Source organism: Myxococcus faecalis, from assembly GCF_050039385.1.
GTDB classification, from domain to species: domain Bacteria; phylum Myxococcota; class Myxococcia; order Myxococcales; family Myxococcaceae; genus Myxococcus; species Myxococcus fulvus.
In genome coordinates, this window is sequence record NZ_CP144336.1 from 8,116,687 (window position 1) to 8,231,690 (window position 115,004).

95 protein-coding genes (1 of these 95 running past the window's edge) are annotated in these 115,004 nt (G+C 69.7%); 48 read left to right on the forward strand and 47 right to left on the reverse strand.

What is annotated here, in order from left to right; all coding sequences use genetic code 11:
* On the reverse strand, nt 1-28 hold the 5' portion of the coding sequence (locus VZQ01_RS32750; RefSeq protein WP_426745607.1) for a YfhO family protein. 1,541 nt of this gene lie to the left of the window's left edge; only the first 28 of its 1,569 coding nucleotides appear in the window; it begins with the start codon at nt 26-28; its stop codon lies beyond the left edge, outside the window.
* 787 nt (nt 29-815) lie between these two features.
* On the opposite strand from VZQ01_RS32750, the gene VZQ01_RS32755 reads away from it, so the two are divergent.
* On the forward strand, nt 816-1,007 hold the full coding sequence (locus VZQ01_RS32755; RefSeq protein WP_426745608.1) for a hypothetical protein: 192 nt from the start codon (nt 816-818) through the stop codon (nt 1,005-1,007).
* Between the two features lie 241 nt (nt 1,008-1,248).
* Here VZQ01_RS32755 and VZQ01_RS32760 read toward each other — a convergent pair whose 3' ends face one another.
* Entirely contained in the window at nt 1,249-2,757 is a 1,509-nt protein-coding gene (locus VZQ01_RS32760) for a hypothetical protein (protein WP_426745609.1), read from the reverse strand.
* A 141-nt stretch (nt 2,758-2,898) separates the two neighbouring features.
* On the reverse strand, nt 2,899-4,989 hold the full coding sequence (locus VZQ01_RS32765; RefSeq protein WP_223783992.1) for a spermidine synthase: 2,091 nt from the start codon (nt 4,987-4,989) through the stop codon (nt 2,899-2,901).
* Between the two features lie 1,020 nt (nt 4,990-6,009).
* Here VZQ01_RS32765 and VZQ01_RS32770 point away from each other — a divergent pair.
* Both VZQ01_RS32770 and VZQ01_RS32775 read left to right on the forward strand, forming a co-directional pair.
* A complete protein-coding gene (locus VZQ01_RS32770; protein ID WP_223783993.1) occupies nt 6,010-6,669 on the forward strand; it encodes a TolB family protein in 660 nt (219 codons plus the stop codon).
* 173 nt (nt 6,670-6,842) lie between these two features.
* Nucleotides 6,843-12,245 carry an RHS repeat-associated core domain-containing protein gene (locus tag VZQ01_RS32775; RefSeq protein WP_426745610.1) on the forward strand — a complete coding sequence of 1,801 codons (5,403 nt, stop codon included), beginning with the start codon at nt 6,843-6,845 and terminating at the stop codon, nt 12,243-12,245.
* Between the two features lie 1,093 nt (nt 12,246-13,338).
* On the opposite strand, the gene VZQ01_RS32780 is transcribed toward VZQ01_RS32775, so the two are convergent.
* Nucleotides 13,339-13,761: a transposase gene (locus tag VZQ01_RS32780; RefSeq protein WP_426745611.1), complete on the reverse strand. Its 423-nt coding sequence runs from the start codon at nt 13,759-13,761 to the stop codon at nt 13,339-13,341.
* A gap of 50 nt (nt 13,762-13,811) precedes the next feature.
* Nucleotides 13,812-14,246, reverse strand: a complete 435-nt coding sequence (locus VZQ01_RS32785; protein ID WP_426745612.1) for a helix-turn-helix domain-containing protein — start codon at nt 14,244-14,246, stop codon at nt 13,812-13,814.
* A gap of 1,048 nt (nt 14,247-15,294) precedes the next feature.
* On the opposite strand from VZQ01_RS32785, the gene VZQ01_RS32790 reads away from it, so the two are divergent.
* Genes VZQ01_RS32790 through VZQ01_RS32810 form a run of 5 tightly spaced genes read left to right on the forward strand, consistent with a single transcriptional unit; the run spans nt 15,295 to nt 20,748 of the window.
* Nucleotides 15,295-16,620, forward strand: a complete 1,326-nt coding sequence (locus VZQ01_RS32790) for an amidohydrolase family protein (RefSeq protein WP_426745613.1) — start codon at nt 15,295-15,297, stop codon at nt 16,618-16,620.
* 14 nt (nt 16,621-16,634) lie between these two features.
* On the forward strand, nt 16,635-17,609 hold the full coding sequence (locus tag VZQ01_RS32795; protein WP_426745614.1) for a class I SAM-dependent rRNA methyltransferase: 975 nt from the start codon (nt 16,635-16,637) through the stop codon (nt 17,607-17,609).
* A 37-nt stretch (nt 17,610-17,646) separates the two neighbouring features.
* The gene (locus tag VZQ01_RS32800) at nt 17,647-18,924 is read left to right on the forward strand and encodes a serine/threonine protein kinase (protein ID WP_074955978.1); all 1,278 of its coding nucleotides are present in this window, start codon (nt 17,647-17,649) and stop codon (nt 18,922-18,924) included.
* Between the two features lies 1 nt (nt 18,925).
* Nucleotides 18,926-19,723, forward strand: coding sequence for a tRNA pseudouridine(38-40) synthase TruA (truA, locus tag VZQ01_RS32805; RefSeq protein WP_426745615.1), 798 nt, complete (start codon nt 18,926-18,928; stop codon nt 19,721-19,723).
* A gap of 20 nt (nt 19,724-19,743) precedes the next feature.
* The gene (locus VZQ01_RS32810; RefSeq protein ID WP_426745616.1) at nt 19,744-20,748 is read left to right on the forward strand and encodes a hypothetical protein; all 1,005 of its coding nucleotides are present in this window, start codon (nt 19,744-19,746) and stop codon (nt 20,746-20,748) included.
* Between the two features lie 127 nt (nt 20,749-20,875).
* Here the strand turns inward: VZQ01_RS32810 and VZQ01_RS32815 are convergent, their stop codons facing one another.
* The 3 genes from VZQ01_RS32815 to VZQ01_RS32825 form a co-directional block, all read right to left on the reverse strand.
* Nucleotides 20,876-22,486, reverse strand: coding sequence for a Na+/H+ antiporter (locus tag VZQ01_RS32815; protein WP_223745526.1), 1,611 nt, complete (start codon nt 22,484-22,486; stop codon nt 20,876-20,878).
* Between the two features lie 104 nt (nt 22,487-22,590).
* Entirely contained in the window at nt 22,591-23,466 is an 876-nt protein-coding gene (locus tag VZQ01_RS32820) for an ATP-grasp domain-containing protein (RefSeq protein ID WP_426745617.1), read from the reverse strand.
* Nucleotides 23,467-23,468: 2 nt separating this feature from the next.
* The gene (locus VZQ01_RS32825; RefSeq protein WP_426745618.1) at nt 23,469-23,789 is read right to left on the reverse strand and encodes a hypothetical protein; all 321 of its coding nucleotides are present in this window, start codon (nt 23,787-23,789) and stop codon (nt 23,469-23,471) included.
* A 313-nt stretch (nt 23,790-24,102) separates the two neighbouring features.
* On the opposite strand from VZQ01_RS32825, the gene VZQ01_RS32830 reads away from it, so the two are divergent.
* Nucleotides 24,103-24,660 (forward strand): hypothetical protein, encoded by a 558-nt coding sequence (locus VZQ01_RS32830; RefSeq protein WP_426745619.1) that lies wholly within the window; start codon nt 24,103-24,105, stop codon nt 24,658-24,660.
* Between the two features lie 55 nt (nt 24,661-24,715).
* On the opposite strand, the gene argC is transcribed toward VZQ01_RS32830, so the two are convergent.
* Genes argC through VZQ01_RS32865 form a run of 7 tightly spaced genes read right to left on the reverse strand, consistent with a single transcriptional unit; the run spans nt 24,716 to nt 32,458 of the window.
* A complete protein-coding gene (gene argC, locus VZQ01_RS32835; protein ID WP_046715162.1) occupies nt 24,716-25,783 on the reverse strand; it encodes an N-acetyl-gamma-glutamyl-phosphate reductase in 1,068 nt (355 codons plus the stop codon).
* Nucleotides 25,780-26,841 carry a hypothetical protein gene (locus VZQ01_RS32840; RefSeq protein WP_223784002.1) on the reverse strand — a complete coding sequence of 354 codons (1,062 nt, stop codon included), beginning with the start codon at nt 26,839-26,841 and terminating at the stop codon, nt 25,780-25,782. The genes argC and VZQ01_RS32840 overlap by 4 nt, the downstream gene beginning before the upstream one ends.
* A gap of 1 nt (nt 26,842) precedes the next feature.
* Entirely contained in the window at nt 26,843-28,036 is a 1,194-nt protein-coding gene (gene argG, locus VZQ01_RS32845) for an argininosuccinate synthase (RefSeq protein ID WP_223784003.1), read from the reverse strand.
* A 27-nt stretch (nt 28,037-28,063) separates the two neighbouring features.
* Nucleotides 28,064-29,413: an argininosuccinate lyase gene (argH, locus tag VZQ01_RS32850; protein WP_426745620.1), complete on the reverse strand. Its 1,350-nt coding sequence runs from the start codon at nt 29,411-29,413 to the stop codon at nt 28,064-28,066.
* Complete coding sequence (locus VZQ01_RS32855) at nt 29,406-30,467, reverse strand: M20/M25/M40 family metallo-hydrolase (protein ID WP_426745621.1); 1,062 nt, start codon at nt 30,465-30,467, stop codon at nt 29,406-29,408. Before VZQ01_RS32855 ends, argH begins: the two co-directional genes overlap by 8 nt.
* Nucleotides 30,464-31,393 carry an acetylglutamate kinase gene (gene argB / locus VZQ01_RS32860; protein WP_141323719.1) on the reverse strand — a complete coding sequence of 310 codons (930 nt, stop codon included), beginning with the start codon at nt 31,391-31,393 and terminating at the stop codon, nt 30,464-30,466. The genes VZQ01_RS32855 and argB overlap by 4 nt, the downstream gene beginning before the upstream one ends.
* A 54-nt stretch (nt 31,394-31,447) precedes the next feature.
* A complete protein-coding gene (locus tag VZQ01_RS32865) occupies nt 31,448-32,458 on the reverse strand; it encodes an N-acetylornithine carbamoyltransferase (RefSeq protein WP_426745622.1) in 1,011 nt (336 codons plus the stop codon).
* Nucleotides 32,459-32,627: 169 nt separating this feature from the next.
* Between VZQ01_RS32865 and VZQ01_RS32870 the strand changes: the two genes are divergently transcribed.
* From VZQ01_RS32870 to VZQ01_RS32915, 10 genes are all read left to right on the forward strand, one after another.
* Nucleotides 32,628-33,065, forward strand: coding sequence for an arginine repressor (locus VZQ01_RS32870; protein ID WP_082165339.1), 438 nt, complete (start codon nt 32,628-32,630; stop codon nt 33,063-33,065).
* A 148-nt stretch (nt 33,066-33,213) separates the two neighbouring features.
* A complete protein-coding gene (locus VZQ01_RS32875; RefSeq protein WP_426749007.1) occupies nt 33,214-33,822 on the forward strand; it encodes a Uma2 family endonuclease in 609 nt (202 codons plus the stop codon).
* Nucleotides 33,823-33,922: 100 nt separating this feature from the next.
* Nucleotides 33,923-35,173 (forward strand): vWA domain-containing protein, encoded by a 1,251-nt coding sequence (locus VZQ01_RS32880; RefSeq protein ID WP_223745535.1) that lies wholly within the window; start codon nt 33,923-33,925, stop codon nt 35,171-35,173.
* Between the two features lie 8 nt (nt 35,174-35,181).
* The gene (locus VZQ01_RS32885) at nt 35,182-35,889 is read left to right on the forward strand and encodes a response regulator transcription factor (RefSeq protein ID WP_141323723.1); all 708 of its coding nucleotides are present in this window, start codon (nt 35,182-35,184) and stop codon (nt 35,887-35,889) included.
* 165 nt (nt 35,890-36,054) lie between these two features.
* Entirely contained in the window at nt 36,055-37,806 is a 1,752-nt protein-coding gene (locus tag VZQ01_RS32890; protein WP_223745537.1) for a sensor histidine kinase, read from the forward strand.
* A 351-nt stretch (nt 37,807-38,157) separates the two neighbouring features.
* On the forward strand, nt 38,158-38,709 hold the full coding sequence (locus VZQ01_RS32895) for an ECF-type sigma factor (protein WP_426745623.1): 552 nt from the start codon (nt 38,158-38,160) through the stop codon (nt 38,707-38,709).
* Nucleotides 38,710-38,961: 252 nt separating this feature from the next.
* The gene (locus VZQ01_RS32900; protein ID WP_426745624.1) at nt 38,962-41,100 is read left to right on the forward strand and encodes a hypothetical protein; all 2,139 of its coding nucleotides are present in this window, start codon (nt 38,962-38,964) and stop codon (nt 41,098-41,100) included.
* Nucleotides 41,101-41,211: 111 nt separating this feature from the next.
* Complete coding sequence (locus VZQ01_RS32905; RefSeq protein WP_426745625.1) at nt 41,212-43,137, forward strand: HEAT repeat domain-containing protein; 1,926 nt, start codon at nt 41,212-41,214, stop codon at nt 43,135-43,137.
* Nucleotides 43,138-43,185: 48 nt separating this feature from the next.
* Nucleotides 43,186-44,955: a hypothetical protein gene (locus tag VZQ01_RS32910; RefSeq protein ID WP_426745626.1), complete on the forward strand. Its 1,770-nt coding sequence runs from the start codon at nt 43,186-43,188 to the stop codon at nt 44,953-44,955.
* Nucleotides 44,956-45,008: 53 nt separating this feature from the next.
* Nucleotides 45,009-45,731: a hypothetical protein gene (locus VZQ01_RS32915; protein WP_223745542.1), complete on the forward strand. Its 723-nt coding sequence runs from the start codon at nt 45,009-45,011 to the stop codon at nt 45,729-45,731.
* 106 nt (nt 45,732-45,837) lie between these two features.
* Here the strand turns inward: VZQ01_RS32915 and VZQ01_RS32920 are convergent, their stop codons facing one another.
* The 4 genes from VZQ01_RS32920 to VZQ01_RS32935 form a co-directional block, all read right to left on the reverse strand.
* Nucleotides 45,838-47,145 carry an amidohydrolase gene (locus VZQ01_RS32920; RefSeq protein ID WP_426745627.1) on the reverse strand — a complete coding sequence of 436 codons (1,308 nt, stop codon included), beginning with the start codon at nt 47,143-47,145 and terminating at the stop codon, nt 45,838-45,840.
* Between the two features lie 85 nt (nt 47,146-47,230).
* Nucleotides 47,231-48,319, reverse strand: coding sequence for an SDR family oxidoreductase (locus tag VZQ01_RS32925; RefSeq protein ID WP_223784013.1), 1,089 nt, complete (start codon nt 48,317-48,319; stop codon nt 47,231-47,233).
* 83 nt (nt 48,320-48,402) lie between these two features.
* Nucleotides 48,403-48,945 carry a TetR/AcrR family transcriptional regulator gene (locus tag VZQ01_RS32930; RefSeq protein ID WP_408889737.1) on the reverse strand — a complete coding sequence of 181 codons (543 nt, stop codon included), beginning with the start codon at nt 48,943-48,945 and terminating at the stop codon, nt 48,403-48,405.
* 84 nt (nt 48,946-49,029) lie between these two features.
* Nucleotides 49,030-49,713 carry a spermidine synthase gene (locus VZQ01_RS32935; RefSeq protein WP_223784015.1) on the reverse strand — a complete coding sequence of 228 codons (684 nt, stop codon included), beginning with the start codon at nt 49,711-49,713 and terminating at the stop codon, nt 49,030-49,032.
* Nucleotides 49,714-49,873: 160 nt separating this feature from the next.
* On the opposite strand from VZQ01_RS32935, the gene VZQ01_RS32940 reads away from it, so the two are divergent.
* Nucleotides 49,874-50,464 (forward strand): BAR domain-containing protein, encoded by a 591-nt coding sequence (locus VZQ01_RS32940; RefSeq protein WP_426745628.1) that lies wholly within the window; start codon nt 49,874-49,876, stop codon nt 50,462-50,464.
* Between the two features lie 142 nt (nt 50,465-50,606).
* On the forward strand, nt 50,607-52,019 hold the full coding sequence (locus VZQ01_RS32945; protein ID WP_426745629.1) for an eCIS core domain-containing protein: 1,413 nt from the start codon (nt 50,607-50,609) through the stop codon (nt 52,017-52,019).
* 75 nt (nt 52,020-52,094) lie between these two features.
* Here the strand turns inward: VZQ01_RS32945 and clpB are convergent, their stop codons facing one another.
* Nucleotides 52,095-54,719, reverse strand: a complete 2,625-nt coding sequence (gene clpB, locus VZQ01_RS32950) for an ATP-dependent chaperone ClpB (RefSeq protein WP_426745630.1) — start codon at nt 54,717-54,719, stop codon at nt 52,095-52,097.
* Between the two features lie 238 nt (nt 54,720-54,957).
* On the opposite strand from clpB, the gene VZQ01_RS32955 reads away from it, so the two are divergent.
* A complete protein-coding gene (locus tag VZQ01_RS32955; RefSeq protein ID WP_141325143.1) occupies nt 54,958-55,479 on the forward strand; it encodes a hypothetical protein in 522 nt (173 codons plus the stop codon).
* Between the two features lie 10 nt (nt 55,480-55,489).
* Here the strand turns inward: VZQ01_RS32955 and VZQ01_RS32960 are convergent, their stop codons facing one another.
* Genes VZQ01_RS32960 through VZQ01_RS32970 form a run of 3 tightly spaced genes read right to left on the reverse strand, consistent with a single transcriptional unit; the run spans nt 55,490 to nt 56,759 of the window.
* Nucleotides 55,490-56,140, reverse strand: a complete 651-nt coding sequence (locus VZQ01_RS32960) for a hypothetical protein (protein ID WP_223745549.1) — start codon at nt 56,138-56,140, stop codon at nt 55,490-55,492.
* Nucleotides 56,137-56,451, reverse strand: a complete 315-nt coding sequence (locus VZQ01_RS32965; protein WP_223745550.1) for a DUF1844 domain-containing protein — start codon at nt 56,449-56,451, stop codon at nt 56,137-56,139. The genes VZQ01_RS32960 and VZQ01_RS32965 overlap by 4 nt, the downstream gene beginning before the upstream one ends.
* Nucleotides 56,448-56,759: an RNA polymerase subunit sigma gene (locus VZQ01_RS32970; RefSeq protein ID WP_223745551.1), complete on the reverse strand. Its 312-nt coding sequence runs from the start codon at nt 56,757-56,759 to the stop codon at nt 56,448-56,450. Before VZQ01_RS32970 ends, VZQ01_RS32965 begins: the two co-directional genes overlap by 4 nt.
* Before the next feature lie 93 nt (nt 56,760-56,852).
* Between VZQ01_RS32970 and thiE the strand changes: the two genes are divergently transcribed.
* Genes thiE through thiD form a run of 3 tightly spaced genes read left to right on the forward strand, consistent with a single transcriptional unit; the run spans nt 56,853 to nt 59,032 of the window.
* A complete protein-coding gene (thiE, locus tag VZQ01_RS32975) occupies nt 56,853-57,509 on the forward strand; it encodes a thiamine phosphate synthase (protein WP_248545935.1) in 657 nt (218 codons plus the stop codon).
* Nucleotides 57,510-57,530: 21 nt separating this feature from the next.
* Nucleotides 57,531-58,295 (forward strand): gamma-glutamyl-gamma-aminobutyrate hydrolase family protein, encoded by a 765-nt coding sequence (locus tag VZQ01_RS32980; protein ID WP_223745552.1) that lies wholly within the window; start codon nt 57,531-57,533, stop codon nt 58,293-58,295.
* Entirely contained in the window at nt 58,292-59,032 is a 741-nt protein-coding gene (thiD, locus tag VZQ01_RS32985) for a bifunctional hydroxymethylpyrimidine kinase/phosphomethylpyrimidine kinase (protein ID WP_141325147.1), read from the forward strand. Before VZQ01_RS32980 ends, thiD begins: the two co-directional genes overlap by 4 nt.
* A gap of 743 nt (nt 59,033-59,775) precedes the next feature.
* On the opposite strand, the gene dnaB is transcribed toward thiD, so the two are convergent.
* The 12 genes from dnaB to VZQ01_RS33045 form a co-directional block, all read right to left on the reverse strand.
* Nucleotides 59,776-61,146 (reverse strand): replicative DNA helicase, encoded by a 1,371-nt coding sequence (dnaB, locus tag VZQ01_RS32990; RefSeq protein ID WP_046715141.1) that lies wholly within the window; start codon nt 61,144-61,146, stop codon nt 59,776-59,778.
* 100 nt (nt 61,147-61,246) lie between these two features.
* Nucleotides 61,247-62,017, reverse strand: coding sequence for a LytR/AlgR family response regulator transcription factor (locus VZQ01_RS32995; protein ID WP_426745631.1), 771 nt, complete (start codon nt 62,015-62,017; stop codon nt 61,247-61,249).
* Between the two features lie 115 nt (nt 62,018-62,132).
* On the reverse strand, nt 62,133-63,251 hold the full coding sequence (locus tag VZQ01_RS33000; RefSeq protein ID WP_267700164.1) for a sensor histidine kinase: 1,119 nt from the start codon (nt 63,249-63,251) through the stop codon (nt 62,133-62,135).
* 10 nt (nt 63,252-63,261) lie between these two features.
* Complete coding sequence (locus tag VZQ01_RS33005) at nt 63,262-64,434, reverse strand: acyltransferase family protein (protein ID WP_426745632.1); 1,173 nt, start codon at nt 64,432-64,434, stop codon at nt 63,262-63,264.
* Nucleotides 64,435-64,611: 177 nt separating this feature from the next.
* The gene (rplI, locus tag VZQ01_RS33010; RefSeq protein WP_046715138.1) at nt 64,612-65,055 is read right to left on the reverse strand and encodes a 50S ribosomal protein L9; all 444 of its coding nucleotides are present in this window, start codon (nt 65,053-65,055) and stop codon (nt 64,612-64,614) included.
* 26 nt (nt 65,056-65,081) lie between these two features.
* Nucleotides 65,082-65,474: a 30S ribosomal protein S18 gene (rpsR, locus tag VZQ01_RS33015; RefSeq protein WP_046715137.1), complete on the reverse strand. Its 393-nt coding sequence runs from the start codon at nt 65,472-65,474 to the stop codon at nt 65,082-65,084.
* A 50-nt stretch (nt 65,475-65,524) separates the two neighbouring features.
* Nucleotides 65,525-66,001, reverse strand: coding sequence for a 30S ribosomal protein S6 (gene rpsF / locus VZQ01_RS33020; RefSeq protein ID WP_046715136.1), 477 nt, complete (start codon nt 65,999-66,001; stop codon nt 65,525-65,527).
* A 255-nt stretch (nt 66,002-66,256) separates the two neighbouring features.
* Nucleotides 66,257-66,832 carry an aminoacyl-tRNA hydrolase gene (gene pth / locus VZQ01_RS33025; protein WP_267700166.1) on the reverse strand — a complete coding sequence of 192 codons (576 nt, stop codon included), beginning with the start codon at nt 66,830-66,832 and terminating at the stop codon, nt 66,257-66,259.
* Nucleotides 66,833-66,904: 72 nt separating this feature from the next.
* Nucleotides 66,905-67,579 (reverse strand): 50S ribosomal protein L25/general stress protein Ctc, encoded by a 675-nt coding sequence (locus VZQ01_RS33030; protein ID WP_426745633.1) that lies wholly within the window; start codon nt 67,577-67,579, stop codon nt 66,905-66,907.
* Nucleotides 67,580-67,758: 179 nt separating this feature from the next.
* Nucleotides 67,759-68,709, reverse strand: coding sequence for a ribose-phosphate pyrophosphokinase (locus tag VZQ01_RS33035; RefSeq protein WP_046715133.1), 951 nt, complete (start codon nt 68,707-68,709; stop codon nt 67,759-67,761).
* Between the two features lie 45 nt (nt 68,710-68,754).
* The gene (gene spoVG / locus VZQ01_RS33040) at nt 68,755-69,054 is read right to left on the reverse strand and encodes a septation regulator SpoVG (protein WP_046715132.1); all 300 of its coding nucleotides are present in this window, start codon (nt 69,052-69,054) and stop codon (nt 68,755-68,757) included.
* Between the two features lie 134 nt (nt 69,055-69,188).
* Nucleotides 69,189-69,566: a DUF5658 family protein gene (locus VZQ01_RS33045; RefSeq protein ID WP_174816712.1), complete on the reverse strand. Its 378-nt coding sequence runs from the start codon at nt 69,564-69,566 to the stop codon at nt 69,189-69,191.
* 204 nt (nt 69,567-69,770) lie between these two features.
* On the opposite strand from VZQ01_RS33045, the gene VZQ01_RS33050 reads away from it, so the two are divergent.
* The 4 genes from VZQ01_RS33050 to aqpZ all read left to right on the forward strand — a co-directional run bounded on the left by VZQ01_RS33050 (nt 69,771) and on the right by aqpZ (nt 72,841).
* Nucleotides 69,771-70,370 carry a thymidine kinase gene (locus tag VZQ01_RS33050; RefSeq protein ID WP_046715130.1) on the forward strand — a complete coding sequence of 200 codons (600 nt, stop codon included), beginning with the start codon at nt 69,771-69,773 and terminating at the stop codon, nt 70,368-70,370.
* Between the two features lie 49 nt (nt 70,371-70,419).
* On the forward strand, nt 70,420-71,235 hold the full coding sequence (locus VZQ01_RS33055) for a uracil phosphoribosyltransferase (protein WP_223745559.1): 816 nt from the start codon (nt 70,420-70,422) through the stop codon (nt 71,233-71,235).
* A gap of 13 nt (nt 71,236-71,248) precedes the next feature.
* On the forward strand, nt 71,249-71,782 hold the full coding sequence (gene hpt / locus VZQ01_RS33060) for a hypoxanthine phosphoribosyltransferase (RefSeq protein WP_223745560.1): 534 nt from the start codon (nt 71,249-71,251) through the stop codon (nt 71,780-71,782).
* A gap of 225 nt (nt 71,783-72,007) precedes the next feature.
* Complete coding sequence (gene aqpZ / locus VZQ01_RS33065; protein WP_370640301.1) at nt 72,008-72,841, forward strand: aquaporin Z; 834 nt, start codon at nt 72,008-72,010, stop codon at nt 72,839-72,841.
* Between the two features lie 111 nt (nt 72,842-72,952).
* Here aqpZ and VZQ01_RS33070 read toward each other — a convergent pair whose 3' ends face one another.
* The 5 genes from VZQ01_RS33070 to VZQ01_RS33090 form a co-directional block, all read right to left on the reverse strand.
* Complete coding sequence (locus tag VZQ01_RS33070) at nt 72,953-73,630, reverse strand: site-2 protease family protein (protein WP_267700169.1); 678 nt, start codon at nt 73,628-73,630, stop codon at nt 72,953-72,955.
* 300 nt (nt 73,631-73,930) lie between these two features.
* Nucleotides 73,931-74,125: a hypothetical protein gene (locus VZQ01_RS33075; protein ID WP_426745634.1), complete on the reverse strand. Its 195-nt coding sequence runs from the start codon at nt 74,123-74,125 to the stop codon at nt 73,931-73,933.
* Nucleotides 74,126-74,517: 392 nt separating this feature from the next.
* Nucleotides 74,518-75,528, reverse strand: coding sequence for a ribonucleotide-diphosphate reductase subunit beta (locus VZQ01_RS33080; RefSeq protein WP_223745564.1), 1,011 nt, complete (start codon nt 75,526-75,528; stop codon nt 74,518-74,520).
* Nucleotides 75,529-75,730: 202 nt separating this feature from the next.
* On the reverse strand, nt 75,731-78,238 hold the full coding sequence (locus VZQ01_RS33085) for a ribonucleoside-diphosphate reductase subunit alpha (protein WP_426745635.1): 2,508 nt from the start codon (nt 78,236-78,238) through the stop codon (nt 75,731-75,733).
* 453 nt (nt 78,239-78,691) lie between these two features.
* Nucleotides 78,692-79,417, reverse strand: coding sequence for an IF-2 protein (locus VZQ01_RS33090; protein WP_426745636.1), 726 nt, complete (start codon nt 79,415-79,417; stop codon nt 78,692-78,694).
* A gap of 197 nt (nt 79,418-79,614) precedes the next feature.
* On the opposite strand from VZQ01_RS33090, the gene VZQ01_RS33095 reads away from it, so the two are divergent.
* From VZQ01_RS33095 to VZQ01_RS33110, 4 genes are read left to right on the forward strand one after another with little or no spacing between them, the layout of a single operon-like run.
* Nucleotides 79,615-86,346, forward strand: coding sequence for a methyltransferase domain-containing protein (locus VZQ01_RS33095; protein ID WP_426745637.1), 6,732 nt, complete (start codon nt 79,615-79,617; stop codon nt 86,344-86,346).
* Nucleotides 86,347-86,370: 24 nt separating this feature from the next.
* Nucleotides 86,371-87,222 (forward strand): diaminopimelate epimerase, encoded by an 852-nt coding sequence (gene dapF, locus VZQ01_RS33100; protein WP_223745568.1) that lies wholly within the window; start codon nt 86,371-86,373, stop codon nt 87,220-87,222.
* A 38-nt stretch (nt 87,223-87,260) separates the two neighbouring features.
* Nucleotides 87,261-89,111, forward strand: a complete 1,851-nt coding sequence (locus VZQ01_RS33105; RefSeq protein WP_223745569.1) for a GGDEF domain-containing response regulator — start codon at nt 87,261-87,263, stop codon at nt 89,109-89,111.
* A gap of 19 nt (nt 89,112-89,130) precedes the next feature.
* Complete coding sequence (locus VZQ01_RS33110) at nt 89,131-90,630, forward strand: DUF4388 domain-containing protein (protein ID WP_223745570.1); 1,500 nt, start codon at nt 89,131-89,133, stop codon at nt 90,628-90,630.
* A 9-nt stretch (nt 90,631-90,639) separates the two neighbouring features.
* Here the strand turns inward: VZQ01_RS33110 and VZQ01_RS33115 are convergent, their stop codons facing one another.
* Nucleotides 90,640-91,110, reverse strand: a complete 471-nt coding sequence (locus VZQ01_RS33115; protein WP_223784020.1) for an FBP domain-containing protein — start codon at nt 91,108-91,110, stop codon at nt 90,640-90,642.
* A gap of 305 nt (nt 91,111-91,415) precedes the next feature.
* On the opposite strand from VZQ01_RS33115, the gene VZQ01_RS33120 reads away from it, so the two are divergent.
* On the forward strand, nt 91,416-92,468 hold the full coding sequence (locus tag VZQ01_RS33120) for a fatty acid desaturase family protein (RefSeq protein ID WP_426745638.1): 1,053 nt from the start codon (nt 91,416-91,418) through the stop codon (nt 92,466-92,468).
* Here the strand turns inward: VZQ01_RS33120 and VZQ01_RS33125 are convergent.
* The gene (locus VZQ01_RS33125) at nt 92,460-93,194 is read right to left on the reverse strand and encodes a DUF6600 domain-containing protein (RefSeq protein ID WP_426745639.1); all 735 of its coding nucleotides are present in this window, start codon (nt 93,192-93,194) and stop codon (nt 92,460-92,462) included. The genes VZQ01_RS33120 and VZQ01_RS33125 overlap by 9 nt on opposite strands.
* A gap of 156 nt (nt 93,195-93,350) precedes the next feature.
* Here VZQ01_RS33125 and VZQ01_RS33130 point away from each other — a divergent pair, with 156 nt between their 5' ends.
* The 10 genes from VZQ01_RS33130 to VZQ01_RS33175 all read left to right on the forward strand — a co-directional run bounded on the left by VZQ01_RS33130 (nt 93,351) and on the right by VZQ01_RS33175 (nt 103,937).
* Complete coding sequence (locus VZQ01_RS33130; protein WP_426745640.1) at nt 93,351-94,034, forward strand: hypothetical protein; 684 nt, start codon at nt 93,351-93,353, stop codon at nt 94,032-94,034.
* Nucleotides 94,031-94,765 carry a hypothetical protein gene (locus VZQ01_RS33135; protein ID WP_426745641.1) on the forward strand — a complete coding sequence of 245 codons (735 nt, stop codon included), beginning with the start codon at nt 94,031-94,033 and terminating at the stop codon, nt 94,763-94,765. Before VZQ01_RS33130 ends, VZQ01_RS33135 begins: the two co-directional genes overlap by 4 nt.
* Nucleotides 94,766-94,812: 47 nt before the next feature.
* Nucleotides 94,813-95,181, forward strand: a complete 369-nt coding sequence (locus VZQ01_RS33140; protein ID WP_426745642.1) for a hypothetical protein — start codon at nt 94,813-94,815, stop codon at nt 95,179-95,181.
* 110 nt (nt 95,182-95,291) lie between these two features.
* Entirely contained in the window at nt 95,292-95,492 is a 201-nt protein-coding gene (locus tag VZQ01_RS33145) for a hypothetical protein (RefSeq protein WP_046715108.1), read from the forward strand.
* Nucleotides 95,493-95,608: 116 nt separating this feature from the next.
* A complete protein-coding gene (locus VZQ01_RS33150) occupies nt 95,609-98,020 on the forward strand; it encodes a sigma-54-dependent Fis family transcriptional regulator (protein WP_426745643.1) in 2,412 nt (803 codons plus the stop codon).
* A 256-nt stretch (nt 98,021-98,276) separates the two neighbouring features.
* A complete protein-coding gene (gene adh / locus VZQ01_RS33155; RefSeq protein WP_223784027.1) occupies nt 98,277-99,797 on the forward strand; it encodes an aldehyde dehydrogenase in 1,521 nt (506 codons plus the stop codon).
* On the forward strand, nt 99,797-100,231 hold the full coding sequence (locus VZQ01_RS33160; RefSeq protein WP_223745578.1) for a DUF779 domain-containing protein: 435 nt from the start codon (nt 99,797-99,799) through the stop codon (nt 100,229-100,231). Before adh ends, VZQ01_RS33160 begins: the two co-directional genes overlap by 1 nt.
* 267 nt (nt 100,232-100,498) lie before the next feature.
* Complete coding sequence (locus VZQ01_RS33165; RefSeq protein ID WP_223745579.1) at nt 100,499-100,855, forward strand: hypothetical protein; 357 nt, start codon at nt 100,499-100,501, stop codon at nt 100,853-100,855.
* Between the two features lie 208 nt (nt 100,856-101,063).
* A complete protein-coding gene (locus VZQ01_RS33170) occupies nt 101,064-101,756 on the forward strand; it encodes an SDR family oxidoreductase (RefSeq protein ID WP_267700178.1) in 693 nt (230 codons plus the stop codon).
* Between the two features lie 288 nt (nt 101,757-102,044).
* Nucleotides 102,045-103,937: an invertase recombinase-like protein gene (locus tag VZQ01_RS33175; protein WP_223784028.1), complete on the forward strand. Its 1,893-nt coding sequence runs from the start codon at nt 102,045-102,047 to the stop codon at nt 103,935-103,937.
* A 46-nt stretch (nt 103,938-103,983) separates the two neighbouring features.
* Here VZQ01_RS33175 and VZQ01_RS33180 read toward each other — a convergent pair whose 3' ends face one another.
* Complete coding sequence (locus VZQ01_RS33180; RefSeq protein ID WP_046715102.1) at nt 103,984-104,328, reverse strand: hypothetical protein; 345 nt, start codon at nt 104,326-104,328, stop codon at nt 103,984-103,986.
* Between the two features lie 40 nt (nt 104,329-104,368).
* Between VZQ01_RS33180 and VZQ01_RS33185 the strand changes: the two genes are divergently transcribed.
* Entirely contained in the window at nt 104,369-105,694 is a 1,326-nt protein-coding gene (locus VZQ01_RS33185) for a tetratricopeptide repeat protein (RefSeq protein WP_426745644.1), read from the forward strand.
* Between the two features lie 15 nt (nt 105,695-105,709).
* Here VZQ01_RS33185 and VZQ01_RS33190 read toward each other — a convergent pair whose 3' ends face one another.
* Nucleotides 105,710-106,996: a M16 family metallopeptidase gene (locus tag VZQ01_RS33190; RefSeq protein WP_426730342.1), complete on the reverse strand. Its 1,287-nt coding sequence runs from the start codon at nt 106,994-106,996 to the stop codon at nt 105,710-105,712.
* Nucleotides 106,993-108,537 (reverse strand): sensor histidine kinase, encoded by a 1,545-nt coding sequence (locus VZQ01_RS33195; RefSeq protein WP_223745583.1) that lies wholly within the window; start codon nt 108,535-108,537, stop codon nt 106,993-106,995. The genes VZQ01_RS33190 and VZQ01_RS33195 overlap by 4 nt, the downstream gene beginning before the upstream one ends.
* 260 nt (nt 108,538-108,797) lie before the next feature.
* On the opposite strand from VZQ01_RS33195, the gene VZQ01_RS33200 reads away from it, so the two are divergent.
* Together VZQ01_RS33200 and queD are read left to right on the forward strand one after the other, a co-directional pair.
* Complete coding sequence (locus VZQ01_RS33200; protein WP_426745645.1) at nt 108,798-110,585, forward strand: serine hydrolase domain-containing protein; 1,788 nt, start codon at nt 108,798-108,800, stop codon at nt 110,583-110,585.
* Between the two features lie 74 nt (nt 110,586-110,659).
* Nucleotides 110,660-111,058, forward strand: coding sequence for a 6-carboxytetrahydropterin synthase QueD (gene queD / locus VZQ01_RS33205; RefSeq protein ID WP_267700182.1), 399 nt, complete (start codon nt 110,660-110,662; stop codon nt 111,056-111,058).
* Nucleotide 111,059: 1 nt separating this feature from the next.
* Here queD and VZQ01_RS33210 read toward each other — a convergent pair whose 3' ends face one another.
* Entirely contained in the window at nt 111,060-111,839 is a 780-nt protein-coding gene (locus VZQ01_RS33210) for an SDR family NAD(P)-dependent oxidoreductase (RefSeq protein WP_267700183.1), read from the reverse strand.
* Between the two features lie 157 nt (nt 111,840-111,996).
* Nucleotides 111,997-112,833, reverse strand: coding sequence for a dihydroneopterin aldolase (locus VZQ01_RS33215; protein WP_426745647.1), 837 nt, complete (start codon nt 112,831-112,833; stop codon nt 111,997-111,999).
* 271 nt (nt 112,834-113,104) lie between these two features.
* Between VZQ01_RS33215 and VZQ01_RS33220 the strand changes: the two genes are divergently transcribed.
* Nucleotides 113,105-114,493, forward strand: coding sequence for a hypothetical protein (locus tag VZQ01_RS33220; RefSeq protein WP_426745648.1), 1,389 nt, complete (start codon nt 113,105-113,107; stop codon nt 114,491-114,493).
* Nucleotides 114,494-115,004: the final 511 nt, after the last annotated feature.

The window sequence follows — 115,004 nt, forward strand, 5'->3', positions numbered from 1 at the left end:
GGATGAATCCACCCGCGACGGCCACCACGGCGAGGACTCGGGAGCGGAGACCCCTCCGTAATGAACGTGGCGAGGCGGTGGTGACGTGGAGGGTCTGCTCCGGCTCGGAGGTGGAACTGGATGTGACGTGGGGCGCACTCTCGAACGCGGACGCAACCTGAGAGGCGGAGCCCGCGAGCGGGCCCTGCGCGGCGGGGCGTCCGACAGAGACATCCTTGTCGGATGCTGACGCGACCTGAGATGAGGGGCTCGTGAGGGAGCGCAGCGCGGCGGGATGCCCGACCGAGGCATCACCTTCGGATGCGATCTGCGATGAGGGGCTCGCGAGCGGGCGCTGTGCGGCGGGATGCTCGGCGACGTGAGCCGTACCCTCGGTCGTGGATGCGCCTGTGGGGTGCTGCCCCGTGAGCGCGAGTCTGGCAGCCGATTCTCCCTCGGCCTGGGCCGAGGCTTCGCGGGACGCCACGACATGTTGCGATGACACTGAAGCCACGGAGGGCGCGACGCGTCCCTCGGTTGAACGAGGCGTCACGCTGCCTTCGTGCTTCGACGGGCCGAGGCTCGCGGCATGAGATGCCGAAGGTGCTGTGCCTGTTCCCCGCGCTCCAGGTGACCTCGTCGCGCCAACGAAACCGGCCACGAGCACCGCGATGATTCCCTGCCACAGCGTGGTCTCCGGCGAGCCGGCGAACAGGGACAGGGTGGAGAAGATGGCGAGGCGGGTCAGCGGCCCGCGTCCTGGCTGGAGCGCGAGGTCATACGCCGCCAGGAGGATGAACCCACTCCAGGCCGCGGCATCCACGACGTTCTGCTGGATGCCCAGGTCCGTCATCATCGGCGACAGACCGAACATGGCGCCCGCGACGAGCGACGCGGGCCATGAGGCGCGCAGTCTCCTCGCGAGCAGGAACACGCCCACCGCCGCGAGCGCCGCGTGCGCGATGTGCATCACCGTCATCGAGACGATGTGCCCGGAGACGAGCACGGCCACCCACCGTGGCGGATAGAACACCTGCGAGTAGAGCGTCGCGGCGAACGGCTGTCCCAGCCGCATGTACGGCGTCCACAGGGGCAGCTCCCCTGTGCGCAGGGACTCGAGGAGGAAGGCGGAGTCGGGGAAGAAGATGCGGAATACGTCGCGGCCCGCGAGCAGCTCACCGCGCAGCACGGGGCTGTAGTCGAACGCGAGCATCGCCACGAGCCCGACGAGGGCGAGCGCGACCTTGCGTCCCTCGAGTCTCCGCGTCGTCATGGCTGGCCCGTCGCGGTGGGACGCTCGCGAATCCACAGGACGTAGTTGCCGTCCCGAGCCTCCTCCCGCCAGCCCCCGAGCACACGGAGGTTGTCGAGCAGGATGTTCCCCGGGTTCTCGATGTCCCAGAGGAGGTAGTCCGGGTCATAGCGAGCCAGCGCGTCCTCCCAGCCGGGCTCGCCCCAGACGAGCTTGTCGTAGTCCTCGTGGATGGACATGGGGAACGGGTCGTTCCGGCTGTCGATGAACACCTTGTAGTCGGCGCCCGCGAAGAACGAGATGGGCCCTCCGATGACGAAGGGGTTGAGCACCTTGCCCGGCGGGTGCTTGCGCAGCGCCTCGAACACCGGGATGGGGATGACGGAGCGCTTCACGCCCTGGTCGAAGGGCAGCGGGTGCTGAGCGTGAATCACGACGAGCCCCAGCAGCGCGAGCGTGGGCCAGAGTCCGCCACCGGCCTTGGCGCTCCATCCGGCCGTCCACGCATCCACCCGACCCCAGAATCGCTTCCAGGCGCTGACCGCCGTGTCCGTGGTCTCGCCCGCGACGCGCGTCAGCGCCGCATGCTCCAGCAGCGCGAGCGCGAGCAGCACGGCCGCGAAGGGCGCATGTCGCTGGACCTTGATGGCGGCGAGCCCCAGCACGAAGGCGGGCAGCAGGATGGCCACCTTGCGGACGCGGGACTGGCCGACCGCGAAGCAGGCCGCGCCGCCGAGCGCGAGATAGGCCCAGCTCGACGCGAGGTCGAGGTTGAGGGGCCGCCACTCGACGATGGTCTGCGTGGAGGCGAGGAGCGAGTGGTGGATGGGGTACAGGTAGATGTTGATGCCATCGGGCCCCAGGCCCGCGGCGAGGAACGCGGCCACGCTGAAGCCGACGGCCTTCAGGGAGCGCCGGAGCGACTCCGGGGTGCGCTCGTCGAGGTACTGGCCCACGGCGGTGGAGCCGAGGAGCGCTGGGCCCAGCAACCAGCTCCCGTGCACGTTGGCCCAGATGGCGCCGAGGAAGGGGAAGACCCAGAGGATTCGGTCATTGCCCGCGCGCCACGACTGGATGGCGAGCACCGCGAGGGTGAAGAGCAGGTGGCCCAGGTGGTACGGCCGCTCCTGGGGCCAGGTGGGGCCGTAGACGACGAGCAGGGCGGCGAGCGTGGCGACGGCCAGCAGTCCGCGTCGACCCGAGGCGGCGCGCTCGAGGACCTTCCACAGGAGCATGAGGTTGAGCGCGACGAGCCCCGCGACGAGCAGCGCCGGGCCCGCGGCGCCGAGCAGGCGGATGAGGCCGACGCAGAGCACGCCGAAGCCCCACTCGTGAGGCACCCAGCCCGCGGTCCCCGTGACGCTGAAGGGGTCCACGCGGGTGAAGCCGTTCTTCAGGACGAACTGGCCCCCGGCGAGGTGGAAGAAGAGGTCGAAGTTCTTGAGCGGCGACATCCCGAGCCGCACGGTGAGCACCAGTGCCGCCAGAGCCGCCGGTCCTGGGAGGAGGAGGGACCGCGTTCTCATGTGGGCCGCAGCCTACAGTGCTCCCGGGCCTCCTGCGAAGGCGCGCTCGATGGAGCCGACCGAGCAAGCTCGATAGCTGCCTGCCGCGGTAGGGCAGCTCCTTCCCAGGGCTATCCAGGTTGGCCGGGCGGCCCTTCGGTTTCATTGGGCGAGTGCATGCAGGAGATTGACGTAGTTGTCTGTCCAGGCTCGTCGACCCAGGAGGTCAGGAGACGACTCCATCGCCTGGAATGGAAGCTCTTGCTCGAGGATGCTCGTGACGGTGCTGTCAGGGCTCATTGCGAACCACAGGCTCGGTGAGCGGCCCGTCGCGAGTTCGTCGGCGGTCAGGGTCTCGTTCTGACTGACGAGTCCCTGGACGCCCAGTTCAGTGCTCAGGCGGGTGAGGACTGGGATGAGGTTGAACAGTCGGCTCGAAACGTGAAAGAGCAGAATCCCCTCTGGCTTCAACTTCCGGAGATAGAGGTCCAGCGCTTCACGGGTCAGCAGGTGTGTTGGGACGAAGTCGCTGGAGAACGCATCAAGGACGATGATGTCGTAGCGAGCATCCTCGGCTTCCTCGATGCGCAAACGCGCATCGCCAGTAATCACGCGGATCTGCGCTTGGCTCGTGTTGAGCAAGCTGAAGTACTGCCGGGCGAGTCGTTCGACTTCTGGGTCGAGTTCATAAAAGTCCCAGGACTCACCGCGCCGGCCGTATGCGGCGAGACTCCCGATGCCAAGTCCCACAACGGCAACCCGACCTCGCCCAATGCGCTCCGCGGCGAGCACGCGACCCACTGGAGAACCGCGGTGATAGTACGAGAGCGGTTCTCCGCGTTCATCCGGGTGGAGGTTCTCGACTCCATGAACGGTGCTGCCGTGCTGAAACAGTCGCAGTGTCCCTGTGTCCTTGACGGTGTAGTGACCATAGAAGGTCCGGGACCCCTCGATTCGCCCTCGAGCAAGCATCCACCCGGAGAGCGTGAGGATTGCGATGATGAAAAGAGCTGCTCCGCCCGAAACGTAGGGCGCGAGTTTGGGGCGAGGCACCCCTTGGGCCTGACGCATCACATCGCGCGCCGCCAGCCCGGCCAGGAGAAGAAGTCCGGCCAGTCCGTGATCCAGATAAGGAAGCGCCAGGGAGCCGAGGGTCAGGGGGACGATCAGTGCAAGTAATAGAGTCCCGGCCAATCCTCCGAGAGAAACGTGCAGGTAGAAGGAGCCCAGAAGGCGAGGGTCGCTTGGGCGGCTCCACACGAGGTTTCCATGCATCAGCAAGCAGCCTACCCACAGCACGGTGCTGTGGAGGACCAGCGACGGTATGGATGTTTGTGCCCGAGCCAGTGCGAAGACGGCCGCGATGACGGCGATGGCCAGACTTCCTACAGCCAGCCGGTTCAGCCCCGCTTCGGTGGGCGGTCGCTTGGAAAAGCAAATAACGAGTGTAAGCAGGTAGAGTGAGAGGGGGAGAATCCACAGCAGCGGGATGGATGCGTCCAGGGTGAGGACGTTCGTGACTGCAAGTAGCAGAGCGTTGGCGCTTGCTGAAAGCAGCATCCAGGTGACTCGTGATGAGCGCGGAGCCTGAAGGCGGGGCTCTGCGTTGGGGGACGTCTCCGCTGTTCTGTCGGTGGGGGCTCCAGTTCGAACCTGCAGGATACAAAGCCACGCCAGGAGGACAAAGCACCCATAGCCGACATACCAGACCAGGAGTTGCACTTCGAGGTCGAGTGCTGGCTCCACCAGGAAGGGAAAGGATAGAAGGGCCAGAAGGGCCCCTGCGTTGGATGTCCCGTAAAGGAAGAACGGATCAGCCCTTGACGGGTGCTCCGTTCTTGTAAACCACCCCTGTGCAACGACGCTTGTTGTTGACAGAGCCAGGAACGGCCATCCCAGGGATATCGTCAGCGTGAGGAGAATGGCCGCGACGGGTGGCAGGTCGAAATGATGCAGTCGGAAAGGAAAGACGACCACCGCGAGCAGCACGAAGATCAGATGCGCCCAGCGATAGCTTCCCTGCTGAACCGCCAGAGTCACTCTGCTTGAGTAGAAGTACCCGAGCACCAGAACGGCTTGATAGAAAACAAGGCAGGTTGTCCAGATGGCCGCGCTGCTGCCGTAAGAGGGGAGGAGCCGCTTGGCGAGGATGAGCTCGACCTGGAAGAGGAGAAAGGAGCCAAGGAAGACCCAGAGGTGAAAAAGAATGCCGATGTAGGTGCGGGCGAAGGATTTCTGGGGAGGAGCTTCCATTGGTTTCCCTGTAAAGTCGGATGGTTCGGTTATCCCAGCGAGGCATCGCGCTGGCAAGTCCCTTACTGCTCCTCGTGTGCGCATTCGATTCGCGTGCTGAGCGGGCGCGTTTCTGCAGGGCGGGGGCAGTGATCCCTGCTTCTCAATAGAAGACTCGATGGGCTGCCTATCCAGGTGTGCCATGCGAACCGCAACCTGCAGGCCGGCCATTCACGGGCGTCGGATGCGTCAGAGGTTTGGAGCGTGAGGGTCGAAACTTACGACTTCATGAATCGCAGAGGAGGCGATGTCCTCTCGCGGTGTGGGTTCTGTTCACCTGATGCATGCGTATCGTGGTGGCAAATATGCGTGACGTGGGAATGCGGGGATTAGTTGACTTGCGTGTGAAGGGAGCGATATGTGAACTATTGGACAAAGATTCGTGAGGTCTTGCCTTGGAGACGCTGTGACGAACCGAATTACTCTGTTGATTGGAGTCATGGCGGTACTGGCCGGGGCGTGTAAGGAGCCATCACCAGAGATGGTGACGCAAGAGGCTCCTATCGAGGAAGTTTTTGGAGAGCATCGCCAGAAGGCGGCCTCCGCGCGCGCCACGGGTCTGGGGGAGGATTGCTCTAGCTCAGGCGAAGCCGGGTGTGTGTCGGGCGTGTGTCTTCATGTCAAGGCGGCGCCAAGTACGGGGTACGTCTGCTCTAAGGGCTGTCGAGCGGAAGCTGAATGTCCGGCGGGATGGAAATGCGGAACGGTCCATCCGCAAGCTGCGACAGGCGTTTGTATTCCTCCCTCGGATTGGATGCCTGTCCTGACCGAAGTGAGAGGGGCGGATAAATGATACTGGGCGCCCTGCTGGCAGTGCTGGTTTCAACGTCTCCCCCTGCGAAAGTGGAGGCGAGGTTCGTGACGTTTGGGAGGTCAGGAGAGTGGGTGGCATTGGAAGTGCATTCGCGGAAGCCCGAGCGGATTGTCCTTCCGCCGCCCTATAGAGCGAGGACGCTGACTCTCTCGACAGATGGGCGGTACGTGGTCTTCACCGCGTATGATGAGACGGCGCGGAACGATTTGATGTATCGCTGGGAGTGGCGCTCGGATACGGCGCCGGTACGAATCGGAAGGGAATTGGGCTTTCACGCTGATCCGGCACTCAGTCCGGATGGCAAGTGGGTCTACTACGCGCACCATCCGCAAATGGGAGGGCCACCGGGGCAGCACCAGCCGCAAGCCAATGCCCAGCTATATCGCGTGAGGATGGACGGGACGGAGGTGCAGGCGATGACGGATGAGGTGGGGTGCCATCTCAGTCCGACGTTTCGGCCAGATGGAGAACTCCTCTACGTGCATACGCTGTGCAGCGTGACGAAGAAGAGTTTGCATTTGATGAAGAACGGAGTGGTGCAGCCGGAAGTCCTCGCGGCGGAAGATTTGAATGAGCCGGCGTTCTCCCCTGATGGGAAACGACTGGTCTTCGTGGCGAGGGATGGGCCGCATGCAGTCCTCAAGGAGTGGACGTCGTTGAAGCGTCCCGCCCGGGTGTTGCACCGCCTGCTGTTGGCGGAGGATTTTCGTGCACGCGCGCAATATGGCGTCGATGGGCGAGAGATATTCTTTCAGGATGAGCAGGCGGTGATGGTGCTGGCGGGTGGGCGTGTGACACGACTCTTTGCGGTGGGGGAAGTGCCTTGAGACAGATTATCCAAGGTGTGTGCGTGGTGGCAGTGGTGATGCCGGCGCTGGCGTTGGCGCAGTTCTGCCCGCAGGACGTCATTCCGCGATGCCAGGATTCGCAAGGCAATCCTAGCGGAGGTGGGGGAGGAGGAGGCGGAGGCGGAGGTGGAGGTGGGAATGGGCCGCCGCCGATGCCGAAGATTGAGGCGCCCGGTTTCCATGGGGACCCGGTGAATGTGTCGGACGGGTACTCGTACCTGCGGGAGCAGGACTTCGAGCTGAAGCTGAGCCAGGGGAGCCTGCCGTTCATCCGGATGTACGTGTCGCCGGCGCGCTCGTATGCGTACTCACGTTTCTCGGAGGGGTTCCTGCCGAGCACAAGCAACAACTACCTCGCGCGGCCGTTTGGAGAGCACCGGAATGGGGGAAGCCTCAACTGGTGGCACAACTTCTACAGCGCCGTCTACAAGTGGTCCGCGTCGGGAGCAGAGGCGGAAATCCGGGACGTGGACGGGTTTCGGAATACGTACCAGTTGAGCAGCAAGGCGGCGGTGTCTGGGCGGTGGTACGTCAACGATAACAACAAGAATGCGGCGGACCGGTTGTGGCAGGACGTGGCGACGGTAGGGACGTGGCCGCAGAAGTTCGTCTATTACCGGGAGGAGAGCGGGAGGTACGAGCATGAGGCGGTGTACGTGCACCCGGACGGGACGGGGGCGCGGCACTACTTCCTCACGCGCATCTTCGACACGGAGTACGCTCCGACGGGGGCGACGGAGATTCCGCGCGCGGTGGTGACGTACGCGGTGCCGGTGACGTCGGGAGGGACGACGCCGGACACGCTGTGCCCGGTGGGAGGCGCGGGGTCGACGCCCGGAGTGCCGTACATCAACACGGTGACGACGCGAGACGGGACGGTGCTGCGCTTCTACTACCAGCGGCTGGTGAATACGCGAGGGCGTACGGAGTGCGTGCTGGACCACATCAACGTGGAGTCGCAGGAGGACGGTGGTGCGACGGAGAAGACGCTGGTGCAGTACCAGTACAAGCCTGCGTCGAATTTCCTGGTGAAGGTGGACTACCCGCAGACGGGGCGGAGCATCGAGTACACGTACCCCGTTTCAGGGAATGCGACGACGACGTTCGAGCGCAAGGAGGGCGGAGCGCTGACGAGTCGACACAGCTACTACTACAACGGGACGGTGGCGACGCGGGACGAGGGGGAGGGGCACGACTTCACCATCAACGACGTGACGAGCAGCAACCCCGGGGTGGCGGATGCGTGCACGCTGGTGCACGGAGGGACGCGTCCGACGCGAGAATTCGTGGACTCGAAGGCGGGGTTGGGGACGGGGGCGAATGGGGCGACGACGATGACGTCGCGCTTCGTGTCGGCGCCGGCGCACTACCAGCACCAGACGTGGCGGCTGAACTCGATGGAGGAGCGATGCGACGGGACGTCCTGCCCCGGCTTCGTGGGTGGGATTCAGAAGTGGGAGTACGAGTGCCCGCTGGCTCCCGGGGACACGTCGACTATTCCGGCGATGCCGAAGGCACACAAGGACCGGCGCAATGCGTGGGAGTTGTACACGCACGCGGCGGTGCCGGACGCGGGAGTGATCGAGGGGGACGCTGGGGTGCCGATTCAGCACATGAAGTCGCTGACGAGGCTGGTGGAGGGGGCGCAGGACTCAAGTGGGACGGGGGCGTTGGCGCAGACGGATTTGAAGTACACGCTGGGTAGCACGGGGCGCGCGGCGCCGGCGTACGAGAGGCTTTTGGAGAGGCTGGAGGTACCGAGCGTGCTGGCGCCGGGTGGTGGGGTGGCGCAGACGCAATTCGTCTACGACACGGCGACGAACCGGCTGAAAGCGGAGTTCCGGACGGGGTGGACGCAGGTGTGGAACAACACCGCGGGGGCGTGGCAGGTGGTGAAGAAGCGGGTGGGCCTCTTCCATTACGGAGCGCCGCAGTGCGGAGGGGTGGGCACGGCGGATGCTCAGGGGCGGGAGTTGGAGACGCACGGCCCATGCTTCGTGGATGAGACGGCGGACGTGGCGACGATTACGGGTTGCCCGGTGGGGACGGTATTCCCCGTCGTGAAGTACGAGTACTGGGCGACGACGGAGACGGGGCACAAGCGCAACCAGTTGAAGAAGAAGTCGGTGCTGCCGGGTGGGTGCGGAGGGGCGACGTCATTGGAGACGCAGTACCTGGACTACGACGTTTACGGCAATGCGACGCGAGTGCAGGACTTCAACGGGGTGGTGGTGGAGCGTCAGTACAACCAGAGTCAGTTGACGCGGCAGAGTGTGGTTGCGGGGAGCGTGACGACGACGACGCAGGTGAGCTACGACAACGGGAGGCTGAAGGCGATTCAGCACCCGCAGGGCAACTACGACGTCTTCTGCTACCGGACGGGGACGACGACGGGGATGGGGTGCGTGGGAGGGACGCCGACATACCTGCTGCAGTGGAGGGCGAAGGGGGCGGACGCGAATGGGGCGAGTTGGACGGAGAAGGTGGAGTACGCGTACTGGCCGGACGAGACGGTGAAGACGGAGACGTACCTCTCGTGGACGGGCAGCGCGGCGGAGACGCGGCGGGTGGTGACATTCGCGGCGGACGCGCGCCGAAACCCCACCTACCAGGGGTTGGGCAACCTGCCGTCGCCGGTTGCTGCCACGCGTCTGTTTGACGCGAATGGAAACCTGACGGGGGTGGGCTTTGCCTCGAATGCGGCGCCCGCGGTGTGCGGAGGGCCGGACAGCGCGGGGCAGCCCGTGTCGACTCTCTGCGCTTCGCTGGGGTACGACAGGTTGGACAGGTTGGCGAAGCTGGACGAATTCCCTTCCACGGGGGTGAGTCAGCGCACGTGCTTCTCGTACGACGTGCAAAGCAACGTGACGGCGGTGCGGCAGGGGTGCGCGGTGGGCACGGGGAATGAGTGCGGGAGTTGCACAGCGGAAAGCCCCGCCAGCGAGTATGCCCATGACGACTTCGGCAACCTGGTATGGGCGAAGCTGCCGCACACTCAGGACGGAGTGGGAGGGGCAGGGACGACGCGGTACGCATACAACGCGCTGGGGCTGCTGGTGGAGAAGGCGTCCCCAGAGATGCAAGCGCACGGGGAGAGGGTGTCGCAGGAGTACGACGCGGTGGGCCGGCTGCTGAGGCGCAAGCGCCACTTCATCTCCTCGTCCAGTACGCCGGCGGTGCAAAACCTCTTCGTCCTCTCATACGACGTGACGGACACGGGGGATGCGACGAGCACACCGCCGGTGGATTGCCCGCAGCCTGCGAATACGCGGGGGCGGCTGCGCTACCAGCACGACTCCTTCGGGCGCACTTGGTACCAGTACGACGCGCACGGCCGACTGGCTGGCGAGGTGAGACTGCGCGAGGGGCAGACGGGGTGCGCCTCGGCGGGCCTGAATGACAAGCCGCACACCCTCTACACGTACACGGCCAACGGGAATGTGGACGTCGTCACCTACCCGCATGGCCGGGTGGTGAAGTACGTGTACGGGACGGGGGCGGCGGCGGACAGGGTGCAGGCGGTGGACGTGAGGCTGTGGGGCAGCTCGGGCTTCACGGACACGCGACTCATTCAAGGCGTCGTCTGGGAGCCCTATGGGCAGCTGAGGGGCTACCAGGTGAATCACCCGACGACGAGCAACAGCAGCGCGGTGGAGTACATGCTGGGAGGCAATGCCGGGGAGGTGCCCACGGCGTGCCCCGCGTCGGCGCCGAGTGTGGCGAGTGGGGATTTGACGGGAAGGCTGAGGGCGCTGCGGGTGTCGACGGGGGCGCTGACGCCAGGGGCGGGGAGTGGCGACATCTACAAGCGGACGTACACGTGGAGTGGGGACCAGGTGTCGCAGGTGGACACGTGCGTGCTGGGAGCGACGACGCCGCGAATCGAAACCTACGGGTACGACAGGAGTTTGAAGCTGGTGACGGCGGGGAGGCCGACGGGGAATGTGGCGGCGACGGGAGGTGCGTACACGAGTCGGAGCTACGGGTACGACAGTCGAGGCAACCGCAGCAGCATGTCCGCGGACGGGACGGCGTATGCGTACACAATGGCGTCTGCGCCAGCGGTGGACAGGCTGGCGGAGTGGGGGAAGACGGCGTCAGGGAGTCTGCTGAGGTATGCGCTGGCGCATGACGCGGACGGGCGGGTGACGTCGCAGCGGTGGGCGCCTGGGGTGAGTGGGACGCCGGTGTATGTGCAAGGGTTTGAATATGGCGTCGACGAGGGCGCGCAGACGGGCGTCGCGACGGACACCGTCTTCCGGGCCGTCAACCGCAATGGACTCATCTACAACTACTTCTACGACGCGCAGGGGCGGAGGCGACTGAAGGCGTACCCCGGAGGGACGAAGGACGAGTACTTCAACAGCTACGGGCACAAGCTGCTGACGGACCGGGGGAGTGACGGCTTCGCGACGGCGGTGGGGCACTACACGACGGACGACTATGTGTGGCTGGGAGGCAAGTCGGTGGCCGTCATCCGCGCGAAATTCAGCAGCGCGTGGGCGCGCCAGGCGGACGGGGTGGGCAGCTGCACGCGCAACGAGGAGGCGGCTGCGTGTGGGGTGTACTTCCCGGTGGTGGACCACCTCGACAAGCCGGTGGTGATGCTGGACGCCTCGAGGCGAGTGACGGGGGCCGCGGACTATGACCCGTTTGGGCACGTCAACCGGGTGTCGCAGGTGGCGGAGACGGCGCACCCGTACACGAGCGGAAGCAGCGTGAGTCTGGGGACGCTGACGCAGCCGGTGAGTGCGGGAGTGGAGGTGGTGAGGATGCGTGCGCTGTACCACCTGGTGGATACGCAGAGTGGCGCGGCCAGCGTCAGCCTGGTGGATGTGGACACGGCGGCGAGCCTGCATTCCACCTCGGAGGTGAGGAAGGGGAATGTCGTGACGCCGTGGGTGCAGCCAGCGAATGGGCGGGTGGAGGTGCGGTTTGCGGCGAGCGGGGCAGCGGCGTCGGGCTACCAGGGCGTGGTGCTGGAGGGGTACGAGTACCAGCGGTACCAGTCGGGGGCGCAGCCCTTCTGGATTCCGCTGCGTTTCCCGGGCCAGTACCACGATGACGAGACTGGGCTCGCTGAGAATTGGAACAGATACTACGACCCGGGAAGTGGAAGATACTTGCAGCCAGAGCCCTTGGGGCATGAGCCTGATTATGTGCATGGGGTGGCTTTGGGTGGGTATGGCGTGCCCGTTTACGCTTATGCGTCAAACAATCCTCAAATGGTCACTGACCCAGATGGTCGCTCGCCAAGATGGGTTCGAGCGTTTGTGCTTAGTGTGCACCTGTATGTGGCTCAAAAGTCCGGAAAGCTTGTGCAGCGGGTTCCTCAAACCATCGAAGAGCTGCGTAAGAAAGGGAAGGAGAAAAGGCGACGGAAGAAAGATCCTTGCGGGGGAAATGACCCGCCCGACCCGGATCCAGAGCCGCTCGATCTCCTGGACTGGCTTCCGTTTCCGATGTTGTTGATTGACCCCTCGCTGTTCGATCCAGGCGTCCCCGGCCTTCCGAGTTTGCGGAGCAGTCCTTGGGACTCCTACCCTATGGCATAATGCCGAGAGTCTCGGATTGACGTTCGACTCTGCGGGTGAGGTGCGGAGGGAGGCAATCGTCCTCCTTCCTGTTTGATGGGATGGTGGAGGGCTGCGCCCGAGCACGTGGCCTCTACCATTCGCTACGGCGGGAGGCGGGGTCGATCCCAATCCTCACTTCAGATGTTGTTTGCCGAGCCTGCATGTTGGCCTGATTGAGAGGGGCCTACATGCAGGTGCCGTGGCTGGAATTGAAAGAGGCGCTGGTTGCCCCGGCCTCGTCTGATACGAACGTGGGGGCTCGCTCTTCTCTGGGATAAGGCAATTCCCCTCGGAGACTCTTCGCCGGACCATTGTGTTGACCTTCCACGAAGTTTGTGTAGAAACCGGACGCGACGGTGCGCAAGTTGACGGTCCGCACGGGGCACCACGTGTCGACTCTTGCTGCAACGGGCGCTGCATTGGTTAGGCTTCGCTCGTAAAGCTTTGCGCCGCCTGAGAGCGCGATCCTACGCAAATCTTTCGCGCAGGCGCGTCCTCGGCGTGCTCGTGAGAGTTGTGGATGAATTTGCAGCGGCTTGTCTTTCCCCAATGAGTCCTTATGCAATCTCTCCATGATACGTGAGTCCAGTTGCTGGGCTCCTGTATGCCAACGTGCCCGAGGTAGCGTCCTGGGTGCGGTTGGACGACGTTGACGCTCGCGGGGTATCGCCGTGTGGGCTGCTGGCTCAAGTTGATGCCGCGCCGAAGAGCCATGAATGGTCGCATCTTCATATGTCATCCGCCAGTGGCGTTGTCCTCAGCGCCAGCCAAGCGATGCTAATGGACAATCCACGTGCCTCTCTTCCTTCGGTTCAACCGAGCTCGGTGTCACGTAGGAGCACTGAGCGGCCTTCGAGTGCTAGTCCTCATCCCGGATGAAGTCCTCCGGCTGGTAGTGGAAGGTGTTCCGGGCCCTGGCCGTAGTGAAGGCCCAGCGAATGGGAACGCGGTGGCGCTTGGCATCGCATTCCCAGGCGCGAGTCCTGTGGCGCAAGGCTTCGACTGAAGCGACCCGCTGGTGTCCCGGGCACTGGCGCGAGACGAGACTCAGCTCGATTTCAGCCTGGTTGAGTCAGCTGCCGTGCACCGGGGTGTAGTGGACGCAGAATCGGCTCCACAGGCGCAAGCCCTTCTTCCACCCGAAGCGACGTGTCAGTGAAAAGCGCATGTGAATATTGAGGTTGTCCAGCACGAGATGAATCTTCCATGCCTTGGGGTAGCGGTACGCCAGGTCCCGCACAGCCTCTGCGAAATCAGCCGCCTTGCGGCAGCGAGTCGCCTTCACGAAGTGGCTCCCTGTCCGAGGCTCCACCGCACAGAAGAGGTTGGCGGTGCCGCAGCGCACGTATTCAAAGTCACGCCGGGTGACAGTTCCGGGGTACATGGGCAACGCATCGCGCTTGGAGTCCAGCAGTTGCACGGGCCGCTCGTCAAAGCAGACAAAGAGCTCACGTCGGCTGAAGGGCTGCTCGTAGAGGGCCAGCACTTCCTCCATGCGCTGGACGTACTGGGCATCCAGGCTGGGTACGCACCACCTTTTTCCCGTCACGGGTTCAAGTCATGCCGCTGGAGGAGTTCGCGCACTGTCTCCATGCCTACCTGAGGCACGATTCCCCGTCCTGCGACTTCACGCACCAGTAGGCTCAGCGTCCATCGGGCATACCCGTCTGGCGGACGACTGCACACCGGCGCCACGACTTGGGAGGCCTGGCCGGGCGTGAAGCGCCGCTGGCGTCCAGGTCGGGGCCTCTCCTGTAGGGCTGCTTCGAGTCCCTCTCGGCGGTAGCGTCCTCGCACCTGCCACACCGTGCGCTCCGAGATGCCTGCAGCCCCTGCGGCGGCCACGCCTGTCCAGCCGTCCCCCAGCAGTTGCAGAGCGCGGGCTCGCTTCAACACCCGCACCGAATGACGGCCCCGGCGCATCAGCGCGTCCAGCGCCTCCTTCCCCGCCTGCTTCAGCTTCATGCCAGGCTTCTGCATGTCGACCCTCCTACTTGGGCCAACATGCAGGCGCGGCAGGCTTCATCCGGGATGAGGACTGGGAGTGCTGGTTTCTTCCGCAGCGGTAGCACTCTGCGCTCGATGATGGGGCGCCCGCGGGCTTCGAACTGAATTGCTGTGTTGCTGCCTGATGACGAAGGCTTGGCGCGCTGCGGAGTAGGCAACTTCCTGTGAATGGCTCGTTGAATCCTCCCGTTGCCGCGCAGTAATGTCAGGTAGGGACGATGTGTTCGATGAAATGTCGGTTTCCGGCTCGCTTTGTCGGGCCGCATGAGAGTGGAGTTCGCTTATGGATCTCCGTCGAAAGTTCTGGTCCTGGGTCAGTGGATATACCTACAGACTCATGCTTTATGTTCACCAGCGCAAGGAGTACGGGGGGGTTGCGATATACGGGGGGGATGAGGAGGAGTTCTCCTTGGTGGAGGATGGCATCCGTGTGCTTCGGGATGCGGATTCAGCTCGATTCAGAAGAGTGCAGAAGGCCGCGCTGTCCGTATTGTGGAGCGGGAGGGAGACAGCATTCATCCCAGCGGAACGGATGCTGTATTTAAATCGGGAGGAACATACCGACCCTGTTACGGTGGCAGCCGCTCTTGTTGATGTCTCAACCCAAGTCGTGCTGCTCAGGCGTTGCTCAAATGAAAGCGAGCACCGCTTGGCTCACCAGAAAATCTGCGCCCGCCAGGTGGAACGCTACCTTAGGCGACTGGGCGAGCTTCGAGGGGTCGCTCGGTCTGAGATGGATTTGTTCATTGAGAAGCTTCGGTCAGTGGGCAGTGAAACGCCACTTTGGCGTATCGTGGATGGAGACGCGCGGGCTGTCCTAGACCAACTTCGTGGATGCGGACTGTAGTGTCCTCGGGGCAGTATATCCGGCCTGCATCGAGCAGCGTGTAGGTCTCTGTGGAAACTCAGTGGGCACAAGCGTGGCTCCGTTTAGGGATGGCGAGCCCCCATGGTGGCCCCGGGATTCCCCGACTTGTCCTGCTCCCCCCTCGGGGAAGCCGTGCTATGACAGATGTCGGACATGGAAGGTCGCCTGCTGCTGAAGAACTGCGCTGTGTTCCGAGCGGACGGTCGGGTCCGCCGTGGCATGGCCGTGGTGGTCGAAGGTGGCGTCATCCGTCGCGTCGCTCCCGACGCCCACGTACCGGTGTTGCCGGGTGACTGGGAGGTCGCTTGCCGTGGGCGCCTCGTCGCACCGGGCCTGGTCGACAGCCACTCGCACCTCGTCAACGGGCAGTTGTTGCCGCCCAATGGCCAGTTCCTCCTCCTGCCGCCGCGCGAGCGACTCGAGCGCATGCGCCGTGTGGCCCGCCTCGTGTCCCCCGAGGATGTGGAGGCCCTCACGCGCTTCGCCGCCGCCCGTGCCCTGCGCGATGGCGTCACCCTCGTCGTCGAGCACCTCGCCTGCGCCGATGTCGCCGGTGGCCTCGCCGCCCAGGCCCGCGCCGCCGAGAGCGTTGGTCTGCGTCTGGTCACCAGCCACGCCACCCACAGCATGGATGGTGCCGCGCAAGCCGATGCGTGGCTCGACGCCAACGTGGACTTCGCCCGCCGCCACGCCAAGCACCACCTCGTGCGCGGCGCGCTCGGCTTCCACGCTTCGTACACCTGCGAGGACGCGCTCCTGTCGCGCATCTCCCGCCTGAGCGCGGAGCTCGACGTCCCCACCGTCTTCCACCTCGCCGAGAACGAGGACGACCTCAGCACCACCTACGCACGACATGGTCAGCGCGTGGTGCCCCGCCTCGACTCGCTCGGGTTGCTCGGCCCTCGCGCCATCGCCGGCTATGCCCGCGCCCTGGACAGCGCCGAGGCCACCCGCCTGGAGCAGACCGAGACCTTCGTGTCCCTCGCGGCGCGGGGCGTGCGCACCCTCGAGCGCGGCACGGACCCGATGGAGGCCATCCTCCTGCGCCTGCACCTGCTCGGCCTGGGCACCGGCGGCCACGGGACGCTCCAGGACGAACTGCTCGCGGCCCTCGTCGGTGTGCTGCGCATCTCCCGCGCGGGCCACCTGCCCGACGTGGACAGCACGCTCGCGCACCTGCTCGTCAGCGGCCCCGCGGAGCTGTGCACGCGCCTGTTCGGTCTGCCCTCGGGCACCGTCGAGGAGGGCAGCCTCGCCGACCTCGTCGTCTACGACTCGATTCCCGCCGCCGACCCCGAGACGGGCTACTCGCCCTATCTCATCGGCCAGCTCGCCCGCTCTCCCGTCGCGTGGACCATCGTCGATGGCCGCGTCCGCGTGCGGGAGGGACAGCTGCTCGGCACCGACTACGTGGACCTGTCCCTCGCCGCCACCGAGGCGCTCGAGCGCGTCTGGTCCCGCGCGCGGCTGGGAAGCTGATACAGGGAGGGCCCATGCCCACCCTCGTGGACACACTGCGGACCGCGCAGGCCCGGCGCGGCCCTCTGCTCGATGACCCTCGCACCACCGCCTTCCGCGTCCTGAACGGCGAGGCGGATGGCGTCCCCGACGTCACCGTCGACCGCTTCGGTGGACTCTACGTCGTCAGCCTCTACCGCGACCTCTCCACCTCGGAAGAAGAGGCCCTCCTCGACGCCGCCATGGCCGCGTGGGCCCCGACGAGCCTCTATCTCAAGCGTCGCCCCCGCGAGGCACGCGTCCTGGCCAATGTCGCGAAGGAGACGCTCGCCCCGGAGAGCGCCGCGCGCGGTGAGCCTATCGAGTCCCTCACTGCGCTCGAGAACGGCCTGTCCTTCCTCATCCGCCCCGGACAAGGCCTCTCCGTCGGCCTGTACCTGGACATGCGCGACACCCGCGCGTGGCTCCTGAACGAAGCGCGCGGCCTCACCGTGCTCAACCTCTTCTCGTACACCTGCGCCTTCGGCGTCGTCGCCACCGCGGCCGGCGCGAAGCGGGCGCTCAACGTGGACGCGAGCCGCCGCGTGCTCGAGTGGGGCGAGGAGAACGCGCGCCTCAACGGACAGTCCGCGGACCGCTATGACTATGTGGCCGGGGACGTCTTCGACTGGCTCAAGCGATTGGCGAAGAAGGGCGAGGCGTTCGACCTCGTCATCGCGGACCCTCCGTCCTTCTCGAACACGAAGGAGGCCCGCTTCTCCGCGGCGCGCGACTACGCCCGACTGGCCGAGGCCGCCGCTCGCGTCGTCGCTCCCGGAGGCCGGCTGGTCGCCTGCTGCAACCATGCGGGCCTGCCCCTGAAGCGCTTCGAGACGATGGTGGCCGAGGGCATCGCCCTGGCCGGGCGACAGGGGAGGGGGCTGGGTTCGACGGGTCCTTCTTCCCTCGACTTCCCGAGCCCTCCTGGCCAGGAGCCGGCCTTGAAGGTCCACGTCGTCCAACTTCGTTAGCGCGACGTGCCCTGGCGCGGGTTAAGGTGCAGGGTCCATGTCTCCCGCCGCACCGCAGCAGCGCGAAACCGGTCGCTTCGGCAAGTACCGGCTCATCGACCGCATCGCCGTCGGAGGGATGGCGGAGATCTTCCTCGCGCACCAGGAAGGTGAGGACGGACGCGAGTCGCCCGTCGTCATCAAGCGCATCCGCCCGCACCTGTCCAAGCACGCGGCCTTCGTGAAGATGTTCCTCAACGAGGCCCGGCTCGCCGCCCAGCTCAACCACCCCAACGTCGTGCAGATCCACGACCTGGGCAAGATCGCGGAGAGCTACTTCATCGCCATGGAATACGTGGCGGGCCGCGACATGCGCCGCGTCGTCCCCAAGGCGGAGGCGCTCGGCATCCCCTTCCCGCTGGTCTACGCGGTGAAGATCGCCTCCTGCGTCTGCGCGGGCCTGCACCACGCGCACACGAAGGCGGACCTCTACGACAACCCGCTCAACATCGTTCACCGGGACGTGTCGCCGGAGAACATCGTCGTCGCCTTCGACGGCTCGGTGAAGATCCTCGACTTCGGCATCGCCAAGGCGGCCAACCAGGTCAGCCAGACGCGCACGGGCGAAATCAAGGGCAAGCTCAGCTACATGAGCCCCGAGCAGTGTCTGGGCAAGGCGCTGGACTGCCGCAGCGACGTGTTCTCGCTCGGCGTCGTGCTCTACGAGTGGCTCACGGGCTTCAAGCTCTTCACGGGCGAGTCCGAGGTCGCCGTGATGCGCAGCATCACCGAGGGGAAGATCTACGCGCCCTCGTACTTCCGCGAGGACCTGCCCGAGCGCGTCGAGGTCATCCTGATGAAGGCGCTCGAGAGGGATCGCGAGCGTCGCTATCAGACGGCGGCGGAGATGCAGAAGGACCTGGACGCGTTCCTGGACGCGTACGACTTCACGCCCACGCCGCTGCACCTGGCCAACTTCATCAAGCAGCTCTTCGAGGAGGAGCTCCAGGAGGAGCAGCGCCGCCAGCGCGCGCGCCAGGCCACCGCGCCCACTTCCGAGGAGGCGCTGGAGCTGTCCGAGGTCGTCGGCGCGCTGGACACCGCTCCGCCGCCCGTGTCCGAGCCTTCCCCCGCCGTCACCGCGCCCCTGACGATTCCGCCGGGAATCGCCGCGCTCGCGCCCGGTGGTCCCGAGGAGCGCACCGAGCCGCGCATGCTGGCCGTGCCGCTCACCGTGGAGCAGTTGGAGGCGCTGGAGGCCGTGGCCCGCCGCAACAACGTGCAGCCGGGCCGCCTGGTGGCGGAGCTCCTCGAGTCCTGGCTCAAGTACCGCTGACATGCCTCGGCTGAAGCTGACGCTCGAATACGAGGGCACGCGGTACGTGGGCTGGCAGGTGCAACCCAATGGCCGCTCTCTCCAGGCCGTGCTCGAGGAGTCGCTGGGACGGCTGCTCGGAGAACCGGTGTCCGTGCGCTCCGCCGGGCGCACCGATTCGGGCGTGCACGCGACGGGGCAGGTCATCTGCTTCGACACCGAGCGCGCGCTGCCGCTGAAGGCCTATGTGCAGGGCCTCAACAGCCTCCTGCCCGAGGATGTCGCGGTGGTGAGCGCGGTGGAGGCGCCCGAGGGGTTCGACCCGAGGCGCTGGTCCCGGGGCAAGCGCTACCGTTACCGGGTGAACAATCGCCGCACGCGCTCGCCGCTCTTGCGCACGACGCACTGGGAGGTCTTCGCGCCACTGGACGTGGAGGCGATGCGGAGGGCGTCGGCGCACCTGCTGGGCCGGCATGACTACTCGGCGTTCCGGGCGTCGGACTGCCAGGCGAAGCACGCTGTGCGAGAGGTGCGCCGGCTGTCCGTCGAGGGCGAGCCGGGTGGGGCCATCAGCTTCGTGGTGGAGGGGACGGCCTTCCTGAAGCACATGGTCCGAAACCTCGTCGGGACGCTGGTGGAGGTGGGCAAGGGCCGTCGGTCCGAGGCGTGGGTGGCCGAGGTGCTGGCCTCGCGGGACCGGAAGAAGGCCGGGCCCACCGCGCCGCCCCAGGGGCTGGTGCTGGAGGAGGTCTTCTATGCGGACGGCCCGCCTCCTCGCTCAGCGGGGGGCGAGGCGGACGCGGACGAGGACGAGGGCTGAAGTGGAGTAGGCTGCCGGCCGTGAGCCCCAAGACCAGTGCCCTCGAGCCGTTGCGCGTTCGAATCCGTCGTTTCCAGTTCATCGTGGGACTGGGTTTCATCGCGCTGGTCGCGGGCTCGACGCTGAGTGTGTCGCTGACGCTGCGGCTGAGTCAGCGGGTGCAGTCGCTGTCCTTCGGGCCGCTCAAGATTCTCGTCGCGGTGCTGCTGGAGAACCTGTGGTTGCTCGCCGTGCTGCCGGCGCTCTGCTACGGCGCGGGCCGGGTGATGGAGCTGCGGCCCTGGAAGACGGCGGCGGGCGCGGCGGTGTCCGGCGCCACCTTCGTCCTCGCGCTGGGCTTCGTGCAGGGCGGCGTGGATTCGCTGTGGCTGGGCGGTCTGGGCTCGGTGCTGAACGTCTTCGCCTTCGCGGGCGGCGTGGTGCTCAGCGCGCGTGCGCTGAAGCTCGGACGGGACGCGGCGGCGAAGCAGACGGAGAAGACGCAGGCGAAGTCCGAGGCCCGCAAGTCCGAGTACGACGAGTTCCTCCGCGCGGCGGAGCAGGGCGGCGCCCGGCTGGAGCAGCGCGAGGCGCAGGGGACCTCCGGCGCCGCGACGGCGGCCACCGTGGAGGGCGCTTCGATGGGAGCTGCCTCCGCTCCGAGCACCGAGACACTGGGCTCCGCTTCCGCGAGCGCAGTGGCGACTCCCGGTGTCTCGACTCCCACCGCGGTCGACTCGCTCGGCGCGTCCATCCTCGGGCAGGAGAACGCGCCTGGCGCGGTGACTCCCGTTGCGGTGGATGCCTCGGCCACAGGCGCGGTGGAGGCAGTCAGCGCATCCACGTCGAGCGCGGAGCCAGCCGCTCTGTCTGACGCGGCGACGACTCCGAGCGCGGTGGACGCGCTCGGTACCTCGACGGCGAGCGCCGTGACAGCGGGTTCCCTCAGTGATGGGCTTCCCGGGCAGGTGATTCGCCTGCCCGAGCAGTCCTTGTCATCCTCGGCCCCCGCAGCTTCGGATTCGCAGAAGCCCTCCGAGGCCTGAGCAGCCTTCGAAGCGGGGCTGTCCGAGGGACGGCGTGACAGGCCTGTCCCGGTGACTCCCGTGAGCGGCGACTCCTCACCCGCCACGACGCCCGGTCCTCCCGGGCCATCGTGACGGGGAGCCCGACTCAGGTCCCGACGGCGCTCGTGGGCGTCGACGGTGCAGCGGGCGAGGAGGTGTGGGCCTCGGCGGCGTCGGCCTGGGCGATGCGCTCGTCCAGCTCCGCGGTGAGCCTCGCGAAGGCCTCCTTGCCGATGGTCGCCGACTGGTACGCCTTGAGCAGCGACTCCTTCTCGACGATGAGCACGCGGCGGATGGCCTCCTGGTGCTCCTCCTCGTGGAAGCGCATCGACTGCTGCTTGAGCTGCGCCAGCTCCGCCTCCATCACGCGCTCCTTCTCCTGGTAGTCCTTCTCGACCTGGCTCACCACGTCGCCGGGAATCTCCCGCGAGCGACGCATCGCCTCGAGCGCGGCCATCGCCGCGTGGATGGCACCCAGTCGACCGCGCGCCAGCTCGTACTGCTCCTGGTACTCGTCCTTGAGGCCCGTGATGCGCAGCTTGCGCAACAGCGGCGCCATGGTGAGGCCCTGGAACACGATGGAGAGCACCACCACGCCGAACGTCATGTTCACGAGCAGCTCGCGGTGCGCGAAGTCCGCCGGAAGACTGAGCACCAGCACCATGGAGATGGCGCCGCGCAGGCCGGCCCACGTGAGCACCGCGCTCCAGGACCACGGCATGCGCTCCGACGTGAGCTTCAGGATGGCGGACACGCCGTACACCACCACCGCGCGGCCCGCGATGACCGCGAAGTAGGCCGCCAGGATCGGCTTCCACGACGCGAGCAGCGAGGTGAGGTTCACCTCCAGGCCGATGAGCAGGAACACCACCGAGTTGAGCGCGAAGGACCAGTACTCCCAGAAGCTCTCCACCGCGACGCGCGTGGTGGGGCTCATGCCCTCGTGCGTGGCCCAGTTGCCGCACAGCATGCCGGCCACCACCGTCGCGATGACGCCCGAGTAGTGGAAGTTCTCCGCGATGACGAACGAGCCGTACGCCGCGATGACGGTGCAGGTGATCTCCACCATCGCGTCATCCACCTTCTTGATGACCCGCGCGGCAACGTAGCCCACCGCGCTGCCCACCACCATGCCCATGCCGGCGACCTTGATGAAGTCCATCACCGCGCCGCCCACCGTGAACTGGCCGCCCATCGCCACGGCCACCACCAGCGTGAACAGCACCACGGCGGTGCCGTCGTTCAGCAGGCTCTCACCCTCCACCAGGATGAGCAGCCGCTTGGGTGCGCCCAGCGACTTGAACAGGCCCACCACCGCAATCGGGTCCGTGGAGACGATGACCGACGCGAACACCATCGCCGGAATCATCCCGAACCCCGTCACCACGTTCATCCCCTCCACCCAGTGCGACAGGATGAACGCCGTCAGGCCCGCCGACGCCGCCACGCCCGGAATCGCCATGGCGTGGATGGTCAGCTTGTTCTTCCAGAACTTGCGGAACTCGAGGTGGAACGCCGCCTCGAACAAGAGGCCCGGCAGGATGATGGCGAAGAGCAGCTCCTTGGTGAGGTGCGGTGGCTCGAACAGATGCACCGCGCCCAACGACAACCCCGCCACCACCAGGGCCACCGTGTAGGGAATCTTGAAATACCGCGCCGCGATGGCCACCGCGGTCGCGACTGCGAAGATGAGGACGAAGGCCAATTCGAAATGCATCGTTCCTTGCCTGGTTTGACGTCAAAACTTCAAGGGAACGGACCATAACCCAGATGCCCCACGAGGTGAGGCACCCAGGCGCAAATGGCGTGGCGGGTGCCTGTCTACCCGGTCCCCAGCAGGGGCTCGAAGAGGGTGCGAGGGTCCAGGCCCGGGGGCAGGCCGGAGACGCCGCCGTCGTTCACCTCGATGACGGCCCAGCCACCGTCCTGGAGCATGGCGACGTCCAGGGCGAAGAAGGGTGAGTCGATGCGGCGTCCCAACGGCTCGAAGGATGAGAAGTCGGGGACCTCGACGTCGAACTCATGTTGAGGCTCGGCGGCGAGCAGGCGGCCGTGGCCGAAGAAGAGGCGGAACTCCAGGTGGGCGGGGCCGGTGGGCGTGCGGCCATAGACCTTGAGGGGCAGGTACTTGCGGACGACGAGCCCCCGCTCGAAGCGCTCGCCGCGCTCCTCCACGAGGTTCTCGCACGTGCGCGCGAAGTCCTCGAGCGTGGCGCCGGCGGGCACGTAGCAGGCCTCCTCCCAGCGCTCCTTCGCGGACTTCACGTGGTCCTTGAGGATCCACGGCGGAGGGCCCAGCACTCGGACCGCTTCGTTCCAGGCCTCGCGGGCCACCGTGCCCTCCGTCCAGATGGAGCGCGCGGTGTAGCGCGCGAGGCGCGGGTACCAGAGGGGCAGGTACAGCGCGGCGGCGTACTGTGTGGGTGTGGTGGTGAGCCGGTGGCCGCGCTCGGAGAGGGCCTCGTCGAGCGAGGTGTACTCCTCCTCGGTGAGCATCCAGCCCCGGTAGAGCAGGCGCAGGGGGCCTTGGTGCGGCACGGCCTCGAGCGCCAGCTCGACGTTGCCGTTGAGCAGCGCGGCCAGGTCCACCTGGTACGTGTCGAACCCCAGGGCCTCCGCGGCCTCGGCTTCCACATCGAAGGTGTCGTGCTGGGAGGGATTGCGACCGAACAGCAGGGCGCGTGCAATGCGAGCCATGGCTAGTTCCCTCCCTGTCGCTTCGAGTCGTCCTCCGCGGCCCCGAGGTCGAGGCTGGCCAGCAGCCCTTCGGGAATCCGTCCGCCGAAGAGGATGTCCAGCGCGTGGCGCGGGGTGGGGGACTCGAGCGGACCCTCGCAGCGGCTGCAAGAGAGGGCCTCACCGACGCAGCGCTCGCACCAGAAGCGCCGGCAGGAGGGGCAGTGTCGGTAGTGGGTGGCGAAGTGCTCCGGCTGGTGGGCCGCGGCCACGGGATTTCCCGCGGGGTCCACCGAGAGCGAGATGACGCGAGGACAGCCTCCAGCACATTCAGCGATGGGCATGCGCGGCCTTTCGTCGAGAGCAGGGAGCAAGGGCGCAACCCGGACGCGGGCACATGGAGTGCCTGACGTGCTGGCGGAAAATTCTCACGCGCGAGCGCACGCACGACTTTCGACGAAGGCTGGAGGCTTCCACGTACGCGACTGCGTGGCACGGTGACTCCTGACAAGCGGCCCGCAACAGCGCCCGCAGCAGCGGGAGGTGGATGTCGCCGTGTCCCCAGGTTCAATGGTCCGCGCGCGCGTGCGGCGTGACAGTGGCACCGGGTCGACCGCGGGCCTCGGGTCCACCCGAAACCCCATTCCTGGAGCATGCATGAGCACGCTGACGCGTCGTCTGGGTGTCTGGCTGTCGAAGAGTCTGTTCTGTGCGGCGCTGGTGGCGCCCGCGGGCGCGGTACTCGCCGCGGAGCCGGTGAGCGTCATCTGTGAGCTGGGGACCTCCACGCGGACGTTCTCCCCCGCGGCGACGATGACGCCCCGGGACATCGACGTGACGACCTCATCGGCTTTCAGCAACTGCCTGACGGTGCTGGGACAGGTCGTCCTCAACGGCAACGTGACGACGGGGCCCTATGAGCGCACCGGGCTGACGTGCTCGAACCCGCTGGCCACGGGGGCCGGTGAGGCCACCATCACCTGGAACACCGGGGAGTTCTCCCGGTTCGACTACACGTCCGTCGACGTCAGCGTCGCGGGCCTGACGACGGTGGTGACGTATGCCGGGACGGTGCTGCACGGGAAGTACTACGGCGCCACCGCGACCTGGTCCATCGCCTACACGACGGCGCTCTTGAACCTGGCGTGCATGACCCCCGCGGGCGTGTCCTCGCTGGGCGGCGTCGCCCAGCTCACCATCACCCGCGTGCTCTGAGTCGTGAGGCCACCGCGCCCGCCTCCGGAAGGACTCGGGGCGGGCGCGGGCTTCGTCACGGGTAGCAGGCCGCCTGACGCAGGCCGGTGTCCTCGGGCAGGCCCAGGGACACGTTGAAGTTCTGCACGGCCTGGCCGGCCATGCCCTTCACCAGGTTGTCCAGCGCGGCCATGACGGCGACCGAGCGGCCCTTCGTCGCGACGGAGATGTCGCAGAAGTTGCTGCCGGTGACGGCGGCGATGCGCGGGGTGCCCTCGACGATGCGCACGAACTTCGAGCCCTCGTAATAGCGGCGGAACTTGTCCGTCAGCGACTGCGTCACCACCGCGCCGCCGTGCTCGGGCCACTCGAACTGCACGGTGGCGAAGATGCCGCGCACCATGGGCGCCGAGTGCGGCACGAAGGCCAGCCGGTGGCGCTGCGCGCCGTGGGCCACCAGCATGACCTCCACCTCCGCCTCGTGCTGGTGCTCGAGCGGCTTGTACGCGCGGAAGTCGTGCGCGCGGGTGGGGTGGTGCGTGCCCTCGCCCGGCAGCGAGCCGGAGCCGGACGAGCCCGTCACGCCCGACACGGCCAAGAGGCCCAGCCCCGGCGTGGACGCGATGGGCAGCAGGGCCAGCTGCACCGCGGTGGCGAAGCAGCCCGGGTTGGCGATGCGCTTGGCGCCCTTGAGCGCCTCGCGCTTCCACTCGGTGAGGCCGTACGTGAAGGTGCCCAGCAGGTCCGGCGCGGGGTGGGGCTTGCCGTAGGCGCCCGCGTAGCGGCCCGGGTGGTCCAGGCGGAAGTCAGAGGACAGGTCCACCAGCAGCACGCGCTCGGCGAGGCCGACCTCGGCCCACTTCTTCTCCAGGCCGAGGAACTGGGTGGCCAGCTCCCCGTGGCCCAGCGCACTGAAGACGACGGGCTGCTGCGAGTCGGCCAGCCAGCGCCAGTCCGGCTCCGCCTCGAACTTCGCGTCCACCAGTCCGCGCAGGTGCGGGTGCACCTTGTGGATGGGCTCACCGGCGTGGTGCCGGGACACCACGCGGATGCCCGCCACCGCCGGGTGGCCGGAGAGAATCCGCAAGAGCTCGCCGCCGCCGAAGCCGGAGGCGCCCAGGATGTAGATATGTGCCCGCGTCATGACTTCCTCCCCACGCCCAGCTTCGGCGTGAGCTTCTCCAGGATGAGACCACCCAGCGCCGCCGCGTCCGCGCGGGCGTTGCGCGCCGGAACCCCGACGACCTGCTCCACGAAGCGCACGCCCACCGCGTTGTCCGTCGCCGGCCCCGCCAGCACGTCCACCTCGATGCCGTACGTCTCCTTCAGATGCCGCACGCCGCCGGCCGCGCCCACCGGGTCGTTCGCGCACATCACCCACGCGCCCGCCAGGCCCTTGAGCTCCGGGTCCGCGAGAATCGCCTGCACGCCGTACTCACCCATGATGCCGTCGCCCGTCTCCGCGACGATGACGTCCACGTCCGCCGACGCCAGCTCGCTGAACAGCACCCGCGCCACCCGCGCCGCCGTGCGAGGCCCCGTGCACACGATGCCCGCGTCCGTGAAGTCCATCACCACGTCCGCGCCGGAGTCCTGCATGCTCAGCGTGTCGCGCATCAGCGACACCCCCGTGAGCTTCGCGCCGCCCACGCGGTAGCCCGCCTGCGCGAGCTTGCGCACCATGGCGCTGGCCGCGTACGTCTTGCCCGCGTTCATGCACGTGCCCACCACGTAGACGACGGGGCACTTCACCATCGTCCCCGTGCCCTTGAGCGCGCCCGAGGAGATGTGCGCCGGCTGCCCGTTGCGCGACAACAGCTCCGGGAACTCCAGCACCTGGCCCAGCACCTCCGCCTCGAAGGGCATGCCCACGCCGGGGTTGTGCGAGGTGCACTTGCCGATGACGCCGCCCATGTTCAGCACGTGCAGCCGCTGGCCCACGGTGACGGACTCCGGCACCACGCCCTCGTAGCCGTGCAGCGCGTTGCGGTGCCCCAGGGCGCCCACCATGATGTCGCCCGCGTGCAGCGTCACGAGCCGGCCGTGGCAGTCCTCCAGCTGGTTGTAGACGCTCTTCTCGCCGTGGATGCGCACGGCGACGACGGCGCCCTCCTCGGCCTTCACCTCGGGCGTCAGGTGCACCGTGCGCCCCAGGCCCAGGTTGCGGGTGACGCTACCGACCTTGTCGACGAAGACCTTCATGTCAGCCTCCCTTCGCCTTGTGCGAGAGCATCTGCGCCACGCCGTACAGCTTGGCGAAGCCAGCGGCCTCCGAGCCCGTCCACAACACGTTCGCCTCTCCGTACGTCGCCACCTTCGCGTCCATCAGCGAGTACGGCGAGCGCACGCCCTCCACCACCAGCGTCCGCGGGTGCAGCACCAGCCGCACCTCGCCCGTCACCCGCTCCTGCGAGGACGTGAGGAACGCCTCCAGGTCCTTCACGAGCGGGTCGAAGAAGTGACCCTCGTGGAGCAGTGAGCCGTACAGGTTGCCCACGGTCTCCTTCCAGAACAGCTGCTTGCCCGACAGCACCAGCTTCTCCAGCTCGCGGTGCGAGGTGATGAGCAGGTGCGCCGCGGGCGCCTCGAAGCCCACGCGGCCCTTGATGCCCAGGATGGTGTCACCCAGGTGCACGCCGCGGCCGATGCCGTACTGACGGCCCAGCACGTTGAGCGCCTCCACCAGCTCCACCGGTCCCAGCGCCTTGCCGTCCAGCGACGTGGGCACGCCCTTGTCGAAGCCCACGGTCAGCGTGCGGGGCTTCAGGTCCGTGGGAATCTCGCCGGAGGGGAACGCCGCCTCGGGCAGCGCGCTCCACGAGTTGAGCGTCTCGCTGCCGCCCACGGACGTGCCCCACATGCCCTCGTTGACGGAGTAGGAGCCCAGCTTCGGCGGCATGTGGATGCCGCGCTCGGCCAGGAATGACAGCTCCTGCTGACGGCTCAGGCCCAGCGTGCGGATGGGGGTGAGCAGCTCCAGGTCGCCCGCCAGCGAGCGGAACGCCACGTCGAAGCGCACCTGGTCGTTGCCGGCGCCGGTGCTGCCGTGCGCGAGCGCCTGCACGCCCTTCTCGCGCGCCACGCGCACCACCTCCACCGCCTGGCAGGCGCGCTCGGCGGAGACGCTCAGGGGGTAGACCTGGCCGCGCAGCACGTTGCCGGCGATGAGGTAGCGCAGGTAGCCCTCGAAGAGGGTGCCGCGCGCGTCCACCTTGATGTGCTCCACGGCGCCCAGCTTCGCCGACAGGGCCGCGATGTTCGCCAGCTGCTCGGGCGGGAAGCCGCCCGTGTCCACCGTGACGGTGGTGACGTTGTAGCCCTGCTCTCGCAGGTACACCGTGCAGAAAGCGGTATCGAGTCCGCCGGAGAAGGCCAGCACCACGTTCTTCTTGCTCATGTCGTCACTCCTCGCGGGGAATCGTCGTCACACATCCCAGACGCGCTCGGCCGCCGTGGCCAGGGCGCGGTGGGTGTCGTCGAGCCAGGCGCGCCAGGCGCCGAGCTCCTCACGGGCCTGGGCCAGTCCCAGGTTGCCGGCGCCACCCAGGTGGGTGGCCGTCAGGGCCTCGCGGTCCGGATGGAACGTGCCGTCCGCCAGCTCCCGGCCCACCTGCCGGTACGCGTCGCGGAAGGCCTGTCCCCCGGCCACCAGCGTGTACGCATGGTGGGCCGCGTAGAGCGTGTCGTCACAGGCGGCCAGCGCCGCGTCCGCCTTGACCTGGAGCACCGGCACCAGCCGGGACAGCACATCCAACAGCGAGCGGCTGGAGGACAGCGCCGCCAGGGTGGGGCGCTTGAGCAGCTGGAAGTCACGGTGGTAGCTGGACGGCAGTCCGCTCGCCACGGCCTCCACCTGGTGCAACAGCCCCCGCAGCTCGCGGCACCGGCCGCGCGCCAGCTCCACCACGTCCGGGTTCTTCTTCTGCGGCATGATGGACGAGCCGGTGGTGAAGGCGTCCGGGAGCCCCAGGAAGCCGAACTCGTCCGTGCTGTAGAGCTGCACGTCCCACAGCCACTTCTCCAGCGTGCCCGCCACGCTGCAGGCCCATGTCAGCACCGCGGTCTCGTGGCGACCGCGGCCGTTCTGCGCATCGATGGGACTTCTCTGCACGCGACTGAAACCGAGCAGCGACGCGACGTATTCACGGTCGATGGGCAGGGGCACGCCGAAGCCCGCGGCCGCGCCGAGCGGACACCGGTCCAGCCGGCCCCACACGCCGCGCAGCGCCTCCAGTTCCTCGAGCAGCCCTTCCGCGAAGGCCATGGCCCACATGCCGAAGGTGGAGGGCATGGCGCGACGCAGGTGCGTGTAGCCCGGCAGGGCCACGTGCTGGTTCGCCTGGGCGAAGTCGAGGAACGTCTCGGCGAGCTTCACGGCGCCCGCGCCGAGCGCGAGCACCTCCTCGCGCAGGAGCAGGCGCACCGCGAGCAGCACCTGGTCATTGCGCGAGCGCGCCAGGTGGATGCGCTTGCCCGGCTCGCCCACGCGCTCCACCAGCGCCGCCTCCAGCGCGGTGTGGCCGTCCTCCTGCTCGGGGCGGATGGTGAACTGGCCCGCGCGGGCCTCGTCGTGCAGCGTCTCGAGCGCGCGCACGAGCACGCGGGACTCCTCGGCCTTCAGGAGCCCCACCTTGCCCAGCATGCGCGCGTGCGCGGCGCTGCCCAGCGCGTCGTGCGGCGCGAGCGACAGGTCGACGATGGGGTCGTCGCCCACGGTGAAACGGTGGATGACCGCGTCGAGCGCGGCGCCCTTGCCCCACAGGGTGTCAGCCACGGGCCACCTCCTCGAAGTAGCCGCGCAGAAGGCGCGTGTAGAAGGCGGCGCCGGCTTCCAGCTCCGCCCGGGTGATGTACTCGTCCGCCAGGTGGCTTCGCAGCGTGTCCCCTGGGCCCACCTTCACCGCGGGCAGCTCGCCCAGAAACGCCCAGTCGGACGTGGTGCTGGAGCCCACCGGCGCCTCGCCCGACGCCGCAATCGCCGCGCGGACGATGGGCTGATGGTCCGCCGTCGCCTTCGGCAGGTAGCGCGCCGAGTGCACCTTCACCTCGCTCTGGAGCGCCTCGCCCAGCTCCTTCGCCACCTGCGCGTGGTCCATGCTCGGCGTGGTGCGCAGGTCCACGAAGAACTCGCACGCGTCCGGCACCTGGTTGCGCGCCAGGCCCCCCGAAATCTGGGTCACCTGCGCCCGCGCCTCACCCAGCAGCGGATGCGACGGGAAGCGCAGCTCCGCGAGCTTCGAGATGTCCCCGGCCGCCATGTGGATGGCGTTGACCGCCTGGGCCTTGTGCGCGTGCGCCACGTGCGCGCTCTTGCCGTGCGCGGTGCAGCGCAAGAGCAGCATGCCTCGCTGGGCCGTGCAGGGCTTGAGGCTGGTCGGCTCGCCCACCACCGCGGCGTCGAGCGGCCCCAGCTCCGGCAGTAGCGTGCCCAGGCCCTGGCCTCCGGTCTCCTCCTCGGCGGTGAACGCGAAGACGACTTCGCCGCCCTGGGGCGCGCCCTCGGCGAGCAGGGTGCGGGCCGCGACGAGCATCCCCGTCACGCAGCCCTTGGCGTCGTTGCTGCCCAGGCCGTACAGGCGGTCCTCGCGCCACTCGGGCGCGTGGGGCGCGTACGTCCACCCGGCACACGGCTTCACCGTGTCCAGGTGCGAGTTGACGAGCAGGCGCCGGGGGCCGCTGCCCACGGAGAACCACACGTTGTGGCCCTTGCGCTGGACGCGCGCACCCCAGCCCTCCGCCCACCCGGACACCGTGTCCGCGATGAGACGCTCGTCACCCGACACGCTGGGGATGGCCACCAGCGCCTGGAGCAGCTCCGCCGTCTTCATCCCGCGTTCCCGGCGGCCGTCTTGGGCGCCTTCTCGCGGACGACCATGGTGCCGCTGCCCTCGTTGGTGAAGACCTCCTCGAGCAGCGCGTTGGGCGCGACGCCGCTGACCAGGTGCACGCTGCCCACCCCGCCCACGAGCGCGTGGCGGATGGCGTGCGCCTTGGGACGCATGCCGCCGGAGATGGCGCCCGTGTTCTCCATGGTCGCCAGGTCCGTCAGGTTCGCCAGCGTCACCAGCGACGTGGGGTCGTTCAGGTCCTTGAGCAGGCCCGGCACCTGGACCAGGAAGAAGAGCTTCTCGGCCGACAGGGCCACCGACAGCGCCGCCGCCACGGTGTCCGCGTTGGTGTTGTACACGGCGCCGTCCACGCCGCCGGAGAGGGGCGCGATGACGGGCACGTAGTCGGCCGAGCGCAGGTGCTCGACGACGCGCGTGTCCACCGCCTCGATGTCACCCACCAGCCCGTAGTCCACGAGCTTGCCCTCGGTGGCGCCGGGCTCGGTCACCATGACAGGAGGACGCTTTCGCGCCTTGATGAGGCCCGCGTCCACGCCGCTCAGTCCCACCGCGGGCACACCCGCCGCCTGCAGGTCCGCGAGCAGGTCCGTGTGCAGCTTGCCGGCGAGCACCATCTTCGCCGCGTCGAGCACGGGCGCGGACGTGACGCGGCGGCCCGCCACCTTCTCCACCGGCAGGTGGAGGGCGTCACAGAGCGTGTCCAGCTCCGGGCCGCCGCCGTGCACGACGACGGGGCGGATGGAGAAGGTCCACAGCAGGGCGATCTGCTCGCACGCGGAGCGGCGCAGGCGCGGGTCGCTCAGCATGGCGCCGCCGAGCTTCACGACGAACGTCTTGCGACGGAACTGCTGCACATAGCGCGCGGCGTTGCGAAGCGCGGAGTACGGGTCGGGCGACAAGGGCACGGGAGACCTCGAAAGGAAGAAGGGTGACGGGCACGCCTCGAAGGGCGCCGCTTTTCAGAGGGACTGCGAGCGCATCCAGTGCAGGAGGGCGCGCTGGACGTGGAAGCGGTTGCCCGCCTCGTCCACCACGCGGCTGCTGGAGTGGTCCAGGACCTCGTCGGCGACCTCCACGTTGCGACGCACGGGGAGGCAGTGCAGGAAGGCGGCGTCCTTGGCGGCACGCGACATGGTGCGCAGCGTGGGCATCCAGCCGGAGTACGAGGCGAGCAGCGCCGTGACGTCGTTGGGCGAGAAGGCCGCCGCGGCCGTCGGACCCCAGGACTTGGCGTAGACGGCGCGGCTGCCGGCGAGCGCCTCGTCCTGCTCGTGGGTGTAGGTGATGCTGCCGCCGGTGGCCTTGGCGTACGCCTCCGCCTCCGCGCGGACGGCCGGGTGCAGCTCGAAGCCGGGCGGGTGGGCCACGCGCACCTCGCAGCCGGCGGCGGCCGCGCTGAGCAGGAACGAGTTGGGCACCGCCTTGGGCAGGGGCTTGATGTGGGGCGCCCACGTCAGCGTCACCGGCAGCTTCTTCGTGGTGCCGAACGTCTCGCGCAGGGTGAGCACGTCCGCCAGGCCCTGGCAGGGGTGCTCGCGCGCGGACTCCATGCTGACCACGGGGACGGTGGCCCACTTGCGGAACGCGTTGATGATGGGGTCGACCTCGTCCTCCTCGTCACCGCCGCCCTGCGAGAAGGTGCGCACGCCCAGCATGTCCACGAAGCGCGACAGGACGGGCGCGGCCTCCTTGAGGTGCTCGGCGCGGTCCAGGTTCATCACCGCGCCCTCGCGGTGCTCGAGCTTCCACACGCCCGCGCCCACGTCCAGGATGATGGCGTTGCCACCCCCGCGCAGCATCACCGCCTCGAACGAGGTGCGCGTGCGCAAGGACGGGTTGAAGAACACCATGCCCAGGATGCTCCCCGGGAAGAGCGCGCCGGGGGCCTTCTTCTTCCAAGCCTCCGCCTGAGAGAGGACGGCCTCCACACCCGCGGGGCCGAGATCCTTGATGTGGGTGACGTGCTTCATGGGCCTGCGCTCCCCGGCCTGGACCGGTGCATAGGTGGATGAATATGCACCTTCATGCGTGCATTTCCGCGAATGGGGCGCGGATATTATGCAGAAGGACGCGGCGCGCAAGAGTATTGTTCCCGCAATCTTTCATGCGGGTTCCTTGCATGGAAATTCACGTGCATGCATGGTGGAAGGAATGAACCTGGACGACGAAATCCTTCGGCTCATCTCGGAGCGGGAGATCAGCGATCAGGCCGTCTTGCAGGAGCTGTTGGAGGCGGAGGGGCAGGCGCCGAGCCAGTCCACGCTGTCGCGGCGGCTCAAGAAGCTGGGCGTGCAGAAGGTGGGCGGGCGCTATCAGCGCGCGTCGCTGACGGAGCCGGTGGCGACGCCGGAGCGGCCGCGCGTGAGCATCGTCGAGGCGCCGCCGAACCTGCTCGTGGTGAAGACGAGCCCCGGCTACGCGCCGGTGCTGGCGCTGGCGTTGGACCGTGAGCCGGAGGTGCCGGGGCTCGCCGGCACGGTGGCCGGTGACGACACCATCTTCGTCGCGGTGACGGACCCGTCCCGCCTGCGAGAGGTCCGCTCCGTCGTGGAGCGCTTGATGCTGCGCAGCGCCTGAGCCTCGAGGGAACGCTGGATGCAGGGCTGTGCGCGCGGGAGGCTGGCCCGGGGCGAGGCTTGCGCTCGCGTTCCAGGCGATGCAACCTTGGAGGGATGCTCAAGCAGGGACAACCCAGGACGTCAGACCCCCGTGCTACTTCGTGGGCATGACCATGGAATCGGGGTGGGGCGTCGGGGTTTATCGGAGTGAGGGCACCGTGGAGAAGAAACCGGCCACCTATGCGGACCTGGAGGCGCTCCCCGAGACGGTCATCGGGGAGCTCATCGACGGCGTGCTGCATGCCAGTCCCAGGCCGGCGCTTCGGCATTCGTTGGTGTCATCGCGTCTGAACGGTGAACTGAGCGGTCCCTATGACAAGGGGAGAGGCGGCCCCGGTGGCTGGTTCATCTTGTTCGAGCCGGAGCTCCATCTCTCTGGCGGAAACGTCCTCGTCCCGGACCTCGCTGGATGGCGGCGCGAGCGGATGCCGGGGATTCCCAGCGGGGTCGGCTGCACCGTCGTTCCGGACTGGGTCTGCGAGGTGCTCTCCCCGTCGACCTCGCGGCTGGACCGCTTCGCCAAGCAGCCCATCTATGGTCGTGAAGGCGTGAAGCACCTGTGGCTCATCGATCCGAAGGTCCGGACCCTGGAGGTCTGGCGACTGGAGGGCGCGGGGTACCAGAAAGTCGCCCAGCATGAGGGGCTGGCCAAGGTGCGCGCGGAGCCATTCGAGGCCATCGAACTGGAGCTGGGTTTCCTCTGGGACGAGGGGTAGCGCGGCACGCGGTTACAGGGCGGTTACACCTTTCACCAGGGCTCACTCGTTACTGTCCCAAGCGTGCTCACCAGGGCACCGCCGTACGAAAGGACACACGATGAAACCGGCCCTCAAGCTCCCCATCATCCTCGGCTCGGCCGCGGCGCTCGCGGTCTCCGCGCTCCTGTTGGGCAAGCCGTCCACGGACAATGCTCCCGCCCCCGTTGTCGCGACGCCTCCGGTCGCTCCACCTGCTCCCGTCGCGGTGGTGCCCGCGGCTCCCGTGGCGCCTCCCTCGCCCCAGTTCGTGGACCCGAAGGCGGCGCCGGTCATCCAGATCGCGCTCCTGCTCGACACGAGCGGCAGCATGGACGGGCTCCTGGACCAGGCGCGCACCCAGCTGTGGAACATCGTGAATCGCTTCGCCAAGGCGAAGCGTGGCGGCGTGGCGCCCCGGTTGGAGCTGGCCCTCTACACGTACGGCGACACCACCCCCGGCGCGAGCTCGAGCGAGATCCGCCAGGTGACGCCGTTCACCTCGGACCTGGATGCGCTCTCCGAGCGGCTGTTCGCCCTGCGCACCTCCGGCGGCTCGGAGCACGGTGGCGAGGTCATCCAGGAGGCCACCCGGAAACTGGAGTGGAGCCCGAAGGAGGACTCGATGCGGCTCATCTTCATCGCCGGCAACGAGACCTTCATCCAGGGGCCGGTCGACTACCGGGAGGCCGTGGCCGCCGCGCGCAAGAAGGGCATCACCGTGAACACCATCCACTGCGGTGACTACGAGCAGGGCATCGCGGACCACTGGAAGGATGCGGCCACGCGCGCCGACGGCAGCTACATGAACATCGACCAGAACCAGCGGGTCGTCGAGCTCGCCGCTCCGCAGGACGATGAGATCGCCCGGCTGGGCACCGAGCTGAACAACACCTACGTGGTCTACGGCGGCGCCGAGGCGAAGGAGAGCCAGCAGCGACAGGCCACGCAGGACAAGCTCTCGCGCGGCGTGTCGCTGTCGAACATGGCTTCGCGTGCGATGGCGAAGAGCTCCGGGAACTATTCCAACGAGAGCTGGGACCTGGTGGACGCGGTGAAGAAGAACAAGGTGGACCTGGGCTCCGTCGCGGCGGAGGAGCTGCCCGAGCCCATGCGCAACCTGGACGCGGCGGGGCGCAAGGCGTGGCTCGCGGCCCGGGAGAAGGAGCGTGAGGCGCTCCAGCAGCGCATCCAGCAGCTCGGCAAGGAGCGCCAGCAGTTCCTGGCGGAGGCGCGCAAGAATCAGGCGACGAAGGGGGATGACACGCTGGACGGCGTCATCGGCCAGGTGGTGCAGCGCGAGGCGAGCAAGCGAAGCTTCACCCTGGAGTAGGATGCGTCATGGCCGCGCGCCGAGTGCTCGTCGTCGAGGATGACCCCGCCATCCGGCGCGGAATCGTGGATGCGCTTCGCTTCGAGGGCTACGAGGTCCTCGAGGCGGGCGTGAAGGGAGAGGGCCAGCGCGTGGCCGAGCGCACGCCGGTGGACCTGGTGCTGCTGGACCTGGTCCTCCCCGACGGGGACGGGTTGGACCTGCTGGCGGCCGTGCGCAAGAGCCGGCCCACGCTGCCCGTCATCATCCTCACCGCCCGGGGCCAGGAGGAGGACCGGGTGAAGGGCCTGAAGCTGGGGGCGGACGACTATGTGGTGAAGCCCTTCTCGGTGCGGGAGCTGTTGGCCCGGGTGGGTGCGGTGCTCCGACGCTCGGCCGAGCGTCCCGTGGGGGCCTCCCGCGTGGACTTCCCTGGCGGGCACTTCGTGGTGGAGCGCCGCGAGCTGAGCTTCGATGACGGCACGCGGATGGACCTGTCGGAGCGAGAGGCGGACGCGCTGCGCTACCTGGGGGAGAACCCGGGGCGAGCCATCTCCCGCGAGGAACTGCTCGAGCGCGTGTGGCACCTGCCCGCGCGCGGACTGCAGACGCGCACGGTGGACATGACGATGGCGCGGCTGCGCGAGAAGCTGCGCGATGACTCCGCCGAGCCCCGCGTCATCCTCACGGTGCGCGGCAAGGGGTACATGTTCTCCCAGCCGGGCGGCGCCCGATGATTCGCTCCTGGCGTGTCTGGAGCGTGGTGAGCGCCTGTACGGTGCGCGGCAAGGGCTCCATGTTCTCCCAGTCGGGCGGCACTCGATGATTCGCTCCTGGCTCGCGGTGAGCGCCCGTGCGGCATGCGGCAAGGGCTCCCTGTTCTCCCAGCCGGGCGGCGCCCGATGATTCGCTCCTGGCGCGTCTGGCTCGCGGTGAGCGCCTGTCTGGCGCTGGCCCTGGCCGGCGTGGTGTGGCTGTCCGTCTTCGCCCTTCGCCTGGACCGCGCGGACCGTCAGGCCCGCCTGAGCGCGGCGCGCGAGGAGAACGTGCGCCTGGCGCTGTGGCGGCTGGACTCGGAGCTGTTGCCGCTGGTGGCCCGGGAGAGCGCGGTGCCCGCGGAGGCGTACGCGGCCGTTGCCCCCGTGCCCGGTGTGCTGGACGCGCGCAACGCCCCGCTCCCCGAGGGGCAGGCGTGGATGGCGTCTCCTTTGCTCGCGGGTCCGCCGGAACATGTCCTGCTCCACTTCCAGGTGGACACCGCCGGGAACGTCACCTCTCCGCAGGTCATCGAGGCGTCGCTGCGCGCCTCGCTCGGAGTGGCCCCGCCCCGCGTGGGGGAGGAGGTCCTGAGGGCGCGCCTGGAGCACGTGTCGCGTCAGCTCGGCGGCCTCCGGCTGCGCGAGGCGCTCGCGGCGCGGGATGCACCCGCCTCGACCGGCAGCCCGTTGTCACGCGTCCAGAGCAAGCTGTCGTCCTCGTTCCAGGAGCTCAAGAACGCCAGCGAGTACGACGCCCGCTCGCGCAGCGCGCGTCAGGCCGCCAGTCAGAATGTCGTGACCTACCAGGCCCAGGAGCCATCGGCGGCCCGCGCCTCCCCCCGCGCGGAGATGCGGGCGCTCTGGGTGGGCGACGCGCTCCTGCTGGGCCGGCTCGTCCGGGTCGATGGCCAGGAGGTCCTCCAGGGCTGCTGGCTGGACTGGCCCGGGTTGAGCCGCTGGCTCCAGGGCCGCGTGGAGGACCTGCTCCCGGGCGCGACCCTGGAGCCCGCACGGGGCGACGTCACGGCGACAGGGGAGGGGAGGCTCCTGGCGGCCCTGCCGGTGCGGCTGGTACCGGGCTCCACTTCGGGCGAGGAGGGCTCCTCGGGCGCCCTCTCGTCCCTGCCGCTCGTGCTCATGGTGGCCTGGAGCGGCGTGGCGCTCGCGGGCGTGGCGGTGGTGGCGCTGCTGGTGGGCGTGATGGCGCTGAGCGAGCGCCGGGGCGCCTTCGTGTCGGCGGTGACGCACGAGCTGCGCACGCCGCTGACGACGTTCCGCATGTACACGGAGATGCTGTCGGCGGGCATGGTCCCGGACGCCGCGCGGCGACAGGAGTACTTCGACATCCTCCACCGCGAGGCGGAGCGGCTCAGCCACCTGGTGGAGAACGTGCTCGCCTATGCCCGCATCGAGCGTGGGCGCGCGCCGGCCCGGTTGGAGCCGGTGGCGGTGGACGCGCTCGTGTCGCGGCTGGAGCCCCGGCTCGCCGAGCGCGCGCTCCAGTCCGGGCTGGTGCTGAGCGTGGACGTGCCCCCGGACGTCACCGTGCTGACGGACCCGTCGGCGGTGGAGCAGGTCCTCTTCAACCTCGTCGACAACGCGTCCAAGTACGCCGCCGGCGCCACCGACCCACGCCTGCACCTGGAGCTGGAGCGGCGGGGCCGCCGGGTGGGGCTGGTGGTGAGGGACCACGGCCCGGGCGTGGACCCCGCCACGGCCCGCAGGCTCTTCGAGCCCTTCTCCAAGTCCGTTCAGGCCGCGGCCCGGTCCGCGCCCGGCGTGGGCCTGGGGCTCGCCCTGTGCCGCCAGCTGGCCCGGAGCATGCGCGGGGAGCTGCGCTACACCCTGGCCCCCGAGGGCGGCGCCCGCTTCGTGCTCTGGCTACCCACCGCGTAGCCCGCCTCCAGGTCGACCCAGGACCTCGGGGCCGCCCACCCTCCAGGGCGTCGTGGGAAGCCGAGGCGTGCCCACCCCCCATGCGCGGGGCCCCGAACGCTTTCTCGCTGGCACGTGCGCCAGTCGTCTTTGGAAATGTGGATAAGAGCGAATAGCCAGCGAAGTTGGTGATCCTGCGTTGCGCCAGGACGACCATGAGAGCAGCTTGGCCATCCCGGCGGGCAGGGAATTGTCGGTATTCACGAAAACAATTCTTTGTTCTCAAGATTTGCGGGGGATTTCGTTCGACAGGCTAGGCAGGCGTGGCGAAGCGACTCGATGGGATGTGAGACCCAGGAGGACACCATGGGCATGTCGGGGAAGACATCGCTGCTGGAAGGCGCTCGCAACGAAGGAGGAGAGGCCCGGGATGCCCTTCAGGGGGTGGCGTACCAGGAGCTCCGCGAGATGACGCACGCGGCCATGAGCGGAGAGGCCTCGCGGGCCACGCTGCGTCCCATGCTGCTGCTGCGCGACATCTGCGGGCGGTGGGCGGGGGAGTACGCGGACATGGAGCGACGTCGCCATGTGCTGGGGGTGGGGGCCCAGGCGATGCGTCGGGCGTTGGTGGAGGCGGTGCGGGTGCGCAACGCCCACCGTCGGGACGCGCTGCGTGAGCCGTTGTACCTGCACGACGAGGTGACGGAGTCCCCCGTGGGCGTCGACATCGACGTGCTGGGGTTGGAGCGGGTGCTGGTGGAGCTGGAGTCGTTCAAGCCCCGGCTGGCCCGCCTCGTGGAGCTTCGTTACTTCGCGGGCCTGGGCATCCAGGAGACCGCCGCGGTGCTGGGCGTGGCGCCCGCCACCGTGCGCCGGGACTGGGCCTTCGCGCGTGGCTGGTTGTGCGAAGGCGTGGGGCACTGACGCTCCCCACGTCGTCGTCCTGGTGCGTGTTGCCTCGCAGGCAACGTCCTGGTTCGCCGTGTTGTCCCCGGGTCCTCGCGGGGTGGTCGCGTCGTCACGCGCCCCCGAGTGACACGCGCCGCGGCACAGCACGTGCTCTGGGGTCCGGCGGGCCGTGCCCGAAGCCGGCCCTCACCAAGGACGAAGCTTCATATGAACCAGGGGAAGAAAGTGGGTCTGTTGGGGAGCCCGCTGCGTTGGGCCGGAGTGTCGATGACGCTGTTGTCGGCGCCCGTGAGCCTCGCGGAGGACTGCCCGACGCCGTCGCTGCAGCAGTGCGTGGACGTCGACTACCGCTCGAGCAAGTGCGGCGAGGCCCACGACGGATATTGCCAGCAGATCATCGAGACGGAGTGGAGGGCGCGCTGGGACAACGCGCCCAAGCGCACGGTGCTGTTGCCGGAGGAGTTCGGCAGCGGGACGGCGACGGTGGCCACCCAGCCCGTGTCGCTGGGCACCACGCGCGTGAGCGGCATGGACCAGGGCCTGTCGGGCCAGGTGCTCAAGGGGCAGATTCTCTACCGCAAGAAGCTGGAGAAGCTGACGAAGGCGGAGCTTGCGTACCTGGGGCAGCTGCAGGCCTGGGACAAGAACGGGACGCAGGTGACGTCCTGCCAGGAGTACGTGGACGAGAAGTACTACGACTACAGCCGCTTCGAGCGGCGCTCGGGCGTGCACGGCGACGACTACCGCGCGCTGTTCCAGTCGGCCTACGGGGGCGACGGCATCGCCCACCGCACGCTGTACAGCCGCGACGGCAAGAAGCTGGCGTCCATCTGGGGCGAGACGCGGGTGGCGAAGAACGCGTACTTCGCCTTCACGCCCGGCCCCTACCCGAAGGGCACCAAGCCCTACGAGTTCACCACCGACGCCGCGCGGCTCGCCAACAACCCGGAGGCCCGGCAGTGGGCGGTGGCCTCGGACTCGTGGCACCAGGCGATGGCCGAGCAGCTCGCGCACATCCCGGATGACGAGCTCACCGTGCGCCAGGAGGAGCAGGAGGGCTTCATCGCGCTGCTCGCCCAGCGCGCGGGCATCTACGCCGACTGGCAGAAGGCGTACGCGCTCTTCCTGAAGAAGGACCGCGACACGAAGGAGCTGAACGCCACCACCGCCGAGCGGCTCTACGCGCTCGACAAGGTCATCGAGGAGCGCCTGGTCCAGGCCGAGGGGCAGGGCTGCCTCGACTCGAAGTACGTGACGTCCTGCGACTGGAGCCCGCGCCGCTACAAGCTGGAGCTGGACGCCGCCATGGGGCCGCGCCGCGCCGCGGACCTGCAGGCGTGCTTGTTCCTGACGGGCAACGACTTCAGCGAGACGAGCTTCGTGCGCAACGCGCACCTGCTCAAGATCTCCACCCTGAAGGAGAAGGACTACACCCTCAACACGACGATGCTGGCCCAGTACGTGCTCGCCTACGGCCAGTACATCCAGGCGCAGGCGGCGCCCACCAACCCGTCCACGGGCCTGGTGCGCCATGGCGGCGAGGCCGGTGACAGCGGCTACGCGGGCGACAACTTCATGGGCGCCGGCTACGACTACAACGCCGGCTGGGAAGTCACGGCGCCGGGCGCGTCGAGCGCGCGGATGCAGGCGAAGGGCTTCGGCCTGACGGGCCCGTGGTGCGAGTACAACGCGCGCATCTACGGCGAGTTCAACGCGTACGCGAACCTCTTCAGCCCCACCCGCATGGAGGTCATCCACATCGACGGCTCCGCGGGCACCGAGGGCAACGGCATCCGGCTCACCGTGGGGGCCCGCTTCCTGGGGCAGTCCGTCTACACCCACGACCAGACCTACCCGCTGCGCGTCACCTTCGCGCAGACCAAGCCCGTGTACGCGTTCGACGAGGCCCAGACGTCCTACACCTTCATGGTCTGGTACATCCCCGTCACGCTGACGGCGGGCGTGTCCGCGGAGACGGGCGTCAAGTTCGACATCGGCGGCGCCATCACCCGTGACTGCGCGGCGGACCTGCTGGGCGTGGACCTGTTCGGCATCCTCACGCCGTACCTCACCGTCAACGGCTTCGCGTCGGTGGGCATCGGCCTGCCCAAGTTCCAGGTCGCGGTGCGTGGCCTGGTGGTGCTCACCCGCGCCAACCTCCCGCTGGAGACGGACATCGGCATCTACCTGAGCTCGCCCTCGCACCCGACGGACCCGAACACGCTGTTCCTGCGCCTCACCTCGAAGCTGGACATCGAGACGCGCTTCCTCGACGGGCGCATCTCGCTCTTCGCGCAGCTGTTCGACCTGAAGGCCGAGTTCCCCGTGTTCTCGTGGAGCGGCTTCGGCTTGAAGCACAACATCTACACCGAGACCAAGACGGTGCCGCTGGCGCGCATCTTCTAGTCACACGGCAGGGCCGCTCCGGCGCTCACGTGTCGGGGCGGTCCTCCTGGGGCGCCATGGCCTTCCATCGCCATGGCGTCCCGCCCCAGTCCCTTCCTTTCGAGGTCCTTCATGCGTCGCCCGAGGCTCGCCGTCCGTACGGCCGTGCTGTCCACCCTGCTGCTCACCGGCTCAGTGTCCGCCTGGTACTTCACGCGCCCCACCGTCGTCGCGGGCGAGGCCGCCCCGGTCGTCGTGAGCGACTCCCGCCTGCCCCTGTTCCAGTGGACGCCGGGGGAGGAGCGCATCTATCGGTTCGCCTGGGATGACCTGCAGCGCGTGGAGCTCCCGATGCCCGTCCCGGGGGGCGCGACGTCGTCCGGCGCGGTGGAGGGCACGCTGCACCTGGAGGGCTCGCTCGCCCTGCGCGCGCTCGAGGTCCGCCCGGACGGCACGAGGGTGCGGCTGTCCCTGAAGTCCCTGGAGCGGCACGACGCGGTGCTCTCGGGGCAGCAGCTCTTTCCCGACGCGGCCTCCGTGGCGGCGCAGCTGCCCGAGTCCGCGTCGGCCTGGGTGGAGCTGGACGCGAAGGGCGCGCTCCTGGCGGTGCGCTTCTCGGAGTCGGAGCCCGCCATGTTCCGCCAGCTGGCGCAGACGCTCGCCGCGGAGCTGTTCCCCACCACCCTGCGCGACGCGGCCGAGTGGGACGTCGTCGAGTCCAACCAGACGGGCGAGGTCCAGGCCCGCTTCCAGTTCGACGGGGACTCCGCCCTGACGCGGCGGCGCACGCGCTACGTGACGCTGAACGCCGCGGGGAAGGACCGGCCGTTCCAGCAGGAGCTGCGCTCGCTCACCCGCTTCGAGCGCGCGCCGGATGGCCGGATGGCCGGGGTGTCCCACGACGAGTCGCTGGACGCGACGCGGACGGATGGCGCCCCGCTGATGTCGCGCCGGATGCGCCTTCGCGTGACGTTCTCCGCGCGGAGCATGGCGCCGCTGCTGGCGACGAACGAGGACAAGTCCCTCATCCGCAAGCCCGAGCAGATCGTCTTCGAGGGAGACAAGGAGACGGCGCTCCTGCGCAGCCAGGCGGACGGCATGACGGTGGACGAGGTCCTCCGCGTGCTCGCCGCCGCCACGCGCCCGGAGTCCATCCCGGAGCTGGACCGCTTCGTGCGCCGGGCCATCGCCGCGCTCAAGCTGGAGCCCGGCAGGACGCGGGAGCTCGCGGCGTCCTTCCTGCGTCCGGGCGTGAATCCGGGACTGCGTGAGCTCACCATGGACGTGCTCGCGGGCACGGGGCATGGAGAGGCCCAGGCGCTGATGCGCGAGCTGCTCCAGGCCCCCGTGGCGCGCGAGCACGAGACGTCCTACGGGCTGATGCTGCAGCGCGCGGGCTTCCTCGAGGCGCCCGAGCCGGAGACGGCCCGGATGCTGATCACGCTGCGGGAGCAGGCCCGCGCGGGCAACGACGTGGCCACCCGGCGCGCGTCCGAGTACGCGCTGGGCGGCGTGGTGTCGAAGCTCCCCTCCGGGGACCCCAACGTGGCGACCTACCTGCGCCCGCTCCAGGACTCGCTGCGCGACGCGAAGGACCCGCAGGACCGCATGCACGCGCTGCGCGCGCTGGGCAACACGCGGCAGGAGGCCGTGTTGGATGCGGCGCAGCCCTACCTGCGCGACGACTCCACCGAGGTGCGCGCCGCGGCGGCCGAGTCCCTGCGCGGCGTGCCGCAGGAGGTGGCCACACGCATGCTGCTCGACTCGCTGGTCCAGGAGCCGGAGCGGTTGGTGCAGGCGGCGCTGCTGGACGCGCTGGACGCACGCAGGCTGGACGGGGCGGACCTGGAGCGGCTGCGCGCCTGGGTCGTCTCGGGGGGGATGGTCTCCGGGGTGGAGGCCACGCTGCTCAACCTCATCACCCACCGCATCGAGGGCGGCGGCGCGCCGGTCCTCCAGATGCTCCAGGCGCTCGCGCTGCGCCCGGGCCAGCACTCCTCCACGCGCGCCCGCATCATGTCGCTGATGGCCCAGTCCTCCGCCGAGCTGGGGGGCTGAGTCCCGACGCGGCCTTCACTTCACTCCCACAACACCTCCGAGAACCTCATGACACGCATCCTCAACGGGCTGGGCCTGGTGGTCCTGCTCGGCCTCATCCTGGCGCCAGTCGCCCACGCGGACATCGTGGACGACGTGTGGCGCGGCACGAATGTCCGCCTCAACGCCGCGCGCATCCACGTGCGCGGCAACGACTACGCCACGGGCTACTGGCTGCTGCCCAAGTCGGCGGGCACCCTGAACCTGCACGTCCCGGCGCGCACCTTCGGCGTGAACTCCGACCTGGTGCTGAACCTGTGGGGCTCGCGCAGCGGCAACGTCATCACCTGGACCTTCGACGACACGCTGCCCTCGCCGTACTACCTGGGCGACGCCAACAGCGTCACGCGCGTGCGCGGCACGCTCAAGGCCTTCGCCCGCCAGGTGCGCGGCGCGGATGACCCCTACTGCGAGAGCGCTTCGTGTCCGCACAACGTCGAGCTGGTGCTGACGGGGGGCAGCCAGGTCTGGGTGGACGGCTACACGGACATCGTCTTCAAGTTCTACTGGACGGAGCCGGTGCAGGTGCGTCAGTTCGTCGCCTACGCGGGCGTGCCGCGTCCGCGCCTGGCGGCGCTCCGGGTGCTGACGTCCACCAACCGCTGCCCCTCCTCGAGTGCCACGGAGCTGTCGGGTGAGGTCGTCCTGAGCAGCCCCGCGCCCGCGGGCGGAACGCTGGTGGAGCTCTTCAGTGTGGACGCGAGCGTCGGGGTCCTCAACGTGCGCGTGCCCGAGGCCCAGCGCACCGCGCGCTTCGCCATCCGGCTGCCCCCACATTGGGGCGGGCCCACCGTCATCCAGGGCTCCTCGGGCGGCATGCTCCAGTCGCAGCGGGTCGCCCTCAACCGGTGCGTCACCCAGGTGTTCGACTTCAACCGGTGGCGTCAGCTCCCGGAGGTGGCGATTGCCCGCCTCATCACCAACGAGGGCGCGGTCATCGGCCGTCTGGCGAACGACGAATCGGACAGCCTCATCACGAGCAGGTCCACCGTGCAGTCGCTGCGCGAGGCGCTCGGCGTGGACCGCGTCGACGTGAAGGCCGTCAGCGCGAGCGGAGACCTGTTCGGCACCGCGTACTCGTACAAGGGCCTGTCCGCGTTCCGGATGAAGGCGAACGAGGTGAAGGCGGGCGCGCAGCTGTGGGTCGACGGTTACGAGGCCCTGGTGGGCAACGCGCACGGCACGCCGCTGGTGCGCTGGCCCGATGACAAGGACGTCGTCTACGTCGTCGACGAGGTCGGCCCCGCGAAGCGCGAGGCGCTGACGGGGCTCGGCTCGGGGCGCCTGTTCTTCAACGCGCTGGGTGAGTCGGCGGCCGTGGTGCAGACGCAGAGTGGCCCTCGCGCGGCGCTCATCGCCGGCAAGGAGCGTCACATCCTCCTGGAGCTGGAGGCGGACATCGCCGCGCTCAACGACGTGGGCACGGTGCTGGGCACCGCGCGCGTCTCCGGCAAGCACAGCCAGCCCTTCCGGTGGACCCGCGAGAAGGGCGGCGAGCTGCTGCCCCTGCCCGAGGGCGCGCTGTCCGCGAGGGCGGGGGGGCTCAACACCAGCAACTGGGTGGTGGGGACGGCCACGGCGGAGGACAAGTCCCAGCGCGCGTTCATCACCCCGCCGGACGGGGAGAAGAGCTACCCGCTCTCCGAGCTCGCGCCCGAGGAGCTGGAGAAGGCGGGCCTGCGCATCGTGGAGGCGTTGTCCATCTCCGACAACCTCGAGGTGTTGGTCCGCGCCGTGAATGGCGACGGCAAGTCCGTGCACCTGGTGCTCAGTCCGTGAGCGGCGCGGAGCCGGTGCACCCCATGTCCTTCCAAGCAACGAGGAACCCCATCGTGAACTTGAACTCGCCCCTGAGGGGGCTCCTGATGCTGTGCATGGTCGTCATGGCGGGCTGCGGAAGCTGCCAGGGCGGCAACTCCGGATGCGACCCCAGTCAGTATGGAACCAACGGCTGCGCGTGCCGGACGGACTCCGCGAGCTGTGACACGGGCCTGGCCTGCAACAGCGGCACGTGCGTGCCGTGCGGCGGCGAGGGGCAGGATTGCTGTGTCGCCGCCTCCGCCACGTACTGCGGCGGCTCGCTGATGTGCGTGATGGAGTCGGGCGGGGAGACCTGCCGCAACTGCGGCGACGTCGGCGAGGCGTGCTGCAACTCGTCGGGCAGCCAGGTCTGCAACGCCAGCAGCAACTGCGTGGGCGGGACGTGCCAGTCGATTGCCGCCACCGCGTGTGACGCGGGCGGGACGGTGTTCTCCCTGGGCATCCAGAGCAAGCAGTTCTGCGCGGTGCGCGTCGTGGAGGTGCGCGCGACGTCGGCGCAGAAGGCGATGGAGTGTGCCACCGCCAGCGCGCTGTTCGACCCGATGATGGAGGTGCTCACCGACACGCCCAACCTCCCCATCCAGGACATCGAGGTCTGCGTGGAGACGGCGGCGGAGGGCCGGCGCACCACCACCGTCCGGGCCTTCGGCGAGTTCGAGGCCCAGCGCTGCGCGCGCTTCACACGCTGCGGGAACGACGGCTGCCTCTCCGTCCGGCTGGGGGCCTGCCGGTAGCGTGCGAAGGAGAACTGGAGCGAGGCCGCCTTGGGGGGCGACCTCGCTCCCACGGGCCGCGGCGAGGGTCATCGAAGGCCCTCGTCGTGGCCGTGGTTTCAAGGGCTCAGGGCTTGCCCAGCAGCTCCAGCGCGGACGTCGTCAGCGCGGTGACACCCGTGCGCAGCGTGCGCTCGCGGTCCGGGATGAAGCCGGAGGAGTGCAGGGACGGGAGCGGCTCGCCGCCCGAGCGGGCCTGGAGGAAGCGCTGCGGCTCCACCGCGCCCAGCCACAGGAGCGCGGCGGGGACTCCGGCGCGGCCGTACTCGGAGAAGTCCTCGCCGCCCATGACGGGCTGGGCCTCTCCGACGTTCTTCTCGCCGAGCACGCGCACCACGGCCTCGGTGAGGCGGCGGGTGAGGGCCGGGTCGTTGTAGGTGGCGGGCGTGCCCTCGGTGACGTCGACCTTGGGCGGCCGCGTGGCGCCGGAGGCCAGGGCCTCCGCCTTGGCGATGCGCTCGATGCCCTCCAGGAGCGCCTTGCGGACCTCGGGCTTGTAGGAGCGCACGGTGAGCTGCAGGCGCACGTCGTCCGGGATGATGTTGTGCTTGGTGCCGCCGTGGATGGAGCCCACCGTCACCACCGCGGGCTCCAGCGGGTGCTTCTCCCGGCTGACCAGCGTCTGGAGCGCGAGCACCGTGCGCGCGGCCATCAGGATGGGGTCCACCGTCGTGTGCGGGTACGCGCCGTGTCCGCCCTTGCCGAAGAGGGTGATGTCCACCGAGTCCACGTGGGCCATGGCGTAACCGGACACGTACTCCACGCGGCCCGCGGGCGCCGCCGTGGTGTTGTGCAGCGCCACCGCGAAGTCGGGCTTGGGGAAGCGCTTGAAGAGCCCATCGGCGAGCATCTTCCGCGCGCCGGCCCCAATCTCCTCCGCGGGCTGGCCCACCATCATCAGCGTGCCCTTCCACTGGTCCTTCTTGCGCGAAAGCAGCGTCGCCGTGCCCATCCACACCGTCATGTGCACGTCATGTCCGCAGGCGTGCATCACCGGCACCGTCTGCCCGTCGCCGCCCTTCACCTGCACCTTGCTGGCGTAGGGCAGGCCCGTCTTCTCCTCCATGGGCAGCGCGTCCAGGTCCGTGCGCAGCATGACGGTGGGCCCGGGGCCGTTGCGCAAGAGCGCCACCACGCCCGTGCCGCCGACGCCCGTGGTGACGTCGAAGCCCAGCTTGCGCAGGCGCTCGGCCAGCTTCGCGGCGGTCTTCTCCTCCTGGAAGGACAGCTCGGGGTGCTGGTGCAGGTCGCGGTACAGCGCGTCCAGGTCCGGATAGAGGCCGTCGAGTCCCCCCAGCACGGGGGACGGCTGCGCACGTGCGGCGGACGCGGTCAGCAGGACGACGAGCACGGCCAGCAGGGAAGGGCGGTTCACCAGGAGGTCTCCGGTCCGTTTCGAGGGCCGGGCTACTACAGCACATCGCGCGAGGCCCCGGCGTCCACGCCCCTTGGTCGCCGGGTCATCCCGGACGCACCGACGCGAGTCGCGCCCGCTCCACGTCCGGCGCGAAGCCCGTGCCGCGCAGGAAGTCGAACCAGCGCTCCAGCACCGTCTCCACCGGCGGCAGCTCCACGCCCATCCGCCGGGCCATCGCGAGTGCGGGCTCCACGGGGTAGCGGGCGGTGTCGAGGAAGTCGAGTGACTCGGTGGCCGCGCCCAGCAGCCGCTCGGGCAGCCAGCGCACCCACGACACGGGCAGTGACAGGCGAGGCGCGCGTCGGCCCGAGCGTCGCGCGGTCCAGCGAATCAGCTCGTGGAACGTGGGCGAGCCCGGGTCCATCAGCGTGTACTCCTGCCCCGCGGCCTCCGGAACCTCCACCACGCCCGCCATGAAGCGCGCCACCGTGTCCACCGCGACCACGGGGACGAAGGTGTCCTTCGAGCCCAGGAGGACGGGCATCTTCCCGGCGTGGACGTGGGCCACGGTGTCGCCGAGCCCCAGGCTCTGCACCGTCGCCCCGGTGCGACTGTCTCCGATGACGGAGGACGGGTGCACGGTGGTGATGGGGACGCCCAAGCTCCCGGCGGTCTCCACCGCCACCTGGTGGGACAGCGCCTTGGAGGCCTCATAGGCGCCGGAGTCCTCGAAGCTCAGCGGGGGGGCGGGGACGATTCGCCCCGAGGCGTCGAGCCGCGGTCCGATGCGATAGCCCCCCACGAGCACGAGCCGGCGCAGCGCGGGCAGCTTCGAGGCCAGCTCCACCACGGCGCGGGTCCCCTCCACGTTGGTGCGCTGGGCCTCCTCGGGCGACAGGTGCCAGGCGAAGCGCGCGCCCAGCTGGAACACGTCCCGCACGCCCTGGAGGGCTTGGGTGTCCGCTGGCGTGAGCCCCAGGCCCGGCGCGTCCAGGTCTCCTTCGAGGAACACGAGCCGCTCGGGTGCGCCTCCGAGCGCCGCCACCCAGTCCCGGTAGGGCTGGCTGCGTCCCTGGGCGTTGCGAGCGAGCACGGCGACGTGTCGCCCGCGCCTCGTCAGCTCCGGCACGAGCCAGCGCCCCAGCAATCCCGTGGCGCCGATGACGAGCGAGTCCGGTGACGAATCCTTCATGATGACGACCTCTGTATATAGACCAGTCTACATATTCTGGAGTCGCGCCGACGCGGCCCATCCGCGCACGGCGTGGGCCGCGCTCAGTCGAGTGAGAGCAGGCGCTCCAGTTCCTTGGAGAGCTCCTCGATGGGAGCCCGGCTGCGGTGGGCGCGCATGAGCAGCAGCGCGCCCTCGATGGAGGAGAGCACCAGGGCGGCGCGACGGCGCGACTCGGCGGCCGTGAGTCCCTCGGTCCGGAGCCGCTCGGTGAGCAGCTGCTGCCAGGACTGGAGCGCCTGGGCGGCGGCGGCGCGCACCGGCTCCGGCGTGGCGCCGGAGGACAGCACCACGGCGGACACGGGGCAGCCCTTCTCGAAGCCGGAGGCCTCCGCGCGGTCCGCCAGCTGCGCGAGCGCGCGACGCAGCCCGGTGACGAGGCCCTTGGATGAGGCGAGGTGCTCACCGAGCAGCCGCGTCACCTCCGCGGACGAGGCCTGGAGGGCTTCGATGGCGAGCTGCTCCTTGCCTCCCGGGAAGTGGAAGTAGAGCGAGCCCCGAGGCGCCTTGCCGGCCTCGAGCAGCTCGTTGATGCCCGCGCCGGCGTACCCCGAGCGCTCCAGCATCTCCGCCGCGGCGGCAAGCATCCGCCGACGAGTGTCCTCTCCCTTGCTCACGACCGGATGAATATACCGGTCGTCATATTCTGTCGAGCCCTTCGACGCCGGGGCTCAGCGGCGGCCCTTGCCCAGGCGGGCGATGAAGAGCACGTGGCGGGGGCCCTTGGTGCCGTGGGCGTGGGGGTGGAGGACCTCCACGGTGAAGCCGCACTTCTCCAGGCGCCGCTCGAAGCCAGGGGCGGGGCCCGCGCTCCAGACGCCGAGCGTGCCCCCGGAGCGCAGGGCGCGCGCCGCGTTGGACAGACCAGGCAAGCCGTAGAGGCCCTGGTTGTCGGGGTGGGTGAGCGCGGTGGGCCCGTTGTCCACGTCGAGCAGGATGGTGTCGAACGTCTGCGGGTTGCGGGCCATGACGCGGCTGACGTCGGCCTCGACCACGGAGACGCGCTGGTCCTCCAGCGGCGCGCGGGCGAGGGGCGACAGGTGGGGCCCGCGGTTCCAGGCGACGACGGTGGAGAGCAGCTCCGCCACGGTGACCTGGACCCCCGGGCCCACGGCGTCCAGCACGGCGCGCACGGTGTAGCCGAAGCCGAGTCCACCGACGAGCACCCGTCCGGTGCCTCGGCTCGCCAGCTCCTCGCAGCCGGCCTTCGCGAGCGCCTCCTCGGAGCCGTGCATGCGGCTGGACATCAGCGTCTGTCCGCGCACGCGCAGGACGAGCTCGTCCCCTCGGCGGACCAGGGTGAGCTCCCCCACGTCCGGGACATTGGCGCTCTCGAGTGTCTCCCAGGGCTTCATGCGCCCGGCTCATCGCCCGGAGCGGGCCCGGGGTCAAGCACTCCGCGCGGCACGCCCGGCCCTCGTGCCTCTGCCTGTGTGCAATGCCCTGTCCCGTCCTCATCCATATCCCCGCGAGGGCGCCAGGTCGCGGCGTCCCACCGGAGGAGGCATCCAGGCCATGAACGAGCGCGAGGCTTACCTGCAGAAGATGGACGCCGAGAAGCAGCGCATCGACGCGCGAATCGCGGAGGTCGAGGCACAGGCCGACATCCGTCAGGCACAGGACGAGGTAAAGGAGCTGAGGGGCGTGAAGCAGCGCCGCGAGGCGTTCCACCGCAAGCTGGAGGAGCTGCGCCAGCGCGGCACCGAGGACTTCGAGCGGGGCAAGCAGGAACTGCTGCGCGCCTGCGACGACACCCGCAAGTCGCTCGATGACGCGGAGGAGCAGGCGGGCCAGCGCCGCGCGGCCTACGAGCGCAAGCGCGAGGCGGAGCTGCGGCAGTTGGGGGCCCAGTTCGACGGGTACGAGGCGGACATCTCCCGCTCCCGCGCGGAGGACTCGCTGCTCACGAAGGAGGAGCTGCGCTTCCTGCGCTCGTCGTTGTCCAGCACGGGTGAGGCGCTGCGGCGATTGATGAAGGCCCGGGGCGGCGAGTGGGCGAGGCTGCGGGGGGAGTACGAGGCGTCCTGGCGCGAGCTCGTCGAGAACTCGCGCAAGATTCGCGCGGACAGTCCCGATGTGTCGCAGACCCCGCCGTCCCCGTCCTGAGCTCGCGAGGGAACCCAGGACGTCCCATGCGGGTGGAGGACGTGCGCCGGCGTGACGCGGCCCTCATGGCGCGACACCCGGCGCATCCTGTCGGCACTGGAGACGGGCACGGTACATTCCGAGTCTCCCCCGGAGGCATCGAATGGGCGTGTTCGTCGAGCCGTCACAGTCCTCGCGCGAGTCCACCTCCGCGTCCTCGGCGGGAGGTGGCGCCATGGAGGGGGGCTCGTCGCGCACGAAGGCGCTGGGCGCGCTCCAGCAGGCGCTGGACTCCTCCCCGAGGGTGGTGGCGCAGGCGAAGCAGGCGCAGACGCTCCAGCGCCGTGCCTCGCCGCGCAACGACACGGGCCTTCCGGACTCGCTGAAGTCCGGCGTCGAGTCCCTGTCCGGCATGTCGCTGGACGACGTGCGCGTGCACTACAACTCCTCCGCGCCCGCGCAGCTCCAGGCCCTGGCCTACACGCAGGGCTCGGACATCCACGTGGCGCCGGGCCAGGAGAAGCACCTGGCCCACGAGGCGTGGCACGTCGTGCAGCAGAAGCAGGGACGCGTGCGGCCCACGGCCGAGTTGCAGGGCGCCGCGCTCAACGATGACTCTGGCCTGGAGCACGAGGCCGACGCCATGTCCGCGCGGGCCGCGAGGCTCCCGGCGGAGTCCACGCATGACGTCGCGACCGCGCAGCTCAAGGCGGCTCCGAGCACCGGCTCATCAGGGGCGAGCCTCCCCATCCAGCGGGTCGCGGTGCAGCTTGGCGCGAGTGCCGCGGGGCGCATCAACCAGGTGAACGTGGGCGGGCGCGCCGGCTCGTTGTGGCCCACGGAGCGCCACCACACCACGCCGTGGCAGACGTACCTCGACACCCTCGACCGCGCCCTGCTCGGCCGGACGCCTGCCACCGCCATCAACAACATGAACACCCTGGACAACCACCTGCACCAGCTACCGGGCTGGGACCTGGTCGACAGCCTCACGGACGACAGGCAGGAAGCCCTCCGGGAGGAGATCGACCTGCTGGCCGCCCATCGCGATGCCGCCAACAACGCGGCTCCAGGGACGATGGCCCAGGGATTCTCGCTCCAGGCGTATGTCCAGCAGTGGCTGGTCGTCCGCAGCAAGCTCCCCCTGTCTCAAGCCAACTTCGGAGGCGGCGCGGGCAATGTCGCGAACGACGCCGCCGTCGCCCGAGCGGGTAACGCGGCCGATGGTGGTGGCGTCACCAACGACGAACTCCGGGACGCGCTGTTCAGCCTCTTCGACTTCGACACCGTCCAGAACCTGCATACGAACGAGGACGGAGAGAACGACGAGGGCGAGTACGCCGCCCTGGGGCTCGACCCCGACCAGACGAACGAGAACCTGGACGAGCTGCGCGCCATGCTCTTCGAGCAGCACGCCCGCTCCGTCCGGTTGGCCTATCCGGTGGCCTTCGGAAGGCTCTACGCGAACGTCGACGCGATGGTGGCCGCCATGGAGGCCCACTGGGGCGTCGGGGACGAGTCCGAGGCCGAGGAGTCGGAGGACTCCGAGATGACGGAGACCTCCGACTCCGATTGAGCCCATCCATGAAGAAGCCCCCCGCCCATCCACGAAGGACGGGGCAGGGGGCTCCGAGTGCTTCCGCGGCCGTGTCTACGCCGTGCGCTTCACGTTCTTCGACGCGTCCACCAGCACCTTGGCGAAGGTGAGCCCGTTGGGGCCCGCGTCGGCCTGGATGGTGTCGCCCGGCGCGAAGTCGCAGTTGAGGACCTTGATGGCGAGCGGGTCCAGCAGGTTCTTCTGCACGGCGCGCTTGAGCGGACGGGCGCCGTACGTCGGGTCGTACCCGCGCTCCGCGAGCAGCTCCCGGGCCGCGTCCGTCAGCTCCAGCGTGAGGCGCTTGTCCGCCAGCAGCTTGCCCAGCTTCGCCAGCTGCAGGTCGACGATGCGGTAGATGTCCTTCTTGCGCAGCGGCTCGAAGATGACGATTTCGTCCACGCGGTTGAGGAACTCCGGACGGAAGTGCGCGCGCAGCGCGTCCAGCACCTCGTCGCGCGTCTTCTCGTCCAGCTCGTCCTTGCCCGCCATGCCCGCCTGGATGTCCGCGGAGCCCAGGTTGGACGTCATGATGAGCACCGCGTTCTTGAAGTCCACGGTGCGCCCCTGGCTGTCCGTCAGCCGGCCCTCGTCGAGAATCTGGAGCAGGATGTTGAAGACATCCGGGTGCGCCTTCTCGATCTCGTCGAAGAGCACCACGGTGTACGGCCGGCGGCGCACCGCCTCCGTGAGCTGTCCGCCCTCCTCGTAACCGACGTAGCCCGGGGGCGCGCCGACGAGCCGCGCCACCGCGTGCTTCTCCATGTACTCGGACATGTCGATGCGGACCATGGCCGAGTCATCGTCGAAGAGGAACTCCGCCAGCGCCTTGGCCGTCTCCGTCTTGCCCACGCCCGTGGGGCCCAGGAAGATGAACGAGCCGATGGGCCGGTTGGGGTCCTGCAACCCGCTGCGCGCCCGGCGCACGGCGTTGGACACGGCCTCGATCGGGCTCCTCTGGCCAATCACCCGGTTCGCCAGCCGCTCCTCCATGTGGACCAGCTTCTGGACCTCGCCCTCCATCAGCCGGGAGACGGGGATGCCCGTCCACTTGGCCACCACGGACGCGATGTCCTCCGAGTCCACCTCCTCCTTGAGGAACTTGTGGTTCTTCTGCAGCTCCATGAGCTTGGTGTTCTGCGTCTGGAGCTCCTTCTCCAGGGACGGCAGCACGCCGAACTTCAGCTCCGCGGCGCGGTTCAAATCACCCTGGCGCTCGGCCGCGAGCTGGTCGTTCTTCACCTTCTCCAGCTTCTCCTTCAGCGTCCGGATGCCGGCGATGGCGCCCTTCTCCGCGTCCCAGTGCGCCTTGAGCCCGTCGAAGCGCTCGCGCAGGTTGGCCAGCTCCCGCTCGATGGTGGCCAGACGCTCCTGCGAGTGCAGGTCCGTCTCCTTGCGCAGGCCCTCCTTCTCGATCTGGAGCTGCGTCATCTTCCGGCGCATGTCGTCCAGCTCGGTGGGCATGGAGTCGATTTCGATGCGCAGGCGGCTGCCGGCCTCGTCGACCAGGTCGATGGCCTTGTCCGGCAGGAAGCGGTCCGCGATGTAGCGGTGGCTGAGCGTGGCGGCGGCCACCAGCGCGCTGTCCTGGATGCGCACGCCGTGGTGCACCTCGTAGCGCTCCTTGAGGCCCCGCAGGATGCTGATGGTGTCGTGCACGCTGGGCTCGCCCACGTACACGGGCTGGAAGCGGCGCTCCAGCGCGGCGTCCTTCTCGATGTGCTTGCGGTACTCGTCCAGCGTCGTCGCGCCGATGCAGTGCAGCTCGCCGCGCGACAGCGCCGGCTTGAGCATGTTGCCCGCGTCCATCGCGCCCTCGGCCTTGCCCGCGCCGACAATCGTGTGGATTTCGTCGATGAAGAGGATGACCTGGCCCGCGGAGTCGGAGACCTCCTTGAGCACCGCCTTGAGCCGCTCCTCGAACTCACCGCGGTACTTGGCGCCCGCCACCATGGCGCCCAGGTCCAGCGTGATGAGCTGCTTGTTCTTCAGGCCCTCCGGCACGTCGCCGTCGACGATGCGCCGCGCCAGGCCCTCCGCGATGGCCGTCTTGCCCACGCCCGGCTCGCCGATGAGCACCGGGTTGTTCTTGCTGCGCCGGCTGAGCACCTGGACACAGCGGCGGATCTCCTCGTCGCGGCCGATGACCGGATCCAACTTGCCCGCGCGCGCGGCCTCCGTCAGGTCGCGCCCGTACTTCTCCAGCGCCTGATACGTGGACTCCGCGTCCTGGCTCGTCACGCGGCCGGAGCCCCGGACCTCCTTGAGGCTCGACAGCACGCGCTCGCGCGTGACGCCCGAGGCCTTCATGATTTCGCCGACGGTGCCCTTGTCCTGCGTGAGCGCCAGCAGCAGGTGCTCGGAGGAGATGAACTCGTCCTTGAGCGCCTTGGCCTCGTCGTCGGCCTTGTCGAAGGTCTTCAGCAGGCGCTGGCCGAGCATCGCGCTCTCACCGCCCTGCATCCGCGGCAGCTTGCCGAGCGCCTCGCCCAGACGGGACGCGAACAGCTTCACGTCCGCGCCAATCTTGCGAAGCAGCGGGTCGACGAGGCCGTCCTTCTGACCCAACAGCGCGGCGGCCAGGTGCTCCGGCTCGTACTGGGGATTGTCGGCGCGGCGGGCCAGCGTCTGGCCCTCTTGGATGGCTTCCTGGGCCTTCACCGTGAACTTATCGAGTCGCATACACTCAACGTAAGAGTCGCGGAGGCCTTGGCAAGTTGGTGCGGTGCGTCACGAGTCGTGCCCGGGGCTGCGCCGGAAGCGGAATACTTTGGACTCCTGGTAGCGGCTGGCTTTTCGAGGTGCCTGGGTTGCCACGAGGGACGTGGCTCGGTTATAGGCGGCGCGCACCCGCGGGGGGCTGAACCTGGAAGCGCACGGCGGCTATCTCATTCGACTCGAAAGCTTCGGCGGGCTGGAGTTGCTCCGGCAGGCCCGCGAGGCGCTGCAGCTGGACGGCGCGTCGGGCGCCACCGGGCTGCAGGTGTCGGTCAACCGTCGCCGCAAGGTGGTCCGGCTGGCCTACGTGGCGCCCTTCACCCAGGGCCGGCCCGGCGCCCACTGGTACGCGGCGCACCATGCGCTGCCCCGGCTGCTGTCCCGCGCGGCCAACACCACCGTGCACGCGTACGTGTACGACCCGGACGAGGGCGAGGAGGTCATCGCCTACGGCAACGGTCGGCGCGTGGGCGGCGAGCGGGTGGTCTACGACAACGTGGACCTGCCGGAGGGCCGTCCGGAGGATTTGGACGAGGCCGCCTTCCTGCACATGCAGTCACGCTGGCCCATGGGGCACCTGGCGCACGTCTTCGGGCTGTCGCGGCAGGCGCTCCTGAAGCTGCCCGTGACGGGGCAGGTGCTGGGGCTGGAGGACTCCACCGCGGACGTGGAGGCGGTGCTGGAGTCCCTGCTGCCGGGCTCCGTGGCGCCCCACGCCCACTGAGGAAGCACGGCTAGCCGTCGACGGCGCCGTCCTGGGTGACGAGCGCCTGGCGCACGGACTCGCTGCGGAAGAACTGGCCAATCACGGCGAAGGTCCCCGCGATGAGCGTGGTGCCCGCCACCGTCATGCCCAGGGCGAGCCAGGGCGCCACGGTGGTGACGGCCTCGGCGGCGGAGGGGTCCTGATACTCGGGGCGCTGGGCGAGCGTCTGGGCCAGGGTGACGCCCACGCGTCGGGCCACCACGGCCCACTGGGCGCCGTCGATGGTGCGCAGCACCGCCACCGTGACGGCGGCGCGGCCGAGCATCCGGCCCATGGCGCCCCGGGGCAGGTCGCCGGGGCGGAGCATGCGCAGGGCGGACACGAAGACGAAGGCACACGCCACGGCGAGCACGCCCATCAGCGCGGCACGCGGCTCACGCATGGGCTCGAGCGCCTGGTACTGCGTCTCCAGCAGGTGCTGGAGCACGGCCGGGTCATTGCCGAGGAGGAGCGGCGGGCCCTTCTCCAGGTGCTGGGAGCGCACCTCGTAGAAGTGCGCCAGCTCCGTGGCCTCGTTCAGGGATGCCCAGCCCGTCAACGCGGCGAGGATGCAGGCCACCAGCGCCGCGAAGCGGATGTGCCCGGGCAGCGAGCCCGAGCGGGGAGCAGACACCGTCACCGCTTGCTTGCCTCCACGAAGCGCAGTCGCAAGTCGGCGAGCAACCCGTCGAAGAGCTTCTCCTCTTCGGCCGTCAGGTTGCCCCGCGTCTTCAGCCGCAGCATCGACAACAGGTCCAGGTTCTGCCGGGCCAGCGGCAGGTCCTTCGTCGTCTGGCCCGTTTCGGGGTTCGGCGCATCACCCAGGTAGATGAGCACCGCGGTGCCCAGCCCCATGATGAACGTGGTGAAGCCGATGGGCTCCTCGGACGCGGAGCGCGCTTCCCCCCGCATGACGAAGGTCTCGCCGCGCTTCTCGTCCGCGGGGCTCATGGATTGTTCGGCTCGTCTTCGGAGGAGGCGACGGCGGCCAGGTCGGCCTCGTCGTTGTTGGTGACGGGGGCCTCGTCGTCCGCCTCGTCGGCCTCATCGGACTCGTCCACGTCGTCCGTCTCGTCCTCGTCGTCGTAGTCGTCCTCCACGTCGTCGAGCATGAAGGTCTCCACCGGGACGGACTTGTCCGCCACATCAGGCAGGCTCTCGAGGTAGCGCTTGTGCGCCTTCTCGTCCAACTGGCCCGAGCGCAGGTACCGCTCCGCGGTGCGCTTATCGAGGTGCTTGGGGTCCACCGTGTCCGCCATGTTTCAAATCCTCAGAATTGCTTGGAAAACAGCGCGCCACCTTATAGCAGAGGGGCCGCCTGTCAACGCCGCCGTCCCGTCTTCCCAGTGCCGATGAACGTCCCGCCCCGTCCGCTGCTTCCCCCCGGCCTCTATCTGTTGTGCGACGACACCGTGTTGCCGGGCATTCCGCTGGTGGCCAAGGCGGAGCGCCTGCTGGCGGGCGGCGCGCGGGTGGTGCAGCTGCGGATGAAGCGCACGCCCGTCCGCGAGGCGCTGGAGGTGGCGCGGACGGTGGTGGCGCTGTGCCGGAGCGCGGGCGCGGTGTGCCTGCTCAATGACCGGGTGGACCTGGCGCTGTTGTCGGACGCGCACGGGGTGCACGTGGGGGACGAGGACCTGCCCGCCCGGGATGCGCGGGCGCTGTTGGGGCCCGGCCGGCTGGTGGGCGTCACGGTGCGAGATGAGCGCGGCGCGCGGGAGGCGCTGGAGGCGGGCGCGGACTACGTGGGCGTGGGGCCGGTCTTCGGCACGACGACGAAGGCGGTGCCGGCGCCGGTGCTGGGGTTGGAGGGGCTTTCGCGCGTGGTGAAGGGCAGCGCGTTGCCGGTGGTGGGGATTGGCGGCGTGGGGCTCGCCAACGTGGCGAGCGTGGCGGCGACGGGCGCGCATGGCGCGGCGGTGGTGTCGGACGCGCTGCTCGCCCAGGACATCGCCGAGCGGGTGCGGCTGCTCGCGGGCGCGTTTGAACGAGGCCGTGTGGGGGGGTAGGTTCGTCCGACGGACTCCCCCATGAACAATCATCCGCGACACCATGGTCAGCCGCCCCGGCGGCCCAACATCGGCATCACCCCGGACTGGAGCCAGCCCGAGGACCAGCCCTTCGCGAGGTACGAGCTGAAGGTGCCCTACGCGGAGGCGGTGCTGCGCGCCGGAGGGCTTCCCTTCGTGTTGCCGTACGCGGACGACCCCACGTGCGTGGAGGCGTATCTGGACCGGGTGTCGGGGCTGCTCGTCACCGGCGGCGCGTTCGACATCCCGCCCGAGGCGTACGGCGAGACGGCGCGCGAGGGACTGGGCGCGCTCAAGGAGGGGCGCACCGCGTTCGAGGCCGCGCTGATGCGTGGGGCGCTCAAGCGGAACATGCCCGTGCTGGGCATCTGCGGCGGCATGCAGCTGCTCAACGTGGTGCTGGGCGGCACGTTGTTCCAGGACATCGGCCGCGAGGTGCAGGGCGCGCGCGAGCATGAGCAGAAGCACGACCGCACCCAGCCTCAGCACCCGGTGGACGTGCGCAGCGGCTCGCTGTTGGCGGAGGCCGTGGGCCATGGCCAGCTGATGGTGAACTCCACGCACCATCAGGCGGTGCGCACGGCGGGCAAGGACGTGAGCATCTGCGCGATGGCGCCGGACGGCGTGGTGGAGGCCATCGAGTCCACCACCCACGCGTTCGCCGTGGGCGTGCAGTGGCACCCCGAGTACATGTCCACGACGATTCCCGTGCACGTGGGGCTGTACAAGACCTTCGTGCAGAAGGCGCGTGAGCATCGGCGATGAGCCCGAGGGTGGTGCTGCTCGCGGGGCTGGAGCCGACGGGGCGGGCGGGGCTGCTGGCGGACGTGGCCGCGGTGCGCGCGCTGGGTGGGCAGCCCGTCGCGGTGCCGCTGGCGCAGACGGCGCAGGGTCGGCGGACGTTCTCCTGGACGGCGTCTCCTCCGCGCGTGGTGACCGCGCAGCTCACCGCCGCGCGCGAGCTGGGGGAGGTGCACGCGGTGAAGTGGGGGATGGTGCCGGGGCTGCCGCAGCTGGAGGCCGCGAGCCGCGCACTGAAGAGCGCGAAGGCGTGGTGGGTGGTGGACCCGGTGGTCTTCACGTCACGGGGGCAGCGACTGTCGCGCCTGTCCGCGCGGCGCTACCTGGCGCTCGCGGGGCCGCGGGTGGTGCTCACGCCGAACCTCGATGAGGCGGGGTGGCTTCTGGGGCGGCCCGTGCCAGAGGACGTGGCGGGTGCGCGCGCGGCGGCGACGGAGCTGCTCTCGCATGGTTTCGGCGGAGTGCTGGTGAAGGGCGGGCATCTGCCCGACACGGGGGCGCTGGCGGACGTGCTGGCCACGCCTGATGGCGTGCTCGAGGTGAAGGGTCAGCGGCTCGCGCGCTCCCCGGAGAAGCGCGGGACGGGGTGCCGGCTGGCGTCGGCGCTGGCCACGGAGCTGGGGCGCGGCCAGTCGCTCGAGGCGGCCACGCGCACCGCGCGCAAGCTGGTGATCCGCTACCTGAAGACAGGCCGCGAGTAGGGCTCCACGGGTCGCGCTGGCTGCGGCAGAGCACTGGCGGTGTCGAGGTGAGGTCGGGCCGCGAGTAGGGCTCCACAGGTATCGCTGGTTGCGGCAGAGCACTGGCAGCGTCGAGGTGAAGTCGGGCCGCGAGCAAGTGCATTCCTCGGGGCCGCGCTGGCTGCGGCAGCGCACTGCCGACGTCGAGGCGCGTGCGGCGGCGTCGAGGTGAAGCCGGACCGCGAGCAGGCGCACGCCTTGGGGCCGCGCTGGCTGCGGCAGCGCCCTGCCGTCGTCGAGGCGCGTGCGGCGGCGTCGAGGTGAAGCCAGACTGCGCGTAGGTTCGCTCTTCGGGGCCGCGCTGGCTGCGGCAGCGCACTGCCGGCGTCGAGGCGCGTGCGGTAGCGTCGCGGTGAAGCCGGACCGCGAGCAGGCCCACTCCTCGGGGCCGCGCTGGCTGCGGCAGCGCACTGCCGGCATCGAGGCGCGTGCGGCAGCGTCGAGGTGAAGCCGGACCGCGAGCAGGCCCACTCCTCGGGGCCGCGCTGGCTGCGGCAGCGCCCTGCCGGCGTCGAGGCACGTGCGGCAGCGTCGAGGTGAAGCCGGACCGTGCGTAGGGTCGCTCCTCGGACCGCGCTGGCTGCGGTGCGCGGCCCAGGGCGTCATCACGCACTCACTGGCTGCGCGACTCGCGCAGCGGCGCCGAGCCCCGCGGCGCCATGAGCCGTCGTGAGTGCGGCTCCGCCCGAGGTCCGGGCGGGGACCTACTCGCCGCGGCTGCGGCTCTCGAAGCGGGTGTACTCGGCGAGGAACACCAGCGGGATTTCGCCGATGGGGCCGTTGCGCTGCTTGGCGATGATGAGCTCGACGGGGATGACGGTGGTGGCGCCCGTGGACGGGGGCGGAGCCTCGCCGCCTTCCTCCACCTCTTCACGGTGGATGAACATCACCACGTCGGCGTCCTGCTCGATGGAGCCGGACTCACGCAGGTCCGACAGCATGGGCTTGCCGCCCTTGCGCTCCTCGACCTTACGGCTGAGCTGACTGAGGGCGATGATGGGCACCTCCAGCTCCTTGGCCAGCTGCTTGAGGGCACGGGAGATTTCGGCGACCTCCAACTGACGGCTCTCCACCTTGCCCTTCTGATGCATGAGCTGGAGGTAGTCGATGATGAGGAGCGACAGGCGCGGGTCCTTCTGCTTCACGCGCCGCGCCTTCGCGCGCAAGTCGAACGGCGACAGACCGCCGGAGTCGTCGATGTAGATGGGCGCGTTGTAGAGCGCGCCCGCCATCTCCTGGAACTTCTCCTCGTCATGCGGAGAGAGCCGGCCGCCACGCAGCTTCTTCATGTCCACCCGCGCGGTGGACGCGAGCAGACGCATGAGCAACTGGTCGGCGGGCATTTCCAGGCTGAAGATGCCGACGGCCTTGTTGTCCTTGAGCGCCGCGTGCACCGCCATGTTCATGGCGAACGACGTCTTGCCGACACCCGGACGGGCCGCGAGGATGATGAGCTCGCCGGCGTGCAGGCCCGTGAGCTGGTTGTCCAGGTCGATGTAGCCGGTCGACAGGCCGGTGATGCCCGTCGCCGCCGACTTCATCTTGTCGAGCAGGTCGAGCGTCTGCTCCATCAGCTCGCTGACCGGACGCAGATCTCCTTCGCGCTTCTTCTCTGCGAGGAGGAACACCTTGCGCTCGGCCTCGTCGAGCAGCACCTCCAGCTCGCCCGTCTCCTGGCTGGCGAGCTCTTGAATCTCCCGGCCCACGTTCGCGAGCCGGCGCCGCAGCGCCTGGTCCTTGACGATGTTCGCGTACTGGACGGCGTTGGAGGCCAGGGGGACGACCTGGTCCAGCCGCATCAGGTACGCGGGGCCACCCACGGCGACGAGCTGCCCGAGGACCTTCAGCTCCTCCGCCAGCGTCAGGTGGTCGACCTGCTTGCTCTGGCCGTCCAGGCGGATCATCGCCGCGAAGATCTGGGCGTGCGCCGGGCTGGAGAAGTCGTCCGCGTGGACGACTTCGCCCACCGCGGCGATGAGTGAGTTGTCGGCGAGCACGGACCCTAGGACCGCGCGCTCGGCGGCGAGGTCCTCGTGGACCTTTCGCCCATCTCTGACGTCGAGGGAGTTCTCCATGGCTGCCCGCCCACTCTACAGGCGGCTCTGACATCTCCCTATTTTTCCGCCACAGACCTGTAGCAACGGGTGGGCACAAGGCGTCCTCCACCCCACCAGGTCACCCCTCCAAGCCCCAGCGCCGCAGGAAGGCTTCACGCCACGTACGGCTGAGGACCACCGTCGTGCCGTTCTTCAGCACGAGGATGCCATCGCCGTGCGTCCAGGGCTCCAGCCGGGCCACGGCCTCCAGGTTGATGATGTCGCCCCGGTGGATGCGCACGAAGCGCTCCGGGTCCAGGCGCTCCTCCAGGGCGCGGAGGCTCTGGCGGACCAGGTGCTCGCCGCCGGCCGTGTGGACGCGCACGTACTTGTCCTCGGAGGACAGGCGCCACACCTCCTCCAGGCGCAGCGGCACCCAGGCCTCGCCGGACTTCACCACCAGCCGCTCCAGCGCGCGTCGGGGGGCCGCGATGGCCACCTCGCGCAGCAGCGCCTGGAGTCGCTCGGCTTCGCCCCTACCGCCGAGGAGCTGGGCGTGGGCCTTGTCCAGGGCGCGGGTGAAGCGCTCGCCGTCGTAGGGCTTGAGCAGGTAGTCCACCGCGTGGGCCTCGAAGGCCCGGAGCGCGAAGTGGTCATAGGCCGTGGAGAAGATGACGGCGGGGCCCGGCTCGGCGCCGAGTGCATCGAGCACCTCGAAGCCCGTCAGCCCCGGCATCTGCACGTCGAGCACGACGAGGTCCGGCCGGAGCGCCTCGATGCGCTCCAGCGCCTGCGTTCCATCCTCCGCCACGCCCACCAGCGTGAAGCGCGCCTCGTGCTCGAGCAGGCGCTTCGCCTTCGCGCGGGCGGGCGCCTCGTCATCCACCACGAGCAGTCGGAAGGTCGTCATGGCGTGAGGCTCCGTCCCTTCGTCCGGGCGCGGCTCGCGGCATCCGTCGGCACGCCGCGCGACGACTCCCTCGCCTCGCGGGAACATGCGCCTCGTCGACCACCCATGCGGGTCCTCATGGCATGCCGCTCCGGGGCAGCGTGAGCGCCACGCGTGCGCCGCCCTCGGGCCCGCGTCCGCGCTCCAGTCGGGCCCGTCCACCGTGCAGCAGCGCCAGCGCCTGCTCCAGGTGGGAGAGCCCCACGCCCGGCCCCGAGGCAGGTGAGCTCTCGCCGAAGCCTCGCCCGGTGTCCTCCACCTCCAGTCGCAAGTCACCACCGCTCTCGCGAGCGCGGATTCGCACCTCCAGCGGCTCGCGGCGGTCCTGGTTGTGCTTCACCGCGTTCTCCACCAGCGTCTGCAGGGCGAAGCAGGGCACCCGCGCCGAATCGAGGGCCGGCGCCACGCTCCAGCTCACCCTCAAGCGGTCCCCGAAGCGCGCGGACAGCAGCGCGATGAAGCGCTGCGCATGGGCCCGCTCCTCCGCCAGCGTCCACGTGGGCTCGGCCCGCTCCAGGCTCGCGCGCAGCAGCTGCCCCAAATCACTCAGCAGCCGGTCCGTGCGCGCCAGGTCCTCGTACATGACGGAGCTGATGGTGTGCAGCGAGTTGAAGAGGAAGTGCGGATGGAGCTGGCCGGTGAGGGACTGGAGCTGGGCGGAACGCAGCTCGCCTTCCAGCTCCGCCGCGCGCAGGGCCCGAGCCTGTCGCTCACGCCACGAGGCCAGCAGGATGACGAAGGCCGCCGTCAGCCCGTAGACGAGCACGTCCTTCACCATCTCCATCGGCAGCCGGAAGCCCAGCGGTCCGTAGTCGTACCGCCCCCAGCCGAGCAACACGTAGAGCGGATGGCGCGAGCCCATCATGAAGAGGATGTGCGCCGTCGTGTAGAGCGCGAAGCACACCGTGTGCAGCCCCACGAAGCGGACCCAGCCCGATGCGCGGGGCGACGGCGCATTGAGCGCCGCGAACAGGATGACGGGCGCCGCGAGCCACCCGGAGAGCGCTCCGGTGAGCTCCCACAAGTAGGCCCGTGACGCGGGCAGGGAGGTGAGCCCGTTGGCCAGCTGGTCCAGCCGCACCGCGGTGCCATACGACAGGCCGATGAGCAGGCTGAGGCCCAGCGTCACGAGCACCGGACGGACACGGAGGTGTGGCCAGCGCCATGCGGGCTTCACGAGGGTGGGGGCGTCCATGAGGTCCTCGTCACGCAGTATGCCCCGGAGCCGCCGCGCCCGGTGCGTGCACCCGGCGTGACGCACGGGCCTTCAGCCCGAAGAGCGGCCTCAGCCAGGGCAGGCGAGCGACTCCCTCGCTCAAGCCCCAGGAGAGCACGAAGGACACCACGAGGACGCAGCCGAACAGCGCCCACGGCCCCACCGGCAACCTCAAGAGCGCGAAGCCCACCACGACGATGACCGTCTGGTGGACGATGTAGAACGGGTAGGAGAGTTCCCGCGCGTGCCGCAGCCACGGGCGCGAGGTGGTGATGGAGCGCCGCGCCCAGCCCAGCGCCGTGAGGATGAACAGCCACTGCGAGGCCACCCGGCCCAGCGTCTCCGGAACGCGCGGGTACTCGTTCGGAGGCACCATCACCGCGAAGAGCACGGCCGACAGCCCCAGCAGCGCCCACCTGCGCTCCACCAGCGCGTCCCACAGGCGCGGCGTCCGCCCCATCAGGTGGCCCACCAGGAACAACAGTCCGTAGTGGCCGAAGGTCAATGGGTCATCGAACAGGCCGTGCGTCACCGGATGCCCGTGCAGCAGCACGTCGTTGAGCGCCAGTGGCACCACCAGCCACAGCACGTTCAGGCCCCGGCACAGCCACGCCTCCAGCCGCTCCACCCACGCGCGGGCGCGCGTGCTGCCCAGCCACGCGAACAGCGGCAGCGCCAGCATGCAGTAGACGAAGAGGTAGACGACGAACCACAGGTGATGCCAGCTCAGGCTGCCGCCTCGAGGGTAGGGCACGAGCTGGAACACGGAGGGGTAGAAGTCCGCGTAGCTCCCCTGGAACTGCCCCTGGAGCACGCGCTCCACGTAGATCTGCGGCGGGACGACGACGAGCATCCCGAAGAGCACCGGCACCAGCAGCCGACGCACCCGGTCCGCCGCGAAGACCCCCGTCGAGCGACGCCGCAGCGCCAGCGCCGTGCCGATGCCCGAGATGACCATCAACAGCGGCATGCGCACCAGGTGGAGCACCTCCATCGTCGGCTCCAACACCGGCAGCGCGACGGGCGACTTCACGTGCCAGTCCCACGTGTTGAACATCATCCCCGTGTGGAACAGGTGCAGCACGAGGATGGCCACGACGCGCAGCCAGTCCAGGTCCGGGTGATGGGCTTCGGAAGACGTCGTCGGTGCGGGCGTGCTCATGGGCGAGCCTCCTGTCCCCACCGGGATACGCACCCCGCGCTGGCCCCTCCACGCGTCTGTCGTGGGACGGACCGGCGACGGCGCCAGCCGGACAGGGCAGGGGGCCGGAAATGAAAAGGCCGCCCGGGTTGCCCCGGACGGCCTCTTCGATGCGACGAGGGTGAAGGCGACGCGCCGTTACTCGGCGGCGACCTCGACCTTGATCTTCGCCGTCACCTCGCGGTGCAGGCGCAGCTCCACCTCGTAGTTGCCGAGCGTCTTGATGGGCTCGGGCAGGTGGATGGCGCGGCGGTCCACCGTCTGGCCCTGGGCCGCGACGGCCTCCGCGATGTCCAGCGCCGTGACGGAGCCGAACAGCTTGTCCTGCTCGCCCACCTTGCGCTTGATGGTGACCTTGATGGAGCCGACCTTCTTCGCCTGCTCCTCCGCGGCGCCCTTCAGCTTGGCGTTGCGGGCGGTGATGACCGCCTTCTCGTGCTCGAGCTGACGGAGGTTCTGCTCGCTGGCCAGAACCGCCTTCTTGCGCGGCAGGAGGTAGTTGCGGCCGAAGCCGTCCTTCACGGTGACGAGCTCCCCGGACTTGCCGAGGTTCTCGATGTCCTCACGCAGAATGACCTTCATGTTCAGTCTCCTGTGCGGACCGGCGCTCAGCCGACCACCGCGTTGTAGGGGAGCAGCGCGATGCCACGGGCGCGCTTGATGGCCGTCGCCACCTCGCGCTGGTGCTTCGCGCAGTTGCCGGAGATGCGGCGGGGGATGATCTTGCCGCGCTCGGTGACGAAGTACTTCAGCGTCGCCTGGTCCTTGAAGTCCACCGAAGCGTCCTTCTCCGCGCAGAAGCGGCAGACCTTCTTGCGACCGAAGCCACGGCCACCGCCGCGCTTCTCGTCGTCACCACCCATGCCGCCGCCGCGATCACCGCGGTCGCCACCACGGTCCCCGCGGTCGCCACCACGGTCACCCCGCGGCCCACCGCCGCCGAAGCCGCCACTGCGGCCGCCCGACGACGCGCCCGTCTTGCTGTCCGTACCGTTGCTCATGAAATTTCTCGTTTCCTGGATAGGGCCCTAGAGAATGTCCCGGGTGGCGCTCAGGCCTCCTCGGACGACTCCTCCTCCGACTCGCCAACGGCCTCCTCGCCGCCATCGCCGCGGAAACCACCCTCGCGGTCGGCGGGAGCCCCAGGACGCGTCTCCTCCACGTCGCCAGCCAGCTTCAGGTCCTCGAGGACCGGGCGCGTGTCGGGGTCCACCTCATCCGCCTTCTTCACGGAGATGTAGCGGGTGACCTCATCCAGGTTCTTCAGGTTGCGCTCGATCTCCGCCACCAGCTTCGAGCCGCCCAGGTAGCTGGCGTGCACGTAGATGGCGCGGGGCTGCTTGGCCACGGGGAACAGGGTCTTCTTCTTGCCCCACACCGTGAAGCGGAGGACCTTGCCACCCTCGCGGTCGACGATGCCACGGACGCGCTCCTTGAGCTTGTCCACGTTGTCGTCCGTCAGGTCCGGCTTGACCAGGAAGATGGTCTCGTACTCACGAAGCCGCTTGGCGGCCTGCGTCTCTGCCATGTTTTCTCTCCCCTTGGGGTCGAGTGCCCCTCGGACCATCCGAGGAGCGGGGAAACGGCGAGCGGCCTGGAGGGCCACCACCGGGGACGGGAAACCGCGCGCCCGTCACCTTCGCGCTACGTCCCGTGCAGAACACGGGAAGCTGGAAAAGAACATCCCGCCAGAGCAGCCTCCAGCGAGCGAACGGGCCTTCTAGGAGGCGTCCCAGGGCAAGTCAAGCACCCGGAAAGCCCGCCCGGCCGCTTCCCGGGTGGATCAGGCCTTCCGGTTGAACCGGTTCATGGCCACCGACAGCCCCTCCCGCACCCAGCACTCCGTCATGTCCAGCGCCCGGGGGATGAGGTCCTCCAGCTGGCGGCGCTCCCCGTCGTCGAAATTGGACAGGACGTAGCCGGCCACCCGCTCGCGGGCGTTGGGGCCCTCCGGCTTGTCGATGCCGAAGCGCAGCCGGATGAAGGCCTCCGAGCCCAGGCTCGAGACGATGCTCTTGAGCCCGTTGTGGCCCCCCGAGCCGCCGCCCGCCTTGAGCTGCAGCCGCCCCATGGGCAGGTCCAGCTCGTCGTGGATGACGAGCACGTCCTCGGGCGGGACTTTGTAGAACCGCGCCGCCTCGGCCACCGAGCGGCCCGACAGGTTCATGAACGTCTGGGGCTCCACGAAGAGCACGCGCTCGCCCGCGAGCGTCCCCTGGCCCACCTTGGCGGCGAACTTCTCCTGGTTCAGCTCGGCGCGGGCGCGCGACAGCATCGCCTCCACCACCATGAACCCGATGTTGTGCCGGTGCCGCTCGTACTCGCGCCCCGGGTTGCCCAGCCCGCAGATGAGCTTCATGGGAACTCCAAAAAGAAACGGGGCCCGCCTCCGACGAGGCCGGCCCCGTGTCCAGGGTACACCGGAAGAGGACTACTTCTTCGCGGGAGCCTTGGCCGCCGCCGCGGGGGCCGCCTTGTCGCCGGCCTTCGCCGCCGCCGGAGCCGCCGCGGGGGCCGCAGCCGCCGCCGGAGCCGCCTCGGCGGACTCGGGCGCGCTCAGCACCGCCACGGTGTAGTTGACGTTCGTCTTGATGGAGACGCCCGCCGGCAGCTTGATGTCGTTGACGTGCAGCGCCTCGGCGATCTTCATCGCCGTCACGTCCACCTCGATGCGCTCCGGGATGGCGTTCGGCAGCGCCCAGACCTCGAGCTCGCGGCGGGCCTGGGTGAGCAGACCACCGTCCGCCACGCCCTGCGCCTTGCCCGTCAGCACGAGCGGCACGTTCACCTTCACCTGCTCGTTCTCACGCACGCCGATGAAGTCCACGTGCAGGATCTCACGCGTGACGGGGTCCATCTGGTAGTCCTTCAGGAGGACCTGCTGGTCGCCACCGGCCAGCTTCAGCTGGATGAGCGTGTTGAACTTGTGCGGCGTGTTGATGGCCGCCTTCACGCTCTTGGGGTCCACGGCGATGTGCACCGGCTTCTCCAGGTGCTTGCCGTACACCACGGCGGGGACCAGACCCTGGCCGCGCAGACGGCGGGCAAAGCCCTTGCCGGAACCTTCACGCGCCTTCGCCTCGAGGGTGCTCTTGTCGGTGGACATGGAAATACCTTTGTTGGGGGATGCAACGACGGTTGCCAACAACCCCCGGCGCCCTCGGCATCCCGCCCCAGTGGCGGGCCCCGAAGACGGCGCCCATGGAAAGAGGCCGTTGGAGGAGGCCGGACATGCCAGCCCCCCGACATGGAGTCAAGTCGCCCGACGGCCGGGCGACGGTCTCCTCAGACGAACAGCGAGCTGAGCGAGTCGGCCCGGTGGATGCGGGCGATGGCTTCCCCGAAGAGGCGCTCGGTGGTGAGCACGCGGATCTTCGAGCAGGCCAGGGCCGCGGGCGACAGCGGCACCGTGTCCGTGAACACCACCTCCTCCAGCACCGAGTCCTGGATGCGCTGGATGGCGGGGCCGGAGAGGATGGGGTGCACCGCGTAGGCGACCACGCGGCGGGCGCCCTTGGCCTTGAGCGCCGCGGCCGCCTGGGTGAGCGTGCCGGCGGTGTCCACCATGTCGTCCACCAGCACCGCGTCCTTGCCCGTGACGTCGCCGATGAGGTTCATCACCTCGGAGGCGTTGGGGCGCGGGCGGCGCTTGTCGATGATGGCCAGGCCCGTGTTCAGCCGCTTGGAGTAGGCGCGCGCGCGCTCGACGCCGCCGGCGTCCGGCGACACGATGACGAGCTCCTGCGACTCCGGGAAGCGCTTGCGCAGGTCCTCCAGGAACACCGGCGAGCCGTACAGGTGGTCCGAGGGGATGTTGAAGAAGCCCTGGATCTGCCCGGCGTGCATGTCCATGGACACCACGCGCTCGGCGCCCGCGACCTCCAGCAGGTCCGCGATGAGCTTGGCGGTGATCGGCGTGCGCGGCGCCACCTTGCGGTCCTGGCGTGCGTACCCGTAGTACGGAATCACCGCCGTGATGGAGCCCGCGCTCGCCCGCTTCAGGGCGTCGCACATGATGAGCATCTCCATCAGGTGGTCGTTGGCCGGCGGGCACGTGGACTGGAAGATGAAGACGTCGTGACCGCGGACGTTCTCTCCAATCTCGACGTGGATCTCACCGTCGGAGAAGCGACCCACCTCGGCCTTGCCGAGCGGACGCTTGAGGTACTCGCAGATTCGGTGAGCCAGGCCGGGATTCGAGCTCCCGGCGAAGATCTTGAAGTCGCGCGGCTGCATGATGGAGCCGCTGACTAACCTGGACACGCGCCGATGTGAAGGCCGTTAGTCGAGATCCGCTGGCATCGGACCGAGCATCCCGGCTTGCGCCTGATGGAGGTGCCGCTCGTACTCCATGAGGATGACGCGCTCCATCTGACTGCGCGTATCCGCGTTGAGCGGGTGGGCTATATCCTTGTACGTCCCATCTTTCCGCTTCTTCGCCGGCATCGCGATGAACAGCCCCGAGGAGCCGTGGATGACCTTCAAGTCGCGAATGACGAAGCAGTGATCCAGGGTGATGGTGACGTACGCCTTGAGCTTGTCCTCTTCGACCGGAAACACCCGGACGTCGGTGATGTTCATGGTCCCCCCCCGAACCCGAAAGGTCGGAGCTGGCGGGAAGCCTGGGACATCCCGGGTGCAAAATGCAAGTGTATGGTGATGGCTTCGTGTTGCGATTGTTCCACTCGCTCACAGTCCGACAGGCGCGAGCGGGACTACCCGAGGGCTCCCGGCCAGTGCAGGACCAGGTGGGTCAGAAAAGCCAGATGGTAGACCACGATGATGCCGTACACGACGGCGCCCGCCCGGATGGCGACGCGGCTGGCCCTCAGCCGGCGGTGCAGGCACAAGAGCCACAGGCCCGCGTTCACGATGAGCAGCTTGGAGAACATGAAGAACATCGGTGACTGCTCGTAGGCCAGGCGCATGAGCGGGTTGAGCTCCTCCGCCACGCCCAGTTGCAGGAACAGCAGCGTGAACAGCCCGTCCATCAGGTTGAGCATCAGCAGCGCCACCGACGCCGGTGACGCATAGAAGGAAGCCCGACCACCCTGGATTGCGCCCTGAACCTGCTCCACCGTCGTCGTCGCCACGCCCCACCTCCCCGCCCACGCCTGCGTCCGGACCACTCCCTTTCAAGCGGCTTGCCAGCGCTCGAAGGCGGCGTGGAGGGGCAGGCGGGCGGACGGGCGGGGAGGACGTGGCGGGCCGTGTCACGGCACGCGGATGGCGGTTGACTCCAGCGGGGGGGTGACAGACTATCCGCGCCCCTCCGCCCCCAGGCCAGGCGAGCTAACTTGCACCAATTCCCCAAAGATATCGGGTGGATAGAGGTCATCTGCGGTTCGATGTTCTCCGGTAAGACGGAGGAGTTGATCCGCCGCGTCCAGCGTGCCGTGTACGGCAAGCAGAAGGTGCAGGTGTTCAAGCCCCGCATCGACAACCGGTACGACGAGACGTCGGTCGTCAGCCACTCCAAGCTCCGGGTGACGTCCACGCCGGTGGAGCGGGCTGAAGAGATTTTTTACCGGTTGGCGCCCGACACGCAGGTGGTGGGCATCGACGAGGTGCAGTTCTTCGGCACCGAAGTGGTCGCGGTGGTGGAGGCGCTCGCCAACAAGGGCCTGCGGGTCATCTGCGCGGGGCTGGACCAGGACTACCAGGGGCGCCCGTTCGAGCCGATGCCGCAGTTGATGGCCGTCGCGGAGTACGTGACGAAGGAGCTGGCCATCTGCGTGGTGTGTGGGAATCCGGCCAATCGCTCCCAACGCATCGTGTCCAGTGGTGAGCGGGTGGTGGTGGGCGCCGCGGGCGCGTACGAGCCGCGCTGCCGCAAGTGTCACGTGCCGGAGCCCTCCGAGGGCACGCCGCCGCAGACGCTGGAGTTGTTCGACTAACAGCAGCGTGGGCGCCCGGAGGGGCGCGGGCGCGAGAGGAACCGACCGGATGCGCGACACCCTGTACGCGAACGTGCCCTTCAAGCTGAACGAGATGACCCACCACTATGGACCCAACGTCCACCTGGTGGGCAATCCGTTCCTGCTCTCCCAGCTGGCCACCCTGTGCGCCAAGGGCGTCATCCAGCCGCAGATCAACCGGCTGGTGGAGACGCTCTACATCGACCTGGTGAAGACGGTGGTGAACGCGGAGTTCCCCCGGAAGATGGTGAGCCTGCCCACCCGGATGATCGACTCCACGCCGCAGGGGCTCTACCAGGGCGAGGTCATCGACCCCCAAGTGCGGGTGGTGACGGTGAACATCGCGCGGGCGGGCACGCTGCCGTCGCAGGTGACGTACGACCTGCTCAACGCGACGGTGGACCCGTCGGTGGTGCGTCAGGACCACATCATCATGAGCCGGATGATCGACGCGGCCGAGGCCGTGGTGGGCTCGCAGATCGGCGGCGCGAAGATTGGCGGGGACGTGGATGACGCGTTCGTGCTCTTCCCGGACCCGATGGGCGCCACGGGCGGCAGCCTGTCCACGGCCATCACGCTTTACAAAGACAAGGTGCCCGGCACACCCCGGCGCATCATCACCCTGAACCTCATCGTCACGCCGGAGTACCTCAGGCGCATGACGACGGACCACCCGGACGTCATCATCTACGCGCTCCGGCTGGACCGGGGGCTGTCCCCGCCGGAGGTGTTCGGCACGGCGCCGGGCGCGCTCTGGGAGAAGGAGCGGGGCCTGGATGACAGGCAGTACATCGTCCCCGGAGGCGGCGGCTTCGGGGAGATCATGAACAACGCCTACGTGTAGCGCGGAGGAGACCTTGGCGTTCTACGAGCAGGAAGTCGGCGTCCTGATTCCCGAGGACAAGCTGCAGGCGCGCGTGAAGGAGCTGGGTGCCGAAATCACCCGGGACTACGCGGGCAAGGAGCTCACCCTCGTCTGTGTGTTGAAGGGCTCCACGTTCTTCGCCATGGACCTGGCGCGCGCGGTGGATCTCCCGCTCACGCTGGAGTTCCTGGGCGTGTCCAGCTACCAGGGCGGAACGGAGACGACGGGCGAGGTGCGCATCACCACCGACGTCAGCAAGCCGATGGCGGGCAAGCACCTGCTCATCATCGAGGACATCATCGACACGGGGCTCACCATGAGCTTCCTGTTGGAGAACCTCCGCGCGCGGCACCCGGCGTCGCTGAAGCTGTGCTCGCTGCTGGAGAAGCCGTCGCGGGCGCGCACGAAGATCGACATCGACTACAAGGGCTTCGTCATCGACGACCTCTTCGTCGTCGGCTACGGCCTGGACTTCGCGGAGAAGCTGCGAAACGTGCCGTTCATCGGCGTGATGAAGGGCAAGTAGGCCCAGGCGGGACCCGGCCGTGTGGGAGGAGGCCCGTCCTCCCGCCGGCTCGAGGGTGGCGGCGCCTCGGGCGCTCCGCGTGACAACTGGTCTCCGAGCATGGAGCGGGGTGGCGCTTTGTCACCGGAGCGTGCGTGCACAGCGTCCCGGTTGGGACTGCTGGCGCCGCGAGGCGCCGGGCGCGAGTGTCCGTGTCCGGCAGGAGCGCGGCGAGAGAGGATTCGCATGCGTTCGCCGACGGACAGAAGGACCCCGGCTGCGGTGTCAGCCGGGGTGAATGAGGGGATGCGGAAGTACCTGGCCGAGTTCATCGGGACGTTCGTCCTGGTGCTCGGCGGCGTGGGAGCGGCCGTGCTGGCGGGGGACCGCATCGGTTTCCTGGGCGTGTCGTTCGCCTTCGGGCTGTCCTTGCTGGCCATGGTGTATGCGATTGGCCCCATCTCCGGCTGCCACGTGAATCCGGCGGTGACGGTGGGGCTGACGCTGGCGGGCAAGTTCGAGACCAAGCACATCCTGGGCTATGTGGTGGCGCAGTGCCTGGGCGCGGTGCTGGCGGCGGGCGTGGTGCTGCTCATCGCCAAGGGCGTGCCCGGGGGCTACCAGGCGTCGGTGGCGGGGCTGGGCTCCAACGGGTACGGCATCGCGTCCCCGGAAGGGTATGGCGCGGGGGCGGCGTTCCTGGCGGAGGTGGCGCTGACGTTCCTGCTGGTGCTGACGGTGCTGGGGGCGACGGACGCGCGGGCGCCGGTGGGCTTCGCGGGGCTGGCGATTGGACTGGTGCTGACGCTCATCCACCTGGTGGGAATCCCCGTGACGAACACCTCCGTGAACCCCGCGCGCAGCCTGGGGCCCGCGGTGTTCGCGGGCGGGCAGGCGCTCAGCCAGCTGTGGATGTTCATCATCGCACCGCTGTTGGGCGGTGGGCTCGCGGCGGCGGTGTACCGCTCCGTGTTCGCGCCGGCCGCGGAGATTTCGGCGCGCACGGCGGAGCGCTCGCTGGACGCCGAGCGGGCGGAGCGCATCGCGCAGGACCGGAGCCGCACGCGCTCGCCGGTGTGAGCCCGGAGTCGCGGTGCGCGTCAGCGAGTCGCTGAGTCAAGGGCCCGTCGCCGGGAGGTTCACGGTGGCGGGCCTTGCTCGTGGGGGGAGGGGCTCGCGCTCCAGGCGCCCTCAGCGGAGGAGCGCGGCGCCCAGCAGGTAGACGACGTAGCAGGCCCAGGGCAGCGCGAAGGCCATCATCAGCAGGTTGAGGCTCGCGGCCCAGACGGGCACGCGCTCGCGCTGGTTGCGCCACGGGAGCATGACGAGAGAGCCGCCCGCGAGCACGGGCAGCGGCAGCAGGTTGGCGGCGGCCACCTTGGCGCTGAGCAGACCCCAGGCGCGCAGGAGCTCTCCGTCGCGCAGCACGGCGACGAAGCGCTCGATTCGCTCCGGGAGGAGCGAGACCTGGAAGGGCAGGGCGAAGCCGGTGACGAAGTGGCGCAGGCCCTCACCAGGGCCCAGGCAGGCCATGGCGACTCCGACGAGCACGGCCCACGGCAGCACGATGGTGGCCGCGTGCCGCGCGACGGGCAGCTGGCGCAGGCGGTTGTCGGCCGGCGCCTTCGAGGACGCCGCGTCCTGCGTCGGGTCCTCGAAGCTCACCGCGCTGCCGAAGGGGACCAGGGGCCGCAGCGCCCACTGGATGCCACCGAGTGACAGGGTGAAGAGTCGCGGGCCGACGCCCAGCTTCACCAGCGTGGGCCGGACGCCGAATGAGCTGGCCACGGCCGCCTGACTCAGCGCCCACAGCGCGTTGACGGTGAAGAAGAGCATCCAGAGCCAGAAGAGCAGGGCGGCGCGGTCCATGGTGTGCCCCCTGTCTATCACGTGACACCCGGGGGATTCACCGCGGGCGCGCTCCGCCGATGGACACCCGCCCGTGCTTCGTCGACGTGCCGCCGATGTCTCGGATTGCGTCCGGAGGTGATGCGTGGCGGCCATGCTGGTGCAGGGGCTGGCGCGCGCTCGGGGTCTCCTCAGGGGCGGCAGCAGGCGCTTGCTGAGGTAGGCATGGAGGTCGGAGTCGAATGACTCGGTGATGACGCCCTGTCCCGGCAGCTCGATGCGAGTCTGGTTGTCCCAGGCGTCGTGGTCATAACTATAGGACTACCAGGTGTCGCCGCTCGTCCAGCGCGCGTGGGTCTTCAAGTCCCACGGGGGCGCGTCATGGGTCATCCGCTCCCAGCTTTGGGCGATGGCCAAGCGCGGCTCGAGGCCCTGTGTGCCTGAAGGCACCGTCAGCTCGATGGAACAGGCGGCGCAGCCGCCGGGGTCGATGAGCTTTCCAGTGCTGACGGCCATGGTCACCTCTTCGCGGAGCAGGGCTTCGCCGACGACAGCGACGTGTCGGGACACGGTGTCGTGCGCCATCCGCTGGATGGTGATGGATGTCTTCTGTTTGAGCTGTCTCTTGTGGGGGGATTGAGGGTTCAGCGCAAGTCGAGCCGAAGTGGCCTTTCGGGACCGCCGTACGTGATGGGGGTCTTCTGTCTCTCGACCACGTCGTGCCCGCGGGGGCGTGGCATCGCGACGTCAAAGACAACCGCCCGGGTGGGGTCTGTTTCGACGTGCCCGGAGGTCTCGGGTCGTTTCGGGATGCGAGGCGCCAGGAGGTGCGCCGTCAGCCTCTACCGAGACGACTTCCCACGAAGAACGACGGGCCCGGTCGTGCTCGGGCCCGTCGTCGAGACGACTCAGAACGTCGCGTCGAGCACGACGTCGCCCGCGGCGCCCACGCCCACGGCGACCTGGTAGGCGGACACGCGGCGCTCGAAGAAGTTGGTGAGCTCCTGCACGTCCTGCAGGTCCATGAAGGACAGCGGGTTCTTCGTCTTGAACACCGGGGAGAGGCCCAGCATCTGCAGCCGCTGGTCCGCCGTGTACTCCAGGTAGCCCCGCATCTCCTGCACGGACAGGCCCGCGACGCCGCCGCTCAGCAGGTCCTGCGCGAACTGCGTCTCGCACTCCACCGCCTCGCGAATCATCGCCTCCACGTCGCGCTCCATCTTCGCGTCGAAGAGGTCCGGCTCCTCCTTGCGGGCCACCTGGATGCACTCGAAGGCGAACGCCATGTGCGCGCTCTCGTCGCGGAACACCCAGTTCGTCCCCGCCGCGAGCCCGTTGAGCAGGCCCTTGCTGCGCAGGAAGTACACGTACGCGAAGGCCGCGAAGAAGAAGAGCCCCTCGATGCAGCCCGCGAAGCAGATGAGGTTCAAGAGGAACCGCCGCCGGTCCTCCTTCGTCTTCAGCGCGTCCACGTCGTGGATGCTGTCCATCCACTTCATGCAGAACTGCGCCTTGCGCTGGATGGAGGGGATGTTGTCGATGGCCGCGAACGCCTTGGCGCGCTCACCCGGGTCCGGCACGTACGTGTCCAAGAGCGTCAGGTAGAACTGGACGTGCAGCGCCTCCTCGTAGAGCTGACGCGACAGGTACATCCGCGCCTCGGGCGCGTTGAGGTGCTTGTACAGGTTCAGCACCAGGTTGTTGCCGACGATGCTGTCGCCCGTCGCGAAGAAGGCCACCAGCCGGTGGATGAGGTGTCGCTCCGCGTCCGTCATCTTCGAGCGGAGGTCCACCAGGTCCGTGGAGAAATCCACCTCCTCCACGGTCCAGGTGTTCTTGATGGCATTCCGGTACATCTCGAAGAAAACCGGATACGCCATGGGACGCAGCGTCAGGTTCAGGCCGGGTTCGAGCAGCATGGGCGCGATCCATACCATGCAGGCTGCTGCGTGGATCCTCCGCGACCACCGATTCCCGCGGCGGTCGCACGCCTGACAACTCTTGCTTACGTGCGCCTTCATGCGGGTTCCGCACCGTGCGTGACACACCCGCACAAAACAAAACGAGCACGCGTGAGAACGCGTGCTCGCCAGGACGAAAAGTCTGTGAATCAGGACCTCTTTACTGGCACGCCTCGCAGGCCTCGGGGTTCTCCAGCGAGCACGCCACGGCCTCCGCGTCCGTCACCTTGGCGGCCTTGGCCTCGGGGGCGGGCGTGACGGGCGCCGTCGCGGTGGCGCCGTTGCCGGCGATGGTCGCCTTGGCGATGCGCGTGGCCGGACGCGAGCGCAGGTAGTACGTCGTCTTCAGCCCCTTCTGCCACGCGTAGAAGTACATCGAGGAGAGCTTGCCGATGTTCGGCGTCTCCACGAAGAGGTTGAGCGACTGGCTCTGGTCGATGAAGGCGCCGCGGTCGGCCGCCATGTCGATGAGCGAGCGCATGGGCAGCTCCCACGCCGTGCGGTAGACGGCGCGCAGGTTCTCCGGCAGCTCCGTCAGGTCCTGCACGCTGCCCTCGGCCAGCTTGATGCGGTTGCGCACCGACTCGTTCCACAGCCCCAGCGCCTGGAGGTCGCGCACCAGGTAGCGGTTCACCTGCAGGAAGTCACCGGAGAGCGTCTCGCGCTTGAACAGGTTGGACACCTGCGGCTCGATGCACTCGTAGCAGCCCGCGATGGACGCAATCGTCGCCGTGGGCGCAATGGCAATCATCAGCGAGTTGCGCAGGCCGTGCTTCAGGACGCGCGCCCGCAGGGCCTCCCACCGCGCCGGGTCCTCCGGCGTCACGCCCCAGCTCTCGAACTGGAACTCCCCCTTCGCCGCCCGCGTCTCCGGGAAGGACGGGTGCGCGCCGAACTGCTCGGCCAGCTCGCACGAGGTGGTCAGCGCCGCGAAGTAGATCTCCTCGGAGATCTTCCTCGACAGGGCCCGCGCCTCGGGGGCGTCGAACGGCAGCTTCAGCTGGAAGAAGACGTCCTGCAGGCCCATCAGCCCCAGGCCCACCGGGCGCCAGCGGCGGTTGGAGTCCGCCGCCGTGGGGATGGGGTAGTAGTTCAGGTCGATGACCCGGTCCAACTGCTTGAGCGCGAGCTGGGCGTTGGCGCGCAGCCGCTCGAAGTCGAACTTCCCGTCCACCACCATGCGGCCCAGGTTCAGCGAGCCCAGGTTGCACACCGCCGTCTCACCCTGGCTCGTCACCTCCAGGATTTCGGTGCACAGGTTGGACAGGTGGATGACGTTCTCCGGACGGCCCGTCTGGTTGCTCTTGCGGTTGCAGATGTCCTTGAAGGTCATCCAGCCGTTGCCCGTCTGGGCGAGCGTCTTCATCATCCGCGCGTACAGGTCCCGCGCCTTCACCTTGCGCATCGCCAGGCCCGCGCCTTCCGCCTCCACGTAGGCCTTCTCGAACTCCGCGCCGTACAGGTCCGTCAGGTGCGGGACCACCTTCGGGTCGAAGAGGCTCCACTCACCCTCCGTCTCCACCCGCTTCATGAACAGGTCCGGCACCCAGTTGGACAGGTTCAGGTTGTGGGTGCGGCGGGCGTCGTCGCCGGTGTTGTCGCGCAGCTCGAGGAAGTCCTCGATGTCCGCGTGCCACGTCTCCAGGTACACGCAGCACGCGCCCTTGCGCTTGCCGCCCTGGTTCACCGCGGCCACGGACGCGTCCAGCGTCTTGAGCCAGGGGACGATGCCGTTGGAGTGACCGTTGGTGGAGCGGATGAGCGAGCCGCGCGCGCGCACGCGGTGGTAGCCCACGCCGATGCCGCCGGAGAACTTGGACAGCATCGCGATGTCCGAGTACTTCCGGTAGATGGCGTCCAGGTCGTCCGCCGGCGAGTCCAACAGGAAGCAGCTGGAGAGCTGCTCGTGGCGCGTGCCGGAGTTGAACAGGGTGGGGGAGCTGGGCAGGTACTCCAGCGAGCTGAACAGCCGGTACAGCTCGATGGCCTCGCGCGCGTTGTCGCCGCTGAGCGCGCACGCCACGCGCAGGAAGAACTCCTGCGGCGTCTCCAGCACCTCGCGCGTCTGCGGGTTCTTCAGGAGGTAGCGGTCGTAGACGGTGCGCAGGCCGAAGTACTCGAACAGGTCATTGCGCGACGGGTCGATGGCCGCGTTGAGCTTGCGCGCGTTGGCCTGGACGAACTGCAGCAGGCGGTCCGCGATGAGGCCGTGCTTGTGGCCCGCCGCCACCGACTGGCTGAAGGAGTGGATGTCCTGGTTGCTGACCTCCTTCTGGATGAAGGTGGCGAGCAGCCGCGCGGACAGGCGCGCGTACTCGGGCTCCTCGACGATGAGCGCGGCGGCGGTCTGGATGGACAGGCTGTCCAGCTCGCGCGTGGTGGCGCCGTCATAGAGGCCGGAGATGGTCTTCGTGGCCACGCGCATCACGTCCACGCGCGACAGCCCCACGCAGCTCTTGCCCACCGCGCGGACAATCTTGTTCAGGTCCACCGACTCGGCGGTGCCGTTGCGCTTGCGCACGCGCATGGTGGTGGGGGCGAACTCGCTCTGCGTGGGCTCGGGGGCCGCGACGGGTGCCGCACTCGCGCTCGGTCCGGATTGGCCGGGGGTGGCGGGAGGGACAGGCATGGGCGCGGAGGCGGGCTTCACGGGCGTCTCGAAGTTCACGAGCGGCTCACTCCAAAATGGCGATGGCGTGGCCACAGGGACAAGCGGGGAGCTTGCCCTGGGAGGGGTTTCCCGGGCCACGAAAACAACTGCACGGATGTGTAGGGAACAAGGCCCGCTCTACCGCAGCGGACCTACGGTCTCAAGGCGACCGGAGGGCACAGGCGACATACGGGGTAGATTGCTGTGTGTAAAGAAACCACAACCCCTCCCTGAGCCCTTTGGGACGCCACCGGAATGGTGGGGCGTCGTCGACCGGGCACAAGGTATGGGGGGCACCCGTTGGTGTCAACGCGAGATCTAGTGCTTGGGTAGGTCCGTCCCTTGCAATCTATGATCGATCTCCAACGGTCTCCGTCACGTTCTCCTCACAACACTGAGTCCCAGGTCCGGAGACGCTCCGTACGAAGCGCCCCGAATCGGACCTGGGAGGACGGATGTTGCGCGCCCCTCTCAGGGAGTCGTCCCCGAGTCCACGCCCGAATCGACCGGCGGCGTGGGCGAGGCCCCCTCGGGAGCCCCCTCCGGCGAGGTCGGTGTGGGTGCGGGTGGGGGTGACTGGACGGGCTGGGCGGGAGGCGCCGCCTGGGGGACCTCCTGGGGCCCGCTGAGGGTGTGGACGGCGCGGCGGAGGGCCTCCTCGAGCTCCCGGGCGGGCGGGGTGACGACGGTGAGCATCTGGTGGGCGCTGCGCGCGTGGCGCGTCTGGCTCTCGGCGGCGAGCTTGAGCTGGACCAGGGCGTCGCTGACCAGCTTGCGCGCGTCCTCGAGCTTCTGGCGGGCCTGGAAGAAGGCCACCTCGGTCATGAGCTTCTGGAGGGTGAGGCGCTGCTCCTCGGTGACGCCGGAGAGCTTCTCGGCCCGGCGCAGGTAGTACAGGCCCTGCTCCACCTTGGCGGGCTCCTCGGAGTTGATGCGCGGGCGGGCCAGGGACTCCAGGAGGGGGAAGAGGGCCCGGTCCAGCTCGTCACGCTCGGTGTACTTGTTCATCGTCAGCGCCATCACGTCCTGTCCTTCCAGGGGGATGGGGGCGTAGGCGTCCGCGAGCCGGGGGTCGCCGGGGCGGTAGGGGACGGCGCCCATGGGGGCCATGCGGCCCTTCATCACGACGAGCTGCCCGTCCACGGGGGCCAGGGTGAAGGTGCGCGCGTTGAGCTGGGACAGGAGGAAGACGACCACGCCTCCGAGTCCAATAATCAGGAAAAACACGAGCAACCGCGTGAAGGTCCGCCGTGCGCGATAGCCAAAGCCCTGCTGTGCCGCTCCGTTCATGTCGCCTGCTCTCCTGACGTCCGGGCGCCGGGGCCACCGTGTGGCCTGGCGCTTTCCTTGGGGCGCGGAGGCCCACGGCTATACTCCTACCCCCGAACACACCCATGCATCACACATTCCGTCGCATGGGGCCCAGTGAACTGCTGCCCCGCTACATCTTCGCCGAGAGCCTCTTCGCGCGCCGCCGGGTGCTGGAGGTCGACGCGGTGGCCTCCACCGGAGGCGAGAGCGCGCGTTTCCTGCTGGAGCGTGGCGCGCGCGCGGTGGTGGCGTGCGACGCGGACGTGAAGGCGGTGTCGGCGGCGCAGAAGGCGCACGGTGGGCCCACGCTGCGCTACCGCGCCAACATCTACGACGACTTCGAGCAGGGCAGCTTCGACGTGGTGATGGTGGCGGACCTGGCCCCGTACGTCCGGGCCCCGGAGCTGCTCGCGGAGCTGGCGCGGCTGGTGGCGAAGCAGGGCTTCCTGGTGGGCGGCCTGCGCAACATCGCGGGCCTGGCGCTGCCGCAGCTGCTGGAGGCCGAGGAGGGCTCGCCGCCGCCGACGTACGGGCTGCTCCTGGATGCGCTCAACGTGCACTTCCCCCAGGTGGAGGTGGCCACGCAGTCGCCGGTGCTGGGGTACCAGCTGGCGTTCGAGAAGGGGGATGGGCTGCAGGTGGATGGCTCGCTGGTGCAGACCAGCGAGGCGGCGTACTTCGTGGTGGTGGCGGGGCTGGAGCCGGCGCGGGTGGTGGACCCCACGTGGGTGCAGCTGCCGCCGGAGCCTTTGGCCTTCACGCGGGGCAAGCTGGATGAGGTGGTCGCCCGCGCGAAGTCCTGGGAGGAGCGCAGCGGGCGGTTGAAGGAGTCGCTGACGCGGCTTCGCACCGAGCTGACGGCGCGCGAGGAGGAGGTCGCCTCGCTCAAGCCGGTGTTGGAGGAGGCGCGCGAGGAGGTGGCCCGGCTCACCGCGCAGCTGGAGCAGGCGCGGGGCACACCGGAGTCGCAGCGCGAGCGCGATGACCTGGCCGGGAAGCTGCGTCGGCGGGAGCTGGAGCTCCAGGTCGCGCACGAGCGGCTGGGGGACGCGGACCGTCGGCTGACGGCGCAGCGGTTGGAGGTGGAGGCGGCGCAGCGGGCGCAGGCGGAGGCCGGTGTCCAGCTGCTCGCGGGGCAGGAGACGCTCCGGCTGGAGCGCGCGCGGCGTGAGGAGCAGGCCGCGTCCCTGGAGGAGGCTCGGGAGCGGCTGACGGCGGCGTACACGCAGGTGCGTGAGCTGCAGGATGAGCTGACCACGCTGCGCATCGACCGGGAGAAGGACCGGTTGGTGGCGGAGCGCGCCGGGGAGCAGGTGGAGGACCGCCGCCGGGCCGCGGAGGCCGCGCGGGAGCGGGAGCTGCGCATCGCCGAGCAGTACTCGGCGGCCCTGGCGGCGGTGGAGCACCTGAAGATTGGGACGGCTCGGGCCGAGGAGGCCGCGCGCGAGGCGGCGGCGGCCCTGTCCTTGAAGGAAGCGGAGCTGGCGCGCGCGACGCGGGAGCTGACGGAGGCGTCGCTGCGGGCGGCGTCGGCCGAGGGCTCGCGGCGGGACGCGGAGGCCCGGCTGGAGGCGCTCCAGGCCGAGGGGCGCGGGCAGGAGACGGAGCTCGTCGCCGCGCAGGCGCGCGAGGCCCGACTGACGCGCGAGCTGGCGGCGCTCACCGAGCGCGAGGCCCTGGCCCGGGCGACGTCCCAGAAGCTGGAGGAGTCGCTTCACGAGGCCCGCGTGCGCATCTCCGGATTGGAGGAGGAGCGCGCCCGGGTCGAGGCGGGGCTTGCCGGGACGTTGGAGGCGGAGCGTGCCCAGCTCCAGGCGCGGCTGTCGGCGCTGGAGGGGGAGCTCCAGGCCGAGCGGGGCAGGGTGGAGGTGCTGGGGGAGGAGGCTCGCACCGAGGCCGCCATCCGCGCGGAGACCGAGGCTCGCAAGCGGGAGCTGGAGGACGAGCGTCAGGCGCTGGTGCGGCGGGTGGTGGAGCTGGAGGCGGAGGTCTCCTCGCTCAGTCGTTCCCGTCGTGAGGAGTCGGCGCGCGCGGAGGAACTGGAGGCGACGCTGCAGGCCGCGCAGGCGGACCTGGAGACGGCGCGGGAGGAGCGGGACTCCACGGCGGCGCTGGCCGCGCGGGTGGGCGGCGAGCTGGACCAGGAGCGCGAGGCTCGCGCCGCGGTCGAGGACGCGCTGCGGGTGTCTCGCGGCAAGCTGGAGAGCGCGACGCAGCGGCTCGTGGAGGCCGAGGCCACGCTGGCGCGGACCCGTGAGGCGCTGGACGCGGAGGTGGCGCGGCGGGCGACGCTGGAGGCTTCGCTGGCGGAGGTCCAGGCGACGCTCGAGGCCGAGCGGGAGGGACGGTTGAAGTCGGGCTCCGCGTTGGAGGTGCTGCGCGCGGAGCTGGAGACGGAGAAGGCGCGCCGGGAGTCTTCGGAAGCGGCGCTCGCGGAGGCCGAGGCGGGGCTGAGCGAGGCGCGACAGGCGCTCGTGCAGAGCCGCGAGGCGTTGGACGCGGAGGCGGAGCGGCGCGCGCGGTGGGAGGCTGCGCTCGGGGATGTGCAGGTCCAGCTCCAGGAGGAACTCCAGCGGAGGACCCGGGCCGAGGAGTCCCTGGCGGAGGTCCAGGGGCGACTCCAGGGCGAGGGCCAGCAGCGCACCCACGTCGAGGGCACGCTGGCGGAGGCCCAGGCTCGACTCCAGGAGGAGTCCGAGCGGCGCGGGCAGGTCGAGGCGATGCTCGCGGAGCTTCGCGTCGAGCTGTCGCGCGAGAGCGACGCGAAGGCGCGGGTCGAGGCGAGCCTCCAGGAGGAGCGGTCTCGGGTCGAGGCGGCGGAGACGCGTCTGCGCCTGGAGGGCGAGGACAAGGCCCGGGTCGCGGAGTTGCTCGCCGAGGCTCGGGACCGCGCTCAGAAGGAGGCGGAGGACCGGGCCCGTGTCGAGGCTTCGCTCGTCGAGGCGGAGGCTCGTGCTTCCGAGGTCGAGGCCGAGCTCACCGAGACGATGGCGCGCGTCCAGCGGGAGGTGGATGCGAAGGCTCGCATCGAGGCGTCGCTCGCGGAGGCGGAGGAGCGCGCTCGGAAGGGTGGCGAGGACAAGGCCCGGGTCGAGGAGTCGCTTGCCGACGTGGCCGCGCGGGTTCGGCGCGAGGCCGAGGACCGCGCTCGTACCGAGGCGGCGCTCGCCGAGGCGGAAGCTCGGGCTCTGAAGGAGGCCGGGGAGCGGGCTCGTGTCGAGGCTGCGCTCTCCGAGGTCGAGGCCCGTGCTCTGAAGGAGGCCGAGGCGCGGGCCCGTGTCGAGGTTGCGCTCTCCGAGGTCGAGGCTCGGGCTCTGAGGGAGGCCGAGGAGCGGGCCCGTGTCGAGGCTGCGCTCTCCGAGGTCGAGGCCCGCGCGCTGAATGAGGTCGAGGCGCGGGCCCGTGTCGAGGCGGCGCTCTCTGAGGTCGAGGCCCGTGCTCTGAAGTCGGCTGAGGACCGGGCTCGCGTCGAGGCGTCGCTTGCCGAGGTCGAGGCTCGAGCTCGGACGGAGGCTGAAGAGAAGGCTCTTGTTGATGCTCGGGCACTGAAGGAGGCCGAGGCGCGGGCTCGTGTCGAGGCGGCGCTCTCCGAGGTCGAGGCCCGCGCTCAGCGGGCGGCCGAAGAGCGGGCGCAGGCCGGGGCTGCGCTCGCCGAGGCGGAAGCTCGTGCTCAGAAGGAGGCGGAGGAGCGCGCTCGTGTCGAGGCGGCGCTCTCTGAGGTCGAGGCCCGTGCTCTGAAGTCGGCTGAGGACCGGGCTCGCGTCGAGGCGGCGCTCTCCGAGGTCGAGGCCCGCGCTCAGCGGGCGGCCGAAGAGCGGGCGCAGGCCGGGGCTGCGCTCGCCGAGGCGGAAGCTCGTGCTCAGAAGGAGGCAGAAGACAGAGCCCGCGTCGAAGCCACGCTCGCCGAAGTCGAGGCTCGTGCTCGAAAGGAGTCCGACGAGAAGGCTCGTGCCGAGGCGGAGCTCGAGGCGGCGCTGGCCCGCATCGCCGAAATCGAGGCGCTGAAGGCCCGCGCGGACGAGGCGCTGTCCGCGGCGCGGCTCCAACTCGAGTCGGAAGTCGAGCAGCGCACCCGGGAGTCTGCGTCGCTGGTGCAGGCTCGCGAGGCGTTGGAACAAAATGAACTCCAGTCCCAGGCCTCATTGGCGGAGGCTCGCCGGTTGCTCACGGCGGAGCGAGAGGCTCGCGAGGCGCTGGTCTCCGAGCTGTCCTCGGAGCGAGAGGCGCTGGCCGCCACCCGCGCGGAGCTGGAGATCGAACGTCAGGAGCGCAGTGACGGTGAGGCCGGGCTCGCGCGCGTCCACGAACGACTCGAGGCCGAGCAGCGCGCTCGCGCCGAAGTGGATGCGACGTTGGCTCGCACCCGGGACTCGCTGTCCGCCGAGGAGACGGCTCGCGCCGAGCTGGAGGCCTCGTTGGCCCAGGTCCGTGCGGCCCTCGCGACCGAGCAGGAAGGTGGACAGGCGACTCGCGCGGAGCTGACTCGTGAGCGTGAGGCCCTGGCGCAAGTCCGCGCGGAGCTGGCGGAGCTCACGAGCCGTGAGCAGTCGCTGCGCGAGTCGGTGGAGCGCCTGGAGACGGATCGCGCCCAGGTCGAAGCCTCGACCCTGGCGCAGCGCGAGGCCCTGGAGGCCCGGCTGTCCTCGCTCGAGACGTCCCTGGGCGAGTCCGAGGCCGCGAAGCGCGCCGTGGATGCCCAGCTCTCCGAGCGGGATTGGACGCTGCAAGAGCTGCAGACCCAGATGGCGCGTCTGCGGGAGCAGGTGCGCGAAGGCGAGGCCCAGGCCTCGAAGCTCGCCGAGGCCGCCACCGCGCGCGAGGCGGAGCTGGAGAAGACCGAGAACACCCTGGAGGCCACCCGTCAGGAGGTGCTGGACCTTCGCGGTGAGCTGACCCATCTGATGGCCGCGCGCCAGGAGGTGATGCGCCTGGGGATGGAGCTCCAGCGCGCCATGGCCGCGCTGCATGAGCGTGGGGCGCATCTCGCGCGTCTCGACGCGGAGTTGGTGGACGCGCGCGAGCGACTGGTGGCCCAGCGCGAGAACGCCGAGCTGCTCATGGTGCAGCTCGAGACGGCACGGCGCTTCGCGGGCAAGGCCACCGCGATGGAGAGCACGCTTGAGAGCGAGCGCGCCTCGCTGGAGGCGACCCGCGCCGAGCTGGCGAGAGTCACCGAAACGGCTCGGACGGAGCAGGCGCGCGCCGCGACGCTGGAGACCCGCCTGCGCGAGACCACCGAGGCGCTGGAGCAGGCGCGCGCGGACTGGGATGCCCGGCTCGCCGACCTCACCGCGCACCTGGAGACGCACCAGACGGCGCGGGACACCCTGGACGCGCGACTCGCGGACACCACCGCGCAGCTCGACACCGAGCGCGCGGAGCGCACCGCGCTGGATGCCCGGCTCTCCGAGACCACGACGCGGCTCGACGCCGAGCGAGCCGAGCGCACCGCGCTGGATGCCCGGCTCTCCGAGACCACTTCGCGGCTCGACGCCGAGCGAGCCGAGCGCACCGCGCTGGATGCGCGGCTCACCGAGACCACTTCGCGGCTCGATACCGAGCGGACGGAGCGGAACACCCTGGAGGCCCGACTCTTGGAGGTCGCGTCCCAGCTCGACACGGAGCGCGCGGAGCGCACCGCGCTGGATGTCCGCATCACGCAGACCTCCGAGCAGCTCGAGGCCCATCGCGCGGAGCTGGCCGAGCTGACCTCCCGCCTCACGGAGTCCGCGGCGCTGCTCGAGGCCGCGCGGATGGGGAGCGCCGAGCTGGAGTCCCACCTCCGTGACAGCACGTCGCAGCTCGACACCGAGCGCGCGGGCCGCGTCGTATTGGAGTCGCGGCTCGCCGAGCTGGAGTCCAGCACCGCCAGCCTGCGCGAGGAGCGCGATGCCCGGCTCGCGGAGAAGGCCGCCCTCGAGGCCCGCCTGACAGAGGCCACCACCGGCTTCGAGTCCCGCCGCGCCGAGCTCGAAGCACGTCTCTCCGAGCTGGAGTCCGCCGCCACCCAGAGCGCCGCCTCCCTCCAGTCCCTCCAGGAGCGCGCAGCCCGCGCCGAGGCCGAGCGCGAGCGCCTCCAGTCCGACCTGACCGTGGCCCGCGCCGCGCGCGTCCGCCTGGAAGGCCGCATCACCGCCATGGAGACCGCGTCCACCGACGCCGTCCGCATGCTCGACACCGAGCGCGCCGAGCGCACCCGCCTCTCCGAGTCCCTCGACGAGGCCCGCCGCCAGCTCCAGCAGAAGGACGGCTCCACGTCCGACCGTCTCGCCACCCTGCGCACGGAGCTGACGCGCCTCCAGGACCAGGCCCAGGCCCTCACCGCCGAGAAGCAGGAGCTCCTCAAGGACCGCTACGAGCGTGAGCGCCTGGAGTCGCTCGTGAAGGACCAGCAGGCGCGCCTGTCCTCCATCGAGGCCGAGCGCAACGAGCTGCTCGCTGCCACCGAGGCGCTCAAGGCCTCCTCCCAGCCCGAGGCCGTCCTGGAGATGGCCGCGGAGATGGAGCACCTCCAGTCCCTGGTGGACTCGCTCCAGACCCAGCTCGAGGCCCAGGAGACGGAGCTGGCCACCCTGCGCCGCCAGACGGCGCGGACCGGCGCCAACCCCGTCCAGGACATCTACGAGCGCGCCAACGCCGAGCTCAAGGCCGTCAAGAGCGAGCTGTCCCGGCGCACGGGCGTGGTGCACACGCCCCCGGGCGGCATCCCCGTCCGCACGCCCACCATCCCCCAGGTCAAGCCGCCACGCACCGCCGTGCCCGCGCTCGACATGCCCGACCCCTCGCCGCCGAAAAAGGCGGACGAGCGCGAGTGACGTTCCGCGACTAGGATTGCGCTCGTGGACGCACGCGAGCGCATCTTCAAGTACCAGGGTCTGGGCAATGACTTCGTCGTCCTGGACCGTCGCCGGTCCGGGGTGGACATCGACGCCGACACGTCACGCTGGATGTGCGACCGCCGCCTGGGCATCGGCGCGGACGGTGTGCTCTCGCTCCTGCCCTCCGAGCACGGCCTGGCTCGCATGGTCGTCCACAACGCCGACGGCAGCATCGCGGAGATGTGCGGCAACGGCCTGCGCTGCGCGGTGAAGTACCTGGTCGACCACTCCCCGGAGACGCCCGCGCGCATCGACGTGGAGACGGGCGCCGGAGTGCTCACCTGCATGCCCGGCTACGGAGACGGCGGGGTGGTCTCAGTGGACATTTCCATGGGGCCGGCACGGCTCGTCGCCCCGAACCTCCCGTCGGGCGCCACGGGGCGTCCGTTCCTGGACACGCCCCTGCCCGGACACCCCGAGCTGCGCGCGTCCGCGGTGAGCATGGGCAACCCGCACCTGGTCCTGCTCGACAGGCCGCTGGAGGACGCGCCGAGGCTGGGGCCCGAGCTGGAGCGGCATCCCTCCTTCCAGGACCGCACCAACGTGGAGTTCGTCCGCGTGGAGCCGGATGGGCTCACCGTCGTCGTCTGGGAGCGGGGCTGTGGCCTCACCCAGGCGTGTGGCACCGGGGCGTGCGCGTCCGCGGTGGCGGCGGTGCTGGCCGGACGCCTGCCCCCCGAGACCTGGCTGCGAGTCACCCTGCCGGGAGGCGACCTGGGCATCCGCGTGCCCGCCGACCTGTCCGACATCCGCCTCCGGGGACCGGTCGCCTTCGTCTTCGAGGGCGTTGTCGGGCTTGCTGGGGGCCGGTAACCTCCGACCTCCCCCTTCGCACCCGGGTCAGACAGCGCGTGGCCGGTCCCATTCTCGTCGTCGACGACGACCTGTTCTTCCGCCAGCTCGCCAGCGACATGCTGGCCCGTCATGGGCACCGCGTCGTCTGCGTGGAGAACGGCACGGCCGCGCTCGAGGAGGCGGCCCGCACGCCCTTCGACCTGGTCATCACCGACGTGGTGATGCCGGGCGTGGACGGCTTCGCGCTCACCGCGCGCCTGCGCGAGAGGGACCCGGACCAGGAGGTCATCCTGGTCAGCCAGCGCACCGACATCAAGGGCTCGGAGATGGCGCTGCGCTCGGGCGCGGCGGACTGTCTGGCCAAGCCCGTGGACGAGGCGGACCTGGTGCTCGCGGTGGACCGCGCCCTGGAGCGCGCCGCCCTGCGCAAGGAGCGGGCCCAGCTGCGCGACGAGAACATGGAGTTCGCGCGCTTCCACAACCTGCACCAGCGCTGCCTGGAGCTCATCTCCCAGTCGGATCTGGAGTGGCTGCAGGAGCGCATCATCTCGGAGCTGTCGGCGGTGTGCGACGCGCAGAGCGCCGCGCTGTGGGTGCTGGATGACCGGGGTGACCTGGTGCTGCGCGCGTACCGGGGCCTGCTCGACAAGCAGTTCCTCGCCGAGCGCATGAGCCCCGAGGGGCCGCTGGCCAGCCGGCTCAAGGACGCACAGCCCTGGTTCGCGCGGGATGAGCGCTCGGCGGTGTTGTACGTGCCGCTGATGGCCACGGGGGAGATCGTGGGCCTGGCGCAGCTGTCCGACCCGCTGGCCGGGGACTTCCGTCAGGAGCACTCCCGCGACGCGCGCGTGCTGGCGGACTTCGCCGCGGTGGGCGTGAAGAACGGCCGCCGGATGATGGCGCTGCAGCGGCTGGGCCTGAGGGACCGCGAGACGGCGGCCTACAACCTCAGCTACTTCACCGACTACGCGTCCAAGGAGATCTACAAGGCCCGGCGCTACGGCCGCACCTTCTCGCTGCTGACGTTCTCCATCGACAACCTGCCGCTGGTGCGGGTGCGGCAGGGGGCGGCGGACGCGAAGAAGGCGGTGCGCGGCATCATCAAGGCGCTCAGCAAGATCATCCGCGACTCGGACGTCATCGCGAAGGCGAGCGACCAGGAGTTCTACCTGCTGCTGCCGGAGACGGACTTCTTCGGGGCCATGATGTTCGTGCGCCGCGCGGTGGCGGCGGTGCGCGAGGAGCCCGAGGTCCAGGACGTGGAGCAGCGGCTGCCCCTGGCGCTGGTGGGCGGCGCGAGCACCTTCCCCAAGGACGGGGAGGACTTCGACGAGCTGGTGCACCGCTGCCGGCGCCGCATGGACGAGCGCCGCGCGTCGCTGCAGCGGCGGCTGATGCTGGACGGGCTGCCGTTCTGGGACGAGGTGGACCTGCTGCTCGGCACGCCCAACAGCCCCAAGCTGCCGGTGGATGACCGCGCCGAGCCCAGCCGCCGGGGCAAGGTGGCGGACGTGCTCTTCGACGAGCTGCAGGCGGAGATCGCCCGCGAGCTGATGAGAGACCCGGGCTCGCGCGGCCTGCTGTACGTGGGCGGGCCGGAGATCCGCTCGGACCTGCCCATCGCCGCGGGCCTGGAGTCGGCGCCGCCGGACTTGTCCTCGCGCATCTACCTGTTGGGCCGGCGCATGGACCTGGAGTCGCACCCGGCGCTGACGCCCGTGTTCCTGGAGGGCGACGAGCGGGTGGCGCGGCACGAGTTCATCCTCTGGCTGTCGGAGAGCGCGGCGTACGCGCTCATCCAGCGGCGGGGGCGCGGGGCGACGTGGGGCTTCCACACCTCGGACACCGCGGTGGTGGACGGGCTCATCTCCAAGCTGCAGGCCGAGTACGACCTGCAGCCCTACTGATACGAAGCGGAGCGTCGTCGTGGCCCAGGTGCGCAAGATCCTCATCGCCGACCCCGACCTCGAGTCCGTGCGCGCGCTGTCCCGCGCGCTGCGCACCAAGGGCTATCAGGTGCACTACGCGCCGGATGGCTCGCGGGCGCTGGAGGTGGCGGTGCTGCGCCACCCGGACCTCACGCTGTTCGACGAGCACTGTCGGCTGCTGGAGGCGCGCACCTTCATCCAGATTCTTCGCACCAACCCGCGCACCGAGGACATCCCCGTCGTCCTCACCACGTCCAGCTTCGACGGCGACCGCTACCGCGGCCTGCGCGACGGCTACCTGCGCAAGCCCTTCAACCTGGACGAGGTGCTCAGCCGCATCGAGCACATCTTCCGGCGCAACGAGGCGGCCAAGGACCTCAAGGTCGAGCAGCAGGAGATCGAAGGCTCGCTCAGCCAGCTGAGCATCCCGGACCTGATGCAGCTGCTCGGCATGAACCGGCGCAGCGGCAAGCTGTCGCTGGAGCGCGGCAACGAGCGCGGGGAGATCCACGTGGTGGAGGGCCGCCCCGTCAACTCGAAGCTGGGCCGCGTGGAAGGGGAGAAGGCCCTGTTCCGCCTGCTGGCCTGGGGCGACGGCACCTTCACCTTCTCGCCGGGCGCGAACGCCGCGAAGGCGCGCATCAACCGCGCCATGGACGACGCGCTGCTGGAGGGCATGCGCCAGTCGGACGAGGTGAACCGGCTCTTGCCGGGCCTGCCTCCGCGTCACACGCGGCTGATGCTCGCGCCGGACCTGGCGCTGCAGCAGGACCAGCACCCGGTGACGGCGCAGGTGGTGGACCTGCTGCGCCAGCCCCGGGCCCTGGGCGAGGTGCTGGACCTGGCGCCCGCCACGGACCTGGAAGTGCTGGGTGTGCTGTCCACGCTGATGCAGCGGGGCGTGGCGAAGCTGGCGGACGCGGCGGGCACGGACGCGAACGCGGGCGAGCTCTTGGGCGCCGCCGAGGTGCACGCGCTGCGCGGCCGCATCCTGCGCACCAAGGCGCCGGCGAAGGTGGCCACCGCCAAGATCTTCGTGTGCGGCAGCGGCGCGGCGGCGGCGCGGCGAATCATGGCGCGCGTGCCGGGGCTGGAGGCCCTGTCCGCGGAGCCCACCGCGGTGAAGAGCGGCTTCGGCACGCTGGGGCGGCTGGTGCTCAGCGAGGTGCTGCGGCTGGACTTCTGCGTGCTGCCTCCCGCCGAGGCCGCGCGGCCCCTGTGGCGGCCCTTCAGCGCGGGCGCCGTGGGCGCGCTGCTCCTGGACGTGTCCGAGCCCGCAGTGGGCCTGGCGCACTACCTGGCGTGGGAGGCGCGCATGCCCGTCGTCGTCGTGGGGCTGGACGTGCCCCAGAGTCTCCAGGGCTCTCCGGCCGGCGCGCTGAGCGTGGTGGACGATTTGGGCGAGGCGCTGCGGGCGCTGCTGGTCCAGGCCCTCAACCCGGCGCCCATGTTGCCGGGTGTGCCCCAGGTCCAGCGCGCGAGCGCCTCCGCGGGGTAGCGGGGGACGTCAGGCGGCGGGCTCGAGCTCGATGCCGAGCGCCTCGTTCGCGAAGCGGAACATCCGGGCGCGCAGCTGCTCCAGCGCCTCGAGCGCGTGCCGGCCGGCGCGGTCGGCCGCGTCCTCCAGGCGCTCCTTGCACTGGAGGTCCGCGCACAGGCTGATGCCCACCCGGCGCTTGTTGTTCACGTCGGTGGTGAGCAGGGTCACCTCGCTCGACGCGCCGGAGTGGTGGCACCACTCGCACATGCGGGTGACGTTCTCCCCGCCCATCGAGTCGCGTCGGAAGATGATGCCGATGGGCTGCCGGCTGCCGGGCGCGGAGAAGATGAGGTACACGCGCAGGCCGGACGTCTCGGTCCAGGCCAGGTAGTCGCGGACGAACAGGGGGAAGGAGAGGCCCGGCGGCATCTCCATGACGCGGAGGTCTCTGGGGCGGAAGGACTCGATGAGGTCCCGGTCGGACTCGAATCGGAACACGGCTGCTCCTTGGCGTACGTCTGGACCTAACAGGCAGCGGTTGCTGATTCTACCCGAACCCACCAGGAAGCCAGGCCCCGCTCCGGCCCCAGGCCTGGCGGGTGGCCGCCCCTCGGGCGCGCGGGGGCGCTGACACCGTGCGCGAGTCCACACCCCGGCGGGAATGAAAGAGGCACTGCGTCATGGCCGTCCGGCGAGCGCATGCGTCGCGGGCTGACTCACGCGTGACATGGCGATGAGACAAGCAGGCTCATCGACTCCGGCGTGTTCGCGCCGGCCACACCCCTGTCAGGAGCCCTTCGTCCATGGACCGCGCCGCGCCGCTCTCGAGCAAGGAGCTCATCGCAAGGACCCGTCCCTTCGCCACGCAGGACGTGGCGCGCTCGGGATGGAACGTGGTGGCCACCTATGCCGCGCTCGCGGCGGCGGTGACGCTGGCGGTGGCCGCGCCCTGGTGGCCCCTCAAGGTGGTGGGCGCGGTGCTGGAGGCGCTCGTCCTCATCCGCGCGTTCATCCTCTTCCACGACGCGATGCACGGCGCGCTCTTGCCGACGTCGAAGTGGGCGAAGGTGCTGTTCCACGTGCAGGGCATCCTGACGCTCACGCCCGCGCGCATCTGGAACGACACGCACAACCACCACCACGCGAACACGGCGCGCATCGCCGCGGACTCCGCGGGCACCTTCGTCACGTGGACCACCGAGCAGTGGCGTCAGGCCTCCGGCTGGCAGCGGCTGGGCTACCGCGTGGAGCGCCACCCGGTGACCATCCTCCTGGGCTACTTCACGGCGTTCCTCTACAGCCTGTGCCTGGTGCCCTTCGTGAAGGACCCGAAGCGCTACTGGACGTCGGGGCTGGCGCTCTTCGTCCACCTCGCGCTGTCGGTGGCCCTGTGCGTCTTCTTCGGGCCGGCGATGTACCTGCTCGCCTTCCTGGTGCCGCTGGTGCTCGCGTACGCGCTGGGCACGTACCTGTTCTATTCGCAGCACAACTTCGACCAGGTGAACCTGCTGCCGGAGTCCGACTGGACGCACGCGGACGCGGCGCTGGAGGCCTCCAGCTACCTGCGCTGCGGCAAGGTGATGGCGTGGTTCACCGGCAACATCGGCTACCACCACGTGCACCACCTCAACCCGCGCATCCCGTTCTACCGGCTGCCGGAGGCGATGGCCGCCATCCCCGAGCTGCAGGCGCCCCACGTCACCACGCTGAGCCCGCGCGACATCCTCGGCTGCCTGCGGCTGAACCTGTGGGACCCGGCGCTGGGGCGGATGGTGCGCTACCGCGACGCGTGGAGGCCGGCCATCGCGCCCGTCGCGACGCGGGAGCACGTGTCCGGCCCCCTCGCGTCAGCGTGACGCGGAGGAGCCGGTGAGCGGAGGTTGGCCCGTGGGCGGCGCGAGCGGCCCGGTGCGCGGCACGGGCTCGCCGAGCACCTGCGCGACCTCCTCGCCGGTGGGCCCCGCGTTCCACTGCCCCGTGCGCCCCATCACCCGCTCGCCCACGGGCTGTGTCTTGCTCACGAGCGTGGACTCCTGGTCCGGCGGCACCAGGAAGCGGCTGACGTCGGGGCTCACGAAGTCGCTCGACGCCACGAAGGTCCACGGGCGCCTGACCTGCTGCCCGGGCACGGGTTGGGGCTGCCAGCCGATGTGGCCGTCTCCCCAGCGCCAGTCCACCCAGGAGGGCGCCCACTCGTCGTCGGGCCACCACACCCAGCCGTGCGCGGGCGTCACGAACCAGCGGCCGTAGTGGAAGGCCGCCCAGCCCCACTCCAAGTCGGTGTCGAACGTCCAGCCCCAGTCGCTCAGGCGCCACTGTCCGAAGCTGGCGTAGGGCACGAAGTCGCGGCCGACCTGCTCTTCGTACGGCTTCCAGACCCAGCCCACCTCGGGGAGCTCGAACCAGTCGCCGTAGGGGGACAGCAGGTCGCGGTAGATGGACACGCTGCTGCTCAGCGTGGTGGAGCTGCCCTTCACCTGCGGACCGAACTGCTCGCTCCCCGTCGCGCAGCCGACCATGGCCAGCAGCGCGCCCGCGCCGCCCGCGCGCAGCCAGCGCCAGGATGGTTTCCATGTCCGCATCGCCAGCCCCTCCCGTGGGTGGATGTCACCCCGTCTCGCGTGTGCCCTTGGGTTCAACGCGGTGAGCCTCGTGGGTGATGCCCCGGGCGCCGGACGCTGCAATGGCTCCGCCCCCTGGTTGGATTCCGGCCGGGCAGGCGGGGCAGACTGGCGGCCGTGCGCCCGAGACTCCTTGCCCTCCTGTCCGCGCTGAGCCCCTCGGTGGCCCTGGCCGGCATGCCGAACTTCCTGCTCACGGAGCTCGCCGAGCAGCGGCTGGAGGCCATCTCCTTCTTCATCGCCGTCTTCCTGCTGGTGTCCGCGGGCGTGTGGGCGCTGTGGAACCGGCTGAGGCGCGACGTGCCCCGGCTGCCGAGGCTCGGCTACGGCGCGGCGCTCGCGCTGGTGTTCCTGGTGGGGCTGGCCCTCCAGCTCGTCCTGTCGATGATTGCCGGCGGACGCGAGCTGATGACGCCGGGGGCCTGGGAGAAGACGGGCGCCACGTACCAGCTCACGCCGGCGAAGCTCCCCGCCGACACGGAGCTGGTGTCACAGGCTCGACGCCAGCGACTGGAGGAGCTGCGCACGGCGCTGTGGGCGCATGCCCAGGCGAATGGCGGCGCCTTCCCGCTGAACGACCTGGGCACGGAGCTGCCGGCCGCGCGCTGGAAGGTGCTGGGGGACTCCGGGCTGCACTTCATCTACGTGGGAGGACAGAAGGCGGACGCGCCCTCCGCGCCGCTGGCGTACGAGCCGGGCCTGTTCGGCAAGGAGCGCTGGGTGCTCTTCACGGATGGCGACATCCGACGGATGCCCATCGGGGACATCCACCGCGCGCTGGTGCTGGGAGGTGCGCCATGAGGCCGCTCAAGAAGGTGCTGCTGGGGACCTTCCTCCTGACGATGGTGTTCTTCCTCTTCATCGGTCAGTCCTGGGTGCTGCAGGTGCCCTTCCTGCTCGCCTTCGGGTGGCTGGACTTCCTCAAGAGCGTGGGCCCGTCGGTGACGTTCCGGTGGGGCGCCATCGGCGAGGCGCTGCTCGTGGCGGGGATTCTCGCGGTGGGCTCGCACCTGTTCCTGCGGTGGCTGTGGCGTCAGCTCCAGCCGGAGGCAAGCGCGTGGCGCGTGCGCTGGAGCGTGTCGCTGCTGCTGCTCCTGGTGCTGTTCTTCGGCGCGACGATGGCGTCGGTGGGCATCGGCCACCACGTGGGCTGGTTGATGGCGGGACGCGAGGCCCTGGTGCGCAGCAACTGGCCGCGCTGGAGGATGGAGAGCGCGTGGAACTCGCGGGGCCTGTGCCACGCGGCGGTGGCGCGGCTGGAGGCGGGGACGCCCCTCGCGGACATTCCCAGGTATCTGCTCCAGGACCCGGAGACGCGCGCGCCCTCGGAGAACCACTACGTGGTGTCGCGCATGGAGCCCGGCGGTGAGACCGGGTTCATGGTGTTCGCGAGAGATCCGCTGGCGCTCAAGAGCGATGGGGGCGTGCGCTGCTCGAGGTCACAGCGGCCCGATGAGATGGAGTCCCTGGATGCGGAGGCCGTCGCCCGGTGGCTCGCCGGCGCCGAGCCGGTGGTGGGCGCCACGCCCTGAAGCCCGTGCTGTCGTCGTCGAACGAGGTTCAACCGAAGGAGCCGAGCATGTCCTCTCGTCGCGCGTCGTATCCGTGGGTCGTCGCCCTGTTGTTGTCCTTCGCCTTCGTCGCGGGGGCCGAACCTGCCGAGGAGCAGGCCCTGGCTTGTGACGAGGAGACCGGGGCCTCGCTGCTCACGTGCGGGCGCGCCCGCTGCGGCGACGACTGGATTTGCGCGTGGAACTGCCCCGAGGCCCTCACGGCGGTCTGCGAGAACAACTACTGCGTGTACACGTACCCGGACCCGGGCGGCGGTGGAGGCGGAGGTGGGCCCACGCCCCAGGTGTGCCCTGGCATGCGCTGCGCCGGGGACTGGAACTGCGTCTGCGAGGGGCTCCAGGGGACGTGCGCGCCGAACGGGTACTGCACCTTCTGACGCGAAGGGTTGGCAGTGAGCACTTGGCAGCCGGCGGGTCGTGACTAGCTTCCCGCGCACCATTCGACGCCGGGGCGGACGTCCCGGTGTCGTCACGATAGGAGACGACGGTGCAGAAGCTGCTTCTGGTCGCGGTGCTGGGTGCCATGACGTTCGGCGTGGGATGCCACCGCAACACGCGTGAGAGCGCGAAGAACGATGCCGAGCGCGCCGCGGAGAAGACCGAGGACGCCGCCGAGGACGCGGGCGACGCGGTCAAGGACGCCGCCGAGGAGGCGGGCGACAAGATCGAGGACGCCACCGACAACTAGGTCGGGTGGCGGGGACCCAGGCCTTCCCGGACGCCGCACCGCGTCGGTTCGCGAGCGCGACTTCGGGAAGGTCATGGGTTGCCGACGGTGTGGGGCATGACCGAATAATCAGCCCCATGGGAACGCTCACGCTCAGCGCCTCGGCGCACCTGTGGGAGCAGTTCCTCGTCGGGGCGCTCGACGAGGACGGGGTCGCTGTTCCGGAGCCGCCCCCCATCCTCTCCCGCTGGCAGCGCTCCCGGGCGCTCGGGGCCCCGAGTACGGGGCTGCCGGACGAGGGACCCAGCGTCGGGGGACTCGCGCTCGTGGAGCGGCGGGCCCGGCTGGAGCCGGTGTGGCACGAGGTCCGGGACATGCTGGACGTGCTCGCCGCCGCGCCGCTGCCCTCGGGGCGGGTGGCGCTGCTGGCGGACCGGGAAGGCGTCATCCTCGCCACGCGCAGCTCGGGCGGAGACTTCGCGGGCCATGCGGACTACGTGCGCCTGGTGGCGGGGGCCTGCTGGGACGAGGTGTCCCGCGGAACGAACGCCATCGGCACGGCGCTGGCGGAGTCCTCGGCGGTGGCCGTGGTGGGACCGGCGCACTATGCGCAGCGGCACCATGGGCTCGTCTGCTACGCGGCGCCGGTGAGAGACCCGTTCGGCGAGGTGCTCGGCGTGCTGGACGTCACGGGCCCGGCGGGTGGCGCGGACCCGCTGGTGCTGGTGGCCGTGGCGAGCATCGCGCACTCGGCGGAGGCGCGGCTGCGCGAGGTCGCCTGGGCGCGGGTGGCGGCGGCGGCGCGCGGTGGGCTGGAGGCGCGGCTGGCTCGCGAGGATGGGCCGGTGCTGCTCGTCGAGTCACCGGGGCGGGTGCGGCGGCTCAATGGGGCGGCGCGCGCGCTGTTCGGCGTGGAGTCGTCTTCCGAGGAGGTGTCACCGGGGCGGGTGCTCGGGCTGTCGTGGCGGACGTTGAAGGACGCGGCGCTGCGCGGGCAGGTCCTGGAGGCGAGCCACCGTGACACGGGCGCGAGCTGGCGCGTGCATCCGGAGGCGGTGGGGGAGGGGGATGGGGAGTCGGCGCTCGCGGTGCTGGTGCGGCTGGAGCCCCGACTGACGCGGGCGCAGGCGCGGACGACTCGGGCCTCCGTGGATGCCCGCTTCGAGAAGGATGTCTGGTCCGAGTTGAAGGGCAGCGACGCCGCGCATCGCGCGACGCTGCGAGAGGCGGCCCGGTTCGCGCCCACGTCGGTGCCGGTGTTGTTGCTGTCGGAGACGGGCACGGGCAAGGAGCTGCTCGCGCGCGCGGTGCATGCGGCGAGCGCGGTGGCCTCCGGGCCGTTCGTGGCGGTCAACTGTGGCGCCCTGTCCGCCGCGCTGCTGGAGAGCGAGCTGTTCGGCCATGCTCCCGGCGCGTTCACGGGGGCGCGCTCGCAAGGCGCGGAGGGGAAGCTGGCGGCGGCGGATGGCGGGACGTTGTTCCTGGATGAGCTGGCGGAGATGCCCGCGGCGCTGCAGGTGATGTTGCTGCGCGTGCTGGAGGACGGTGGGTACTCGCGCGTCGGGGAGTCGCGCGTGAGGCACTCGCGCTTCCGGCTTGTCTGCGCGACGTGTCGGGACCTGGAGGCGGCGGTGCGCTCGGGAGCGTTCCGGCAGGACCTGTACTACCGGCTCCAGGGGGCGCTCCTGCGCTTGCCTCCGCTGCGCGAGCGGGAGGACCTGCCGGAGCTGGCGCAGGTGCTGCTGCGTCAGCTCGCGAGCGAGGGAGGCCATCCTCCGAGCACGTTGTCCGCGGCGGCGCTCGCGAGGCTGTGCGCGCACCGGTGGCCGGGGAACGTGCGGGAGCTGAAGACGGTGTTGCGCCTGGCGCTGGTCCGCGCGGATGGCTCGCCCGTCATCGATGTGGCCGCGTTGCCGCCGGAGCTGGGGCGCGCGCCCGTGCCCGTGGAGGCCGGGCCCGCATCGCGCTCAGCGCTGGGATTCGCTCCCGCGTCGCCGATGGATGTCGCGCATGGCTTCGAATCGCGCTCCGATGCAGGGTGGGCGTCGACGTCGCCACGCCATGGCGAGTCTGACTTCACAGCGCGCTCCGAGGTGGTGCGGGCGCCGATGTCGCCCCGCCAGGACGAGCCTGGCTTCGCATCGTGCTCCGAGGCGGTGCGGGCACCGAGGTCGCCCCGCCAGGACGAGCCTGGCTTCGCATCGCGCTCCGAGGCGGTGCGGGCGCCGATGTCGCCCCGCCAGGACGAGCCTGGCTTCGCATCGCGCACCGAGCCGGGGCATGCTCCCGCGACGCCGATGCAGGGCGAGCCTCGGCACGCATCGCGCTCCGCGCCAGGGCGTGTGCCGGGAGCCGAGCCCTTCGCGGCTTCACGCGCCGAGCCCGCAGGCCCCACGGGGCTTCGCGAGGTGGAGGCGAACGCCATCCTCGAGGCCTTGTCGCGCAGCGGTGGGAACGTGGCGCGCGCGGCTCGGCTGCTCGGGATTGCCCGCAGCACGCTCTACCGCATGGTGGAGCGCTTCGGACTGGTGCTGCCGCCACGCTCATGAGCGCCACGGTCGCGGTCATCCACCGCACATCTTGACGCCCGACGGGCCTGCCGCTCACAGCCACTTCAGAACATTCCAGCGAGGCGTGGGACACCCTGCGCGCGACACTGTCGCGGGATGCGCCACGTGTGTCCGCGGGGAGTGTCGCATCGCGGGACACGACGCGGCGCGACGTCGGCGGTGCGGGTGAGTGGCACGGGTGCTGCTCTGGGGCGGAGCGCTTCCACCCGCAGCCCCACCCGCAAGGAGAGCGTCCATGATCTACGCCGCCCCCAACCAGCCCGGCTCGAAGGTGAAGTTCAAGTCCCGCTACCAGAACTTCATCGGCGGTCGGTGGGTCGAGCCGAAGCGTGGCCAGTATTTCGAGAACATCACGCCCGTGACGGGCCAGGTCTTCTGTGAGGTCGCCCGCTCCACCGCGGAGGACATCGAGCTGGCGCTGGACGCCGCGCACGCGGCGCGGGTGTCCTGGGGCCGCACGTCGCCCACGGCGCGCGCCAACATCCTGCTGAAGATCGCCGACCGGATGGAGCAGAACCTGGAAATGCTCGCGGTGGCGGAGTCCTGGGACAACGGCAAGCCGGTCCGCGAGACGCTCGCCGCGGACCTGCCGCTGGCCATCGACCACTTCCGCTACTTCGCCGGCTGCATCCGCGCGCAGGAGGGCACGGTGGGCGAGCTGGACCACGACACGGTGGCCTACCACTTCCACGAGCCCCTGGGCGTGGTGGGGCAGATCATCCCCTGGAACTTCCCCATCCTGATGGCGGCGTGGAAGGTGGCGCCGGCGCTGGCGGCGGGCAACTGCGTGGTGCTCAAGCCCGCGGAGCAGACGCCCGTGGGCATCCTGGTGCTCACCGAGCTCATCCAGGACCTCCTGCCCGAGGGCGTCTTCAACGTCGTCAACGGCTTCGGCATCGAGGCGGGCAAGCCGCTGGCCAGCAGCCCCCGCGTGGCCAAGGTGGCCTTCACGGGTGAGACGACGACGGGCCGGCTCATCCTCCAGTACGCGAGCGAGAACCTCATCCCGGTGACGCTGGAGCTGGGCGGCAAGAGCCCGAACATCTTCTTCGACGACGTGATGGCGCACGACGACGACTTCCTGGACAAGGCGATGGAGGGCTTCTCCATGTTCGCGCTGAACCAGGGCGAGGTCTGCACGTGCCCGTCGCGCGCGCTGGTGGGCGAGAAGATCTACTCGCAGTTCATCGAGCGCGCGCTGGAGCGCGTGAAGAAGGTTCGCCCGGGCAACCCGCTGGACACCGACACGAAGCTGGGCGCGCAGGCGTCGAACGACCAGCTGGAGAAGATCCTCGGCTACATCGACATCGGCAAGAAGGAGGGCGCCAAGGTGCTCACCGGCGGCGAGCGCGTGAGCCTGCCCGGCGACCTCAAGGACGGCTACTACGTGGCGCCCACGGTGTTCCAGGGCCACAACAAGATGCGCGTCTTCCAGGAGGAGATCTTCGGACCGGTGGTGAGCGTCACCACGTTCAAGGACTTCGACGACGCGATGCGCATCGCCAACGACACGCTGTACGGCCTGGGCGCGGGCGTGTGGACGCGCGACACGAACACGGCCTACCGCGCGGGGCGCACCATCGAGGCGGGGCGCGTGTGGACCAACTGCTACCACCTGTACCCGGCGCACGCGGCGTTCGGCGGCTACAAGCAGTCGGGCATCGGCCGGGAGACGCACCGCAAGATGCTGGACCACTACCAGCAGACCAAGAACCTGCTCGTCAGCTACAGCCCGAAGGCGATGGGGTTCTTCTGATGAGTGACACCCGTGCCGGGCCCGGCGCGGGTGGGCAGGCGGACTCCACGGTGGCCCGGGTGGCGGTGACGCCCGAGGCCGCCGCGGTCATCCGCTCCCTGCGTGCCACGCATGGGCCGCTGATGTTCCACCAGTCCGGCGGCTGCTGCGACGGCAGCGCGCCCATGTGCTACCCGCTCAAGGAGTTCCGCATCGGTCAGCGGGACGTCTTCCTGGGAGAGGTCGAGGGCTGCCCCGTCTACATCGGCGGCGCGCAGTTCGAGCTCTGGCAGCACACCCACCTGACGCTGGACGTGGTGCCGGGGCGGGGCGCGGGCTTCAGCGTCGAGTCCCCGCTGGGCGTCCGCTTCCTCACACGAAGCCGCGTCTTCACGGACGAGGAATACGAGCGCATGAAGCACGAGCCTCCGCCGAGGCGCGGACCTCCGGAGTGAGCACCGTGCTCCGGGCCTGATGCCGGGCCCGGAGCGTATTCACAGACATCGGGCGGCGCCCGGGTCGCCCCGCACCCGACCGTAACCCGTCATGTCACAGCACGGGCAATGGCAATCATCCCCCTCGAAATAGACTCACGCGGTGTCGCGAATACACCATTTACACTGCGTGCAAGTACTTATACACAGAGCCCGCCTCCAACCCAGGAGGCAACTCACTATGAGGGGGAAGTCATGACGCTGTGCAAGACTCTGGGAGTCGTGGGAGTGGTGTCTCTGCTGGTGGTCGGCTGCGGTGGGGAGTACACGCCGGAAGAGGCTGCCCAGGACGCGCAGATGGGAGAAACGACGCAGGCCGTGGAGAGCGCGTTCATCGCGGGGGGGCAGACGCGTGACTTCTCGACCTGGCTGTTCGGTGTGACGCCGTTCTATGTGCGGAACATGTCCTCGACGCGGTCCACGCGCTTCAACGCGTACTGCGGCGGCAACAACATCTCCATCCTCCTGGCGCCGAATCAGGTCTATCCCACGAGCCTGAACTGCGCCTGGCCCGGCGCGCGTCTGTATGTCCAGAACCAGGGCCTCAGCCCGACGCTGGACCAGATCTACGTCGAGACGCACTGAGTCGAGGCGCGCCCTTCCCGGGTGTGCTCGGAGAGCCTCCGCGAGGGGGCTCTCTTTTTCGTCGTTCAGCCGTGATGACCCGACACGCAGGCGCGGCCCTCCCCGTGGGCGCTCGCCCGGGGCTGCGCTTTGCCGTGAAAGCCATGGGCCGCCATATTATGATCATCATATGGTGGTCGAAGGGTTCTCGTCACACGGGAGTCGGGTCATGCAGATGAAGAATGCGGTTGCCCTGGTTACTGGCGCCAATCGTGGGTTGGGGCGTGCGTTCGCGCAGGCGCTGTTGGAGCGGGGGGCTCGCAAGGTGTACGCGGCGGCGCGGGAGCCTTCGAGCGTGGACATCCCGGGCGTCATCCCGGTCCGCCTGGACGTCACCCGGCCCGAACAACTGGAGGCGCTGGTCCGCGAGGCGGGCGACGTGTCGCTGCTCATCAACAACGCGGGCATCCTGAAGGGCACGAGCCTGCTGGGGCAGGACGCGCTGGCCGCCGCTCGGGCCGAGCTGGAGACGAACTACCTGGGCCCGCTGGCGACGAGCAGCGCCTTCGCGCCCGTGCTGGCGAGGAACGGCGGTGGTGCCATCCTCAACGTGCTCTCGGTGCTCAGCTGGGTGGCCTTCCCGGGGTCGGCCAGCTACAGCGCCTCGAAGGCCGCCGCGTGGGCGCTGACCAACGGGCTTCGCAAGGAACTGGCCGCGCAGAAGACGCAGGTGGTGGCCCTGCATGTCGGGTACATGGACACGGACATGGCCCACAAGGTCACCGCGCCGAAGTCGAGCCCCGCGGACGTGGTGCGCCAGACGCTGGATGCCATCGAGGCCGGCCAGGACGAGGTGCTCGCCGACGAGGTGAGCCGCAACGTCAAGCAGGGGCTGTCCGCGGGCGTCTATCTCCAGCGTTGATGGAAGAAGGGGGCGCAGCCGCCATCGGGTCCCGCGCTCAGCTCCTTCGAGGTCCGGGCCCTGGGCGCGCGCGGGCTGGTGGGGGCTGGCGCGGACCAGGTCCAGGTTCTGTAGGGGTGGAATCGCTCAGGGTGTCATCGACACCCCTCGTCGCGTCAGATTCTTTCAATCCGTGAAACAGGCGCGAGGGGCGGCCTGTGACTGGGGCGCCACCGGGGAGGGGGCGCGAAGTGTGGTACGAGGAGCCTGGATTTTTGAAACCGGAGGCTCGCTTTGACGTTGGTTCGGGTGTGTTTGACTTCGCTGCTGGTCCTGATGGTCGCCTGCGGTGATGGTGATTCGGATCCAGTGGTGGTGGTTCCTGATGCCGGGCACAACGCGCCGGACTCAGGCAACGGGACACCCGACTCGGGGGGAGGAGCGCCGGACTCGGGAGGCGACCTTCCCGACGCGGGGGGGGAGACGCCGGATGCCGGCGGTGAACTTCCAGACGCGGGCGGCGAAATCCCCGACGCGGGCGGCGAGCTTCCGGACGCGGGGGGAGAAATCCCCGACGCGGGTGGCGAAATCCCCGACGCCGGTGGTGAGCTCCCCGACGCGGGCGTGACGCCGGATGCCGGCAACGAGCCCGCCGACGCGGGCAACGAGACGCCCGACGCGGGTGGTGAGCTTCCCGACGCGGGCAACGAGACGCCCGACGCGGGTGGAGACGCCGGCCCGGGCAACGAGACGCCCGATGCCGGGACGCCCGACGCCGGTAACGAGCCGTCGGACGCCGGAACGCCCGACGCGGGCGGCGAGACGCCCGACGCCGGTGGCGGCACTCCGGACGCGGGTGGCGAGCCGCCCTTGGTGAGCGTCATCGCGAACTGGGGCTTCGAGGCCTGGTCCGGCTCGCTGCCCGACGCGTGGCTCGGCAGCAAGTCGAACCTCGCCGGCAGCGACGTGCAGAAGGTGACGAGCGGCGCGTTCGAGGGCTCGAACGCGGCCCGTCTGACGAATGCCTCGTCCACGCACCGCCGCTTCACCACCGCGGCGATGACGCTGCCCGCGGGCCGCTACACCTGCACCTACCAGGTGCGTGGCACCGGTGAGGTCCGCAACGCCTTCTTCGACGACGACTACTCCAGCTACACCGGCTACACCTCCGTCGACACCGCCACGTGGCGGCAGCTGACGTACACGTTCAACCTCGCCGGCGACGTCTTCGACACCTTCGAGCTCATCTTCAGCATCCGCAACACCAGCGGTGAGCACCTGACCCTCGACGACGTGCGCTGCACGCGCGCCCCCCAGCCGTGTGACACCGTGACGTGCGAGCCCTGGGCGAAGTGCGACAACACCACCGTGACGTGCGAGCCGCTCGCGGGCCGCTGCTACGACACCGTCGACTGCGACGAGTGGCAGGCCTGCGACGCCAACAACACCTGCGTGACGGCCGAGGACCGCTGCGTCCGCCACGCCGACTGCGCCGGCACGCCCGAGACCCCCGTCTGCCAGCTCTCCACGCACCAGTGCATCCCGGGCGACCCGTGCGCGGGCGTCACGTGCTCCAACCCGGCGACCACCTGCAACCCGACCTCCGGCGTGTGCGAGCTGGCCCCCGGCGCCTGCTTCACCACGTACGACTGCGTGGGCGCGCTGCCCGCGTGTGACTCGGCCACCCGGCGCTGCGTGCCCGCGGACCACGCCTCGAACATCATCCGCAACGGCGGCTTCGAGAGCTGGAACGTCTACTCCATCCCCTACCAGGGCAATCACCTCATCCCCGATTATTGGTACGGCCTGGACAACGGCATCGCGGACCCGGGCACGGAGATTCGCGCCTCGCGCCTGCAGCCCTACACGGCCGCGGTGCACGGCGGCACGACGGCGCTCCAGTTCGTCGTCCCCATCCAGGTGGCCGAGCGCTTCTCCCTGGAGAAGTTCAACGTCCCCAGCGGCAACTACTCCTGCTCGTACCGGGTGAGGGGCCACGGCACCCTGCGCCACCGCGTCTACTCGAGCGCCGGCTGGAGCCCGCAGACGGACTTCATCCTGGTGGACAGCGATGCCTGGCAGCCGGTGTTCTTCAAGTTCACCGGCAACGTGCGCGACTGGCGCCTGTTCTTCTACCCGAGCCGCAGCGAGGCCGATCGCGACCACCTCCAGGTCGACGACGTCGTCTGCACGAAGGACTAGCCCGCACTACGTAGAATCCACGATTCGCCGGACGGGGCCGCGCAGCTCAGGCGGCCTCGTCCAGTATCTCCAGCGCCTCACGGACGCCGGGCAGGGCGGAGAGCAGCTCCAGCTCGGCCGTCTGGAGGACGGAGACGCGCTTGCCGCTGACGCGCTCCATCGTCAGCTCGATGCGGTGCTCTCCCTCCGGGTTGACGCGACGGAAGATGCGCGCCCGCCGCCCCTCCGCCCGGCAGGCGAGGATGTCCTTCTGCAGGCTGCGCAGCCGCCGGAACACCTTCAGCGCCAGACGCCCCTCGGGGGTGTCGAACGTGTGGAAGTGCCGGTTGCGCGACAGCGGCTTGCTGGGGTCATGGAGCCTCTCCACGAGGCGCCGAACGAATGGGTCCATCGACGAGGGAGGATAACATCCGGTACCCTCCGGCTCAGCGATGCCCTGGAGAAAACGAAACCTGCCGTGGACGCTGGCGCTCCTCCTCCCGCTTGCCTGCAAGGAGCCCGAGGCCGCGGCCGTCCAGAACCGTGCTCAACAAGCCCAGAGCGCCCTGGGCGAGGCCCGCGTCCAGCTGGCCAGTGGACAGCCCGCCGCCGCGCTCAACGCCCTCAAGCGCGCCGCCACCGCCGCGCCCGACAGCGCCGAGCCCTTCCTGCTGATGGCCGAAGCCCACCGCATGAACAACAACATGGGCGCGGCCATCATGTCCCTCAAGCAGGCCGAGGCCCTCATCCCCGGCACGGACCCGTCCATCCAGAAGCAGCTCTCCGAGCTGTACCGGAGCAACGGCAACACCCAGGAGGCCCTGGCCATCCTCGTGACGCTGCGAGACTCGGGCCTCCTCCAGGAGCAGGACATCCTGGACCTGGCGCGCTTCCAGGCCCGCGAGGGGCAGATCGACGAGGCCTTCACCACGCTGAACAGCGTGCTGCGCGACAGCCCGGACGACCCCGAGGCCAAGGCGGTGGAGGCGGAGGTCCTCCTCATGAAGGGCGACGAGCTGCTCGCCGCCAACCTCATGGACCGGCTGCTCCAGCAGAACCCCTCGCACACCGCCGCGCGCCTGCTTCGCGCCCGCTACTTCCTGGTCAGCGGCGTGCCGCAGATGGCGGAGGCCGACCTGCAGGCCGTGGAGGGTAAGGACGCCCAGCGCGCGGACGTCGTCACCCTGAGGGCCCGCGCGCTGCTCGCGCAAGGGCGCGCCAAGGACGCCGAGGCCGCGCTCAAGGCGCTGGTCGACGCCGAGCCGCAGAACGCCGAGGCCCTGGCGTGGATGGCGGAGACGGTGCTCGCGCAGGGCCGCCGCGCGGACGCGCTGGCGCTGGTGGACCGCGCGCTCACGTTCCGTCCCCGGCTGGCCCGGGGCCTCTACGTGCGAGGCCGCGCGCAGGAGGAGGCCAAGGACATGAAGGGCGCGGAGGAGAGCTACCGCTTCGCCCTCAGCGCCGAGCCGCGCTTCGCGCCCGTGCACTCCCGGCTGTGGCGGCTGTACCTCCAGACGGACCGCAAGGTGGATGCGTTCTCGTCGCTGGAGCGCATGCTCAACCTGGGCGAGGCCTCCCTGGAGGAGAAGGTCGCCCTGGCCCGGCTCTCCGCCCAGCTCCAGACGCAGATGTCCCGGGCCATGAAGCTCATCGACGAGGCGCTCCAGAAGGAGCCCGACAACGCCGAGTACCAGGAGGTGAAGAAGTCCCTGGTCTCGATGGCGCCGAAGCCGAAGAAGAAGCCCTCCGGCCCCGTCATCATCCGCGGCGGCCGCTGACGGCGGCGCCGGGGCTCACGGGAGTCCCGGGGCCTCGGCCACCACGCGCTCCAGCGCCTTGAGGCCCTTGCGCTGGCCCACCGCCACCACCGTCAGGTTGTCGCGGCGGAAGTAGCGCCGCGCCACCTCGCGCACCTTCGCGGCGGACTGCGAGTCCACCAGGTCCGCGCGGTGGTCGAAGGTCTCCGGCGTGCGGAACAGCTCCGTGCCGCCGAACCACCCGGCCAGCTCCCCCGGCGAGTCCTGGGAGAACTCCAGCAGCATCCGGTGGCGGCGCTTGGCGCGGCTCAGCTCCTCCTCGCCAATCTCCGTGTCGCACAGCTGGGCAATCACCCGCAGGGACTCCTCCACCACCTGCGAGGCCTTCTCCGGGGCGCTCGCCGCCTCCACCTCGAACAGGCCCGCGTCGTGGTAGCCGTCCAGCGAGGCGTGGACCGAGTACGCCAGGCCCCGCTTCTCCACGATTTCGAACGGCAGCCGCGAGGACAGGCCGTCATCCAGCACGCGACGCAGAATCTGGAGCGCGGGGTAGTCCTCGTGCTGCTCCGGCACGGCGCGGAAGTTGAGGCGGAACTCCGTCTGCGACTCGTCGTGGGTGACGAAGTGGAGCAGCGGCCCGGGCGCGCCGCGGGGCGGCGGCGTCTCGGAGCTGGCGGGGCCGCGCGGCAGGTGGGCGAAGGCGCGCTCGGCCAGCTCCAGCACCTCTTCGCGGCGCACGCGGCCCGCGGCCGTGACGACCAGGTTGCCGGTGACGTAGTGCTGGGCGAAGTGCTCCAGCACCTGCGCGTGCTTCAGCGCGGAGACGGAGTCGCGCGTGCCGGCGATCTTCTGCGCCAGCGGGTGCTGGGGGAAGAGCAGGTGCTTGGACAGGTTGTCCAGGTCGATGTCCCGGCCCTTCTCGTCCACCTCGTCGAGCATCTCCTCGAGGATGATCTGCCGCTCCACCTCCATGTCCGTGAGGCGGGGGCGGGTGAGCATGTCGCCCAGGATGTCCATGCCCACGCGCAGGTGCGCCGGGTGCAGGGGCGTGTAGTAGTAGCCGTGATCCCGGGTGGTGACGCCGTTGAGGTTGCCGCCGACCTCCTCCACGGCCGCGTTCATCCGCACCGTGTCCGGCCAGCTCTCGCTGCCCCGGAAGAACAGGTGTTCCAGGTAGTGGCTGACGCCGTTGTTGGCGGGCGTCTCGTGCCGGCTGCCGGTGCGGACGTAGATGGCGAGCAGGGCGGTGTGGAGGTGGGGCGTCTCGACGGTGACGACGCGCAGCCCGGAGGGCAGCACGTCCCGATACGGTGTGAAGCTCATGCGCGAGGAAGCCTTAACACGAAGGCCGTCCCCTGGCCGGGAATACTCTGGCAGGAGAGCGAGCCCCCGTGGGCCTGGAGGATTTGCTGACTCACCGCGAGCCCCAGGCCGGTGCCGCCCTCCTTGGTGGTGAAGAACGGCTCGAACAGGTGCTGTCGCACCTCCTCCGTCATCCCCTGGCCGGTGTCCTTGACGGTCACCTCCACGTCCTGCTCCACGGGGCGGGTGGCGATGGTGAGCTGGCCGCCGTGGGGCATCGCCTCGCGGCTGTTGCGCAAGAGATTGAGGAACACCTGGCGCAGCTGCCCCTCGTCGGCGAGCACCGGGGGCGTGGTAGGGGCGAACTCGCGCACCACCTCCACCCCCGCGCGCGTCAGCTCCTCGCGGGAGAAGTCCAGCACGCCGTCCAGCACCGCCGTCACGTCGCGAGGGTCCAAATCGGGCCGCTGGGGGCGGGCCATGCGCAGGTAGTGCTCGGTGACGTCCGCCAGCCGGTCCACTTCCCGCGTGACGGCGGAGAGCAAATCTCTCACCTCGCCGGACTCGTCGGGGGTGGGGAAGGTGGCCCGCTCCACCGCGTCCCCCAAGAGCTCCACGTTGAGGCCGATGGAGGACAGGGGGTTTCGCACCTCGTGGACGATCTGCGCGGAGACGCGGCCCACGGCGGCGAGCTGCTCGGCGCGCATCAGGGCCTCCGCCTGCGCCTTGATCTGCGCCTCGCGGGCCTGGAGCGAGCGGGCCATCTGGTCGAACTCGCGCGCGAGCACGGCCACCTCGTCGTGTCCGCGCACGCCCAGCTGCGCGCTGTAGTCGCCCTTGCCGATACGCGAGACGCCCTCGATGAGCGTGCGCACGGGGCGCAGCGTGCGGGCCGACCACGCCGTGGCGCCCAGGCCCAGGAGGATGGCGGCCACCGAGAGGCTGATGATGGCGATGCCCGTCTGGCGCTCGCGCTCCTCGGCGCCGTCCACGCGCTCGCGGATGCGGTTGGACAACGACAGGCGCAAGAGCCGCAGCTCGCGGCCGATGGCGTCCTCCATGGTGAGCACGTCCGCGGTGGCGCGGTCCACCGCGGCCTTGTCTGGCGCCTGGGTGCTGAACGCGTCGAACACGCTCTCCGCCGCGCGGCCGTACTCCTGGTAGCGCGAGTCCAGCTCCGCGAGCCGGGCCTCCAGTTCACCGATGAAGGGAATCTCGCTCTCGGGGGCCATCTCCCGAAGCTGCGTGGCGCGCTCGCGCGTGGCGGCCAGGCGCTGGGAGATGAAGGCCGTGGGCACGTAGACGCGGGCCAGCCGGATGATGGCGCGGCGGATCTCCGCGCTGTCCTCCTCCAGCATGCGCGCGGTGTGGCGCTGCTGGTTGGCGTGGTTCATCTCCATCTCCGCCGCGTCCTGGGAGAGCTGGAGGTAGCCCTGGCTCACCAGCCGTATCTCCAGCCGGTTCCGGTGCAGCTCGGCCACGCTGAACAGCGACACCAGGCCGAAGGTGACGAGCACCACCGCGTAGCCCAGGAAGATGCGGGTGGCGAGGGAGAGCTTCATGCGCGCGTGGACCGTGCACGGGTCCTGGCGCCATCGCTACGCAACCCGGACCCCGGGCGCAAGCAATGCCGTCCTCCCGCTCGCCCTCCCGTGGGGCGGGCCGCCATCCAGACCTCCGGAGTCATGGCGCGAAAGGATAGCCCGGCCCCGGGGTGGGTGGGGGGCGGGGACGTTTCTGTAAGTCGGTTGCAATCAGCCGCCGGGGTCCGCCGTAAGGCCCTACGGGCCTTGCCCCCTCGCTCGTCCACCCAGGAATCTTGATGAATTCCTCCCTCTCCCTGGGCGCCTTGCTGGCGCTCTTCTCCCTGTCCCCCACGGCCCGGGCCGCCGAGCCGGCCGCGCCCCCGAAGCCCCCCGCCCAGGCCCCCGCGGCCGACGCGGCGGAGAAGCTGATGGGCATCTGGTCGGCGGACCCCGTCTATGGGCCCGAGGTCCAGGGCGAGCTGACGGTGTTCCGTGAGGGCACCACGTGGCGCGCGCGAATCTCGGGCTACGAGGCCACGGGCCAGGTGGAGAAGGGCGCGCTGACGCTGGCCTTGCCGGGCGGACAGGGGACGTTCCGGGCCACGGTGGCGGCGGATGGCCAGGAGCTCAGGGGCCACTGGGTGCAGCCGCGCGTCATGGTGGGTGGCGTGCGGTACGCGACGCCGGTGGCGCTGCGCTCACTGCGGAAGGGCGTGTGGCGCGGGACGGTGAAGCCGTGGGCGGACCGCTTCACGCTGTACCTGGTCGTCTACAAGAAGCCGGATGGCGCCATCGCCGCGTACCTGAGGGACCCGGAGAAGGGCTTCGGAAGGCAGTTCGCGCTGAACGTCTCCGTGCAGGGCAGCGCCGTGAAGCTGGTGGACCCGCGCGGGCCGACGACGTTCGAGGGCACGCTGGATGAGAACTCGGGCCGGCTGTCCGTGCCCATCTTCTTCCTGGGGAACCTCCAGTTCACCCGTCGCGAGCGGGACCAGGCGGTGGGCCTGTATCCGCGCACGCCCGCGCCGGGGGCGTACGTCTACCGTCCGCCCGTGGCCGAGCAGGACGGCTGGGCGACGGCGTCCCTGTCTGACGTGGGCATGGACGCGGCACCCATCCAGGCGTTGATGCAGCGGCTCCTCGACACGGAGGTGGGCCCCGGGCCCGCGCAGCGCGTCCAGGGCGTGCTCATCGCGCGCAAGGGCAAGCTCGTGCTGGAGGAGTACTTCTACGGCTACGACAAGGAGCGGCTCCACGACTTGCGCTCGGCGTCCAAGACGCTGGCGCCGGTGCTGGTGGGCACCGCCATCCAGAAGGGCGCGAAGCTGTCTCCGCAGACGCCCGTCTACTCGATGTTCCCTGGCCATCAGCCGAAGGGGCCCCAGGACGCGCGCAGGGCGGGGCTGACGCTGGAGCACCTGATGACGATGACGTCGGGGTTCGACTGCGACGACGACAACGAGGAGACGCCCGGCAACGAGAACAACCTCCAGAATCAGGAGGGGGACTGGTACGCGTACACGTTGGATTTGCCCATGGCGCGGGCGCCGGGTGAGACGCAGGCGGTGTATTGCTCGGCGGGCATCAACCTGGTGGGCGGCGTGGTGCGCAACGCGACGGGCACGTGGTTGCCGGAGCACTTCGAGCGCACCGTGGCCACGCCGCTCCAGTTCCGTCACTACGCGATGAACCTGATGCCGGACGGGGAGGCGTACCTGGGCGGCGGCCTCTACGCGCGGCCCCGGGACGCGCTGAAGCTGGGGCAGCTGTACCTGTCGGGCGGCGTGTGGAACGGCAAGCGCGTGGTGTCCAGGCAGTGGGTCGAGCGCTCCACCGCGCGGCACTCGGTGATGAGCCCCGAGCGCACCTACGGGTATGCGTGGTGGCGCCACGAGGTGCGCGTGGGCGAGCGCGTCTACACGGAATACGAGGCGGGCGGCAACGGCGGGCAGTACGTCATGGTCATCCCCGAGCTGGAGCTCACGGTGATGTTCACCGGGGGCAATTACGGGCAGTTCAACGTCTGGAAGACCTTCCGGGAGGAATTGCTGCCCCGATACATCCTCGCGGCCGTGCGGCGGTAGGGGCGGGGGAGGGGGCGTCGGGCCTGTGTCTTGGCTCGACGCCCGGGGCGGAACGTGGGTAGAAGGCCGGTGCAATGGAGCCTGTTTCGAAGCCCAAAGTCTCGCTGGTGACCGAAATCTCGAGGGAGTTCACCTTCGAGGCCGCGCACTTCCTCCCCAACGTCCCGCCGGGGCACAAGTGCTCGCGCGTCCACGGGCACAGCTATCGCGTCGAAGTCACCGTGCGCGGTCCGGTGGACCCCCACTACGGCTGGGTGGTCGACTTCGCCACGCTCACCGAGGCCTGGCAGGCGATGCACGCGCAGCTGGACCACCGGCTGTTGAACGACGTGCCGGGGCTGGAGAACCCCACCAGCGAGCTGCTGGCCGCCTGGGTCTTCAGCAAGCTGAGCTTCCCCACCGCGAAGGTGGTGAAGATTCGCGTCGCGGAGACCTGCACGTCTCAGTGTGTCGTCTATCCCGAAGCGGGCTGACTCACTCGCGCAGCAGCAGCCCGCCGTCGAGCACCAGCTCCGTGCCGGTCATCCAGGACGCGCCCAGCAGGTGGCGCACGGCCTCGGCGACGTCCTCCGGATGTCCCAGTCTGCCGAGGGGATGCAGAGAGCGCAGGCCCGCGAGCTGGGCCTCCTGACGGCGGGTGTACTCCTCGGGTGGTGGCGTCGCCTCGCCCGGTGCGAGCCTCACCTCGCGCACCATGTCCGTCTCCACGACTCCGGGCAGCACCGCGTTGGCGCGGACGCCCCGGGCCGCGCCCGCCAGCGCGAGGACCTTCATCACCTGGAGCAGGCCCGCCTTCGCCGCGCTGTACACCGCGCTGGTGACGATGGGCCGCGTGGCCAGCGTGGACGCGACGAAGACCTGCGCGCCGCCGGGCTCCAACACCTCCAGCGCCTGCTCACCCAGGCGCAGCGGCGCGACGAGGTTGATCTCCAGCTGGGAGCGCAGCGCGTCCTCGCCGATGTGTCCCGGCGGTTGATGCACCACCTGGCCCGCGCTGTGGACGAAGCCGTCCAGGCCGCCCAGCAGCTCCGCGGCCCGACGCAGCAGTCCCTCGCGCTCCTTGGAGGACGACACGTCACAGGGCAGGGCGAAGGCCTGTCCTGGCCACGCGCGTGACACCTCGTTGAGGACGTCCGCGCGACGACCCGTCACGACGACGCGACCACCCGCGCGCAGCAGGGCCTCCGCCACCGCCCGGCCGATGCCCGTCCCGCCTCCGGTGATGAGTACCTTCCGGGTGCCTGTCGGCGTCATGAGCAGCGCTCCCAGCGTACGTCCACCTGTGCGCGGCGGTCGCTCACGGTGACAGGCGTTCCGGCAGGGCTTGCGTCACCTGGAAGGGCGTCGTTCGAGCGGGAGTCTCTCCTCTGTCCTTCATGCCCGGTCAGGTGCTCGTCCGTTGCCACCGCGCTCATGACCGCGTCCCCGTCGAGGACTCCGAGGCGACCAGCTCATCGTGTGGATAGTAGGAGGTGCCCGTGACGGGCGTCAGGCCCTCGGGAGGGGCCTCGGTCTCCACCTCGTCCGACGGGATGAAGCCGGGCTTGTCGACACAGAGCACGGTCTGCTCGGTGGACGAGGGGTTGTCGTAGCGATGCGGGAAGCCGCGCGGCCAGTGGAACGCCTGCCCTCGGGCCACGGGCCGGTGTTGCAGGTGCAGCCCTCCGCCCAGCACCAGCTCGCTCTCCTCCATCTTCTGGTGCACGTGCGTGGGGATGTGGCCTCCGGGGCGCACCCGCAGCCGGTAGACGCCGTAGCCCGTCCCCTCGTGGATGATGTCCACGCGGCCGAAGGACTTCTCCTCCTTGCCGTAGACCATCTCCTCCGCGCTGCGGTGCACCTGGAGCGAGGGAATCGCCAGCCCGCCCAGCGCGTGGGGCTTGGTGACCCGCACCGTGGCCGCGTGGACCTGAGCGCGCGGCACGTCCTCGGTGGGCGGCGCCAGCACGTAGCGGCAGATGGCCTCGGCGGCGGACTCGAGCAGCTCGAAGCGACACGACTCCAAGAGGAAGCGCAGCTCCCCCGCGAGTCGTCCGTAGTTCACCGTCTGCGAGAGCTTGCCGCCCGCCGCGGAGCGCGTGTCCAGGAACAGCGCCACGTCGACTTGCAGCGGCTGGGCGGAGATGCGCTCCCGATTGAAGATGCCCACGATGCAGTCCACCGTGAGGCCCCGCACCTCGATGACGTCCAGCGGTCGGCCCTCGGCCGTGGTGATGGTGGGGGGATGGAAGGCGTGCTCGATGCTCATGGCTGTCCGGGAATGTAGGCCGCCCATCGTCCGAGGGAAACGCGGACGAGGGCTCCCGTCTCCTCAGTAACAGGCCGGGGTGGTGAAGGCACTGCCGACGGGCTCCCTGGCCGTGCCCCGAGCGGCGTCCGGGCCCCCCTGCCTCCGAGGCCCCCGGTGTGGTCGTCCCGAGGCGCTCGTTCCTGTTTCCCGGCTGGAGGTGCAATCCAGTGGCATCGAGTCCTCCAGGTCCTGGTCTTGGGACGGTCCGTTGCGCGATTCTGGGCGCCACATGCTCCTCGTCCTCCTGGGTGTGCTGCTGTCCGCGAAGCCGGCGCCGGCCGCGAAGGTCTTCGTGCCGTGTCCCCAGGCCACGCCCGAGTGGAGCGCGGCCCATGAGCGCCTCGTCGCGCTGGACGCGAAGCTGGAGTCGCTGCCCGACGGAGTCGACGGCAAGCCGGGCGTGGCGGCGCTGCGTGAGCTCTTGTCCTCGCGCTGCTTCGAGCTGAGCCGCGAGGTGAGCGAGCCGGTGCCCGAGGACGTCTCGCTCCTGGCCCTGAAGGACTGGTGGCGTCGGGGCGGGCGGACGTGGGTGGAGTCCTATCTGGAGCTGGGCAGGCCGGGTGTCCGCACGGTGGTCTTGCCGCCGACGGTGCGTGAGGTGCTGATGCTCGACACGGTGAAGCCGGACCACAAGCTCGCGCCGTGGCTGTGCGCCATGGGGGACAGCGCCTGTGTGAAGGAGACCGAGCCCTGGGTCGTCCGGGCCGAGGCGGCCTTCGCCGCCCACCGGGAGAAGGAGGCGAAGCACCTCGCGAGCATCGTGGACGCGGACTCCGCTGGTGAGGGCTTCGGGCCCGCGTCCTGCGAGAAGGAGGCCCGCAGGAAGTCCAAGCGCTGGCGCTACCCCGCGTGGCGCCTGTGCCTGTCCAGTCATGGGGATTCGGTGCGGATGCTCCCGCTGATGGGTCTGCGAGTCCCCTCGGAGGGGTGGCTGGTGCTGCGCGGACGTCGCGGGCATTACTCCTTCTGCGACGAGGTGCGCGCCTACCACCTGGGCACGGGCACGGCTTGGGTGTCGCAGAGCTGCAGCGAGCTGGCCCTGTACGAGGACGCGGAGCGCGTCGGCAAGGTCGACGTGAAGACCACGGACGCGAACCGGCAGGCGCGCGTGGCGGTGGGGACCGTGAGTCGCGAGGCGCTGCGAGAGCTGACGTGGATGCTGCTGTTGTCGGGCGAACTCGACGACGTGCTCCGGCCCGCTCCCCTCCGCCAAGAGGTCCCCAAGGGCTTCGCCATCGAGTGGCGGGAACTCCCCGACGACTTCACCACCGTGGGCGGCGTCGTGGGCGGCGTGGTGTGGGGCAACAGCGGGCAGACCGTCCTCCGCTGGACGTGGTTCCCACCCGAGCGGGGCGAGCCGCTGTCGGGCGACCTGACCTGGCCCGAGGCCTCGGACCCCGGCGATGACCATGCGGACACCCTGGTGGAGGCGCTCGAGAAGACCTTCCAGGCGGGCTGTCCGACGCGCCCCGTGCCCGTGGACCTGCTCGACTTCACCCGTCCGACCACCGTCAATGAGGTCGACGCACCCGAGGGCGTGTCCCACGTCCAGGATGCCCGTGTCACCGCCCTGCGCGAGTGGAAGCCGCCCCCGGGCTGCACCGTCCCCGGCAAGTGAGGCCCCGCGAGATTGCGTTGCGCTCCGGGGCTCCGGGCAATTAGTAATGGGATATGTTGCAAATTGCCTCGGCGGTGAGGCGCGCCGCGCCTCGGGCGTTCCGTTCATCGGGACGCTGTTGTCCCTCCATGTGTCGTTAGCGTCGTCATCGGACCTCGCGCGGAGGGCCGGGCCACCTCACGGGTCCGGTGCGTCGCGCCGTCGGCTCCGAGCTCCTCGATAGGTACCGCCGTCCTCCCATCGGTGATGCATGCACCGGAGGGTCGACGTGTGCCTCCACACCCCCGTGTGTCGCCCTCAACACGGGTGACGTGCGTGTCAGCTCCCGTCCTGTCCACCTGATGTCGTAATCCCAGACACCTCCATGTCCTCCGCCTGCGACCTCGTGCGCCGGACGGGAGACGTCCGTGAAGACGCATCCGTAGAACCATCCCTGTTCCCATCGGCGACCTCGTGCGCCGCACGGGAGACGTTCGTGAAGTCGTAGCCCCAGACACCCGTGTCCCCGGTC

Coding starts and splice junctions, on each gene's coding strand:
- VZQ01_RS32755 (WP_426745608.1), top strand. CDS start 816: ATGCCCAGGTCCGTCATCATCGGCGACAGACCGAACATGGCGCCCGCG.
- VZQ01_RS32760 (WP_426745609.1), bottom strand. CDS start 2,757: ATGAGAACGCGGTCCCTCCTCCTCCCAGGACCGGCGGCTCTGGCGGCA.
- VZQ01_RS32765 (WP_223783992.1), bottom strand. CDS start 4,989: ATGGAAGCTCCTCCCCAGAAATCCTTCGCCCGCACCTACATCGGCATT.
- VZQ01_RS32775 (WP_426745610.1), top strand. CDS start 6,843: ATGCCGAAGATTGAGGCGCCCGGTTTCCATGGGGACCCGGTGAATGTG.
- VZQ01_RS32780 (WP_426745611.1), bottom strand. CDS start 13,761: ATGGAGGAAGTGCTGGCCCTCTACGAGCAGCCCTTCAGCCGACGTGAG.
- VZQ01_RS32785 (WP_426745612.1), bottom strand. CDS start 14,246: ATGCAGAAGCCTGGCATGAAGCTGAAGCAGGCGGGGAAGGAGGCGCTG.
- VZQ01_RS32790 (WP_426745613.1), top strand. CDS start 15,295: ATGGAAGGTCGCCTGCTGCTGAAGAACTGCGCTGTGTTCCGAGCGGAC.
- VZQ01_RS32795 (WP_426745614.1), top strand. CDS start 16,635: ATGCCCACCCTCGTGGACACACTGCGGACCGCGCAGGCCCGGCGCGGC.
- VZQ01_RS32800 (WP_074955978.1), top strand. CDS start 17,647: ATGTCTCCCGCCGCACCGCAGCAGCGCGAAACCGGTCGCTTCGGCAAG.
- truA (WP_426745615.1), top strand. CDS start 18,926: ATGCCTCGGCTGAAGCTGACGCTCGAATACGAGGGCACGCGGTACGTG.
- VZQ01_RS32815 (WP_223745526.1), bottom strand. CDS start 22,486: ATGCATTTCGAATTGGCCTTCGTCCTCATCTTCGCAGTCGCGACCGCG.
- VZQ01_RS32820 (WP_426745617.1), bottom strand. CDS start 23,466: ATGGCTCGCATTGCACGCGCCCTGCTGTTCGGTCGCAATCCCTCCCAG.
- VZQ01_RS32825 (WP_426745618.1), bottom strand. CDS start 23,789: ATGCCCATCGCTGAATGTGCTGGAGGCTGTCCTCGCGTCATCTCGCTC.
- VZQ01_RS32830 (WP_426745619.1), top strand. CDS start 24,103: ATGAGCACGCTGACGCGTCGTCTGGGTGTCTGGCTGTCGAAGAGTCTG.
- argC (WP_046715162.1), bottom strand. CDS start 25,783: ATGACGCGGGCACATATCTACATCCTGGGCGCCTCCGGCTTCGGCGGC.
- VZQ01_RS32840 (WP_223784002.1), bottom strand. CDS start 26,841: ATGAAGGTCTTCGTCGACAAGGTCGGTAGCGTCACCCGCAACCTGGGC.
- argG (WP_223784003.1), bottom strand. CDS start 28,036: ATGAGCAAGAAGAACGTGGTGCTGGCCTTCTCCGGCGGACTCGATACC.
- VZQ01_RS32855 (WP_426745621.1), bottom strand. CDS start 30,467: ATGAAGACGGCGGAGCTGCTCCAGGCGCTGGTGGCCATCCCCAGCGTG.
- VZQ01_RS32865 (WP_426745622.1), bottom strand. CDS start 32,458: ATGAAGCACGTCACCCACATCAAGGATCTCGGCCCCGCGGGTGTGGAG.
- VZQ01_RS32870 (WP_082165339.1), top strand. CDS start 32,628: ATGGTGGAAGGAATGAACCTGGACGACGAAATCCTTCGGCTCATCTCG.
- VZQ01_RS32875 (WP_426749007.1), top strand. CDS start 33,214: ATGACCATGGAATCGGGGTGGGGCGTCGGGGTTTATCGGAGTGAGGGC.
- VZQ01_RS32880 (WP_223745535.1), top strand. CDS start 33,923: ATGAAACCGGCCCTCAAGCTCCCCATCATCCTCGGCTCGGCCGCGGCG.
- VZQ01_RS32885 (WP_141323723.1), top strand. CDS start 35,182: ATGGCCGCGCGCCGAGTGCTCGTCGTCGAGGATGACCCCGCCATCCGG.
- VZQ01_RS32890 (WP_223745537.1), top strand. CDS start 36,055: ATGATTCGCTCCTGGCGCGTCTGGCTCGCGGTGAGCGCCTGTCTGGCG.
- VZQ01_RS32895 (WP_426745623.1), top strand. CDS start 38,158: ATGTCGGGGAAGACATCGCTGCTGGAAGGCGCTCGCAACGAAGGAGGA.
- VZQ01_RS32900 (WP_426745624.1), top strand. CDS start 38,962: ATGACGCTGTTGTCGGCGCCCGTGAGCCTCGCGGAGGACTGCCCGACG.
- VZQ01_RS32905 (WP_426745625.1), top strand. CDS start 41,212: ATGCGTCGCCCGAGGCTCGCCGTCCGTACGGCCGTGCTGTCCACCCTG.
- VZQ01_RS32910 (WP_426745626.1), top strand. CDS start 43,186: ATGACACGCATCCTCAACGGGCTGGGCCTGGTGGTCCTGCTCGGCCTC.
- VZQ01_RS32925 (WP_223784013.1), bottom strand. CDS start 48,319: ATGAAGGATTCGTCACCGGACTCGCTCGTCATCGGCGCCACGGGATTG.
- VZQ01_RS32930 (WP_408889737.1), bottom strand. CDS start 48,945: ATGCTTGCCGCCGCGGCGGAGATGCTGGAGCGCTCGGGGTACGCCGGC.
- VZQ01_RS32935 (WP_223784015.1), bottom strand. CDS start 49,713: ATGAAGCCCTGGGAGACACTCGAGAGCGCCAATGTCCCGGACGTGGGG.
- VZQ01_RS32940 (WP_426745628.1), top strand. CDS start 49,874: ATGAACGAGCGCGAGGCTTACCTGCAGAAGATGGACGCCGAGAAGCAG.
- VZQ01_RS32945 (WP_426745629.1), top strand. CDS start 50,607: ATGGGCGTGTTCGTCGAGCCGTCACAGTCCTCGCGCGAGTCCACCTCC.
- clpB (WP_426745630.1), bottom strand. CDS start 54,719: ATGCGACTCGATAAGTTCACGGTGAAGGCCCAGGAAGCCATCCAAGAG.
- VZQ01_RS32965 (WP_223745550.1), bottom strand. CDS start 56,451: ATGAGCCCCGCGGACGAGAAGCGCGGCGAGACCTTCGTCATGCGGGGG.
- VZQ01_RS32970 (WP_223745551.1), bottom strand. CDS start 56,759: ATGGCGGACACGGTGGACCCCAAGCACCTCGATAAGCGCACCGCGGAG.
- thiE (WP_248545935.1), top strand. CDS start 56,853: ATGAACGTCCCGCCCCGTCCGCTGCTTCCCCCCGGCCTCTATCTGTTG.
- VZQ01_RS32980 (WP_223745552.1), top strand. CDS start 57,531: ATGAACAATCATCCGCGACACCATGGTCAGCCGCCCCGGCGGCCCAAC.
- thiD (WP_141325147.1), top strand. CDS start 58,292: ATGAGCCCGAGGGTGGTGCTGCTCGCGGGGCTGGAGCCGACGGGGCGG.
- dnaB (WP_046715141.1), bottom strand. CDS start 61,146: ATGGAGAACTCCCTCGACGTCAGAGATGGGCGAAAGGTCCACGAGGAC.
- VZQ01_RS32995 (WP_426745631.1), bottom strand. CDS start 62,017: ATGACGACCTTCCGACTGCTCGTGGTGGATGACGAGGCGCCCGCCCGC.
- VZQ01_RS33000 (WP_267700164.1), bottom strand. CDS start 63,251: ATGGACGCCCCCACCCTCGTGAAGCCCGCATGGCGCTGGCCACACCTC.
- VZQ01_RS33005 (WP_426745632.1), bottom strand. CDS start 64,434: ATGAGCACGCCCGCACCGACGACGTCTTCCGAAGCCCATCACCCGGAC.
- rplI (WP_046715138.1), bottom strand. CDS start 65,055: ATGAAGGTCATTCTGCGTGAGGACATCGAGAACCTCGGCAAGTCCGGG.
- rpsR (WP_046715137.1), bottom strand. CDS start 65,474: ATGAGCAACGGTACGGACAGCAAGACGGGCGCGTCGTCGGGCGGCCGC.
- rpsF (WP_046715136.1), bottom strand. CDS start 66,001: ATGGCAGAGACGCAGGCCGCCAAGCGGCTTCGTGAGTACGAGACCATC.
- pth (WP_267700166.1), bottom strand. CDS start 66,832: ATGAAGCTCATCTGCGGGCTGGGCAACCCGGGGCGCGAGTACGAGCGG.
- VZQ01_RS33030 (WP_426745633.1), bottom strand. CDS start 67,579: ATGTCCACCGACAAGAGCACCCTCGAGGCGAAGGCGCGTGAAGGTTCC.
- VZQ01_RS33035 (WP_046715133.1), bottom strand. CDS start 68,709: ATGCAGCCGCGCGACTTCAAGATCTTCGCCGGGAGCTCGAATCCCGGC.
- spoVG (WP_046715132.1), bottom strand. CDS start 69,054: ATGAACATCACCGACGTCCGGGTGTTTCCGGTCGAAGAGGACAAGCTC.
- VZQ01_RS33055 (WP_223745559.1), top strand. CDS start 70,420: ATGCGCGACACCCTGTACGCGAACGTGCCCTTCAAGCTGAACGAGATG.
- aqpZ (WP_370640301.1), top strand. CDS start 72,008: ATGCGTTCGCCGACGGACAGAAGGACCCCGGCTGCGGTGTCAGCCGGG.
- VZQ01_RS33070 (WP_267700169.1), bottom strand. CDS start 73,630: ATGGACCGCGCCGCCCTGCTCTTCTGGCTCTGGATGCTCTTCTTCACC.
- VZQ01_RS33075 (WP_426745634.1), bottom strand. CDS start 74,125: ATGGCCGTCAGCACTGGAAAGCTCATCGACCCCGGCGGCTGCGCCGCC.
- VZQ01_RS33080 (WP_223745564.1), bottom strand. CDS start 75,528: ATGCTGCTCGAACCCGGCCTGAACCTGACGCTGCGTCCCATGGCGTAT.
- VZQ01_RS33095 (WP_426745637.1), top strand. CDS start 79,615: ATGCATCACACATTCCGTCGCATGGGGCCCAGTGAACTGCTGCCCCGC.
- VZQ01_RS33120 (WP_426745638.1), top strand. CDS start 91,416: ATGGACCGCGCCGCGCCGCTCTCGAGCAAGGAGCTCATCGCAAGGACC.
- VZQ01_RS33125 (WP_426745639.1), bottom strand. CDS start 93,194: ATGCGGACATGGAAACCATCCTGGCGCTGGCTGCGCGCGGGCGGCGCG.
- VZQ01_RS33135 (WP_426745641.1), top strand. CDS start 94,031: ATGAGGCCGCTCAAGAAGGTGCTGCTGGGGACCTTCCTCCTGACGATG.
- VZQ01_RS33140 (WP_426745642.1), top strand. CDS start 94,813: ATGTCCTCTCGTCGCGCGTCGTATCCGTGGGTCGTCGCCCTGTTGTTG.
- VZQ01_RS33150 (WP_426745643.1), top strand. CDS start 95,609: ATGGGAACGCTCACGCTCAGCGCCTCGGCGCACCTGTGGGAGCAGTTC.
- adh (WP_223784027.1), top strand. CDS start 98,277: ATGATCTACGCCGCCCCCAACCAGCCCGGCTCGAAGGTGAAGTTCAAG.
- VZQ01_RS33160 (WP_223745578.1), top strand. CDS start 99,797: ATGAGTGACACCCGTGCCGGGCCCGGCGCGGGTGGGCAGGCGGACTCC.
- VZQ01_RS33170 (WP_267700178.1), top strand. CDS start 101,064: ATGCAGATGAAGAATGCGGTTGCCCTGGTTACTGGCGCCAATCGTGGG.
- VZQ01_RS33180 (WP_046715102.1), bottom strand. CDS start 104,328: ATGGACCCATTCGTTCGGCGCCTCGTGGAGAGGCTCCATGACCCCAGC.
- VZQ01_RS33185 (WP_426745644.1), top strand. CDS start 104,369: ATGCCCTGGAGAAAACGAAACCTGCCGTGGACGCTGGCGCTCCTCCTC.
- VZQ01_RS33190 (WP_426730342.1), bottom strand. CDS start 106,996: ATGAGCTTCACACCGTATCGGGACGTGCTGCCCTCCGGGCTGCGCGTC.
- VZQ01_RS33195 (WP_223745583.1), bottom strand. CDS start 108,537: ATGAAGCTCTCCCTCGCCACCCGCATCTTCCTGGGCTACGCGGTGGTG.
- VZQ01_RS33200 (WP_426745645.1), top strand. CDS start 108,798: ATGAATTCCTCCCTCTCCCTGGGCGCCTTGCTGGCGCTCTTCTCCCTG.
- queD (WP_267700182.1), top strand. CDS start 110,660: ATGGAGCCTGTTTCGAAGCCCAAAGTCTCGCTGGTGACCGAAATCTCG.
- VZQ01_RS33210 (WP_267700183.1), bottom strand. CDS start 111,839: ATGACGCCGACAGGCACCCGGAAGGTACTCATCACCGGAGGCGGGACG.
- VZQ01_RS33215 (WP_426745647.1), bottom strand. CDS start 112,833: ATGAGCATCGAGCACGCCTTCCATCCCCCCACCATCACCACGGCCGAG.
- VZQ01_RS33220 (WP_426745648.1), top strand. CDS start 113,105: ATGCTCCTCGTCCTCCTGGGTGTGCTGCTGTCCGCGAAGCCGGCGCCG.